The sequence below is a fragment of the Nonomuraea sp. NPDC048881 genome, from assembly GCF_040649795.1.
Taxonomy (GTDB): Bacteria; Actinomycetota; Actinomycetes; order Streptosporangiales; family Streptosporangiaceae; genus Nonomuraea.
The window spans coordinates 385,087-498,285 of sequence record NZ_JBEZGC010000006.1; the positions used below are offsets into that span (position 1 = coordinate 385,087).

Annotated in this window: 112 protein-coding genes, 1 tRNA gene and 2 riboswitches (1 of these 115 only partly in view); of the genes, 77 read left to right on the top strand and 36 right to left on the bottom strand. The window is 70.7% G+C overall.

The annotated features are described in order from the left end of the window. The first annotated feature begins 1,021 nt into the window (after positions 1–1,021). Entirely contained in the window at positions 1,022–2,194 is a 1,173-nt protein-coding gene (locus AB0C33_RS23885; protein WP_358291497.1) for an AI-2E family transporter, read from the top strand. A gap of 103 nt (positions 2,195–2,297) precedes the next feature. On the opposite strand, the gene AB0C33_RS23890 is transcribed toward AB0C33_RS23885, so the two are convergent. Continuing rightward, positions 2,298–2,591, bottom strand: coding sequence for a hypothetical protein (locus AB0C33_RS23890; protein WP_352358484.1), 294 nt, complete (start codon positions 2,589–2,591; stop codon positions 2,298–2,300). Positions 2,592–3,024: 433 nt separating this feature from the next. Here AB0C33_RS23890 and AB0C33_RS23895 point away from each other — a divergent pair, with 433 nt between their 5' ends. The 3 genes from AB0C33_RS23895 to AB0C33_RS23905 all read left to right on the top strand — a co-directional run bounded on the left by AB0C33_RS23895 (position 3,025) and on the right by AB0C33_RS23905 (position 5,845). After that, entirely contained in the window at positions 3,025–3,519 is a 495-nt protein-coding gene (locus AB0C33_RS23895; RefSeq protein ID WP_358291499.1) for a DUF1269 domain-containing protein, read from the top strand. Between the two features lie 157 nt (positions 3,520–3,676). After that, positions 3,677–4,195 carry a hypothetical protein gene (locus AB0C33_RS23900; RefSeq protein ID WP_358291501.1) on the top strand — a complete coding sequence of 173 codons (519 nt, stop codon included), beginning with the start codon at positions 3,677–3,679 and terminating at the stop codon, positions 4,193–4,195. 264 nt (positions 4,196–4,459) lie between these two features. Beyond that, positions 4,460–5,845 carry an MFS transporter gene (locus AB0C33_RS23905; protein WP_358291503.1) on the top strand — a complete coding sequence of 462 codons (1,386 nt, stop codon included), beginning with the start codon at positions 4,460–4,462 and terminating at the stop codon, positions 5,843–5,845. Between the two features lie 69 nt (positions 5,846–5,914). On the opposite strand, the gene AB0C33_RS23910 is transcribed toward AB0C33_RS23905, so the two are convergent. Next, on the bottom strand, positions 5,915–7,747 hold the full coding sequence (locus AB0C33_RS23910) for a glycoside hydrolase family 15 protein (RefSeq protein WP_358291505.1): 1,833 nt from the start codon (positions 7,745–7,747) through the stop codon (positions 5,915–5,917). 193 nt (positions 7,748–7,940) lie between these two features. Here AB0C33_RS23910 and AB0C33_RS23915 point away from each other — a divergent pair, with 193 nt between their 5' ends. The 4 genes from AB0C33_RS23915 to AB0C33_RS23930 all read left to right on the top strand — a co-directional run bounded on the left by AB0C33_RS23915 (position 7,941) and on the right by AB0C33_RS23930 (position 10,814). Further along, positions 7,941–9,473, top strand: coding sequence for an alpha/beta hydrolase (locus AB0C33_RS23915; protein WP_358291507.1), 1,533 nt, complete (start codon positions 7,941–7,943; stop codon positions 9,471–9,473). Between the two features lie 57 nt (positions 9,474–9,530). Next, positions 9,531–9,607: transfer RNA gene (locus AB0C33_RS23920), tRNA-Thr, on the top strand. Positions 9,608–9,932: 325 nt separating this feature from the next. Continuing rightward, the gene (locus AB0C33_RS23925; protein ID WP_358291509.1) at positions 9,933–10,169 is read left to right on the top strand and encodes a hypothetical protein; all 237 of its coding nucleotides are present in this window, start codon (positions 9,933–9,935) and stop codon (positions 10,167–10,169) included. Between the two features lie 138 nt (positions 10,170–10,307). Further along, positions 10,308–10,814 carry an RICIN domain-containing protein gene (locus AB0C33_RS23930; RefSeq protein WP_358291511.1) on the top strand — a complete coding sequence of 169 codons (507 nt, stop codon included), beginning with the start codon at positions 10,308–10,310 and terminating at the stop codon, positions 10,812–10,814. A 142-nt stretch (positions 10,815–10,956) separates the two neighbouring features. On the opposite strand, the gene AB0C33_RS23935 is transcribed toward AB0C33_RS23930, so the two are convergent. Next, positions 10,957–11,730 carry an alpha/beta hydrolase gene (locus AB0C33_RS23935; RefSeq protein ID WP_358291513.1) on the bottom strand — a complete coding sequence of 258 codons (774 nt, stop codon included), beginning with the start codon at positions 11,728–11,730 and terminating at the stop codon, positions 10,957–10,959. Positions 11,731–11,833: 103 nt separating this feature from the next. Between AB0C33_RS23935 and AB0C33_RS23940 the strand changes: the two genes are divergently transcribed. The 10 genes from AB0C33_RS23940 (at position 11,834) to AB0C33_RS23985 (ending at position 24,008) form a co-directional block, all read left to right on the top strand. Beyond that, complete coding sequence (locus tag AB0C33_RS23940; RefSeq protein ID WP_358291515.1) at positions 11,834–12,682, top strand: helix-turn-helix transcriptional regulator; 849 nt, start codon at positions 11,834–11,836, stop codon at positions 12,680–12,682. A 128-nt stretch (positions 12,683–12,810) separates the two neighbouring features. Next, positions 12,811–13,917 carry a serine hydrolase domain-containing protein gene (locus AB0C33_RS23945; RefSeq protein WP_358291517.1) on the top strand — a complete coding sequence of 369 codons (1,107 nt, stop codon included), beginning with the start codon at positions 12,811–12,813 and terminating at the stop codon, positions 13,915–13,917. A 181-nt stretch (positions 13,918–14,098) separates the two neighbouring features. Continuing rightward, positions 14,099–14,650, top strand: coding sequence for a DUF305 domain-containing protein (locus AB0C33_RS23950; RefSeq protein ID WP_358291519.1), 552 nt, complete (start codon positions 14,099–14,101; stop codon positions 14,648–14,650). A gap of 60 nt (positions 14,651–14,710) precedes the next feature. Then, positions 14,711–15,406 carry a FadR/GntR family transcriptional regulator gene (locus AB0C33_RS23955; protein ID WP_352318565.1) on the top strand — a complete coding sequence of 232 codons (696 nt, stop codon included), beginning with the start codon at positions 14,711–14,713 and terminating at the stop codon, positions 15,404–15,406. Positions 15,407–15,440: 34 nt separating this feature from the next. Continuing rightward, positions 15,441–16,691, top strand: a complete 1,251-nt coding sequence (locus tag AB0C33_RS23960) for an extracellular solute-binding protein (protein WP_358291521.1) — start codon at positions 15,441–15,443, stop codon at positions 16,689–16,691. Then, positions 16,691–17,536, top strand: a complete 846-nt coding sequence (locus tag AB0C33_RS23965; protein ID WP_357975433.1) for a sugar ABC transporter permease — start codon at positions 16,691–16,693, stop codon at positions 17,534–17,536. The genes AB0C33_RS23960 and AB0C33_RS23965 overlap by 1 nt, the downstream gene beginning before the upstream one ends. Then, positions 17,533–18,342 (top strand): carbohydrate ABC transporter permease, encoded by an 810-nt coding sequence (locus AB0C33_RS23970; RefSeq protein ID WP_358291523.1) that lies wholly within the window; start codon positions 17,533–17,535, stop codon positions 18,340–18,342. The genes AB0C33_RS23965 and AB0C33_RS23970 overlap by 4 nt, the downstream gene beginning before the upstream one ends. After that, positions 18,343–21,333 (top strand): glycoside hydrolase family 38 C-terminal domain-containing protein, encoded by a 2,991-nt coding sequence (locus AB0C33_RS23975; RefSeq protein ID WP_358291525.1) that lies wholly within the window; start codon positions 18,343–18,345, stop codon positions 21,331–21,333. Then, positions 21,330–22,562 carry an enolase C-terminal domain-like protein gene (locus tag AB0C33_RS23980; protein WP_358291527.1) on the top strand — a complete coding sequence of 411 codons (1,233 nt, stop codon included), beginning with the start codon at positions 21,330–21,332 and terminating at the stop codon, positions 22,560–22,562. The genes AB0C33_RS23975 and AB0C33_RS23980 overlap by 4 nt, the downstream gene beginning before the upstream one ends. A gap of 9 nt (positions 22,563–22,571) precedes the next feature. Beyond that, positions 22,572–24,008, top strand: coding sequence for a peptidase S10 (locus AB0C33_RS23985; RefSeq protein ID WP_358291529.1), 1,437 nt, complete (start codon positions 22,572–22,574; stop codon positions 24,006–24,008). Here the strand turns inward: AB0C33_RS23985 and AB0C33_RS23990 are convergent. From AB0C33_RS23990 to AB0C33_RS24010, 5 genes are all read right to left on the bottom strand, one after another. Beyond that, positions 23,967–24,881, bottom strand: coding sequence for a hypothetical protein (locus tag AB0C33_RS23990; protein WP_358291531.1), 915 nt, complete (start codon positions 24,879–24,881; stop codon positions 23,967–23,969). The two genes, AB0C33_RS23985 and AB0C33_RS23990, sit on opposite strands and share 42 nt — an antisense overlap. Then, entirely contained in the window at positions 24,872–25,291 is a 420-nt protein-coding gene (locus tag AB0C33_RS23995) for a peptidase inhibitor family I36 protein (protein WP_358291533.1), read from the bottom strand. The genes AB0C33_RS23990 and AB0C33_RS23995 overlap by 10 nt, the downstream gene beginning before the upstream one ends. Before the next feature lie 177 nt (positions 25,292–25,468). Continuing rightward, the gene (locus tag AB0C33_RS24000) at positions 25,469–26,239 is read right to left on the bottom strand and encodes an SDR family oxidoreductase (protein ID WP_358291535.1); all 771 of its coding nucleotides are present in this window, start codon (positions 26,237–26,239) and stop codon (positions 25,469–25,471) included. After that, positions 26,236–27,246, bottom strand: a complete 1,011-nt coding sequence (locus AB0C33_RS24005; RefSeq protein WP_358291537.1) for a DUF4432 family protein — start codon at positions 27,244–27,246, stop codon at positions 26,236–26,238. Before AB0C33_RS24005 ends, AB0C33_RS24000 begins: the two co-directional genes overlap by 4 nt. Next, positions 27,243–28,412 carry a DUF4185 domain-containing protein gene (locus tag AB0C33_RS24010; RefSeq protein WP_358291539.1) on the bottom strand — a complete coding sequence of 390 codons (1,170 nt, stop codon included), beginning with the start codon at positions 28,410–28,412 and terminating at the stop codon, positions 27,243–27,245. Before AB0C33_RS24010 ends, AB0C33_RS24005 begins: the two co-directional genes overlap by 4 nt. A 128-nt stretch (positions 28,413–28,540) precedes the next feature. On the opposite strand from AB0C33_RS24010, the gene AB0C33_RS24015 reads away from it, so the two are divergent. The 5 genes from AB0C33_RS24015 to AB0C33_RS24035 all read left to right on the top strand — a co-directional run bounded on the left by AB0C33_RS24015 (position 28,541) and on the right by AB0C33_RS24035 (position 34,511). Next, a complete protein-coding gene (locus tag AB0C33_RS24015; RefSeq protein ID WP_358291541.1) occupies positions 28,541–30,151 on the top strand; it encodes an ATP-binding cassette domain-containing protein in 1,611 nt (536 codons plus the stop codon). A 64-nt stretch (positions 30,152–30,215) separates the two neighbouring features. Beyond that, on the top strand, positions 30,216–31,016 hold the full coding sequence (locus AB0C33_RS24020) for a hypothetical protein (protein WP_358291543.1): 801 nt from the start codon (positions 30,216–30,218) through the stop codon (positions 31,014–31,016). Positions 31,017–31,118: 102 nt separating this feature from the next. After that, complete coding sequence (locus AB0C33_RS24025; protein WP_358291545.1) at positions 31,119–32,588, top strand: sigma-70 family RNA polymerase sigma factor; 1,470 nt, start codon at positions 31,119–31,121, stop codon at positions 32,586–32,588. Positions 32,589–32,595: 7 nt separating this feature from the next. Further along, positions 32,596–33,321 (top strand): hypothetical protein, encoded by a 726-nt coding sequence (locus tag AB0C33_RS24030; protein ID WP_358291547.1) that lies wholly within the window; start codon positions 32,596–32,598, stop codon positions 33,319–33,321. A 68-nt stretch (positions 33,322–33,389) separates the two neighbouring features. Next, complete coding sequence (locus tag AB0C33_RS24035; RefSeq protein WP_358291549.1) at positions 33,390–34,511, top strand: C40 family peptidase; 1,122 nt, start codon at positions 33,390–33,392, stop codon at positions 34,509–34,511. A 3-nt stretch (positions 34,512–34,514) separates the two neighbouring features. On the opposite strand, the gene AB0C33_RS24040 is transcribed toward AB0C33_RS24035, so the two are convergent. Then, entirely contained in the window at positions 34,515–35,006 is a 492-nt protein-coding gene (locus tag AB0C33_RS24040; protein ID WP_352318598.1) for an inorganic diphosphatase, read from the bottom strand. An 86-nt stretch (positions 35,007–35,092) separates the two neighbouring features. On the opposite strand from AB0C33_RS24040, the gene dacB reads away from it, so the two are divergent. The 11 genes from dacB (at position 35,093) to AB0C33_RS24095 (ending at position 44,734) form a co-directional block, all read left to right on the top strand. Next, complete coding sequence (dacB, locus tag AB0C33_RS24045; RefSeq protein WP_358291551.1) at positions 35,093–36,508, top strand: D-alanyl-D-alanine carboxypeptidase/D-alanyl-D-alanine-endopeptidase; 1,416 nt, start codon at positions 35,093–35,095, stop codon at positions 36,506–36,508. Positions 36,509–36,555: 47 nt separating this feature from the next. Further along, entirely contained in the window at positions 36,556–37,632 is a 1,077-nt protein-coding gene (locus AB0C33_RS24050; protein WP_352318602.1) for a zinc-dependent metalloprotease, read from the top strand. Between the two features lie 56 nt (positions 37,633–37,688). After that, complete coding sequence (tilS, locus tag AB0C33_RS24055) at positions 37,689–38,693, top strand: tRNA lysidine(34) synthetase TilS (protein WP_358291553.1); 1,005 nt, start codon at positions 37,689–37,691, stop codon at positions 38,691–38,693. A gap of 10 nt (positions 38,694–38,703) precedes the next feature. Further along, complete coding sequence (hpt, locus tag AB0C33_RS24060; protein WP_352318606.1) at positions 38,704–39,255, top strand: hypoxanthine phosphoribosyltransferase; 552 nt, start codon at positions 38,704–38,706, stop codon at positions 39,253–39,255. Between the two features lie 238 nt (positions 39,256–39,493). Continuing rightward, complete coding sequence (gene ftsH, locus AB0C33_RS24065; protein WP_352358549.1) at positions 39,494–41,488, top strand: ATP-dependent zinc metalloprotease FtsH; 1,995 nt, start codon at positions 39,494–39,496, stop codon at positions 41,486–41,488. Beyond that, the gene (folE, locus tag AB0C33_RS24070) at positions 41,485–42,063 is read left to right on the top strand and encodes a GTP cyclohydrolase I FolE (RefSeq protein WP_352318609.1); all 579 of its coding nucleotides are present in this window, start codon (positions 41,485–41,487) and stop codon (positions 42,061–42,063) included. The genes ftsH and folE overlap by 4 nt, the downstream gene beginning before the upstream one ends. A gap of 117 nt (positions 42,064–42,180) precedes the next feature. Next, a complete protein-coding gene (gene folP, locus AB0C33_RS24075) occupies positions 42,181–42,987 on the top strand; it encodes a dihydropteroate synthase (RefSeq protein ID WP_358291824.1) in 807 nt (268 codons plus the stop codon). Beyond that, entirely contained in the window at positions 42,984–43,430 is a 447-nt protein-coding gene (locus tag AB0C33_RS24080) for a nuclear transport factor 2 family protein (protein WP_358291555.1), read from the top strand. Before folP ends, AB0C33_RS24080 begins: the two co-directional genes overlap by 4 nt. Beyond that, on the top strand, positions 43,420–43,785 hold the full coding sequence (folB, locus tag AB0C33_RS24085; protein WP_358291557.1) for a dihydroneopterin aldolase: 366 nt from the start codon (positions 43,420–43,422) through the stop codon (positions 43,783–43,785). Before AB0C33_RS24080 ends, folB begins: the two co-directional genes overlap by 11 nt. Further along, positions 43,782–44,285: a 2-amino-4-hydroxy-6-hydroxymethyldihydropteridine diphosphokinase gene (gene folK / locus AB0C33_RS24090; RefSeq protein WP_352358556.1), complete on the top strand. Its 504-nt coding sequence runs from the start codon at positions 43,782–43,784 to the stop codon at positions 44,283–44,285. The genes folB and folK overlap by 4 nt, the downstream gene beginning before the upstream one ends. After that, a complete protein-coding gene (locus AB0C33_RS24095; RefSeq protein ID WP_358291560.1) occupies positions 44,282–44,734 on the top strand; it encodes a DUF3180 domain-containing protein in 453 nt (150 codons plus the stop codon). Before folK ends, AB0C33_RS24095 begins: the two co-directional genes overlap by 4 nt. Here the strand turns inward: AB0C33_RS24095 and AB0C33_RS24100 are convergent. Continuing rightward, positions 44,731–45,798 carry an acyltransferase gene (locus tag AB0C33_RS24100; RefSeq protein WP_358291562.1) on the bottom strand — a complete coding sequence of 356 codons (1,068 nt, stop codon included), beginning with the start codon at positions 45,796–45,798 and terminating at the stop codon, positions 44,731–44,733. The genes AB0C33_RS24095 and AB0C33_RS24100 overlap by 4 nt on opposite strands. Beyond that, positions 45,795–46,940, bottom strand: coding sequence for an NADH-quinone oxidoreductase subunit D (locus AB0C33_RS24105; protein ID WP_358291564.1), 1,146 nt, complete (start codon positions 46,938–46,940; stop codon positions 45,795–45,797). The genes AB0C33_RS24100 and AB0C33_RS24105 overlap by 4 nt, the downstream gene beginning before the upstream one ends. Before the next feature lie 123 nt (positions 46,941–47,063). Between AB0C33_RS24105 and AB0C33_RS24110 the strand changes: the two genes are divergently transcribed. Further along, positions 47,064–47,747: a DoxX family protein gene (locus AB0C33_RS24110; RefSeq protein WP_358291566.1), complete on the top strand. Its 684-nt coding sequence runs from the start codon at positions 47,064–47,066 to the stop codon at positions 47,745–47,747. Positions 47,748–47,750: 3 nt separating this feature from the next. Here AB0C33_RS24110 and AB0C33_RS24115 read toward each other — a convergent pair whose 3' ends face one another. Then, complete coding sequence (locus AB0C33_RS24115) at positions 47,751–48,962, bottom strand: aminotransferase class V-fold PLP-dependent enzyme (RefSeq protein WP_358291826.1); 1,212 nt, start codon at positions 48,960–48,962, stop codon at positions 47,751–47,753. 130 nt (positions 48,963–49,092) lie between these two features. Further along, positions 49,093–49,208, bottom strand: a riboswitch (SAM riboswitch). 75 nt (positions 49,209–49,283) lie between these two features. Here AB0C33_RS24115 and AB0C33_RS24120 point away from each other — a divergent pair. Next, positions 49,284–50,483: a cytochrome P450 gene (locus AB0C33_RS24120; protein ID WP_358291568.1), complete on the top strand. Its 1,200-nt coding sequence runs from the start codon at positions 49,284–49,286 to the stop codon at positions 50,481–50,483. On the opposite strand, the gene AB0C33_RS24125 is transcribed toward AB0C33_RS24120, so the two are convergent. Then, positions 50,467–51,429, bottom strand: coding sequence for an SAM-dependent methyltransferase (locus AB0C33_RS24125; RefSeq protein ID WP_358291570.1), 963 nt, complete (start codon positions 51,427–51,429; stop codon positions 50,467–50,469). The genes AB0C33_RS24120 and AB0C33_RS24125 overlap by 17 nt on opposite strands. Before the next feature lie 194 nt (positions 51,430–51,623). On the opposite strand from AB0C33_RS24125, the gene AB0C33_RS24130 reads away from it, so the two are divergent. The 5 genes from AB0C33_RS24130 (at position 51,624) to AB0C33_RS24150 (ending at position 57,325) form a co-directional block, all read left to right on the top strand. Then, positions 51,624–51,848, top strand: a complete 225-nt coding sequence (locus tag AB0C33_RS24130) for a chaplin family protein (RefSeq protein WP_352358570.1) — start codon at positions 51,624–51,626, stop codon at positions 51,846–51,848. 334 nt (positions 51,849–52,182) lie between these two features. Continuing rightward, a complete protein-coding gene (locus AB0C33_RS24135) occupies positions 52,183–53,073 on the top strand; it encodes a DUF2520 domain-containing protein (RefSeq protein ID WP_358291572.1) in 891 nt (296 codons plus the stop codon). 22 nt (positions 53,074–53,095) lie between these two features. Further along, positions 53,096–53,929 (top strand): pantoate--beta-alanine ligase, encoded by an 834-nt coding sequence (gene panC, locus AB0C33_RS24140; RefSeq protein ID WP_358291574.1) that lies wholly within the window; start codon positions 53,096–53,098, stop codon positions 53,927–53,929. Between the two features lie 84 nt (positions 53,930–54,013). Then, a complete protein-coding gene (locus tag AB0C33_RS24145) occupies positions 54,014–56,539 on the top strand; it encodes an L-aspartate oxidase (protein WP_358291576.1) in 2,526 nt (841 codons plus the stop codon). A gap of 3 nt (positions 56,540–56,542) precedes the next feature. Next, on the top strand, positions 56,543–57,325 hold the full coding sequence (locus tag AB0C33_RS24150; protein WP_352318636.1) for a type III pantothenate kinase: 783 nt from the start codon (positions 56,543–56,545) through the stop codon (positions 57,323–57,325). A gap of 65 nt (positions 57,326–57,390) precedes the next feature. On the opposite strand, the gene AB0C33_RS24155 is transcribed toward AB0C33_RS24150, so the two are convergent. Continuing rightward, complete coding sequence (locus AB0C33_RS24155) at positions 57,391–57,867, bottom strand: hypothetical protein (protein ID WP_358291578.1); 477 nt, start codon at positions 57,865–57,867, stop codon at positions 57,391–57,393. Positions 57,868–58,015: 148 nt separating this feature from the next. Here AB0C33_RS24155 and lysX point away from each other — a divergent pair, with 148 nt between their 5' ends. Beyond that, positions 58,016–59,497 (top strand): bifunctional lysylphosphatidylglycerol synthetase/lysine--tRNA ligase LysX, encoded by a 1,482-nt coding sequence (lysX, locus tag AB0C33_RS24160; RefSeq protein WP_352358581.1) that lies wholly within the window; start codon positions 58,016–58,018, stop codon positions 59,495–59,497. Between the two features lie 57 nt (positions 59,498–59,554). Here lysX and AB0C33_RS24165 read toward each other — a convergent pair whose 3' ends face one another. Beyond that, positions 59,555–60,484: an NADP-dependent oxidoreductase gene (locus tag AB0C33_RS24165; RefSeq protein ID WP_358291580.1), complete on the bottom strand. Its 930-nt coding sequence runs from the start codon at positions 60,482–60,484 to the stop codon at positions 59,555–59,557. Between the two features lie 80 nt (positions 60,485–60,564). Between AB0C33_RS24165 and AB0C33_RS24170 the strand changes: the two genes are divergently transcribed. Continuing rightward, positions 60,565–60,963, top strand: coding sequence for a helix-turn-helix domain-containing protein (locus AB0C33_RS24170; protein WP_358291582.1), 399 nt, complete (start codon positions 60,565–60,567; stop codon positions 60,961–60,963). Here AB0C33_RS24170 and AB0C33_RS24175 read toward each other — a convergent pair. Further along, entirely contained in the window at positions 60,953–62,056 is a 1,104-nt protein-coding gene (locus AB0C33_RS24175; RefSeq protein WP_358291584.1) for a cytochrome P450, read from the bottom strand. The genes AB0C33_RS24170 and AB0C33_RS24175 overlap by 11 nt on opposite strands. 278 nt (positions 62,057–62,334) lie before the next feature. On the opposite strand from AB0C33_RS24175, the gene AB0C33_RS24180 reads away from it, so the two are divergent. Then, a complete protein-coding gene (locus AB0C33_RS24180; protein ID WP_132597751.1) occupies positions 62,335–62,547 on the top strand; it encodes a LuxR C-terminal-related transcriptional regulator in 213 nt (70 codons plus the stop codon). 87 nt (positions 62,548–62,634) lie between these two features. Here AB0C33_RS24180 and AB0C33_RS24185 read toward each other — a convergent pair whose 3' ends face one another. Continuing rightward, complete coding sequence (locus AB0C33_RS24185; protein WP_358291586.1) at positions 62,635–63,678, bottom strand: NlpC/P60 family protein; 1,044 nt, start codon at positions 63,676–63,678, stop codon at positions 62,635–62,637. Positions 63,679–63,684: 6 nt separating this feature from the next. Next, a riboswitch (cyclic di-AMP (ydaO/yuaA leader) is annotated at positions 63,685–63,836 on the bottom strand. Between the two features lie 287 nt (positions 63,837–64,123). Here AB0C33_RS24185 and AB0C33_RS24190 point away from each other — a divergent pair. The 6 genes from AB0C33_RS24190 to AB0C33_RS24215 all read left to right on the top strand — a co-directional run bounded on the left by AB0C33_RS24190 (position 64,124) and on the right by AB0C33_RS24215 (position 73,182). Further along, positions 64,124–64,693 (top strand): amino-acid N-acetyltransferase, encoded by a 570-nt coding sequence (locus tag AB0C33_RS24190; RefSeq protein ID WP_358291588.1) that lies wholly within the window; start codon positions 64,124–64,126, stop codon positions 64,691–64,693. Positions 64,694–64,778: 85 nt separating this feature from the next. Then, positions 64,779–66,380: an RDD family protein gene (locus tag AB0C33_RS24195; protein ID WP_358291589.1), complete on the top strand. Its 1,602-nt coding sequence runs from the start codon at positions 64,779–64,781 to the stop codon at positions 66,378–66,380. Positions 66,381–66,486: 106 nt separating this feature from the next. Continuing rightward, positions 66,487–66,975 carry an RDD family protein gene (locus AB0C33_RS24200; protein ID WP_358291591.1) on the top strand — a complete coding sequence of 163 codons (489 nt, stop codon included), beginning with the start codon at positions 66,487–66,489 and terminating at the stop codon, positions 66,973–66,975. 525 nt (positions 66,976–67,500) lie between these two features. Beyond that, positions 67,501–67,833, top strand: a complete 333-nt coding sequence (locus tag AB0C33_RS24205) for an Lsr2 family protein (RefSeq protein ID WP_125641669.1) — start codon at positions 67,501–67,503, stop codon at positions 67,831–67,833. 1,142 nt (positions 67,834–68,975) lie between these two features. Further along, on the top strand, positions 68,976–71,477 hold the full coding sequence (locus AB0C33_RS24210) for an ATP-dependent Clp protease ATP-binding subunit (protein ID WP_358291593.1): 2,502 nt from the start codon (positions 68,976–68,978) through the stop codon (positions 71,475–71,477). A 766-nt stretch (positions 71,478–72,243) separates the two neighbouring features. Further along, positions 72,244–73,182, top strand: a complete 939-nt coding sequence (locus AB0C33_RS24215) for a TIM barrel protein (protein WP_357702269.1) — start codon at positions 72,244–72,246, stop codon at positions 73,180–73,182. Positions 73,183–73,237: 55 nt separating this feature from the next. Here the strand turns inward: AB0C33_RS24215 and AB0C33_RS24220 are convergent, their stop codons facing one another. Beyond that, positions 73,238–73,708, bottom strand: a complete 471-nt coding sequence (locus AB0C33_RS24220; RefSeq protein WP_358291595.1) for a MarR family winged helix-turn-helix transcriptional regulator — start codon at positions 73,706–73,708, stop codon at positions 73,238–73,240. A 59-nt stretch (positions 73,709–73,767) separates the two neighbouring features. On the opposite strand from AB0C33_RS24220, the gene AB0C33_RS24225 reads away from it, so the two are divergent. Together AB0C33_RS24225 and AB0C33_RS24230 are read left to right on the top strand one after the other, a co-directional pair. Then, positions 73,768–74,145: a cupin gene (locus AB0C33_RS24225; RefSeq protein ID WP_358291597.1), complete on the top strand. Its 378-nt coding sequence runs from the start codon at positions 73,768–73,770 to the stop codon at positions 74,143–74,145. Between the two features lie 61 nt (positions 74,146–74,206). Continuing rightward, a complete protein-coding gene (locus AB0C33_RS24230; RefSeq protein WP_358291599.1) occupies positions 74,207–74,623 on the top strand; it encodes a cupin in 417 nt (138 codons plus the stop codon). Between the two features lie 7 nt (positions 74,624–74,630). Here AB0C33_RS24230 and AB0C33_RS24235 read toward each other — a convergent pair whose 3' ends face one another. After that, positions 74,631–75,506, bottom strand: coding sequence for an A/G-specific adenine glycosylase (locus tag AB0C33_RS24235; RefSeq protein ID WP_352358604.1), 876 nt, complete (start codon positions 75,504–75,506; stop codon positions 74,631–74,633). A 78-nt stretch (positions 75,507–75,584) separates the two neighbouring features. Between AB0C33_RS24235 and AB0C33_RS24240 the strand changes: the two genes are divergently transcribed. Beyond that, a complete protein-coding gene (locus tag AB0C33_RS24240) occupies positions 75,585–76,256 on the top strand; it encodes a hypothetical protein (protein WP_358291601.1) in 672 nt (223 codons plus the stop codon). A gap of 10 nt (positions 76,257–76,266) precedes the next feature. On the opposite strand, the gene disA is transcribed toward AB0C33_RS24240, so the two are convergent. The 5 genes from disA to AB0C33_RS24265 all read right to left on the bottom strand — a co-directional run bounded on the left by disA (position 76,267) and on the right by AB0C33_RS24265 (position 80,272). After that, a complete protein-coding gene (gene disA / locus AB0C33_RS24245) occupies positions 76,267–77,343 on the bottom strand; it encodes a DNA integrity scanning diadenylate cyclase DisA (protein ID WP_352358608.1) in 1,077 nt (358 codons plus the stop codon). Positions 77,344–77,383: 40 nt separating this feature from the next. Further along, complete coding sequence (gene radA / locus AB0C33_RS24250) at positions 77,384–78,790, bottom strand: DNA repair protein RadA (RefSeq protein ID WP_358291604.1); 1,407 nt, start codon at positions 78,788–78,790, stop codon at positions 77,384–77,386. Between the two features lie 37 nt (positions 78,791–78,827). Next, positions 78,828–79,136, bottom strand: a complete 309-nt coding sequence (gene trxA / locus AB0C33_RS24255; protein ID WP_352325882.1) for a thioredoxin — start codon at positions 79,134–79,136, stop codon at positions 78,828–78,830. Beyond that, on the bottom strand, positions 79,133–79,507 hold the full coding sequence (locus tag AB0C33_RS24260; RefSeq protein WP_352358614.1) for a MerR family transcriptional regulator: 375 nt from the start codon (positions 79,505–79,507) through the stop codon (positions 79,133–79,135). Before AB0C33_RS24260 ends, trxA begins: the two co-directional genes overlap by 4 nt. Before the next feature lie 66 nt (positions 79,508–79,573). Then, the gene (locus AB0C33_RS24265) at positions 79,574–80,272 is read right to left on the bottom strand and encodes a class I SAM-dependent methyltransferase (protein ID WP_358291606.1); all 699 of its coding nucleotides are present in this window, start codon (positions 80,270–80,272) and stop codon (positions 79,574–79,576) included. A gap of 115 nt (positions 80,273–80,387) precedes the next feature. Between AB0C33_RS24265 and AB0C33_RS24270 the strand changes: the two genes are divergently transcribed. The 7 genes from AB0C33_RS24270 to AB0C33_RS24300 all read left to right on the top strand — a co-directional run bounded on the left by AB0C33_RS24270 (position 80,388) and on the right by AB0C33_RS24300 (position 87,126). After that, positions 80,388–81,197: a sugar phosphate isomerase/epimerase gene (locus tag AB0C33_RS24270; protein ID WP_358291607.1), complete on the top strand. Its 810-nt coding sequence runs from the start codon at positions 80,388–80,390 to the stop codon at positions 81,195–81,197. Further along, complete coding sequence (locus AB0C33_RS24275; protein WP_358291608.1) at positions 81,194–81,982, top strand: class I SAM-dependent methyltransferase; 789 nt, start codon at positions 81,194–81,196, stop codon at positions 81,980–81,982. Before AB0C33_RS24270 ends, AB0C33_RS24275 begins: the two co-directional genes overlap by 4 nt. Positions 81,983–81,998: 16 nt before the next feature. After that, a complete protein-coding gene (locus AB0C33_RS24280; protein WP_358291609.1) occupies positions 81,999–82,583 on the top strand; it encodes a TetR family transcriptional regulator in 585 nt (194 codons plus the stop codon). Positions 82,584–82,709: 126 nt separating this feature from the next. Next, complete coding sequence (locus tag AB0C33_RS24285; protein ID WP_358291610.1) at positions 82,710–84,809, top strand: (Fe-S)-binding protein; 2,100 nt, start codon at positions 82,710–82,712, stop codon at positions 84,807–84,809. A 147-nt stretch (positions 84,810–84,956) separates the two neighbouring features. Then, the gene (locus AB0C33_RS24290; protein ID WP_358291611.1) at positions 84,957–85,751 is read left to right on the top strand and encodes a hypothetical protein; all 795 of its coding nucleotides are present in this window, start codon (positions 84,957–84,959) and stop codon (positions 85,749–85,751) included. Continuing rightward, positions 85,748–86,815, top strand: coding sequence for a glycosyltransferase (locus AB0C33_RS24295; RefSeq protein ID WP_357975264.1), 1,068 nt, complete (start codon positions 85,748–85,750; stop codon positions 86,813–86,815). The genes AB0C33_RS24290 and AB0C33_RS24295 overlap by 4 nt, the downstream gene beginning before the upstream one ends. Positions 86,816–86,844: 29 nt before the next feature. Then, positions 86,845–87,126 carry a metal-sensitive transcriptional regulator gene (locus AB0C33_RS24300; RefSeq protein WP_352327377.1) on the top strand — a complete coding sequence of 94 codons (282 nt, stop codon included), beginning with the start codon at positions 86,845–86,847 and terminating at the stop codon, positions 87,124–87,126. Between the two features lie 118 nt (positions 87,127–87,244). On the opposite strand, the gene AB0C33_RS24305 is transcribed toward AB0C33_RS24300, so the two are convergent. Then, entirely contained in the window at positions 87,245–87,406 is a 162-nt protein-coding gene (locus AB0C33_RS24305; RefSeq protein WP_020540796.1) for a hypothetical protein, read from the bottom strand. A 214-nt stretch (positions 87,407–87,620) separates the two neighbouring features. Beyond that, entirely contained in the window at positions 87,621–88,949 is a 1,329-nt protein-coding gene (locus AB0C33_RS24310) for a hypothetical protein (protein WP_358291828.1), read from the bottom strand. A gap of 74 nt (positions 88,950–89,023) precedes the next feature. On the opposite strand from AB0C33_RS24310, the gene AB0C33_RS24315 reads away from it, so the two are divergent. Further along, on the top strand, positions 89,024–89,902 hold the full coding sequence (locus AB0C33_RS24315; protein WP_358291612.1) for a hypothetical protein: 879 nt from the start codon (positions 89,024–89,026) through the stop codon (positions 89,900–89,902). Here AB0C33_RS24315 and AB0C33_RS24320 read toward each other — a convergent pair. Beyond that, complete coding sequence (locus AB0C33_RS24320) at positions 89,874–90,395, bottom strand: gamma carbonic anhydrase family protein (protein ID WP_358291613.1); 522 nt, start codon at positions 90,393–90,395, stop codon at positions 89,874–89,876. The two genes, AB0C33_RS24315 and AB0C33_RS24320, sit on opposite strands and share 29 nt — an antisense overlap. A gap of 147 nt (positions 90,396–90,542) precedes the next feature. Here AB0C33_RS24320 and AB0C33_RS24325 point away from each other — a divergent pair, with 147 nt between their 5' ends. After that, positions 90,543–91,592 carry a hypothetical protein gene (locus tag AB0C33_RS24325; protein ID WP_358291614.1) on the top strand — a complete coding sequence of 350 codons (1,050 nt, stop codon included), beginning with the start codon at positions 90,543–90,545 and terminating at the stop codon, positions 91,590–91,592. Between the two features lie 157 nt (positions 91,593–91,749). Here AB0C33_RS24325 and AB0C33_RS24330 read toward each other — a convergent pair whose 3' ends face one another. The 3 genes from AB0C33_RS24330 to AB0C33_RS24340 all read right to left on the bottom strand — a co-directional run bounded on the left by AB0C33_RS24330 (position 91,750) and on the right by AB0C33_RS24340 (position 93,519). Continuing rightward, positions 91,750–91,992, bottom strand: coding sequence for a hypothetical protein (locus AB0C33_RS24330; RefSeq protein WP_357975253.1), 243 nt, complete (start codon positions 91,990–91,992; stop codon positions 91,750–91,752). 138 nt (positions 91,993–92,130) lie between these two features. Then, on the bottom strand, positions 92,131–92,883 hold the full coding sequence (locus tag AB0C33_RS24335; protein ID WP_358291615.1) for a GntR family transcriptional regulator: 753 nt from the start codon (positions 92,881–92,883) through the stop codon (positions 92,131–92,133). A 153-nt stretch (positions 92,884–93,036) separates the two neighbouring features. Then, the gene (locus AB0C33_RS24340) at positions 93,037–93,519 is read right to left on the bottom strand and encodes a VanZ family protein (RefSeq protein WP_358291616.1); all 483 of its coding nucleotides are present in this window, start codon (positions 93,517–93,519) and stop codon (positions 93,037–93,039) included. A 259-nt stretch (positions 93,520–93,778) separates the two neighbouring features. Here AB0C33_RS24340 and AB0C33_RS24345 point away from each other — a divergent pair, with 259 nt between their 5' ends. From AB0C33_RS24345 to AB0C33_RS24380, 8 genes are all read left to right on the top strand, one after another. Further along, positions 93,779–95,188 carry an aldehyde dehydrogenase family protein gene (locus AB0C33_RS24345; RefSeq protein ID WP_358291617.1) on the top strand — a complete coding sequence of 470 codons (1,410 nt, stop codon included), beginning with the start codon at positions 93,779–93,781 and terminating at the stop codon, positions 95,186–95,188. After that, positions 95,181–95,978 (top strand): fumarylacetoacetate hydrolase family protein, encoded by a 798-nt coding sequence (locus tag AB0C33_RS24350; RefSeq protein ID WP_358291618.1) that lies wholly within the window; start codon positions 95,181–95,183, stop codon positions 95,976–95,978. Before AB0C33_RS24345 ends, AB0C33_RS24350 begins: the two co-directional genes overlap by 8 nt. Then, positions 95,975–96,400, top strand: a complete 426-nt coding sequence (locus AB0C33_RS24355) for a RidA family protein (RefSeq protein ID WP_358291619.1) — start codon at positions 95,975–95,977, stop codon at positions 96,398–96,400. Before AB0C33_RS24350 ends, AB0C33_RS24355 begins: the two co-directional genes overlap by 4 nt. Further along, positions 96,397–96,912, top strand: coding sequence for a 3-hydroxyanthranilate 3,4-dioxygenase (locus AB0C33_RS24360; RefSeq protein WP_358291620.1), 516 nt, complete (start codon positions 96,397–96,399; stop codon positions 96,910–96,912). The genes AB0C33_RS24355 and AB0C33_RS24360 overlap by 4 nt, the downstream gene beginning before the upstream one ends. A gap of 65 nt (positions 96,913–96,977) precedes the next feature. Continuing rightward, complete coding sequence (locus tag AB0C33_RS24365; protein WP_358291621.1) at positions 96,978–98,072, top strand: ABC transporter substrate-binding protein; 1,095 nt, start codon at positions 96,978–96,980, stop codon at positions 98,070–98,072. Between the two features lie 12 nt (positions 98,073–98,084). After that, positions 98,085–99,281, top strand: coding sequence for a kynureninase (gene kynU, locus AB0C33_RS24370; RefSeq protein ID WP_358291623.1), 1,197 nt, complete (start codon positions 98,085–98,087; stop codon positions 99,279–99,281). Positions 99,282–99,403: 122 nt separating this feature from the next. Beyond that, positions 99,404–100,594, top strand: coding sequence for a serine hydrolase domain-containing protein (locus tag AB0C33_RS24375; RefSeq protein ID WP_358291624.1), 1,191 nt, complete (start codon positions 99,404–99,406; stop codon positions 100,592–100,594). Positions 100,595–100,807: 213 nt separating this feature from the next. After that, positions 100,808–101,416 (top strand): LysE family translocator, encoded by a 609-nt coding sequence (locus tag AB0C33_RS24380; protein ID WP_352322983.1) that lies wholly within the window; start codon positions 100,808–100,810, stop codon positions 101,414–101,416. Here the strand turns inward: AB0C33_RS24380 and AB0C33_RS24385 are convergent. Both AB0C33_RS24385 and AB0C33_RS24390 read right to left on the bottom strand, forming a co-directional pair. Further along, complete coding sequence (locus AB0C33_RS24385) at positions 101,396–101,770, bottom strand: MmcQ/YjbR family DNA-binding protein (protein WP_358291625.1); 375 nt, start codon at positions 101,768–101,770, stop codon at positions 101,396–101,398. The genes AB0C33_RS24380 and AB0C33_RS24385 overlap by 21 nt on opposite strands. Positions 101,771–101,802: 32 nt before the next feature. Beyond that, a complete protein-coding gene (locus AB0C33_RS24390) occupies positions 101,803–102,849 on the bottom strand; it encodes a DUF2293 domain-containing protein (protein WP_358291626.1) in 1,047 nt (348 codons plus the stop codon). Positions 102,850–102,956: 107 nt separating this feature from the next. Here AB0C33_RS24390 and AB0C33_RS24395 point away from each other — a divergent pair, with 107 nt between their 5' ends. Then, positions 102,957–103,760: an FKBP-type peptidyl-prolyl cis-trans isomerase gene (locus AB0C33_RS24395; protein WP_358291627.1), complete on the top strand. Its 804-nt coding sequence runs from the start codon at positions 102,957–102,959 to the stop codon at positions 103,758–103,760. A gap of 6 nt (positions 103,761–103,766) precedes the next feature. On the opposite strand, the gene AB0C33_RS24400 is transcribed toward AB0C33_RS24395, so the two are convergent. Next, a complete protein-coding gene (locus AB0C33_RS24400) occupies positions 103,767–104,675 on the bottom strand; it encodes a M23 family metallopeptidase (RefSeq protein WP_358291628.1) in 909 nt (302 codons plus the stop codon). Positions 104,676–104,790: 115 nt separating this feature from the next. Here AB0C33_RS24400 and AB0C33_RS24405 point away from each other — a divergent pair, with 115 nt between their 5' ends. Further along, complete coding sequence (locus AB0C33_RS24405; RefSeq protein ID WP_358291630.1) at positions 104,791–107,472, top strand: BTAD domain-containing putative transcriptional regulator; 2,682 nt, start codon at positions 104,791–104,793, stop codon at positions 107,470–107,472. A gap of 8 nt (positions 107,473–107,480) precedes the next feature. Here AB0C33_RS24405 and AB0C33_RS24410 read toward each other — a convergent pair whose 3' ends face one another. Further along, positions 107,481–108,827 (bottom strand): NERD domain-containing protein kinase family protein, encoded by a 1,347-nt coding sequence (locus tag AB0C33_RS24410; protein WP_352322989.1) that lies wholly within the window; start codon positions 108,825–108,827, stop codon positions 107,481–107,483. Positions 108,828–108,888: 61 nt separating this feature from the next. Here AB0C33_RS24410 and AB0C33_RS24415 point away from each other — a divergent pair, with 61 nt between their 5' ends. From AB0C33_RS24415 to AB0C33_RS24425, 3 genes are all read left to right on the top strand, one after another. Beyond that, positions 108,889–109,506, top strand: a complete 618-nt coding sequence (locus tag AB0C33_RS24415; protein WP_358291632.1) for a type 1 glutamine amidotransferase family protein — start codon at positions 108,889–108,891, stop codon at positions 109,504–109,506. Positions 109,507–109,598: 92 nt separating this feature from the next. Beyond that, positions 109,599–110,036: a MarR family transcriptional regulator gene (locus AB0C33_RS24420; protein WP_358291634.1), complete on the top strand. Its 438-nt coding sequence runs from the start codon at positions 109,599–109,601 to the stop codon at positions 110,034–110,036. 503 nt (positions 110,037–110,539) lie between these two features. Then, positions 110,540–110,806 (top strand): hypothetical protein, encoded by a 267-nt coding sequence (locus AB0C33_RS24425; protein WP_352322992.1) that lies wholly within the window; start codon positions 110,540–110,542, stop codon positions 110,804–110,806. 278 nt (positions 110,807–111,084) lie between these two features. Here AB0C33_RS24425 and AB0C33_RS24430 read toward each other — a convergent pair whose 3' ends face one another. Further along, positions 111,085–111,573, bottom strand: coding sequence for a C40 family peptidase (locus tag AB0C33_RS24430; protein WP_358291636.1), 489 nt, complete (start codon positions 111,571–111,573; stop codon positions 111,085–111,087). A 399-nt stretch (positions 111,574–111,972) separates the two neighbouring features. On the opposite strand from AB0C33_RS24430, the gene AB0C33_RS24435 reads away from it, so the two are divergent. Continuing rightward, positions 111,973–112,239, top strand: coding sequence for a hypothetical protein (locus AB0C33_RS24435; protein WP_352322994.1), 267 nt, complete (start codon positions 111,973–111,975; stop codon positions 112,237–112,239). A gap of 412 nt (positions 112,240–112,651) precedes the next feature. Beyond that, entirely contained in the window at positions 112,652–112,999 is a 348-nt protein-coding gene (locus tag AB0C33_RS24440; protein WP_358291638.1) for an STAS domain-containing protein, read from the top strand. On the opposite strand, the gene AB0C33_RS24445 is transcribed toward AB0C33_RS24440, so the two are convergent. Continuing rightward, positions 112,966–113,199 carry the 3' end of a terpene synthase family protein gene (locus tag AB0C33_RS24445; RefSeq protein ID WP_358291640.1) on the bottom strand. The gene runs 1,962 nt beyond the window's last position, so only the last 234 of its 2,196 coding nucleotides appear in the window; the start codon falls outside the window, past its right edge — the gene reads right to left on this strand; the stop codon is at positions 112,966–112,968. The two genes, AB0C33_RS24440 and AB0C33_RS24445, sit on opposite strands and share 34 nt — an antisense overlap.

Genomic DNA, 113,199 nt, shown 5'->3' on the forward strand with positions numbered 1-113,199 from the left:
CGGCCTTCCCGAAGGCGACGGGGAGGCCGTAGGGGCTACAGCGCGAGGGGCATGGCTGTGGCGGCTCCCATGCGGCCCCTCGTACGGCCCCGGGCTCATTGATGAGGCTCACTGTGGCAAAAAGCACCAGCTCACAGCAACCCCATCCAAAGCGCCAGCCCATCACCGCAGTAGCTGCACCGGCGCGCCGCTCGGAGCCCTGACAACCCCACCGGAGGCGCTGTCTCACAGCCGTAGCAGCCCCAGCCAGGGCACCAGCCCGCCACTGCAGCAGCTCCATCGGAAGTGCCACTCGGAGCCGGAGTAGCCCCGTCGGAAGCGCCGATTCGCGGTTGTAAGAGTCCCACCGAGGCGGCGCTCTCGACGCCGCCACCTGAGACACCAGTCCGCCGCGGCTCCGGCCTGCAGCACCAACTCGCTGCAGTCCCAACGGTGGGCCAGGCCCGAACAGCCTCAGCGGGGGATCAGCTCACAACAGCGCCGTCTGAGCAGCCCCGCAGCCCCCGGCGAGGCACCGGCCCATCGACCCCAGCAGAATCCCAGGTCCACCTCAGGCACCGGCCACAGCAGCGCGCCCGAAGCGCCACCTCCGGCGCCTGTCTTGAGGGGGCAGTTTGTGAAGTCCGTTCGAAGTGCCCGAGTCAGCCATCCGCCCCGCCCGCGCCTCCGGCCTTGTCCCGCCCGCGCCCCCGGCCTCGTCACGCGTCGGCCTGGCCTGGCCTCGTCACGCGTCGGCCTGGCCCGGCCCGGCTCGGCCTGGCTGGGTACGGCCTGGGTGTGCGGGGTGCCGTTCAGCAGGGGGCTGGGGTGGGGTGGTGGACAAGCCGGTCGGGTGGGAGATGCGGGGCTGGAGCGGCTGGTCGTCGTACGTTGGGTGCGTCACTTCCATGTACGACGCATTCGGCCGCAGGCTACGGAGGCTGATGGCCGTGCGCCCGGGGTGGGGGCCGGACTCGTTGTCCTCTGCGGTCTCGTCGTTCGCCGTGGTCATCGGAGGTGGGATCTAGATCTCTGGAGAGTCATGAAGAAGCCGGTGCAGTCGAGGGACGGCGGGCCCGCAGTGCAGGTGATGCTCTCACCTGCCAACGTGTGGCGTGCCGGGCTTGCCATGGCGGCCGTCGTCGCGGTGGCGTTCTTCGTCCGGTTCGTGATCACGGACGCGGGTGCGCTGATCGCCATGCTGGTGATGGCCTGGTTCCTCTCTCTGGCCATGGAGCCCGCCGTGCGGCGCATGTCGCGGCACATGCGCCGAGGCAGAGCGACGCTGCTGGTGATGACGTTGTTCATCCTGGCATTCGTGATCTTCATGGTCCTGTTCGGCAGCATGTTCGTGCAGCAGGTCGCGGTGCTGCTGAAGGCTCTGCCCGACGTCATCGCGGGCGTCGTCGAGTGGGTCAACGCCCGTCTCGGCACTCGTTATGAGATCTCCGACATTCTCAAGTCCATCAAACTCACCCCGCAGCAGGCGGCCGAGTACGCGCAGGGCGCGCTCGGCGGGGTGCTGGGGCTGCTGGGCACGGTGACCGGAACGCTGTTCAACCTGTTCACCCTGGCGCTGCTGACGTTCTACTTCTCGGCGGACGGGCCGAGGCTGCGGCGGTGGCTCGCGCAGTTGCTGCCCGGCCGGCTCCAGCAGGTCTTCATCAGCGTCTGGGACGTCTCCACGATCAAGACCGGTGGGTACGTCTCCTCCCGGCTCATCCTGGCCGCCATCAACGGCACGGCGTCGGCCCTGGTGTTCCGGCTGCTGGACATGCCATCCTGGCTGGCGCTCGGTGCGTGGACGGGGCTGGTCGCCCAGCTCGTGCCCACCATCGGCACCTACATCTCCATCGCCCTGCCGGTGGTGGTGGGACTGGTCTCGTCACGTCCCTGGGTCGGTCTGGCCGCGCTGGCGTGGGGCGTCGTGTACCAGCAGGTGGAGAACCTGACGCTGGAGCCGAAGATCAGCTCGCGGGCGGTGGACATCCATCCCGGGGTGTCCTTCGCCGCCGTGATCGCGGGGGCGTCGCTGTTCGGCGCGATGGGCGCGCTGCTGGCCATCCCCATCGTGGCCATGCTGTTGTCGCTGATCGACACGTTCGCCACCCGTCAGGAGCTGCGGGAGGCCATGGCCGCCGAATCGGCGCCGCCGAAGGGTGGACGCGGAGGAACGTCCTCGAAGGACGGCCCCGGCTCGCCGCCGCCGAAGTGACGTGGACCGGAGCGGATCGACGATCGTTCCGGCAGGGCTGCCGAGCGGAGACGCCCCGGGCCCTCCGGCCGGTGTCACGTGCGACGGTACGGGCGGTGGCCGGTCAGCCGCGGGGATAGCCGGGGATCTGGCGACGTTGGGTCGCGGTGCCGATCCAGTGGAAGAGGTCCAGCGCGACCGATACGGCGATCCAGAACCAGTCCGCGCCTCTCAGGCCGACGCCGGGCACGTACAGGATCACGTACATCAACGTGGTGAACGGCAGGAAGATCAGCCCGAGGAGAGGCCAGATCCACGTGTGGAAGGCGGCGCTGACCAGAGCGGGCCGCGCCACCCAGATGATGAAAACGGCAAGTCGCGGAAAGAGGCCCGCGAAGATCGCGAACAGACATCCCATGGCGGCCCACGTCCCTCCATCACGCCTCGCCGGAAGGTAGGCGAAGTGGATGGTCCCCGCCGCCGGGGCTGCTCATCCTCGACGTTGTGCATGGAAAGTCCCTGCTTCGATTTGCCTGCCCGGGTGCTGTCTCGGCGCACTGAGGGTTATTTCCGAAAAATGCACACATTTGCTTGAGGGAAGTCTTTGCCTTCTCGCGGTGGCCGCCCGATCGGGAACAGGGGATCAGAAGCATGGACGGCGGCTTGGCAGGGCGATGCCGTCATATATGCCGTGATGCGGCCGTTGCGGATCTTCCGCTGGGAGTCCCGGGTCATGGGGGCCTGTCCGCCCGGAGAGCCGGTCACGGACCTGTTCCCGGCGGCGGCCCGCACTGCCTTCCGGGGCGTCCGCAGCTGCTCGTCGATGCAACCGATCAGGAGGAACAAGCCCAATGAGCAACCTCATCGCGATCTCCTATCCCGACCTCCCCACCGCGATCGCCGTACGTGACCGCCTCGCCGACCTGCAACGACAGAACCTGATCACGATGGAGGACGTGGCCATCGTCGAACGCCGGGCCGACGGGACGATCAAACTCCACCAGACCAGCGGTACGACGGGTATGGGTGCGGCCGGCGGAGCGCTGTGGGGTGGCCTGATCGGGATGTTGTTCTTCGTGCCGCTCTTCGGCATGGCGATGGGCGCCGCCACCGGAGCGGCCGCCGCAGCGATGACCGACGCCGGCGTCAACGACGAGTTCATGAGGGAAATCGCCGGAAAGCTCGAACCCGGCACCGCCGCGCTGTTCGTCTTGGTCGTGCAGAGTACGCCGGACAAGGTCATCCCGGAGATCCAGTCGTACGGCGGACATGTCATCCAGACCTCGCTCAATCGTGAGGAGGAGGCGCAACTGCGCGAGATGATGGAGGGGATCGGCGCCCGGTGAACGGAACGCCGCACGCCGCCACGGATCCGCGGTGCGCCCGCCCCGCCTCGCCTCGCCTCGCCTCGCCGCGTGAGCGCGGCGCGTTCGCTTCGTCGCGAGGGTGAGAGTTGAGCACCCTTTGTCCAAGGGGGTCCGGTCATCATCAAGAGAGGTCGTCATGGGGAAGGTGCCCGATCCGGCCGACGGTCATCGGTCGCCGGCCGAAGGCGCCCACAGGGACTACACCGGCGCGGTCTACGGATCACTGCTCGCCGCCTCCGTGGTGGCCGGTGCCGCGTCGCTCGGCAGGTTCCCGCGTCTGGAGATGATCATCCTGCTGCTGGGGACCAGCGCGGTGTTCTGGGCCGCTCATGTCCACGCCCGCCTGTTCGGCGCCCGTGCGGTCTTCCAGAGCATGAGCGTGGCCGACATCCGCCGGGCCTGCGCCGAGGAGTGGCCGATCGTCACGGCGGCCGTTCCGCCGGCCGTCGCCGTGGCCGTCGGGCCGTTGCTGGGCCTCGAACCGCAGGGCACCGCCTGGCTGGCCCTCGGGGTCGCGGTGGCCGGGCAGGTCGGCTGGTCGGCCGCGGCGGCCGTGGGGATCGGCGCCTCCGCTCGCATGGTGCTGGTCACGAGCGTGATCAATCTGCTGCTCGGGCTGGTGATCGTGGTGCTGAAGGCCGCGTTCCACCATTGACCGGACGCCCGCCGGGACGGCCGCTCCGACCGCAGAGGCGGCCGGTCATCCGTGGCGACGGCCGCCACGGAACCGGCCGCCACGGAGGCGGGCACCACGGAGGCGGCGAGCATCATGCCGGATTCACATCGAGGTGGTCATGCGCAGGTGGATGATGTGCCGCAGTGATCCCGTCCTTGAAGGGGCCGGCGCCGGTTCGTACGGCGAAGGCGCCGCCCTCCTCGCCACCGATCGAGCTCGGCGAGCGCGACGGCGGGGTGGACCGTGACCGGACCCGCAGCCCCCGGGAGCTCGGCCGCCTTCGCGAAGAGCCCGCTGACTCCGCTGGCCCTCGCCCAGTTCATCTGCAGCTTCGCCGGCTCGAACATGAACGTGATGATCAACGACATCGGCAGGGACCTGAACACCACGGTGAAGGGCGTGCAGAGCACGATCACGCTCTTCCTGTTGATCATGGCCGTGCTGATGATCCCGTGCAGCAAGCTGACTGATCGCTGGGGACGCAAAAAGTGTTTCCTCGCGGGCCTCACCCTGTACGGGATCGGCGCTCTGACCAGCGCGTTCTCGCCCAGCCTCGCGGTGCTGATCCTCGGCAACTCGGTTCTCGAAGGGGTGGGGACAGCGTTGCTGATCCCGCCCGTCTACATTCTCGCGACGATGGCCTTCGACGATCTGCGGTCGCGGGCCCGCGCCTTCGGCCTGATCAGCGGACTGGGAGGTGTCGGCGCGGCCGCGGGCCCGCTGATCGGCGGTTTCATCGCGACGGCGATCACCTGGCGTGCCGCGTTCGTCTTCCAGGCGGTGGTGGTCGCGGTGATCGTCTTTCTCAGCCGCCGGATCGCCGACCCGGTGCCGCCGGATCCGACCCGGCCCTTCGACACCGCCGGCGCGGTCCTGTCGGCCGTCGGCATGTTCTTCGTGGTGTTCGGGATCCTCCAGGCCGGCAAGAACGCCCTGCTGATGACGGCGTTCCTCGTCGTCGGAGTGGGCTTCCTGATCTGGTTCTTCCTGCACATCCGGGCTCGGGAACGCGCCGGGAAGGAGCCGTTGCTCACGACGCGCCTGTTCCGGAACCGTACGTCCGATCTCGGCCTCGTCACCCAGAACATGCAGTGGCTGGTGCTCATGGGGACGTCCTTCGTGGTCGCGGTCTTCCTGCAGAAGGTCCGCGGGTACAACGCCGTCCAGACGGGTGTCGTCTTCACCGCGGCGACCGCGGGGATCCTGGTGAGCTCCCTGGCGGCGGAGCGGCTCACCAAGAAGCACGCCCAGAAGAACCTGATCTCGGCGGGTTTCGCCATGACCGTGGCCGGGATCGTCGTCCTGCTCGCCCTGGTGGAAGCGTCGTCGCGGGTCGTCGCCTTCGTGCCGGGGCTGTTGCTGATCGGGCTGGGCGTGGGCGTGATGCTCACGCCGTCGGTCAACGTCGTGCAGTCCAGTTTTCCCGAGGAACAGCAGGGCGAGATCTCCGGATTGTCGCGCAGCGTGTCCAATCTCGGCTCGTCGTTCGGCACGGCGATCGCCGGCACGATCCTCATCTCCGGGCTGGCCGAAGGGAACCGGTCCTATGCCCTCGCCATGATCGCTCTTGCGATCTTCGCCCTGGTGGGCCTGGCCGCCGCGATCCGGCTCCCCGCCGACCCCCGGTGACGCCGCCCCCCGGTGACGCCGAGACGTCGAGACGTCGAGACGCCGAGACGCCGAGACGCCGTGCGCGGTCTACCGCCCGCCCGGTTCGGCACGGTCGAGTTGTTCGTCGAGGGCGACGGCCGCGGCGATGAGCGCCAGATGGGTGAACGCCTGCGGGAAGTTGCCGAGCTGCGCGCCTGACGGGCCGATCTCCTCGGCGAACAGGCCGACGTGGTTGGCGTAGGTGAGCATCTTGTCGAAGGCGTAACGGGCCTGCTGCAGCCGTCCGGCGCGGGCCAGGGCCTCGACGTAGAGGAAACTGCACAGGTTGAACGTTCCCTCCGACCCGCGCAGGCCGTCGGGGGAGGCGGCGGGGTCGTAGCGGTAGACGAGGCTGTCGCTGACCAGCTCCTGGTCGATGGCGTCCAGGGTGCTCAGCCAGGCCGGGTCGCGGGGGGAGATGAACCCGACCCGGGGCATGAGCAGCAGCGAGGCGTCCAGCACGTCGGTGCTGTAGTGCTGGACGAAGGCCTGCCGGTCAGGGCTCCAGCCGCGGTCCATGATCTGGTTGAAGACGGCGTCCCGGACACTCATCCAGCGCACGAGGTCAGCGGGACGCGAGTGGGTGGTGGCCATCCGGATGCCGCGATCGAAGGCGACCCAGGTCATCAGCCGGCTGTAGGTGAACTCCTGGCGCCCGCCGCGGGTCTCCCAGATGCCCTCGTCGGGACGGTCCCAGGTGTCGGCCAGCCAGTCGAGCAGCTTGGCGAAGGACCGCCAGCCGCGGATGCCGCCGATCTCCTGGGCCTGGGCCAGGGCGTCGGCGACTTCACCGTAGATGTCGAGCTGGAGCTGATCGGAGGCGGCGTTTCCGGCCCGTACCGGCCGGGAGTGCCGGTATCCCGCCAGATGGTCGAGCACTTCCTCGGTCAGATGGGGATCCCCGTCGATCCGGTACATGATCTGCAGTGGCTCACCGGAGGCGCGGCCGGCGAGGAGCCGTTCATGCAGCCACGTACGGAACGCCTGGGCCTCCTCGACGAAGCCGAGGCCGATCAGGGCCCGGACGGACAGGGAGGCGTCGCGGACCCAGGTGTAGCGGTAGTCCCAGTTGCGTTCGCCGCCGATCTGCTCCGGCAGCCCCATCGTGGCGGCGGCGATCGGAGCGCCGGTGGGCGCGTACGTGAGGAGTTTGAGAGTGATCGCCGACCGGTTCACCATGTCACGCCAGCGACCCCGGTACCGGGACGCGCGCAGCCAACCGTGCCAGAAGGCGCGGCAGGCCTCGAAGCTGTCGCGGATCCCGTCGGCGGTCACGGGCGGCACGGCCTGGTCGTCGCCGCTGCAGCTGGTCAGGACGATCGCCGCCGTCTGGCCGGCCTGGAGGGTGAAGTCCGCGACGATGTCCTCACCGTCCGGACGCAGGGCGACAGGGCCGGCGGCCTGCAGGTGGAGGTTCGTGCCGGGGCCCTGGAAGACCGCCGATCCGGCGTCGCCGAGCGCGAGGGTGTGCGGTGCCCGCCCGTAGTCGAAGCGGGGACGGCAGGAGAAGACGAAGGGCAGGCTCCCGCGGACCACCCGGACGAACCGCACCAGGCGGTGCCGGCCGGAAGGGGTGCTGGAGGTGTTCGGCTCCATGAAGTCGGCGACCTCGCCGACGCCGCCGGAAGCCATGAACCGGGTGACGAGGACGGCGGTGTCCGGCAGGTAGAGTTGCCGCACGGCCGCCTCGTCGCTGCCCTCCATGTCGGCGGCCAGCCGGCAGTGGCCTCCGCGCTCGCTGTCGAGGATGGACGCGAAGAGGCTCGGGGAGTCGAACCGGGGCGTGCACCACCAGTCGATGGTGCCGTCACTGGAGACGAGCGCGGCGGTCTGCAGGTCTCCGATCATGCCGTGGTCCGCGATCTGCGGGTAGCCGTTCATCGATGCCTCCGTTGTTCGCCGGACATACCGGACGACTGCCTCCGGACGTGTCGACTGAGCGACCGTCACCGGGGGGACGGAGCAGCCTTTTCAGGCTAACTCCTGGTATCGCCGGAAGTCATCCAGGGTGACGACCGCGCGCCTCGGCCCGGCGATTCGCCGGATGGCGTCCAGGGGGTGGTTTCCTGGTGCGGTGCGTGAATACCGCTCGTGGGGAGCCCTCGCCCTGCTGCCCGTGCCGGGCGTGTCGCGCTGGCGGGTCGCGCGGTGGCTGCGCCGCGTCGTGGCGGGGGGCGTGGTGCCGGTGGTGCTTCTCGCCGGTGGGTGTGGCCGTCCGGAGGAGCGGGTGGTGCGGGGGCTCGGCTGGTCCGACTGTGGGGACGGCTTCGAGTGCGGGACGTTGCGGGTGCCGCTCGACCACGACCGTCCCGACGGTGAGCGGCTTGAGCTGGCGGTCGTCCGGCTGCCCGCGACGGGCGACCGGATCGGCTCGCTGGTGCTGAACCCGGGTGGGCCGGGGGCGTCCGGGGTCGAGTACGCCAGGGCCGCCCGGCTGGTGGTGGGCGAGAAGGTGCGGGAGCGGTTCGACGTCGTCGGGTTCGATCCGCGCGGGATCGGCCGGTCCGCGCCGGTCGAGTGTCTCGACGACGAGGCTCTCGACGCCTTCGTCGCCATGGACACCACCCCCGACACCCCTGAGGAGCGAGGTGCGCTGGAGACTGCGGCGCGGCGGTTCGCGGACGGCTGCCGGAAGCACTCGGGCCGGCTCCTGCCCCACCTGGGCACCGTGGACGTGGCCCGCGACCTGGACCTGCTGCGCCAATCCCTGGGCGACCAGAAGCTGACCTATCTCGGCAAGTCGTACGGCACCTTTCTCGGGGCCGTCTATGCGGACCTGTTCCCCGGCAAGGTGCGCGCGCTCGCGCTGGACGGCGCCCTCGACCCGGCCGACTCGCGGGTGCTGGTGAACACCGAGCAGGCCGTGGGGTTCGAGCAGGCGCTGCGCGCGTACGTCGAGGACTGCCTGGGCGACCGCGACTGCCCGTTCGCCGGCCGGCCGGTCGAAGAGGCGACGGACGAGGTCGGGGCCCTGATCCAGCGCGCGGACACCCGGCCCCTGGAAGGCGGCGGCCGGCGGGTCACCGAGGCGCTGGCCACCCTCGGCGCGCTGACGCCGCTCTACGACCGTGCCTCCTGGCCGGAACTCACCGAGGCGCTACGCCGGGCGCTGAACGGCGACGGCTCACTCCTGCTGCGCAACGCCGACCAGCTCGCCGGCAGGCAGGACGACGGCACCTACTCCAACCAGCTGGCGGCCAATCTGGCGGTGAACTGCGTCGACGGCCCGTATCCGGCGACGGCCGCGGCGTTCGCGGAGGATGCGGCGCAGGCGTCCAGGAAGGCGCCCCGGTTCGGGGCGTACATCGTGTGGTCGTCCTTGCCGTGTGCGTTCTGGCCGGCTCGGCCCACCTTCTCGCCGCACCGCCTGACCGCCGCCGGGGCTCCTCCGATCCTGGTCGTCGGCACGAAACGGGACCCGGCGACGCCGTACGGGTGGGCTCGGGCGTTGGCGGGTGAGCTGCGGTCCGGCGTGCTGCTGACCTACGACGGCGATGGGCACACCGCGTACGGGAACGGCTCTTCGTGTGTGGACGACGCCGTGGACCGGTATCTCGTGGAGGGGGTGCCGCCGAAGGACGGCGCGATCTGTCCGGGCATCCGGTGATCGGGAGGAGCAAGAACCCTTAGATCTCCTGTAGACTCTTCCAAGCCGTACAGGCACGCCGCCTTAGCTCAGTCGGCCAGAGCACTTCACTCGTAATGAAGGGGTCTGGGGTTCGAATCCCCAAGGCGGCTCCAGTTCAAAGGCCCTCCCGGTTCGTCCAGGAGGGCCTTTTGCATGGGCGTACAGCGGCCGGCCGAACTGACCGCCTCGGCGTACGGGGTGCCGGCCGGTTGACGGGGCCGTCGGTCCGCCTGAGCGGGCGGGGGAGACCTCGGGAGATGGAACGCGCCCACCGTCGTCCGGGCGGTCATGATCGAACTGCGTTCCTTGAGACAACCGAATGGGATGACGAAATCCCATCTGAGACCCGCCAGGTGAGGGGATCTCAGCTTGCCAGTGTGCCACTGGTCGAGCTGAGCCCCCGCTTGCTCGACCCGAGCAGGCGGAGGAGTGCGGGTCATGCAGTTGTCGGTGTTCGTGATCGCGGCCGTTGTCACGCTCGCGATTCCCGCCGTGGCGATGACGGTTGTGGCGATCGTCGCGCTCCGCGGCACGCGGCCGGATGAGCGGCCTGAGATCCTGCGTGCCCTCGCGGTCCTGGCGCGGGCGAATCGCGGCTCGATCTCCGAATTGGCGCAACGCAGGCGACTGCCGTCCTCCCGGGCTGCGGAGAACGCAGGGCGGGAGCGGGCGTAGTGGTCGGGGTGCGCGGGTGGGGTCACTGTGTGTGCCGGGAGGAGGGAAGGGGACTGTAAACGTAAGGTGATTGATCGAACACCGTGAGTTGCGACATGGTGCATGAGCCCTGTTCAACGCACCCCCGGAGGGACACTCATGCTGGTTCGTCGCCTTCTGTCTGGAGCCGTCCTCGTCGTCACCGTCAGTGCGGGCCTCGTTCTGCCCGCCGCGGCTTCCGCTCCGAACCCGATGTGCATCGACGTCACCAACGACCGCGGTAACGGGGTTCGGATCTATCAGTGGGAGTGTCAGGCCAACAACAACAATCAGAGGTTCGTGATCGACGGGGGTCAGATCAAGATCAAGGACACTCTGGGGACGTCGCGGCCGATGTGTGTCGATGTCACCAATGACCGCGGTAACGGGGTCCGGATCTATCAGTGGGAGTGTCAGGCCAACAACAACAATCAGAGGTTCGTGATCGACGGGGGTCAGATCAAGATCAAGGACACTCTGGGGACGTCGCGGCCGATGTGTGTGGACGTCACCAATGACCGCGGTAACGGGGTCCGGATTTATCAGTGGGAGTGTCAGAGCGGCAACAACAATCAGAGGTTCGTGATCGACGGGGGTCAGATCAAGATCAAGGACACTCTGGTCTGAGCCGGCGGCTCGGCGGCGGGGGCTGGTCCGCGGTGATCGGACCGGCCCCCGCCGTCCTTGTGCCGGACGCAGGACACCGGACACCGGACACCGGACACCGGACACCGGACATCGGACGCCGGACTGGTGACGGGGGCAGAGGTCAGGTAGTGAAGTCCCGGACGAGGGTGACGAAGTCGTCGGGGCGTTCGACGCTGGAGACGTGACCGGTGTCGAGTTCGAGGTAGGAGCTGCCGGGGATGGCGGCGTGGAGCTCGCGGGAGTTCTCCACCGGGATCAGGCCGTCGCGGGCGGCGCCGACGACCAGCGTGGGGGCCGCGATGCCGGGCAGCAGGTGGCGGAGGTCGACGCGGCGGCCGAGGTCGATCTGGCGCAGGCGGTTGGGATGCGGCCGGAAGTACGTCGCCCGGCTCTCCAGGTCCTCGGGGCCGAGGGAGTTGAGGTAGCGGCGGCTGAAGGCGGTCAGCATGGAGAAACGGGCGAAGGCGTCCGGGGTGCCGGCCAGGCCGAGCCAGGTCTGCAGGGCGGTGCGCAGGTAGGCGTCCTCGGTGTGGGCCCAGCCGGAGACCGGGATGAGGCGGCGGACGAGTTCGGGGCGGGTGGCGGCGAGGGACAGGGCGACCACCGCGCCCAAGGAGAACCCGAGCAGGTCCACGGGGGCCCTGCCGGAGTCCTCGATGACGGCCGCGAGCTGCTCGGTCAGGCCCTCGACGGTCAGGGGGGCGCCGTCGTCCTCGACGAGGTCGCTGCCGCCGAGGTCGGGCAGGATCACGGTGTTGCGGTCGGCGAAGCGCTCGGCGACGCCGTCCCAGGTCGACGACCCCGGGCCGGTGCCGTGCAGAAGCACCAGGCCGGGGCCGTCGCCGACGGTGCGGTAGGCGACGCGGGTCCCGGAGACGGTCAGGTGTCGGGTCATGGGCGCCACCGTGCCAGCCGGCGCCGCGGATGAGGAGCGGACCGGATTCCCTAGGACAGACAGTCCTGGACTGCGATATTTCGCGGTATTGCAGGATGGGCTCATGGATCGTGCGGAGCTTGCTGACTTCCTACGCCGCTCGCGGGAGCGGCTGCTGCCCGGCGAGGTGGGGCTGCCGTCGGGGCCGCGTCGCCGTACGCCGGGGCTGAGGCGGGAGGAGGTGGCGCAGCTCGCGGGCATGTCGGCGGACTACCTGATGCGGTTGGAGCAGGCGCGCAGCCCGCAGCCGTCCACCCAGCTGCTGGGCGCGCTGGCGCGGGCGCTGCGGCTGACGAGCGACGAACGCGACCACCTCTACCTGCTGGCCGGGCACCGGCCGCCGGCCGGGCCGCGGGCGGGCGAGCACGTCAAGCCGAGCCTGCTCTACCTGCTCGACCGCCTCGTCGGCACGCCCGCGCAGGTGCTCAGCGACCTGGGTGACGTGCTGGCGCAGAACGCCATGGCCGAGTCCCTGTTCGGGTGCAGCTGCACGGTCGAGGAGCCCGATCGCAACATCGTGTGGCGCTGGTTCACCGACCCGTTCAGGCGCGCGGCCTACCCGGAGGAGGAGCACGCCGAGCGCTCCCGCGTGCACGTGGCCGACCTGCGCGCGGCGGTGGTCCGCCGGGGCAACGACGAGCCGGCCCGCGCCCTGGTCGAGCGCCTGCGCCGGGCCAGCCCGGAGTTCGTCTCGTTGTGGGAACGGCACGAGGTCGCGGTACGCCGGGGCAGCCGCATGCGGGTCCGGCATCCGGCCATCGGCGCGATGGAGTTCGACTACGAGGTGCTGCTGGCCCCGGCCGAGGACCAGCGGCTGCTGATCTTCACGCCGCCGCCCGGGTCGAAGACGTTCGAGGCGCTGGAGCTGCTGCGGGTGGTGGGGCCGGAGACCGTGCACCGGAGCCACCGGTAGCCGTACGGGAGAGGCCGCGTCAGCGGGCGCGTCAGGACGGCGACGGTCCCGTGTCAGCGCGGCCGGGGATGGTTGAACCATCACCGGTTCGGGGAATCGGCCCGAAGGCTCTGAAAGGCGTACGAAGCATGACGAACGACAGCGTTTCCGTGGACAACGTGGCCGAGCGCCCGGAGCTGCAGAAGATCCTCCAGGAGATCGTGGACGCCGGTTTCGTCGGCGTGCAGATGCGGGTGAACGACGAGCGGGGCGAGTGGGTCGGCACCGCCGGGGTGCGCGAGCTGGGCGGCCTGGCCGAGCCGCCGGCGGACGGGCGGTTCCGGGTCGGCAGCGTCACCAAGACCTTCACCGCGGCCCTGGTCCTGAGCCTGGTGGCCGACGGCGTGCTCGGCCTGGACGATGTCGTGGACGACCACCTGCCCGAGTTCGGGCTGGACCGGCGGATCACCGTACGGATGTTGCTCCAGCACACCAGCGGCGTGTTCAACTTCACCGGCGAGTACTACGAGGACGGCACCGTCGTGCCGGGGATCGTCTGGTCGGGCAAGGAGTGGGTGGAGAACCGCTTCAAGACCTACCAGCCGCAGGAGCTGGTACGGCTCGCGCTGTCCAAGCCCGCCCGCTTCGAGCCGGGGGCGGACTGGAGCTACTCCAACACCAACTACGTCCTGGTCAGGCTGCTGATCGAGAAGGTCACCGGCCGGCCGCTGGCCGAGGAGATGCGGCTGCGCGTCCTGGACCCGCTCGGGCTGCCGGACACCGTCGTGCCGGACACCGACACGGAGATCGCCGGGCCGCACGCCCACGCCTACTACCGCTACGAGGAGGACGGCCAGGAAAGGACGGTCGACGTCACCCGTCAGAACCCCTCCTGGATCTCCACCGGCGGCGACATGATCTCCACCACCCGTGACCTGCACACGTTCATCTCCGGGCTGATGGGCGGCCGGCTCCTGCCGTCCTCGCTGCTGGACGAAATGCGCGCCGCGCATCCCAAGGTCGGCTACGGCCTGGGGGTGTTCGTCCAGGACGCGGACCCCGACACCGGCACCCTCATCACGCACAACGGCGGCATCTCGGGCTCGGCGGCGCTGATGTACAGCACGCCCGACGGCCGCAGGACCCTGACCGCCTCGGTGACCTACGTGGACGACGCCGCGATGTCCCAGGCCGCGGCGTTCCAGGAGGTCGTGCAGCGGCTGGTCAAGGAGGTCTTCGGCCAGGCGGCCTCCTAGGGGGCCGGGCCGGACGACGGGCGGCCCGGTGCCGGTCCGCCGCGCCGGCCGGGCCGGACGGCGGGCGGCCCCGTGCCGGCCGCCGCGCCGGTGGTCCGCCGCCTTGACAGGGGCCCTTGCGCGGCAGGGAGAAATCGTCTAACTCTTAGGAAGGTTTCCTTTTTAATGGAAGGCGCGCAGAGTGGCCGCTACCCCCCGATCCGGCGCCCTGAAGCTCGTCCTGGCGGCCCTGTGCCTGCTGCTGGCCACCGCCTGCGGGGCGGCCGGAGCCCAGGCCCCTCCGGTGAACGCCCAGGACGTGATGTTCGTGCAGATGATGGTGCAGCACCACCGTCAGGGCATAGAGGTCGCCAAGCTCGGCAGTCAACGGGCCACCGACGACCAGCTCCGGATCCTGGTGGCCGCCGTGGCCAGCACGCAGCAGGACGAGGTCGAGATGATGCTGCGCTGGCTGTACGCCTGGGAGCAGCCGCTCACCGCCGCCTCCGGCGCCCATGACCACCACGGCGGCATGCCGGAGACCGACCGCAAGCAGATCGGGGCGCTGAAGAAGTCGAAGTCCTTCGAGCACGACCTGATGACCCTGCTGATCGCGCACCAGGGCGATGCCATCAAGATGGCGGACACCGAGGTCGCCTCCGGCGCGGACCCGGCGGTCAAGGAGTGGGCGGGGCAGGTGCAGGCGTCCCGCAAGGCGCAGATCGACCTGATGAAGGACCTGCTCAAGCGCTGATCGGGGAAGATCCCCGGTCGGCGTAGACGTGCGTCGGATTAAGTGATTAGATCACTTGATATGTCCGAGGTTGCGCGGCCGACGCTTTCCGACGCTCTGACCGAGCGCATGCTGGAGCTCATCCGTAGTGGAGGGCACCGGCCGGGCGACAGGCTGCCCTCCACCAGGGAGCTCTCCCAGCGTTTCGCCGTCACCACCCCGACGCTGCGCGAAGCGCTGCGCAGGCTGGAGGCCACCGGAGCCATCGAGCTGCGGCACGGCTCGGGCATCTACGTCGGCGCCGACATCGAGCGGCTCGTGCTGCCCAACCCCAACATGCGCGAGATGCACGCCGCCCAGCTCCTCGAACTGCTCGGCGCGCGGATCGTGATCGAGCCGCCGCTGGCCGCCATGGCCGCCGAGCACGCCGAGGGCGCGGAGCTGGCCGCGCTCAAGCGGGTGCTCGACCAGGCCGGCCGGCACCTGCGCGGCGAGGACGCCGAGCTGCACGAGGCCAACATGTCCTTCCACCGGGCGACCGCGCGGATGGCGGGCAACAGCGTGCTGCACGAGGTCGTCGACTCGCTGCTCACCGTCCACGGGCCGGAGCAGCGGGAGATCCTGCAGATCTTCGACGACCGGCGCCGCGACTACGAGGAGCACCTGGCCATCCTGGAGGCCATCGAAGCGCGTGACGCCGCCGAGGCGCAGGCGCGCATGCGGGCCCATCTGGTCGACGTCCGGACCGTCGTCGAACAGAGGTTGCCACCCAGATAGAGCAAGTCCCCCCGAAAGAGCAAGGAGGCCGGCCATGTTCCGGTCACGTGTGGCCACGCTCGGCGTGGCGGCGCTGGTCCTGACCGCCTGCGGCGGCAACAGCGCCGAGGCGCCGAAGAAGAAGACCGAACTGACGCTCTACAACGACAAGGGCGCCTGGACGAAATACTTCGACGAGATGGGCGCGCTGTCCAAGCAGCAGATCGGCCTGGGCATGAAGCCGACGGGATACACCGACTCCGCGCAGTACCAGGCCTTCATCAAGGCGTCGTTCCGCACGGACGTGAAGCCCGACCTGTTCACCTGGCAGACCGGGGGGATGCTGGCGGAGATCGTCAAGCAGAAGCAGGTGGCCGACACCACGGCCGTCTGGCAGGAGGCGATCAAGGCGGGTGACCTGTCGCAGGACCTCGCCCCGTACTACACCATCGGCGGCAAGCAGTACTGCGTGCCGATGAACGTCGCCTACTGGGGCATGTTCTACAACAAGAAGATCTTCGACAAGTACGGCCTGAAGCCCCCGCAGACGTGGGACGAGCTGGTCCAGGCCGCCGAGACCCTGAAGAAGAACGGCGTCAAGGCCTTCTACCACACCAGCGTGCTGTTCTCCTTCGTCTGGTTCGAGCAGCTCCTGGCCGGTTCCGACCCCGACCTGTACGACCGGCTGTCCACGGGCCAGGCCAAGTACACCGACCCGGGTGTGGTGCAGGTGATGGAGAAGTGGAAGTCGCTCATCGACGCCGGATATTTCATGAACCCGGGTGACAAGACCGACCCCGGAGACGTCATGAAGACCGGCAAGGCGGCGATGGTCTCCTTCGGCACCTGGTTCAGCACCAGCATGACCCAGCGCGACCTGAAGTCCGGCACCGACTACGGATTCTTCGTCATCCCCAACGTGAACCCCGCGCTGCCGAAGACCTCGATGATCTTCGAGAGCGGGCCGCTGTGCTCGCTCGCCAAGGGCGCCGACCCCGACTCCAGCATGAAGTACCTCAAGTGGTGGACCACCGCCGACGCCCAGAAGAAGTGGGCCACCACCAGGGGCGACGTGAGCGCCAACCCGAAGGTCGAGATCGCCGACGAAGCGCTCGGCGCGGTCACCAAGGACGCGGGCGGCGGCAAGTACCGCCTGGTCAACCGCTACTTCGAGGCCACGCCGCCGCCGGTGCTGACCGCCGCTCTGGACGGCTTCGGCAAGTTCGTCACCGAGCCCGGCACGTACAAGGAAGTGCTGGACACCATCCAGAAGGCCGCCGACGAGTACTGGGCCACGCATCAGTGATGAGCGCCCGGACCCCGATGCTGGGCCGGTTCAGGCACGGTTACGTGGCGCCCGCGGCCGTGCTGGTCGCGGGGCTGCTCTACGCGCCGTTCCTGTGGACGGCCTACCTGAGCCTCACCCGCTACGACGGCCTGGAGCCCCCGGCGTGGGTCGGCGTGCACAACTTCGTCAAGCTGCTGGACGACCCCGCGCTGCTGACCTCGACCCGCAACACGCTCATCTGGGTGGCCGGCACGATGGTGCTGCCGGTCGGGCTCGGCCTGCTGGTCGCGGTGCTGTCCTACGACATCAAGGGCGGCGCCTGGTACCGGGTGCCGTTCATGTTGCCGTACGCGCTGAGCGGCGCGGGCCTGGCCATGGTGTGGAGCCCGGTGTTGTCCCACGACGGCATCGCCAACCGGCTGCTCGGCGTGGACACCGCGTTCCTGCAGGTCGCGCCGGACAACACGCTGGCCATGCTGCTGGTGTGGACCTGGCAGCAGCTCGGCGTGAACACGCTGCTGTTCGTCGTGGGCCTGCAGTCCATCCCCAAGGAGCCCATCGAGGCCGCCCGCCTGGACGGCGCCTCCGGCTGGCGGCTGTTCCGGCACGTGATCTGGCCGCTGATGCGCCCGCTGACCGCGGTCGTGGTCGGGCTGGCCCTGGTGGCGAGCCTGAAGACGTTCGACATCGTGTGGGTGCTGACGCAGGGCGGCCCGGGACGCAACTCCGAGACGCTGGCGGTGACCATGTACCGCGACACGTTCGTGGCCAGTGACTACGGCTACGGCTCGGCGGTCGCGGTGCTGCTCACCGTGGTCACCGGGCTGGCCTCCTACCTCTACCTGAGGAGGCAGGTGCGATGATCCGGCGCGTCGTGCTCATCGTGCTCGGGCTGATCTGGCTCGGGCCGACCTACCTGCTCGTCGTCAACGCCTCCAGGCCGGCGGCCTCGTACGACCCGGGCAGCGCGTGGGCGCCGTCCGGCGACTTCGCGCTGCTGGACAACTTCGGCCGCGCCCTGGACAGCGCCGACCTGACCGGCAGCCTGGCCAGCACCGCACTCTACGCGGTCGTCTCGCCGCTGCTCGGCGTGGTGATCGGGGCGCTGGCCGGCTACACGATCGTGGTGCTGCGGCTGCGGCACGGGTTCTGGTGGTTCCTGCTGATCTTCGGCGGCACCGTGTTCCCGTCGCAGATGCTGCTCGTGCCGCTGTTCGTCGGCTACAGCGACGCCGGCCTGTACGACAGCAGGCTCGGCATGATCCTGATCTACACCGCCATCAACGTGCCGCTGGCCGCGTTCGTGCTGCGCAACTTCTACACGGGGGTCGCGTTCTCGATCTTCGAGGCGGCCCGCATGGACGGCGCGTCCACGTGGCGCATCTTCTGGCGCATCTACCTGCCGATCTCGCTCAGCGCGCTGACGGCGGTGTTCATCCTGGAGTTCACCTTCATCTGGAACGACCTCATCTTCGGCCTGACGCTGACCCAGACCGAGAGCGTACGGCCGGTCATGACCGCCCTGGCCGGGCTGATGACCGACGTCTACGCCGGCACCCCGGTCCCCGTCGGCCTGGCGGCGGGCCTGGTGGTCTCGCTGCCGACGGTCGTGCTGTTCCTGGCAACCCAGCGCCTCTTCGCACGGGGCCTGTCCCTAGGGAGTGTTTAGATGACGAGCCGGTTGCTGCAGCGGAGCCTGGGTAGCCCCGACTACGACGGGATCAGGCAGGCGCTGCGCAACGACACCTCGACCCCGGTGATCAGCGCGCGCGGGCTGGAGGTGCGGGTCGCGGTGCTGCCGCTGTTCACGCACGACGGCCGCCAGGCGGTCAGGGTGTCGAGCACGCAACCCCTGACCCACGTGCTGGTGGGCGTCGACAGCGCCTCCGGCACGGACGTGACGCTGCTGGTGCCCGAGGTGGACGCGCCGCGCACGCTCACCCTGGAGTGCCGCGACGACGCCGGCGTGGTCGGCAGCGCGCAGGTCACGGTCACCCCGCAGCGCAAGTGGAGCGTGTTCGTCGTGCACCACTCGCACCTGGACATCGGCTACACCGATCCCCAGGGCACGGTGCTCCGCCACCACCTCGACTACCTCGACGCGGCCGTGCGGCTGGCCGAGGAGACCGCCTCCTGGCCGGACGACGCCAAGTTCCGCTGGACGGTCGAGTCGTCGATGCCCGCGCTCAAATGGCTCGACGCCCGGCCGGCCGGGCAGGTCGAGTCGTTCGCCGCGCTGGCCAGGGCGGGCGTGATCGAGGTGACCGCGCTGCCGTTCCAGCTGCACACCGAGGCGTGCTCGACCGAGGAGCTCTACCGCCAGCTCCGCTTCACCGGCCGGCTCCAGGACCGGTACGGCTTCGCCACCAGGTCCGCCATGCACACCGACGTGCCGGGCGCGGTCGTCGGCCTGGTGGACGCGCTCAACGCCTCAGGCGTGCGTTACCTGGCCGCCGCGCACAACTGGGCCGGGCGGTCGGTGCCGTACCTGCACGGCGGCGACAAGCTGACCAGGCCGTTCCGGTGGCGGGCGCCGAGCGGGAACGAGCTGCTCGTGTGGTTCACCGACACGCCGCACGGGATGGCGTACATGGAGGGCAACACGGTCGGGCTGACCGACTCCTACGAGCTGGCCGACGACCTGCTGCCGCGCTACCTGTCGGCGCTGGCCACGCGGGGCTACCCGTACGGGCCGGGGACGTTCGGGTGGCAGGGACCGGACGCGCCGCGCGAGCCGTACGAGCTGGACGTGCTGCACCTGCGGGTGCAGGGCGCGCACGCCGACAACGCCGGGCCGTCGATCGTGCCCGCCTCCATCGCCCGCCGGTGGAACGAGACGTGGGCCTGGCCGCGCCTGCGCTCGGCGGTCAACAGCGACTTCTTCGAGCACGTCGAGGAGCGCTACCACGACCGCCTGGCCGTGCACGAGGGCGACTGGACCGACTGGTGGGCCGACGGGCTCGGCTCGGGCGCCCGCCCGCTCGGCTACGTGCGCCGCGCCCAGTCGGCCCTGCGCGTCGCCGAGACCCTGCACACGATCGCCGGCACGGACGCCACGGACCAGATCGACGCGGCCTACGACAAGGTCGCCCTGTTCAACGAGCACACCTGGGGCGCGGCCAACCCGTGGGAGGACGCCGAGGAGGCGGGCGACTCCGGCGGCCTGCAGTGGACCCGCAAGTCGTCGGGCGCCTACCAGGCCCAGGACGACGCCTCCGACCTGCTGCACGCCGCCACCCGCCGCTTCGCCGCCGCCCTCTCCTCCCCGGACCCGGAGAGCGCGGACGCGGAAGGCGCGGACCTGCCGGGTGCGGACGCGGAAGGCGTGGTCCTGGCCGCCTTCGCCGTGTTCAACCCGGGCACCAGGGCGCGCACCGACGTGGTGCGCGCGTTCCTGCCGCGCGACGTGGTGGCCGTGGACGTGCCGATCGCGCTGGTCGACGCCCGGACCGGCGAGACCGTGCCGCACCACGAGGAGTACGTCGACCCCGACGACTGGCCGACCCGCCCGATCGGCCGGCACGTCCAGGCGGTCGTGCCGGACGTCCCCGGCTTCGGCTACGCGCGACTGGACGTCGTCCGCGGGCCGGGCCAGGCCCCCGAGCCGGTCGAGCCGGATCTGGACGGCGTGATCGAGAACGAGTTCTACCGGGTCGCCTACGACGTCCGCGAGGGTCACATCAGTTCGATCTTCGACAAGTCCGCCGGCCGCGAACTGGTCAACGGCGACGCCGCCGCCGGCTTCGGCCAGTACGTCTACGACCGCTACGCCACCGCCCCGCACTTCAACCACCTGTCGGGCCACGTCGGGGCGCACGACAGGACGCTCCTCGGCGACCGGGCCGTCGCCCGCAACGCGACGATCGTCAGGGCCCTGCGCACGGCGGTCGGCGAGAAGCTGGTCGTCGAGCTCCACGGCAAGGGCGTCGACTGGCTGCGCACCACGATCGAGCTGCACCGGGGCGTCCCCAGGCTCGACCTGACCTACCAGCTCGCCAAGCAGGGCACCCCGGCCAAGGAGGCGGTGTTCCTGGCGTTCCCGTTCGCGACCGGCCCGGCCACGGCCTGGGAGCTGACCGGCGGGGTCGGCGGCCCCGGCGTGCCGCGCGTGCCCGGTTCGGCCGAGTACATGTTGCCGATCAGGCACTGGATCGCCTTCGAGGACCCCGAGCTGACCGTCGCCTGGGCCACCCTGGAAGCGCCGCTGGTGCAGCTCGGCACCATCCACATGCCGTACGCGCCGTTCCCGCCCACGCTCGACCAGGAGGACGGCACGGTCTACTCCTGGGCGCTCAACAACATCTGGGACACCAACTTCCCGGCCCAGCAGCAGGGCGAGACCACCTTCCGGTACGCCGTCACCTCGGCGGCCGGCGTCAAGGGCAGCAGGCTGGGGGCGGCGGCGGCCTCGGGGCTGACCGAGCCGTTCGTCGGCGCGCTGGTCACCGGCGGTCCCGGGGCCACCGAGACCTACGCCTCGGTGGACCACCCCGACGTGCTGATCACCTCGATCGGCCGGGTGGACGGCGAGCAGGTGGTCCGGTTGCAGTCGCTGGCCGCCGAGCCGGTGACGGCGACGGTCACGGTCCCTGGACGGGATCCGGTCGAGGTCCGGCTGCCCGCCTGCGGGGTCGCCGTCGTCGGAGGGAAGCGCGCGTGAAGATCGTTGACATCCGGGCCACGACGGTCGCCGTCCCGCTGGAGGCGCCGCTGCGGCACAGCAACGGCGCCCACTGGGGCCGGTTCGTGCGCACGATCGTCGAGGTCGAGGCCGACAACGGGCTGGTCGGCCTGGGGGAGATGGGCGGCGGTGGGGAGAGCGCGGAGTCGGCCTTCCGGGCGCTCGTCCCGTACCTGAAGGGGCACAACCCGTTCGAGCTGGAGGCGCTGCGCTTCAAGATCGCCAATCCGACCGCCTCGCTCTACAACAACCGCACCCAGCTCCTGGCGGCCGTCGAGTTCGCCTGCCTCGACCTCGTCGGGCAGCACTTGGGCGTGCCCGTCCACGACCTGCTGGGCGGGCGGCTGCGGGACACGGTCCCGTTCGCCTCCTACCTGTTCTTCCGGTACGCCGCCGACGGCCATCCGGAGATCCGCACCCCCGCCCAGCTCGTCGAGCACGCCGCCCGGCTCAAGCAGGCGCACGGGTTCACCGTGCACAAGCTCAAGGGCGGCGTCTTCCCGCCGGACTACGAGCTGGAGTGCTACCGGGCCCTGGCCGAGGCGTTCCCGGACGACCGGCTCAGGTACGACCCCAACGCCGTCCTGTCGGTGGCCGAGGGGCTGCGGTTCGGCCGGGCCATCGAGGGGCTGAACAACGACTACCTGGAGGATCCCGTCTGGGGGATGGAGGGGCTCAGGGCCGTCCGGGAGCAGGTCAGGGTGCCCCTCGCCACCAACACGGTGGTCGTCAACTTCGAGCAGCTCGCCTCCAACGTGCTGCGCAGGTCCGCCGACGTGGTGCTGCTGGACACGACGTTCTGGGGCGGGGTCCGGCCGTGCGTGAAGGCGGCGGGGGTGTGCGACACGTTCCAGATCGGGGTGGCCGTGCACTCCTCGGGCGAGCTCGGCATCCAGCTCGCGACCATGCTGCACCTCGGCGCGGTGCTGCCGAACCTCACCTACGCCGCCGACGCCCACTACCACCAGTTGCGCGACGACGTGATCGAGGGCGGCCGGCTGCCGTACGCGGACGGCGCCATCGCCGTGCCCTCCGGGCCGGGGCTCGGGGTGCGTCTCGACCCCGATCGCGTGGCCCGCTACGCCGAGTTCTACCGGGAGACCGGCGGCTATCCCTACGACCGCGACCCGGGGCGTCCCGGCTGGTACGCCACCGTCCCGAACGAGCGCTTCGCCGACCCCGCGATCTCGGTGGACGTTGCCCCATAATTGGCCGCTATGTCCGACGAAGTACAGACAAAGAAGCCCGCCGACAACCTCGTCACCACCCGGCACACCCTGCCGACCGGTCAGGGGTACACCGCCACCACCGGAACCATGGTGGTGCGCGAGGAGGTGTTCACGGACGGCACGTTCGACGGCCACCGCCCGAAGGCCGAGGTGTTCCTCACCTCCTACACCCTCGACGACGCCGACCCGCTGACCAGGCCGGTCACGTTCGCCTTCAACGGCGGGCCGGGGTCGTCGAGCGTGTGGCTGCACCTCGGCATCCTCGGACCGCGCCGGGTCGTGATGGGGGACGCGGGCGCGCTCCTGCCGCCGCCGTACGCGCTGGCCGACAACGACGAGACCCTGCTCAAGGTGAGCGACCTGGTCGTCATCGACCCGATGTCCACCGGCTACTCGCGGGCGGCCGAGGGCGAGAAGGCCGAGCCGTACCACGGGTTCAGCGGCGACGTGGAGTCGGTCGGCGAAGTGATCCGGCTCTGGACGACCAGGAACGCGCGGTGGATGTCGCCGAAGTTCCTGGCCGGCGAGTCGTACGGCACGGTCAGGGCGGCCGGGCTGGCCGACCACCTCCAGTCGCGCCACGGCATGTACCTCAACGGCGTGATGCTGATCTCCTCGGTGCTCGACTACGCGACCGTGGAGTTCAACGAGGGCAACGACGTGGCCTACGCCCTCTATCTCCCGACCTATGCCGCCATCGCGCACTATCACGGGCTGCACGGCGACCGCCCGCTGGCCGACGTGCTGCGCGAGGCCGAGGAGTACGCCTCCCGCGACTACCCGTGGGCCCTGGCCCGCGGCAACCGCCTCACCGCCGGCGAGCGCGCCGCCGCGGTCTCCAGGGTCGCCGCCCTGTCCGGTCTGTCCGAGGACTACGTCGACCGCGTGGACCTGCGCATCGAGCACATCCGCTTCTTCACCGAGCTGCTGCGCGAGCGCCGGCTGACCGTCGGCAGGCTCGACGGCCGCTTCACCGGCTGGGACCCCGACGGCGGTCGCGAGCACTTCGTCTCCGACCCGAGCATGAACGCCATCACCGGCCCCTACAGCGCCGCGCTCAACCACTACCTGCGGACCGAGCTGGAGTACGCCAACGACCTGCCCTACGAGATCCTCAGCTCGCGGGTGCACCCGTGGTCGTACAAGGAGTTCGAGGGCGTGCACGTCAGCGTGACCGACCGGCTCGGCGCCGCCATGCGCACCAACCCGCACCTGCGCGTGCACGTGGCCTGCGGCTACCACGACGGCGCCACGCCGTACTACGCCGCCGAGCACGCCTTCGCCCACCTGCCCGTGCCCGCCGAGCTGGCCGCCAACGTCGAGTTCAAGTACTACGAGGCCGGCCACATGATGTACGCGCACGAGCCCAGCAGGCTGCGCCAGTCAGCCGACCTGGCGGCCTTCGTGCTCGGACAGCAGGCGTGAGGCGCGCTCCAGCCGCTGCCGCAGGCTGGCCGCGAGCGCGTCGAAGCGTTCCCGGTTGTCCCGGATGACCGCGCGCTGAAGCTCGGCGTCGGCCGAGAACCAGGCGGCGACCAGGCCCGAGGCCCACTTGCAGGTCGTGTCGGCGACGGCCGTCAGCTTCTCCTCCTCGCTCACGTCCGACTTCTCCAGGTTCCAGCGGGAGTCGGCGATGGCCGACTCCGGGTCGGGGTAGGGGTGTCCCGCCTGGGTCATGCACGACTGCCAGCGCCTGGTCGCCGCGGCCACGCCGCCGTGCTTGGCGGCCTGTTCCAGGGTGAGCGAGTCCTGCAGGCCCAGCCAGGGCCAGTCCGCCTGGCGGGTGCCGCCCTCCAGCTCGGCGGAGGCGCGGTCGAGGCAGCCGCGGTCGGCGGCGGTGCCGTACAGGCGGTGGCGGGTGTGCTTGGGCAGCTTGTTGACCCAGGAGCCGGTGGTGTCCGGGGACGGGGGCCTGGCCAGGTGGTAGCCGTACCGCTGGGCGGCCGAGGTGTCCACGACGCCGTAGCGGCGGGAGTTGCCCGGGTCGATCGCCGCCAGCTCGGCGGCGTCCTCCGCGGGTGGGGTGACGGTGAGGCCGCGGCGGCTCATGCACCGCGCGACCAGGTGGTTGTGGGCATTGCCCAGAACGGCCCGCTGCTCGGGAGTCGGCTTGTAGGCGTCGAACGGCAACACGAGCTGCGACACCGAGGTCACGCCCGCCGGGGGCCGCTCGCGTACGGGCTCGCCGGCGGCGCAGGCCGCGACGGACAGCAGCAGCGCGCCCGCGAGGAGGCCGCGACAGCCGGTTTCCGGCGGCCAAGCCCGGAAACCGGCACTCCCGTTATTTCTCAGCGGCACCAGATGTCGATCGAGCTGGTGCGGTTGTTGCCGATGGCGTTGTTCGACAGGTAACCGTCGTTGGAGTTGTGGGTGAAGGTGCTGTGCGCACCGGTGTAGTCGGCGTGCTGCCAGAGGGTGGCGCTGCAGCCGACCCGGTTCCTGACGGAGCTGGTCTCGTTGTCCATGCTGTGCCAGGTGTTGCTGAAGTCCCAGTTCAGCCAGTTGTTGTCGGCCAGGTCGGAGTCGTCGGCCGTGAAGTCGCGCCAGTGGTCGCTCTGGCCCCGGTTGTAGTCGAAACCGGCGTACAGGCAGACGCGGCCGCCGTAGCACGTCGAGCGTGGGCTGGCCTCAGCCGCGGCAGCCGGGACGACCACGGTGAACAGCGCGGCCGCGGCGATGAAGCCGGCGGCCTTCTTGGTGAGCCTCACAGGTCTCTCCTAGATCGGTGAGTCGTTTCGGAACCCGTACCAAGCGTGCTGTGAGGGGGCTCGGGACCCACCCTCGAATACACGCAGAGACCTTGGTTACCAGGCTCACCACCTGGAGCTTCGCCGCATTGACGCAACGATTGCCAGGTTCGGGAGGCGACTGGGGACTTACTCGACCTAGTCGGGGAGCGCCGCCGGGTTCCGGGCCAGCAGGCCGCCGTCCACGCGGTGCTCGGCCCCGGTGATGAACGACGAACGCGGCCCCGCCAGGAACGCCACCAGCTCGGCCACCTCTTCCGCGCGGCCCACGCGGCCCAGCGGATGGGCCTTCCCCCACTGCTGGACCTGCTCCTCCTGCGACAGGTCGCCCCGCCACAGGTCGGCCGCCCAGCGCAGCATGGGGGTGTCCACCGAGCCGGGGCAGACCACGTTGACCCGGATGCCGTCGGCCGCGTGGTCGAGCGCCATGGCCCTGGTCAGGCCGTTCAGGGCGGCTTTGCTCGCGGTGTAGGCGGCCACCTGCGCCTGCGACGAGAACGCCTGCACCGACGACATGACCACGATCGAGCCGCCGCCGCGTTCCCTGAGCCTCGGCACGGCGGCCTTGCAGGTGAGGTAGACGCCCTTGAGATTGACGTCCATGACCTCGTCCCATACCTCCTCCGGGGTGTCCTCGACCGTGCCGTACCGCTGGACGCCGGCGCAGGTGACGACGACGTCGAGGCCGCCGTACCTGGTCACGGCCAGGTCCACGAGGTCGCGCAGGTCGCCGGCCCGGCGCACGTCGGCGACGACGCCGGTGACGTGCTCGCTGTCGAACGCCGCCTCCTCGTCCACGCCGCAGAAGACCACGTTCGCGCCGCCGTCGGCCAGCCGGTCGACCACCGCCCGCCCGATGCCCATCGATCCGCCGGTGACCAGCGCCACCTTGCCGGAAAACTCACTCACGCCAGCACCTCCGCGCGCCATCTCGACACCTTGGTCTCCTGCGGTCCGAGCGACAGGGCGCTGCCGTTGGCCACGGCGGCGGTCAGGCCGTCGGTCGGCATGCCGGCGAACGGTTCGAGCCCCAGCGTGCAGGCCCGCCCCCACCAGGGATAGCCGGTGGACGCGCCGAGCTCCTGCCACATCCACAGGTAGGGGAGGAGCGCCGCATCCCACTCCACCCGGATACCGATATCCCCTGAAATTTCGTACCAACCCTCCGGGAAACCCGTGAGGTACACGATGTCGCTCGGCCCGCCCCGCTCGGGCACCACGCTCAGGTCCGTCTCCCCGCCCCCGTCGGCGGGCACCACCGGCCACCGCCACGGCCCGCCGGCCCGCACCCGGCGCCCGGACGGGCCGATCGGCGTCGCGTGCGGGATCACCCGCACGCCTTCGGGCAGCCGGATCCGCGCGCCCGCCCGCAGGAACGGCGCCCCGAAGACGATGTGCTGGCCCCACATCGCGTGCAGCGCGAGGTCCGCCTCGTTGGTCGCCCGCCCCTCGACCTCCAGCGCGGCCGTGCCCGCCCGGAGCCGGAACACCTTCTCCACCCGGTACGGCAGCCGCCGGGTCCGCACGGCGAGCCGCACCGCGACCTCCTCCGCGCAGTCGGCCACCACCTCGCACGACCACGGCAGCCCGGCGACCTCGCCGTGCTGGGCCAGGCGCGCGCCCCGGTACTCGCTCGGCGCGCCGCCGTTGGGGAAGACCTCCTGCCAGCCGCCCTCGTAGTGGTCGACGAACTGGGCGACGTCGTCGGCCGCGCCGTGACGGTGGTCGCGCGGGTCGCGCAGGCCCTGCGGGGAGAGCCAGACGAAGTCGGTGTCGGTGGGCTTGTGCAGGAACTCCACCACGTCGCCGCCCTTGTCCGGCAGGACGGTCACGCGCAGCCGTTCGTTCTCCAGCGTGACCGCCCGCAGCCCGTCGAGGGTGAAATGCCGCAGGCGCGCCGCCCAGTTGCGCCTCACCCGAACGTCACGTCCAGGAACCTGGGCCGGTAGATCGACACGTCCCGGTAGTGGTCGGTGTTGACGAAGCTGTTGACGTTGTAGGAGACCACCAGGCCGTTCCCGGCGACGTCGGGGTGGGCGTGGGCGTTGTAGGTGAAGACGTTCCCGCTGGTCTCGGGGGTGGTGTAGACGTGCTGCTTGCCGGTGAAGGGGCCGGTGGGCGAGCAGGAGGAGTAGGCCACGATGTTGGGGCTGAGCACCTCGGTGGTGTCATGCGTGATCAGGACATATCCGGATCCGACCCGGGTGACGCTGTACTCGTTCGCCACCCCGCCCATGATGCGGGCCGAGTCGGTCTCGTCCGGTGACCACGAGCCGTCGGCCGTGCGGAACTCCCACGTGCCGAGCAGGCTCTGGCCCCTGACCCGGGCGAGGTGCATGTACTTGGCCGAGCCGAGGTCCTCGACGCCGTACACGTAGGTGTAGCCGCCGTCCTTCAGCAGGCCGGAGGCCCAGGAGACGCCGTGGCCCGAGGGCAGGTCGTGCACGCTGATCGGCTGGTCGAGTCGGCCGGGCGCGAACCTGGCCACCACGTTGCGGTGCCAGCGCCAGTCCCACGCGCCGGGGCCGAACCGCTCGTACTCCTGGTAGGTGACCTCGACCAGGCCGCCGGCCAGCGTGGCGTCCCCGGCCCAGAACCAGTGCTTGTCGTCGCGCGGCGGCATCACGGCCTCCGGCTTCGCGGCCGTGCCGTCGTGGACGGTGGACAGCCGCCCGTCCCGCTCGACGGCGAAGGAGTTGTTCAGGAAGACGGTGCTGCCGCCCTCCTCGACGACGGGCGGCCGGGAGCCGTCGGCGTCGACCTGGCCGAGGAAGGTGTCGGAGAACACCCACAGCTCACGGCCGTTCGGCAGCCGGAGCGAGTAGGTGCCGTCGGCTCCCGTCCAGTCGTCCAGGCGGCTGTTGTCGTTGCCGTACGAGGTGAACAGGCTGGTCAGCCGGGCGTCCACGGACGCGCCGCGCACGGTGGGCGCGCACGCCGAGACCGGCCCGGACGGTTCCCGCGTCACGCCGGCCGACGGTGGCACCGGCTTGGGCGGCGCGGCCCACGCCTGCTGCGGGACGGCGACCAGGCCGAGCAGGGCGACGGCGAGGGGGAGGAGGGAGGAGCGGAATCGCGTCATCACCGGTTCCTAGGGGCTGGGGGAGTCCCGTACAGTTCTAGTCATTAGATCACTTGCTGTCCAGGGCCCCCGGAGCACCGGCCGAAAACCGGGTGCCGGTGGTCGCGGGCGGCCGGTAGCCTGCCCGGATGGGCCACGTTGAAGTAGGACATCTGACGTACGTGCTGCCCGACGGCAGGCCCCTGCTCAACGACGTCTCCTTCCGGATCGGCGACGGTGTCAAGGCGGCGCTCGTCGGGCCCAACGGCGCGGGCAAGACCACCCTCATGCGCCTGGTCGCGGGCGACCTGGAGCCCGTCGAGGGCAGCGTCACCAGCTCCGGCGGGCTGGGCGTGATGCGCCAGTTCATCGGCAACGTGCGCGACGGGAGCAACGTCCGCGACCTGCTGCTCGGCGTCGCCCCGCCGGCCGTGCGGCAGGCGGCCGAGCGGCTCGACGCGGCCGAGCTGGTGATGATGGAGCGCGACGACGAGAAGGCGCAGATGCGCTACGCGCAGGCCATCAGCGACTACACCGACGCCGGCGGCTACGAGATCGAGGTGCTCTGGGACACCTGCACGGTCTCGGCCCTCGGCGTCCCGTTCGACCGGGTGAAGTACCGCGACGTGGCCACCCTGTCCGGCGGCGAGCAGAAGCGGCTCGTCCTGGAGGCGCTGCTGCGCGGCCCCGACCAGACCCTGCTGCTCGACGAGCCCGACAACTACCTCGACGTGCCCGGCAAGGAGTGGCTGGAGCAGCAGCTGCGCGAGACGCCCAAGACCGTGCTGCTGGTCAGCCACGACCGCCAGCTCCTCGCCAACGCCGCCGACCGCATCGTCACGGTCGAGTCGGGCAACATCTGGATCCACGGCGGCGGCTTCGCCGGTTACGCCGAGGCCCGCAAGGCCCGCAACGAGCGGCTCGACGAGCTGCGCAGGCGCTGGGACGAAGAGCACGCCAAGCTCAAGGCCCTGGTCAACATGCTGAAGAACAAGGCCAGGTACAACGACGGCATGGCCGCCCCCTACCACGCGGCCCAGACCCGGCTGCGCAGGTTCGTCGAGGCGGGCCCGCCCGAGCAGGCGCCCGCCGACCAGAACATCAAGATGCGCCTGCGCGGCGGCCGCACCGGCAAGCGCGCGGTCATCTGCGAGGGCCTGGAGCTGACCGGCCTGATGCGCCCGTTCGACCTGGAGATCTGGTACGGCGAGCGGGTCGCCGTCCTCGGCTCCAACGGCTCGGGCAAGTCCCACTTCCTGCGCCTGGTGGCCGGCGAGCCCGTCGCGCACACCGGCGTGGCCAGGCTCGGCGCCCGGGTCGTCCCAGGGCACTTCGCCCAGACCCACTCCAGGCCCGACCTGCTCGGCCGCACCCCGGTCGAGATCGTGATGAACGAGCACGCCAAGCTCAAGAACGAGGCCATGAAGACGCTGGCCCGCTACGAGCTGGCCGGGCTGATCGCCGAGCAGCGGTTCGACACGCTGTCCGGAGGCCAGCAGGCGCGGCTGCAGATCCTGCTGCTGGAGCTGTCGGGCGCCACGCTGCTCCTGCTGGACGAGCCGACCGACAACCTCGACCTGGCCAGCGCCGAGGCGCTCCAGGTGGGCCTCGACGCGTTCGACGGCACGGTCATGGCGGTCACCCACGACCGCTGGTTCGCCGCCGACTTCGACCGTTTCCTGGTCTTCGGCTCCGACGGCACGGTCTACGAGTCGTCCGAGCCGGTGTGGGACGAGACGAGGGTCGTCCGGAGGCGTTAAAGAGTTGGTACGCCCGGCGCGTGTCATCTGCCAGCCGTGCCCATGCACGGGTTATCACGGCAAAGTGATCCCGCGTAGCCGAACCGTCAGCCTCCTCGCACTCGGGGCGATCTGCCTCGCCGGTTGTTCAAGTGAGGACCAGCCCGCCCAATCGCTCAAGCCGCTCGTTCTCAAGGAGCAGGTCTCGAACATCGCCAAGTCCACCGACGGTTACGCCGTCAACTGGGCGGGCGTGCTCAGCAACGCCAACCCGTGGCACTTCGGTGAGCATGTGGTGGCCACCATCGTGGGCCGCGACGCCGCCGGCACCGAGGTGGTGCGCATGGACCAGCCGCTCGACGCCGTGCCGCCGGGCGGCTCCCTGGCCTTCACCGGCCAGGCGTCCGCCACCGAGAAGCCGGTGAAGGTGACCATCCAGTACCGTCCGGCGCAGTGGCGGTCCGCCGCGCGCATCCCGTCGTCGTTCCAGTCGTTCCCGATCACGCGCGTCCAGACAATGCGCCAAAAAGACGGCTCTTACCTTATTACCGGCTATGTCGGGAATCCTTATCAATTGCCGGCGAGCAGCCTGGTGGTGAACGCGTTGCTGCGCGACGCGGCCGGCAAACTGCTCGGCGGCGGCAGCACGTTCGTGGACGACGTGAAGGCCGGCAGCCCGCCCAGGTTCATCCTCACCGTGGCCGGGCTGCCCAAGGACAGCAAGGTCGCCAAGACCGACGTCACCGCCCGGACCTGGGGTTCGACCGGCCGTCCCTACGAGGACCTGGCGATGGGCGGCGCGCTCCCGGTGCACACGGTCAAGCCCACCTCCGAGCCGTTCGCGGTGGACCGGGGGAGCGAGGCCATGGGGCAGGTAAAGCAATAATCGGTATTAGTCCGAACAAATTGCTTGGGAAATTGGCGGGGTCGCGGTAGAAGCGGCGGAACCGGTAGAACTACTAGTTACCGATCCATTACCTTCGGTCACATGAATGACCGCGTCCTGGTGGAGGCACTCCGCATCCGCGACCCGGGAGCCCTCGCCGCGCTCTACGACACGCACGCGGAGAACGTCTACCGCTACTGCTGGTCCCTCCTCCTCGACACCGACAGCGCCCAGGTGGCCCTGCGTGACACGCTGATCGCCGCCGAGGCGCACGCGGGCGCGCTGTCCCAGCCGGACAGGTTCCGGGTCTGGCTGCTCGCCCTGGCCCGGCAGGAATGCCTGCGCCGCCGGATGGCCGCGCCGCCCGGCGCCGACGAGGTCCTGGCCGAGGCGCCGCCGCTGGACGACCCCGCCGACGCCGACCTGCGGCTCATGGCCTGGAACGCGGTCGTGAGCCTGCCCGTCGCCGACCGCGAGGTGCTGGAGCTGGCGACCAGGCACGCGCTGGACACCGCCGAGCTGTCCCAGGTGCTCGCGATCCCGCCGCGCCAGGTCGAGCAGGCCAGGGAGCAGGCGCGCGATCGTCTCACCGACGCCGTCACCGCCGAGATCCTGGCGCGCAAGGGCCCCTACGACTGCCCGCGCCGGGCCCGGATCCTGGCCGGCTTCACCGGCGACCTCACCAGGGAGATGCGCGAGCACCTGGTCGGGCACGTCGCCCGCTGCGAGGTCTGCGCCCCCCACCGCGCCCGCCAGGCCTCGGCCGCCAAGGTCTTCGGCCTGCTGCCCGCCGCCGCGCTCCCCGAGGCCCTGCGCATCAGGGTCATGAGCTGCTTCGCCGACCCCGAGCTGCTGCCCTACCGCCGCTACGTCGCCCGCCGCACGGCCTCCCTGGACGCCGCCGGATTTCCCGTTCCCACGCAGACGGCGACTCGAAGGTGGCCTCAGGCGGTGGCGGGCGCGCTGGCGGCGGTCGCGACCGTGGTGGCGATAGCAGTGATCTTCAACCAGTTCGGCAAGGACAACGGCGGTCTCGCCGGGGTGGCGACGGCCGCGTTCCCCGCCACCGGCGAGCCGCCCGGCATCAGACTGCCCTGGCAACCCGACCCGCAGGACGCCCAGTTGACCGTAGCGCCCATCCTCGACAGCGCCGCGCCCGAGCCGTTCGGCATGCTCGGCTCGACGACGCCGGTGCCGCCGGCCGTGCTCGTGCCCACGTACGCGAGCTCGCCGCCCGCCGAATCCGCGCCCGGCGAGCCGCGGCCGACGCCCGACGGCCCGCCGCCGACCGACCCGCCCGGCGAGGACCCCGGCGAGCCGACGTACGGCCAGCCCGGTTTGCCCGGCCGTACCGGCCACCCGGGTCATCCGCCGCACGGTGAGCCGGGCCGTCCGCCGCACGGCGAACCCGGCACGCGTCCGCCCACCCGGACCCCGCCGGTGCCGACCCCCACCCCCGCCCCGACGCCCACCGAGACGCCCGCGCCCACCACCACGCCCTCGGAGACGGCGACGCCCGCCCCCACGCACACCCCCACCGAGGAACCCGTCACCCCCGTCGAGAGCGGCTGAGCACCCCGTGGAGCTTCTGAAGACGCACCAGGACGGGCTCGCCGAGGTGCGCCAGGACCGGCTCGCCGGGCGGGTCGTGGAGGCGTTCGAGGTGCGTCAGGATCCGCATCTGGGGCGCCGGGTCTGCCCGTCGCCCGTCCCGGGGCGGGTGGCCGAGCTGGTGCCGAGGGGACACCGCGTCGACTGGCCGACCTGGCTCGACCGCGGCCCCCGCATGCTGCGCCACGTGCTCGACCTGTGCCGCCTGCGCACCGCGCGCGGCCTGGCGGTGCTGTCCTGGCTGGCCGGCGGCCCGCAGCCGGACGAGCTCGACTGGTTGTGGGACGCCCGCCGCCTGACCGGCCCCCGCCAGGACCGCATGTACGGCGCCGCCGCCGACGTCCCCGAGCCCGTGCTCGGGCTGGTGACGGCCAACTGGACCTGGGTGCTCGACACCTGCCACGGCGGCCGCGTCACCGCCCCCTACCTGGCCGGCACCGCCTACCCGGGCGACGGTCACGCCGCCGCCGACGCCGCGATGACCCTCTTCCAGACCTACGACCGCCATCCGGAGGCCAGACCGGCCATCGCGGCGGCATGGGCCGCGGCCCGCGTGACCGCCGACTGGTGCAAGGCCGCCGAGCTGCACGCCGCGTACGGCGTCCAGACCCCCGTCTTCACCTACCCGCGGGCCGCCCGGCCGGTGGTCACCGGAATCCGTCCGTGGATAGAACGGCTCTTCCGCCTGCGGTGATGACGTTACGCGCATGAAAGCGCTGGGAACTGTGTGCATAGAGTAACCATCTGTTTCCGGGGGGACCTATGCGCGCATTTCGGGCTGGGCTCCTGGCGTGCGTCCTGCTGGCCACCCTGTGTCCGCTCACTCCGGGCTCGCCGGTGCTGGCCGACCCCATGCCGTCGGCCAAGGACGTGAAGAAGGCGCGCGCGGCCGCCCGCGAGCGCTCGAAGGAGCTGGGGGTGGCCAGCGCCGGGCTGGCCGTGGCCCAGTCCAGGCTCGACGAGCTGGCCGCGGCCGTGGAACGGCAGGTGGAGGCGTACAACGGCGAGCTGGTCCGGCTGCGGCAGGCCGAGCAGTCGTACGCGCAGGCCCAGGCGCGTCAGGCGGCGGCCGACGCCGAGGCCGAGCGCGCCCGGCAGGCCGTCGCGCTGCTCGCCGCGCAGAGCTACGGCGGGATGACGGCACTTGACCCGATCGTCGGCATGCTCATCGACGAGGGCGGCGTCGACGGCTTCCTGCACCGGGCGAGCGTGCTCGGCCAGCTAGGCGACGAGCGGGCCCAGATCCTGCGCAGGATGCGCGACGCCCAGGAGGTCGCCGCCATCCTGCGGACGCAGGCGCAGAACGCCTACGACGCCCGGCAGGCCGCCTCGGAGCGCGCCCGGCGGGCGAAGCTGGCCGCGGAGGCGGCCGTCGCCCGGCAGCGCCGCGAGACGCGCACCCTCCGGGTGGAGCGGCGGCAGCTCCAGCACCGGGTGAACGCCGCCCGCAGCCACGCCGAGCTGCTGGCCAGACGGCGGGCCCTGGCCCTGTCGGCGGCCGGCCTGGCGGCGGGATCGGCGGGCGGCAACCTGGCCGCCAACTGGGCGCTGACCCAGCTCGGCAAGCCGTACGTGTGGGCCGCCGCGGGCCCCGACACCTACGACTGCTCAGGCCTGGTCATGCGCGCCTGGGAGCAGGTGGGCGTGCGCCTGGACCACTGGACCGGAACCCAGTGGACGTCCGGCCCGCACGTGCCGCTGGACCAGCTCCGCCGCGGCGACCTGCTGTTCTTCGGCCGCATCACCGACGACCCCGGCACGATCCACCACGTGGGCATCTACGTCGGCCAGGGCCAGATGGTGCACGCGCCCCAGACCGGCGACGTGGTACGGGTCGCCCCGATCTGGAGAGGGGACCTGGTGGGCGCCACCAGGCCCCGGTGAGGATCAGTGGTGACCCGCGTCCTTGGCCCGGTGGAACGAGCGCTCGATCTCGGCCTCGGCCTCGATGCGCCCGACCCAGTTGGCGCCCTCGACGGACTTGCCGGGCTCAAGGTCCTTGTAGACCTCGAAGAAGTGCTGGATCTCCAGCCGGTCGAACTCCGACACGTGGTGGATGTCCTGGATGTGGTGCATCCGGGGGTCGGTCGAGGGCACGCACAGGACCTTGTCGTCGCCGCCCTTCTCGTCGGTCATCCGGAACATGCCGACCGCGCGGCAGGTGATGTAGCACCCCGGGAACGTCGGCTCCTGGAGCAGCACCAGCGCGTCGAGCGGGTCACCGTCCTCGCCGAGGGTGTTCTCGATGAAGCCGTAGTCGGCGGGGTACTGCGTGGAGGTGAACAGGAGCCGGTCAAGCCTGATCTTTCCGGTCTCGTGGTCCACTTCGTACTTGTTCCGTTGCCCCTTGGGAATCTCAACGACAACGTCGAACTCCACCGCGGTTCCTCCGCTCAAGGCCCCCGGGAAGTCCCGGCTGGGCGTTAATGTCTCGTAGGCGAACACCAGGAGAGAGGTCAGGCGACGTGGCGCGGCACGAGCGTTCGATGATGCTGGCCACTCTCGCCGTGCTTCAGATCGTCACGATCGTCATCGGCGTCTACGCCATGACCAGCGACTTCAACCTGAGCGCGCTGACGAGGCAGCCGTCACCGATCGGGCCGACGGCGTCTCCCCGGGGAATCCCCCCCGCCCCCGTGGTCACCTCGGGGCCTGTGCTGGCCCAGCTTTCGGCGACGTCAGGGAACGGACCTCTCCCGACTAAGAGTACTTTGACCCGCCAGCTCACCGACGCGCTGGGTGACAAAGCACTCGGCGGCCGGGTGGGCGCGGTCGTGCTCGACGCGGCCACCGGCGCCCGGATCTTCGCCTCCAACCCCGACACGGGCATCACCCCGGCCTCCACGAACAAGGTCGTCACGACCACGGCGGCGCTCGCCTCGCTGGGCCCCGACACCCGCTTCTCCACCCGCGTCGTCCAGGGCCGCGCGCCCGGCGCGATCGTCCTGGTGGGCGGCGGCGACCCGCTGCTCGCCGGGCCGTCGGCCAGGCCCGGCTACCCCAAGCAGGCCTCCCTCGCCACCCTGGCCGCCCGGACCGCCGCCGCGCTGAAGGCCAAGGGCGTCAGGAAGGTCACGCTCTCCTACGACGACAGCCTGTTCACCGGGCCGGCCATCGCGCCCGGCTGGAAGCCCAACTACGTGCCCGACGGCGAGGCGGCCCCCGTCCACGCCCTGGCCATGGACGAGGGACGCCAGCGCCCCGGCGCCCGGCCCCGCGTGCCCGACCCGGCCGCGTACGCCGCCGCCGCCTTCGCCCGGCTGCTGCCCAGGTACGGCGTCACCGTCTCCAAGGACATCCGCCAGGAGCGGGCCGCGGCGGGCGCCGCCGAGCTGGGCAAGGTCGACTCCGCCCCCCTGTACGCCCTGGTCGAGCACACCCTGACCCACAGCGACAACGACATGGCCGAGGCCCTGGCCAGGCACGTCGCCATCAAGGAGGGCAAGGAGGCGTCGTACGCGGGGGCCGCGGAGGCGGTGATCGGGGTCATGCGGCGGCTCGGCGTGACCAAGGGCGTCAGCGTCGCCGACGGCAGCGGCCTGTCCATCCGCAACCGGGTCAGCGCCGACGCCATGGCCAGGATCATCGCCATCGCCGGCTCGGCCGCGCACCCCGAGCTGCGGGCCGTCGACTCGGGCATGCCGATCGCCGGCTTCTCCGGCACGCTGGGCAACGGCAGGCGCTTCACCCGCGCCGACAGCAAGGGCCAGGTCGGCCTCGTCCGCGCCAAGACCGGCACCCTCAACAACGTCAACACCCTGGCGGGCCTGGCCACCACCAAGGACGGCCGGCTGGTCACCTTCGCCTTCCTGGCCGACGACGTGCCGGTGAACGCCGAGCCCGTGCTCGACAGGCTCGCCGCGATCGTCGCGCGATCCTGACCGCCGCTTCTTCGCAGGCGTGACGAGAACAACGTACGGTGGACGTCATGCAGGTGATCGACTGGGATCTGGCCGTCACGACCGGCACGCGCCTGGTGCGCCCCGGTCCTCAGGTGAGCAAGGAGGAGGCCAGGCAGGCCGTCGCCGAGCTCCGCACGCTGTCACGTGAGGCCGAGGGCCACGTGCGCGAGTTCACGAAGATCCACACCGAGACCGCGCCGCAGCCCGCGACCATCGTCGACCGGCCGGGCTGGATCAAGGCCAACGTCGAGGGCTTCCGCGTGGTCCTCGAACCGCTGACCCAGCGCATGGGCGGCGGAGACAACCCGCCGCCCGCCATCGTCACCGCGGTGGGCTCGCGCATCACCGGCGTCGAGGTCGGGGCCGTCCTCGCCTTCCTCGCCTCCCGGGTGCTCGGCCAGTACGAGCTGTTCCTGCCGCCCGACCCGACCGGCCAGGAGCCGACCGGCCGCCTGACGCTCGTGGCGCCCAACATCGTCCACGCCGAGCGCGAGATGAACGTCGTGCCCCGCGACTTCCGCCTGTGGGTGTGCCTGCACGAGGAGACCCACCGCGTGCAGTTCACCGGCGTCACCTGGCTGCGCGAGTACGTCAGGTCGCAGATGACCGAGTTCCTGCTCGCCTCCGACCTCGACCTGCCCACGCTCCTCGACCGCCTGCGCAACGCCGCCGACACGGTGGCCGACGTGGTCAGGGGCGGTGAGGGCAACCTGATCGACGCCATCCAGTCGCCCGCCCAGAAGGAGATCCTCGACCGCCTGACGGCCGTGATGACCCTGGTGGAAGGGCATGGCGACTTCGTCATGGACGCCGTGGGCCCCTCGGTGGTCCCGTCGGTCTCGGAGATCCGCGCCAAGTTCGCCCAGCGCCGCGAGGGCGGCTCCCGGCTCGACCGCACGGTCCGGCGCCTGCTGGGCATCGAGGTCAAGATGAAGCAGTACGCCGAGGGCTCCGCGTTCGTCCGCAAGGTGGTCGACCGGGTCGGCATGGACGGCTTCAACAAGGTCTGGACCTCCCCGGAGACCCTGCCCACGACCCCCGAGATCGCCGACCCCGACGCCTGGATCCACCGCGTCATCGGCACCCCGGCTCTTCCCGCCTGACCTTCCCGTCCCGGGGGACCCGGCCGTGGCGTGCGGCCGGTTCCCCAGCCGGGACAATGGCTCCTGTGGGTCCCCGTCCAGCCGTCGCCGACGTGCGCCGGGCCGTCCGCGAGTCGCTGACCGACCTCGCCGGCACCGGCGCGCTGGTCCTGGCCGCGTGCAGCGGCGGCGCCGACTCGCTGGCCCTGGCGGCGGCGCTGGCCTTCGTCGCCCCCCGCGCCGGCCTGCGCGCGGGCCTGGTCACGGTGGACCACCAGCTCCAGCCGGGCTCGGCCGATCGCGCCCGGCAGGTCGCCGGCATCGCCGCCGGTCTCGGCCTGGCCCCGGCCGAGGTGCTCACCGTCACCGTCGGCACCGACGGCGGTCCCGAGGCCGCCGCCCGCGAGGCCAGGTACGCCGCGCTGGCCGAGGCGGCCGACCGCCTGGGGGCCGCCGCCGTCCTGCTCGGCCACACCCGCGACGACCAGGCCGAGACCGTCCTGCTGGGGCTGGCCAGGGGGAGCGGGCTGCGCTCGATCTCCGGCATGGCCGCCCGGGCGGGCCGCTACCGCCGGCCCTTCCTCGGCCTGTCCAGGGCCACGACGGTCGCCGCCTGCGCGGCCATGTCCCTCGTCCCCTGGGACGACCCACACAACGACGACCCCCGCTACACCCGCGTCCGCGTCAGGAAGCGGATCCTGCCGATGCTCGACGAGGAACTCGGCCCGGGGGTGGCCGAGGCGCTCGCGCGGACCGCCGGAATGGCGCGGGAGGACGCCGACGCCCTCGACCAGTGGGCCGAATCGGCGTTCCCGAATTGCGCTCTTAGCGATATCGGAGAGCCCGTCATCCTGTCCGTACCCGAGTTGGAGAAACTGCCCGACGCCGTGCGCCGCAGGGTGCTGCGGCGCGCGGCCATCGCGGCGGGCACGCCCTCCGGCGCGCTTTCCGCCACCCACGTGCTGGCGGTCGATCGGCTGGTCACGCAATGGCACGGGCAGAAGGCGGTGGATCTACCCGGAGGTCTGTCCGCAGTTCGGCGGTATGGCACCCTGATACTCGCCATCAGTCCCATCGTTTAAGGAACCACAGGTGGACGCTGCCGACATGGGCAAAGACCTGGAGAAGGTCCTCATCCCCGAGGACGACCTCCAGGCCAAGATCAAAGAGCTTGCCGGGCGCATCGACGAGGACTACGCGGGCAAGGACGTCCTGCTCGTGGGCGTGCTGAAGGGCGCGGTCATGGTGATGGCCGACCTGGCCAGAGCCCTGCACGTGCCGGTGCAGATGGACTGGATGGCGGTGTCGTCCTACGGCGCGGGCACCAAGTCCTCCGGCGTCGTACGGGTGCTGAAGGACCTCGACACCGACATCTTGAACCGCCACGTCCTCATCGTCGAGGACATCATCGACTCGGGCCTCACCCTCCACTGGCTGCTGGAAAACCTGAAGTCGCGCAATCCGGCGTCGTTGGAGATCTGCGCCGCGCTGCGCAAGCCGGACGCGGTGAAGGTGCCGATCGACGTGAAATACGTCGGCTTCGACATTCCCAACGAGTTCGTCATCGGCTACGGGCTCGACTACGCGGAGCGCTACCGCAATTTGCCGTTCATCGGAACGCTCGCGCCGCACGTTTATAAGTAGTAATCCCGGCCATGGCCGGGAACATCGCGCAACGTGACGTACGTTGATAGGGCAAGACCGGTGTAGCGGGCGGGTCCCTCCGTGCGCCGTGCCGGTGTACCTTCAGACTCCGGAAGGGTGACCGCAAGTCCCCTTCGGGTAGTCAGAAGTCGCGGTGTCGGATGCCGCGGCCCCGGGCCAGCCCGGGGTTCCAGGCCATGGTCAGGAAGGGACGGGCCCGCAAGGGGTTCCGCATCGGATGGATCTCAAGCGATTTACACGTGGGCCACTGCTGTGGATCCTGGGCATCGTCGTGCTGCTCCTGCTCGTCACCCAGCTCTGGAGCGGCGGGGGCAATTTCAAGCAGGCCGACACGTCCACGGTCCTCCAGCAGATTCGCGCCGGCAATTTCACCAGCGCCAAGGTCGTCGACAAGGACAATCGGGTCGAGCTCACCCTCATCAAGCCGATCGTCGTCCGGCCGGGTGACGCCCCGGCGAAGCTGATCCAGTCCAACTGGGTCAGCGGCTACGGCGCGAAGCTGACCGACGAGCTGCAGGCCCAGGTCGACGCCAACAAGACGAAGAGCTTCACCACCGAGGTGCCCCAGGAGAACTTCCTGCTCAGCATCCTGGTGAGCTTCCTGCCGATCGTCATCATCGTGCTGATCTTCCTGTTCATCATGAACCAGATGCAGGGCGGCGGCTCCCGGGTGATGAACTTCGGCAAGTCGAAGGCCAAGCTCATCACCAAAGACACCCCCAAGACCACGTTCGCCGACGTCGCCGGCGCCGACGAGGCCATCGAGGAGCTCCAGGAGATCAAGGAGTTCCTGCAGGCCCCGGCCAAGTTCCAGGCGATCGGTGCGAAGATCCCCAAGGGCGTGCTGCTCTACGGCCCGCCCGGCACCGGCAAGACCCTGCTGGCCCGCGCGGTCGCGGGCGAGGCGGGCGTGCCCTTCTACTCGATCTCCGGCTCCGACTTCGTCGAGATGTTCGTCGGCGTCGGCGCCTCCCGCGTGCGCGACCTGTTCGAGCAGGCCAAGGCCAACGCCCCCGCGATCATCTTCATCGACGAGATCGACGCCGTCGGCCGCCACCGCGGCGCCGGCCTGGGCGGCGGTCACGACGAGCGCGAGCAGACCCTCAACCAGCTGCTCGTCGAGATGGACGGCTTCGACGTCAAGGGCGGCGTCATCCTCATCGCCGCGACCAACCGGCCCGACATCCTCGACCCGGCGCTGCTACGTCCGGGCCGTTTCGACCGGCAGGTCACGGTCGACCGTCCCGACCTGGAGGGCCGCAAGGGCATCCTCAAGGTCCACGGTCGCGGCAAGCCGTTCGCGCCCGACGTCGACCTCGACGTCATCGCGCGCCGCACCCCCGGGTTCACCGGCGCCGACCTGGCCAACGTGATCAACGAGGCGGCCCTGCTCACCGCGCGGGCCGACCAGAAGCTGATCACGATGGAGGTCCTCGAGGAGTCGATCGACCGTGTCATGGCAGGGCCCGAGCGCAAGTCGCGGGTCATGTCCGACAAGGAGAAGAAGATGATCGCCTACCACGAGGGCGGTCACGCGCTGGTGGCGCACGCGTTGCCCAACTCCGACCCGGTCCACAAGATCACTATCCTGTCCCGCGGCCGCGCGCTCGGTTACACGATGACGCTGCCGATGGAGGACAAGTTCCTGGCCACCAGGTCCGAGATGATGGACCAGCTCGCGATGCTGCTCGGCGGCCGCGCGGCGGAGGAGCTCGTCTTCCATGAGCCCACCACCGGCGCCTCCAACGACATCGAGAAGGCCACGGCGGTCGCCCGCCGCATGGTGACCGAGTACGGCATGAGCGAGCAGCTCGGCGCCCGTAAGTTCGGCACCGGCCAGGCCGAGGTCTTCCTCGGCCGCGAGATGGGCCACGAGCGCGACTACTCCGAGAAGATCGCCTCCTCCATCGACGAGGAGGTCCGCCGGATGATCGAGACGGCGCACGACCAGGCCTGGGACATCCTGGTCGAATACCGCGACGTGCTCGACAACCTGGTGCTGGAGCTCATGGAGAAGGAGACCCTCTCCCGCGAGCAGGTCCTGCAGATCTTCGCCCCGGTGGTCGTCAAGGAGCACCGGCCCTCGTACGCGGGCTACGGCAAGCGGCTGCCCTCCGACCGCCCGCCGATCCTGACCCCGAAGGAGCAGTCGGCCAACGGCTCGCTCACCTCCGGCCACCAGGATGCCTTCCAGTCCGGGGACAGTGCGTGACCCAGCACGAGGTCGACCTGGGGCGGATCGAGAAGGCCGTACGCGAGATCCTCTACGGCATCGGCGAGGATCCCGACCGTGACGGCCTGCTCGAAACGCCCGCCAGGGTCGCCCGCGCGATGGCCGAGCAGTTCTCCGGGCTCGGTCAGACCCCCGAAGACGTGCTCAACAAGGTCTTCGACGTCGACCACGACGAGATGGTGCTGGTCAGGGACATCGAGGTCTACTCGACCTGCGAGCACCATCTGGTCCCGTTCCACGGCGTGGCCCACGTGGGCTACATCCCCAACGAGCGCGGCCAGGTGACCGGGCTGTCCAAGCTGGCCCGGCTGGTCGACGTCTTCGCCCGCCGTCCGCAGGTGCAGGAGCGCATGACCTCGCAGATCGCCGACGCCCTCATGCGGGTGCTGGAGCCGCGCGGGGTCATCGTGGTGGTCGAGGCCGAACACCTGTGCATGACGATGCGCGGCGTGCGCAAGCCGGGGGCCAAGACGGTCACGTCGGCGGTCCGCGGCGACTTCCGTACCAGCGACAAGACCCGCTCCGAGGCGATGGCGCTGATTCTCGGCAGGTGACGATCGTTATCCACAACTGGGGACCCGAGATGTCGGCAGGTGTGGGGGAACGCCTAGGCTTGCCCCATGACTAGCGTGCCCATCAACGTGCCGGGCGGCACGGAGCGGTGCCTCGTCATGGGCGTGGTCAACGTGACCCCCGACTCCTTCTCCGACGGCGGCCTGTGGTTCGACGAGGAGGCCGCCGTCCGGCACGGGCTCGACCTGGTGCGGGAGGGGGCCGACATCGTCGACGTGGGCGGTGAGTCCACCCGTCCCGGCGCCGCGCGGGTGTCGCTGGAGGAGGAGCTGGCCAGGGTCGTCCCGGTGATCCGGGCGCTCGACGCCGAGGGCGTGGCCGTCAGCGTCGACACGATGCGCGCCGAGGTCGCCAGGGCCGCGGTCGAGGCGGGCGCCAGGCTCGTCAACGACGTCAGCGGCGGCCTGGCCGACCCCGAGATGCCGCGCGTGGTCGCCGCGACGGGAGCGCCCTACGTGGTGATGCACTGGCGCGGCCACAGCCATGACATGGACAGCCGCGCCGTCTACGCCGACGTCGTGACAGAGGTGCGCGAGGAGCTCAGCAAGCGCGTCGATCTCGTGCTGGCCGAGGGGGTGTCCCCCGAGCAGATCGTGCTCGACCCCGGCCTCGGCTTCGCCAAGAACGCCGAGCACAACTGGGCGTTGCTGGCCGGCATCCCGCGGCTCGCCGAGCTGGGATTCCCGCTGCTGATCGGGGCCTCGCGCAAGCGGTTCCTCGGGCGGCTGCTGGCCGGCCCCGACGGCGCGCCCCGCCCCTTCAGCAGGAGCGACGACGCAACGCTGGCGGTCACCGCGCTGGCGGCTCAGGCGGGGGCCTGGTGCGTGCGCGTGCACGAGGTAGGTCCCAATGCCGATGCCGTGCGCGTGGCGGCCGCATGGAAGAGAGCCGGAGCAGGCACATGAGCGTCGACACTGCCGCGATCGAGACGGTCAACGAGGAGTTCTACACCGCGATCGAGAGCGCCGATCTCGACAAGATGACCGAGATCTGGGCCGAGGACACCGCCGACGACCAGGTGAGCTGCGTCCATCCGGGCTGGACGTTGCTGACCGGCCGGTCGGAGGTGCTGCGGTCGTGGGCGCTGATCATGGCCAACACCACCTACATCCAGTTCGTGCTGACCGACGTCAACACCACCGTGCTGGGCGACGTGGCCGTGCTCACCTGCGTGGAGAACATCCTGACGGCGGGCGAGGAGGGTGAGTCCAGCTTCGCCGCGGGAAAGGTGGTGGCGAGCAACGTCTACATCCGCACCGCGCAGGGCTGGCGGTTGTGGATGCACCACGGCTCCCCGGTGCTCCAGGGAGACGACGACGAGGACGAGGAGGGCGAGCTTGAGGTCTGACCGCATCGCTCTCAAGGGCCTGCGGGCCAGGGGCAGGCACGGCGTCCTGCCCGCCGAGCGGGAGCTCGGCCAGGAGTTCGTGATCGACGCGACGTTGTTCCTCGACACCGCCCCGGCGGCGGCCGGCGACGACCTCACCAAGACCGTCCACTACGGCGAGCTGGCCCAGGCGCTGGTCGAGGTGGTCGAGGGCGAGCCGGTCGAGCTGATCGAGACGCTGGCCCAGCGGCTGGCCGACGTCTGCCTGTCCAGCGAGCTGGTGCACAAGGTCGAGGTGAGTGTGCACAAACCGGCGGCGCCGATCCCGCTGCCGTTCGACGATGTGATCGTGACGATCGAGCGGAGCCGCGCATGAAGGCCGTCCTCGCTCTCGGCAGCAACCTGGGGGAGCGGTTCCAGACGTTGCAGGGAGCCATCGACACGTTGTTCGACGCCCCTGGCCTGGAGTTCGTCAAGGTGTCCCCGGTCTACGAGACCGACCCGGTCGGGGGGCCGGGCGGCCAGGAGCCGTACCTCAACGCGGTCGTCGTCGCCGAGACCGCGCTGCCGCCGCGCACATTGCTGGAGCGGGCGCTGGGCGTGGAGAACGCGTTCGGCCGGGTGCGTGCGGAGCGGTGGGGGCCGCGTACGCTCGACGTCGACCTGATCGTCGTGGGCGAGACCGTGTCCGACGACCCCGAGCTGACGTTGCCGCATCCCCGGGCCCACGAGCGGGCGTTCGTGCTGGTGCCCTGGTCGGTGATCGACCCCGAGGCCACCGTGCCGGGCCGGGGCCGGGTGGCCGACCTGCTGGCCGAGCTCGACCGGCACGGCGTGCGCCTGCGTGACGACCTGAAGCTGCAGAGGCCCGATTGAAGCCGACGCATCCCGGCCATCTGGTCGCTCTCCTCGTCGTCGTCGCCCTGATCTTCTGGGCGGCGGTCCGGCACTTCTACGGCGCGTTCCTGCTGCCCTGGACGGCCATCCCGACCGTGTTGCTGCTCGCCCTCGGCGAGGGTTACAGCGGATGGGTGACCAAGGCCAGGATCGCCAGGAAACCCGACACCAAGCCGGTCGAGCCGCTGGCGGTGGCCCGGCTGGCGGCGCTGGCCAAGGCGTCGGCGTACGCGGGGGCGGTGTTCGCGGGGTTGTTCGCCGGGTTCGCCGCGTACACGCTGGAGCTCTTCGACCGGGAGACGCCGCGCTCGGAGTTCTTCGTCGCGGCCGGGTCGTTCGTGGCCTGCGTGGTGCTCGTCTGCGCGGCCCTGTACCTGGAACACTGCTGCCGGATCCCGAAGGACTCCGACGAGCGCAAACCCGACTAGCGGCGGCGGCCGAAGAGGTAGATGACCGGCAGCGTGCAGATCAGCGGCCCGACGATGGCGATCGGCCGCTCCAGCCACCACTTCAGGTCGGGCGGGATCTTCGTGCCGAGGTTGCCGAACAACCACCACGACAGCCCTAAGGCGATCGCCATGCCGGTCGTGTGGAACAGGAACAGCGGCAGGGCGTAGCGGTTGATGAAGGAGTTGGCACGGGCCCAGCGGGGGCGTTCGAGCACGCGTTCCATGGCCGGGCGCAGCACTTCCACCAGGCCGATCTGGAAGATCAGCAGGGCGACGATGACGAACGTGGGCGGCGCCATGTTCGACCACTTGTCGCCCGGCACGCCCACCATCGAGCCCGGGTAGATGCCCGAGTAGACCAGGCCGATCAGCGCGAACAGGCCAGTCCACAGGATGCCGACGTCGTACCGCCGGGGCAGGACGACGATCCGGTCGTAGAAGAAGCCCGCCTGGTGGGCCAGCCCCCAGACGATGATCATGTTGAGCCAGCCGGCCCACTCGAAGCCGTAGCGGAAGCGCACGACGTCGACGACCAGGGCCGAGCCGCCGAGCCAGATGAGGGCCAGCACGTCGTAGCGCCTGTGCAGCCACAGGGCCACCGGCAGCAGCGCGATCAGCACCAGGTAGACGCCGAGGAACCACAGCGGGCTGAGCACGAGCAGCACCACCCGCCACATCCATCCCACGTGGAACGCCCAGGTGACGATCGCCCCGACGGAGATCCACACGCCGCACAGGAACAGCGCGGGCAGGGACAGCGCGCGGATGCGCCGCCAGACGAACGCCCCGATGCCGACGCCGCGCGCCTGGGCCCGGTTCCAGGACAGCAGGTGCACGTGGCCGCCGACGTAGAAGAACAGCGGCAGCACCTGGAGCAGCCAGGTCAGGATCCACAACCCGGAGGTGAAGCCGAGCGGGCTGGTGGGCTCGGGCCCGCTGGGCTTCCACTCCAGGATCGTGAACGCCCAGTGCCAGACCACCACGACGATGAGGCTGAGGGCGCGCAGCCAGTCGACGTACTTGTCGCGTTCGGGAGTGCTCACTTGTCGATGTCACCCACGACGAAGAACATCGAGCCCAGAATGGCGATCATGTCGGCCACCAGGTTCCCGGGCAGCAGCTCGCGCAGCGCCTGGACGTTGCCGAACGACGCCGAGCGCAGCTTGAGCCGCCACGGCGTCTTGTCGCCCTTGGAGACCAGGTAGTAGCCGTTGATGCCGAGCGGGTTCTCGGTCCACGCGTACGTGTGGCCCTCGGGCACCTTGAGCACCTTCGGCAGGCGCTGGTTGACGGGCCCCGGCGGCAGCTCGCGCAGCCGGGCGACGCACGCGTCGGCCAGGTCGAGGGAGACCTTGAGCTGCTCGAACAGCACCTCGAACCGGGCGTGGCAGTCGCCGTCGCGCCGGGTGACGACCGTGACCGGCAGCTCCCCGTAGGCGAGGTACGGGTCGTCGCGCCGCAGGTCGAAGTCCACGCCGGAGGCGCGGGCGATGGGGCCGCTGACGCCGTACTGGAGGATCTGCTCGCGGGTCAGCACGCCGACGCCCTTGGTGCGGGCGAGGAAGATCTCGTTGTTCAGGATGAGGCCCTCGATGTCGGGCACCCGGCGGCGGGTCTCGGCGACGGCCGCGGCGACCCGGTCGAGCCAGCCGAGCGGCAGGTCCTCCTTGAGGCCGCCGACCCGGTTGAACATGTAGTGCATGCGCCCGCCGGAGATCTCCTCCATGACGGCCTGGATGCGTTCGCGCTCGTTGAAGGCGTAGAAGACGGGGGTGATCGCGCCCAGTTCGAGGGGGTAGGAGCCGAGGAACATCAGGTGGTTGAGCACCCGGTTGAGCTCGGCCAGCAGCGTACGCGCCCACACGGCCCTGACCGGCGTCTCCATGCCGAGCAGCCGTTCGGCGGCCAGCACGACGCCCAGTTCGTTGGCGAACCCCGACAGCCAGTCGTGCCGGTTGGCGAGCATGATGATCTGGCGGTAGTCGCGGACCTCGAACAGTTTCTCCGCGCCCCTGTGCATGTAGCCGATGATCGGCTCGGCCGCCTCGATGCGCTCGCCGTCGAGGGTGAGCCGGAGCCTGAGCACGCCGTGCGTGGAGGGATGCTGGGGGCCGATGTTGAGGATCATGTCCTCGGTCGCCAGCTCCTTCGCGCCGGCGCCGATCCCGACCACGCGTTCCGTCATGGGGCCCATGCTGCCACCGTCCCACGGGGTGATCCAGCGTGGGGGATGGTCAAGGAATCGTATGGCAACGCATCCCGAAGCCAGACATGGGGATCAATACCGGGAACGGGGGGAGAAAGCACTGTGAAGAGAGTCCTGTTTGATGTGGCGGCCCTGATCTCCCGGGTGGTACTCGGGGTGATCTTCGTGGCGCACGGCTGGCAGAAGTGGCAGGGCGGGCTCGGTGCCGCGGCGGGGCAGTTCCGGGAGATGGGCGTGCCCATGCCCGAGTTGTCGGCCGGATTCGCCGCCATCGTCGAGCTGGTCGGCGGCGCCCTGCTGATCCTCGGCCTGCTGGTCCGGCCGGTGGCGTTGCTGCTGCTCATCGACATGATCGGCGCGATCGTCTTCGTGCACGCGGGCCACGGGGTGTTGTCGCAAGGCGGGGGATGGGAACTGCCGGGCGCGCTGGGTGCGCTGTCCTTGATGCTCGCCGCGCTGGGTGGCGGCCGCATCGGGCTCGACGGCATCTTCCACTCGACGTACCGCCGTCGCAGGGAACGCCAGATCGCCGAGGACGACCTCGCCGCGCACCGGCCGGCCCGGCGCGCCGAGCCGACGACGGTCGTCACCGAGGGGCCGGCCACGCAGGTCGGGCCCGAGGGCGGCCCGACGACGCCGGCCCGGCCCGAGGGCGAGGCCGAGCCGCCCAACGTGCCGCGGCAGCCCAACGCGCCGCGCCCCGGGCACCTCAACGACGAGGACATGCGGGACATCGACGCCCTGGTGTCCGACGAGCCGCACCAGCAGAAGCCGCCCAACCGTTGAGCGTCAGCGGCTGACCAGGTCGCGCAGGGCCTCGATCAGGCGGTCGACGTGCTCCTGCGTGCTGCCGATGCCGATGGAGGCGCGTACCGCCGAGGCGGTGCCGTCCTCGCAGCCGCCGTCCGAGGCATCCAGCAGGTGGCGGACGAACGGGTGCGCGCAGAACTTCCCGTCCCGCACGCCGATGCCGTACTCGCCGGACAGCGCCTCGGCCACCTCGCGGGCCGAGTAGCCGTCCACGACGAACGACACGATCCCCACCCGCGGGTGGTCCTCGCCCCACAGCGACAGCTCGCGCACCCCGTCGATCGAGGCCAGACCGGTACGCAGCCGGGCGATCAGGCGCTCCTCCTCGCGCACCAGCTCCGTCCACCCCGTGGCGGTGAGCGCGTCGCAGGCGGCGGCCAGGGCGATGGCGCCGAGCACGTTGGGGGTGCCGGCCTCGTGGCGGGGCTCGGGGTCGTCGTGCCACTCGGTGGTCTCGCCGACCGAGCGCACCGCGCCGCCGCCCTTCAGGTACGGCTCGCCCGCCGCCAGCCAGTCACGGCGTCCGACCAGCACGCCGGCGCCGAAGGGCGCGTACAGCTTGTGGCCGGAGAAGGCCACGTAGTCCAGGTCGAGCGCGGTCAGGTTGAGCCTGCGGTGCGGGACGAGCTGGGCGGCGTCCACCAGTATCCGGGCGTCGTGCCGGTGGGCGATGTGGGCGAGGGCGGCGATGGGCCACAGCTCGCCGGTGACGTTGGAGGCGGCGGTGACCACGAGCAGCTTGGGCCCCTCGATCCCGGCCAGCGCCTCGTCGGCGGCGCGGACGGCCTCGCCGGGGAAGGCGGGCGGCGCCAGGCGCACGGACCGCTCCCAGGGCAGCAGCGAGGCGTGGTGCTCGGAGTCGAAGACGACGACGGTCGTGCCCTCGGGCAGGCAGCCGGCCAGCAGGTTGGTGGCGTCGGTGGTGTTGCGGGTGAAGATGACGGCGTCGTCCGGGCGGGCGCCGACGAAGGCCCGGACCGTGTGGCGGGCCTGCTCGTAGCGGGCGGTGGTGAGCTGGGAGGCGTAGCCCGCGCCGCGGTGGACGCTGGAGTAGGCCGGGAGCGCGGCGGCGACGGCGGCGCTGACCGGCTCAAGACAGGGGGCGCTGGCCGCGTAGTCGAGGTTGGCGTAGCTCACCAGCCGGCCGCCCTTGACCGGCACTTCGAGGTCGGCGCCGAGCACGGCGGGGATCGACCGTCCGGAGGCGGCGGCAGGGGCGGTGGCCTCGGCGGCAGCCTGGGCGGGAACGGAGTTGAAGATCGTCAGCGTGGACACGGCGCAGCTCCTCACGGGTCGGTCGGACCCCTGGAAGCAGCCACGGAGCCCGCGCTTGCCCGCCACACCTCGTGACGGACCAGGTCTTCACCCGGGGCACCCCGCCGCGGACGCGAGGGTTGCCGGCCAGCTAGCCGGGGCTTGTCGCTGGCACTCATGACCTACGACGGCACTATAACCGACACCCGGGCATGATTCGCAAGCTCAGCAGGTCAACCCGTCTCATAAGATGAAATAGTGCGCTTTGATCCCTGGAATCCGGATTTCGTCGTCGACCCCTATCCGGCGTACGACGAGCTGAGGCGCGAGGCGCCCGTCCGCTACTTCGAGCCGTCCAACCAGTGGCTGATCTCCCGGCACGCGGACGTGAACGCGCTGCTCAGGGACCGGCGGCTGGGCCGCGACTACACCCACGTCGCCACGCACGAGGAGTTCGGCCGGCAGCCCGCGCCGGAGTTCCAGGAAGCCTTCTGGCGGGTCAGCAGGAACGGCATGCTGGAGGTCGAGCCGCCGGACCACACGAGGCTGCGCCGGCTGGTGTCCAAGGCGTTCACGCCGCGCATGGTCGAGTCGCTGCGCCCGCGCGTCCGGGCCATCGCCGAGAGCCTGATCGACGCCTACGTCGAGAAGGGCGGCGGCGACCTGATCGCCGAGGTCGCCGAGCCGTTGCCGGTCACCGTCATCGCCGAGATGCTCGGCGTCCCCGAGCAGGACCGCCACCTGCTGCGCCCGTGGTCGGCCGACATGTGCGGCATGTACGAGCTCAACCCCAGCCTGGAGACCCAGCACCAGGCGGTGCGCGCGGCCGAGGAGTTCGAGTCCTACCTCAAGGACCTGGCCCGCGACCGGCTCGCGAACCCCGGCGAGGACCTGGTCAGCGCCCTGGCCGCGATCCCCGAGCTGACCCTCGACGAGCTGGCCGGCACCTGCGTGCTGCTGCTCAACGCGGGCCACGAGGCCACGGTCAACGTCACCGGCAACGGCTGGCGGGCCCTGCTGAAGAACCCGGGCGAGCTGGCCCGTCTGCGCGCCGACCGTTCGCTGCTGCCGACCGCCATCGAGGAGCTGCTGCGCTACGACACCCCGCTGCAGCTCTTCGAGCGCTGGGTGCTGGAGGACATCGAGGTGCACGGCGTGCGGATCCCGCGCGGCTCGGAGGTCGCCTGCCTGTTCGGCTCGGCCAACAGGGACCCCGAGGTGTTCGAGGACCCGGACCGGCTCGACCTGGGCCGTCCGGACAACCCGCACATCTCCTTCGGCGCCGGCATCCACTTCTGCCTGGGCGCGCCGCTGGCCAGGATCGAGCTGACGGAGTCGTTCACCGCGCTGCTGGACCGGGTCGGGACGATCGAGCTGCGCGCGGAGCCGGTCTACAAGCCGGGCTTCGTCATCCGCGGCCTGCGCTCGCTCGACCTCGACGTCACCGGCTCTGGCTGAGCCAGCCGAACCCGCCGAGCCCCGCCGGATCGATCAGCTCGCCCTCCTCCGACGCCCGCGACAACGCGCGCACGTAGCCGCGCGGATCGGTGCGGGCGAGGTCGACCGGCGGCCGGGCGCCGGTGAGGCCCAGCGCCCGCAACATGTCGCGCTGTGTGGACAAGGTTGTGGATATCGCGCCGGCCCGCCGCCCGGCCTCGGCGCACGCGTCGAGCGCGACGTGGGCGGTGATGTCGCAGGTCCCGTCGGGGATGGGCGTGACGACGGCGCCGTCGCGGTAACCGGTCAGCGTGCCACAGAGCGGTCGGTTATCCACAGGGTGTGCATAATCCACGGCTATCGCCCGGCCGCGGGCGAGGCGTACCAGAACGGAGGCCCAGGCGTCGTCACGGGGACGGCCGATCTCGGCTCGGGTGCCCACGTGCGGCAGCGGCCACCAGCGGTCGAGCCATTCGCGGTCGGCGGGCCGCAGCGGACCGCCGAGGCGCTCCTCCCCGGTGCGGGTGTTGACCATGACCAGACGCGGGCCGCCGGAGGTCTGCTCGGCCACGTCGAGCGGGATGTTGTCGAGCCACTCGTTGGCGACGGCCAGCCCGGTGATGCTGGACGGCAGGCAGCGGCGCCACTCGACCTCGTCGGGCAGGCCCGGCGGCCTGGGTGACAGGTCGACGCACGTGACCCGGAGCCGGTTGCGCAGCGCGGGCTCGGCCAGGTCGAGGACGCGGCGGACCAGCACGCCCTCACCGGAGCCGATGTCGACCAGGTCGAGCCACTCGGGGGAGCCGAGGTCGCAGTCGACCTCCGCCAGCAGGGCCAGGATCGCCTCGGCGAACACGGCCGAGGCCCCGACCGAGGTGCGGAAGTGGCCCGAGGGGCGTTCGCGGAGGTAGAAACCCTCCTCGCCGTAGAGCGCGCGTTCGGTCGCGGCGCGCCAGGTGAGCCACATGAGGCTGACTATCTCATGACTCCGGCCATCAACACGCTAAGTCATTGATTGACTACACTTGGTCGCTACATTGCGCTAACGTTTACGTACTGTCACCGAGCGACTGCGTTTCGCCCATCCGCGGTAAGCGGCGAGCCGGTTCGCTCCACCGAAGCATTGCGGCCTCCACGGCCGCATACTGAGAGGAGCCCCCCGTGAAGAAGACTCTGGTCATGGCAGGTGCCATTGCCCTGCTGGCGCTGGCGGCCCCCGCGTACGCCGACGACGTCACCCACGGCAACAACGGCATCCTGAGCGGCAGCCCGATCCACCTCCCCATCACCGCCGTCGTGCCCGTCTGCGGCAACAACATCGGCATCCAGGCTGTCCCGATCAACGGCTGCCAGGGGAGCCCCAACACCGCGGTCTACAGCCGCTGAGGCAGGGAGAGCCCGGACCGCTCGCGCGCGGTCCGGGCTCTGATCCCGGCCGGTCAGTCGGCGGATGACCGGTCAGTGCACCTCCAAGAGGTCGCATCCAGGCGGGCGTCGGGTTGTCAGGACTCGGCGCCCGTCGTCGTGCGTGGACCCCTCTCCTCATCTCTTTCGACAGGGGGTGCACGATTCGTATGCCCCTGTCGCATTTGTCGTTAACTCAACGGGCGGTAAAGCGGCGGACATGCCTGACCGCGTTCGTCGGCCCGTGACATGTGCGCCGCCGCCCGCCGGTTACGCTGGTCGGCAGTGCCATCACGGTCGACAGGGGTGAGACGTCATGGACGCAGGTGATCGCCCGGCACGGCTGACCGTCGGCGTGCTCGGCGCGGGCAAGGTCGGCTCCGCGCTCGGCGCCGCCCTGGCGCAGGCGGGCCACCGGATCGTGGCCGCGAGCGGGGTCTCCGACAGGTCGCGGAGGTGGGCCGCCGACCGGCTCGGGGTCGAGCTGACGCGGCCCGACGAGGTGGTGGCCGCCGCCCAGCTCATCCTGCTGACCGTCCCCGACGACGCGCTGCCCGACCTCGTGGCCGGCCTGGCCCGTACGGGCGCCGACCTCCAGGGCAAGCTGCTCGTCCACACCAGCGGCGCGTACGGCCTGTCGGTGCTCGAACCCGCCGCCGGGGTGGGCGCGCTGCCGCTCGCGCTCCACCCGGTCATGACCTTCACCGGCCGCGACGACGACCTCAACAAGATCACCGGCATCTCCTTCGGCGTCACCGCGCCCGACATGCTGCGGCCCGTGGCCGAGGCGCTGGTGATCGAGATGGGCGGCGAGCCGGTCTGGATCGCCGAGAGCGACCGCGCGCTCTACCACGCGGCCCTGGCCAACGCCGCCAACCACATGGTCACCCTCATCGCCGAGTCCGAGGAGCTGCTCGGGCGCATCGGCGTCGAGCACCCGGGCCGGATGCTGGGCCCGCTGCTCGGCGCGGCGCTCGACAACGTGCTGCGGCTGGGCATCGCCGGGCTGACCGGCCCGGTCGTCCGCGGCGACGCGGGCACCGTGCGCAAGCACGTCGACGCGCTGATCCTGGCCGCCCCGGAGGCCGCCGACGCCTACATCGCGCTGGCCCGGCTCACCGCCGACCGGGCGCTGGCCGCGGGGCTGCTCAAACCGGAGGAGGCGGAGCGGCTGCTCGACGCGCTTGGGGGCAATATATGGACCTGACCGTCGGGTGTGGAGGGCAGCAATGGATCTGATCGTGGCCGGCAACCGGGACGACCTGGCGAAGGCGCGTGGCACGGGCAGCGTGGCGCTGGTCCCGACCATGGGCGCGCTGCACGAGGGCCACCGGTCGCTGATCAGGGCCGCCCGGGTACGCGCCGACCAGGTCGTGGTCAGCATCTTCGTCAACCCGCTGCAATTCGGTCCTAACGAGGATTTTTCCCGCTATCCCCGTACGTTCGACGCCGATCTCGACGTGTGCCGGGAGGAGGGCGTGCACGTCGTGTTCGCGCCCTCGCCCGAGGACATGTACCGCCCCGAGCGGCAAGTGAGCGTCTGCGCGGGCGAGATGGGCACGATCGTCGAGGGCGCCTCCAGGCCGGGCCACTTCGACGGCGTGCTGACGGTGGTGCTCAAGCTGTTCAACCTGGTCCGTCCCGACGTGGCGATCTTCGGCCAGAAGGACGCCCAGCAGCTCGCCGTCATCCGCCGCATGGTGGCCGACCTCGACCTGGCCGTCGAGATCGTCGGCGCGCCCACCGTGCGCGAGCCCGACGGCCTGGCCCTGTCCAGCCGCAACCGTTACCTGTCGGCGCGCGACCGCACGGTCGCGCTGGCCCTGTCCCGCGCCCTGCGGGCGGGCGCGGCCGAGCTCACCGCCGGCGCGATCCGGTCCACCGCCCGCGCGGTGCTCGACGAGGCCGGGCCCGACCTCGACCTCGACTACCTGGCACTGGTCGATCCGGCCACGTTCAAGGAGGTCGACGACGCCTACGAGGGCTCGGCCGTGCTCGCCGTGGCGGCCCGGGTGGGCGGCACCCGGCTGATCGACAACGTCGTCCTGAGCCTTCGTCGCTGATCCGCACGGCGCCCCCGGGGCATGTCCACGTCGCGGCAGGCGTTATCGTCATAGTGACGAAATCGCCTCAGTGAGGAGACCCCCATGAGTGCACCGGCGATTCCCCAGCGTCTGACGGCCCCCGAACCCGGCTGGACGGTCGAGGCGGACGTGGTCGTCGTCGGCTCCGGCGTCGCGGGCCTGACCGTGGCGCTGCGCCATGCCGAGCTGGATCCCGCGGCCAAGGTCCTGGTCGTCACCAAGGACGTGCTGTCCGCCGGGTCCACCAAGTGGGCCCAGGGGGGCATCGCCGCCGTGCTCGACCCGCGCGACACCCCCGACGAGCACCTGAGCGACACGCTGCTCGCCGGGGTCGGGCTGTGCGACACCAAGGCCGTGCGAACCCTGGTGACCGAGGGGCCGGGCGCGCTGCGGCGGCTCATCGAGCGCGGCGCCCGGTTCGACCGCACCCCCGACGGCGAGCTCCAGCTCACCAGGGAAGGCGGTCACCGGCGCCACCGGATCGTGCACGCCGGCGGCGACGCCACCGGCGCCGAGGTGCAGCGGGCGCTGGTCGAGGCGGTGCGCGCCGGATCGATCGAGGTGATCGAGCACGCGCTCGTGCTCGACCTGCTCAAGGACGCCCGCGGCCGGGCCAGGGGAGTGACCCTGCACGTCATGGGCGAGGGCGCGCGTGACGGCGTCGGCGCGGTCCTGGCGCGGGCGGTGGTGCTGGCCACCGGCGGCATGGGCCAGGTCTACGCCGCGACCACCAACCCGGTCGTGTCCACCGGCGACGGCGTGGCGCTCGCGCTCAGGGCGGGGGCGGTCGTGCGCGACATCGAGTTCGTGCAGTTCCACCCGACCGTGTTGTGGCTGGGGGAGGGCTCGACCGGCCAGCAGCCGCTCATCTCCGAGGCGGTCAGGGGCGAGGGCGCCTTCCTCGTCGACCACGAGGGCAACCGGTTCATGCAGGGCGTGCACGAGCTGGCCGACCTGGCCCCGCGCGACGTCGTGGCCAAGGCGATCACCAGGGTCATGGGCGAGACCGGCCGCGACCACGTCTTCCTCGACGGCCGCCACTTCGGCAGGGACAAGTGGGAGAGCCGCTTCCCCACCATCTACGCCGTCTGCCGGGAGCACGGCATCGACCCGGCCACCGAGCCGATCCCCGTCTCCCCGGCCGCCCACTACGCCAGCGGCGGCGTCCGCGCCGACCTGTCCGGGCGTACCTCGATCGAGGGTCTGTACGCCTGCGGCGAGGTGGCCTGCACCGGCGTCCACGGCGCCAACCGGCTGGCCTCGAACTCGCTCCTTGAGGGTCTGGTCTTCGCCGAGCGCATCGCCGAGGACATCCACCGGACGCGTCCCGAGCCGGGCGAGCCGGTCGCCGGGCGGGCCGCGACGGGCCTGGTGGACCCCAGGGCCAGGCCCAGGATCCAGGCGCACATGAGCGCCGGCGCCGGGGTGCTGCGCAGCCGCGCGTCGCTGCAGGCCACGTCGAAGGCGCTGCGCGACGCGCTCTGGACACCGGTCGAGGTGCCCGCCTGCACCGAGTCGTGGGAGGCGAGCAACCTCCTCACCGTCGCCGCCGTCCTGACCGGCGTGGCGGCGGCCAGGCTGGAGACGCGCGGCTCCCACTGGCGCGAGGACCACGAGAGCCGGGACGACAATGAGTGGCTGGGCCACCTGGACGTGACCCTGACCGAGGAGGGCCTTCGCATGACGTACACTCCGCACGGCGAGGCGATGCCGCCGCGGCTGGCGCAGGAGCTGACCGCCGCCGGGCTCGACCCGGCCGAGGTCGACGCGCTGATCGACCGCGCGCTCGAAGAGGACCTGCAGGAGGCGGGCGACGTGACCAGCCTGGCCACGATCCCGGCCGAGCAGCGTTCGGCCGCCGACGTGGTGGCCCGCAAGGACGGCGTGGTGGCCGGGCTGGCCGTGGCCGAGGCGGTCTTCCTCCGGCTGGGCGCCGGCCGCGCCGAGCGGCGGGCCAAGGACGGCGAGCGGGTGGCGGCCGGCGACGTGCTGATGACGGTCGAGGGCCCGACGCGGGCCGTGCTGACCGCCGAGCGCACCGCGCTCAACCTGCTCACGCACCTGTCCGGGGTGGCCACGCTGACCGCCAGGTGGGTGGCCGCGATCGAGGGCACGCGGGCGCGGGTGCGCGACAGCCGCAAGACCCTGCCGGGTCTGCGGTCCCTGGAGAAGTACGCCGTGCGCTGCGGCGGCGGCGTCAACCACCGCATGTCGCTGTCGGACGCGGCCCTGATCAAGGACAACCACGTGGTGGCGGCCGGCGGCGTGGCCGAGGCGTACCGCGCGGTGCGGGAGCGCTATCCCGAGGTGCCGATCGAGGTCGAGATCGACCGGCTCGACCAGCTGGAGCCCCTGCTGGACGAGGGCGCCGAGGAGATCCTGCTGGACAACTTCACGGTCGAGGACACCGTACATGCCGTACAAATCGTGAAAAGTCGGGCGAAAAACAGGGTTGCGCTTGAAGCGAGTGGGGGATTGACCTTGGAATCGGCTCGTGATGTGGCTGAAACTGGCGTTGACTACCTTGCGGTGGGAGCGCTCACCCACTCGGCGCCGGCCCTGGACATCGCACTGGATTTGCGGGGGTAATTGATGCTGCTCACGATCGACGTCGGCAACACGCACACGGTGCTGGGGCTGTTCGAGGGCGAGGACGTCATCGAGCACTGGAGGCTGGCCACCGACGCCCGCCGCACCGCCGACGAGATCGCCGTCGTGCTCCAGGGGCTGCTGGCCCAGTCACCCCTGCTCAAGGGTGCCGACATCAGCGGCATCGCCATCTGCTCGACCGTGCCGAGCGTGCTCAACGAGATGCGGGAGATGTGCCGCCGCTACTACGGCGACGTCACCGCCGTGATCGTGGAGCCCGGCGTGCGCACGGGCGTGCCGGTGCGCATGGACAACCCCAAAGAGGTGGGCAGCGACCGCATCGTGAACGCCCTGGCCGCCATCGACCAGTACGGCGGCCCGTGCATCATCGTCGACTTCGGCACCGCCACCTCCTTCGACGCGGTGTCGGCCAAGGGCGAGTACGTCGGGGCGGTCACCGCCCCCGGCATCGAGATCTCGGTCGACGCACTGGCCGCCGCCGGCGCCCAGTTGCACAAGGTCGAGCTGGTCAGGCCGCGCTCGGTGATCGCCAAGAACACGGTCGAGGCGTTGCAGGCCGGCATCATCTACGGCTTCGCCGGCCAGGTCGACGGCATCGTCGAGCGCATGGCCGCCGAGCTGGCCGACGACCCCGACGAGGTGACCGTCGTGGCGACCGGCGGCCACGCGGCGCTGGTGGTCGGCGAGTCGCGCTCGATCGACGTGCACGAGCCGTGGCTGACCCTCATCGGCTTGCGCCTGATTTATCACCGCAATACCGCTTAGAACGTGACAAGCGGCCCCCGTTCGGGACGGGGGCCGCCTGTCGGTGGTGGTGTCGCCGGCGAGGGTCACTCGTTCTCGGCGCTGTAGAGCTCGCTCCAGGGGCCGCACTTGGTGGCGAAGATGCCCTGCTCGGGAACCTGGCAGACCTTGGCCCGCAGAGTGAAGACGTCGTTCTCCTCGAAGTGGAACTTCTTGTAGCCGGGGAAGCCGCAGTACTTCTTGGCGTAGACCGTGGACCAGTCGCCGTCGGAGTCCTCGGCCTGGAACTTCACGTACGCGCACTTGCCGCCCTCGTCGTAGTCGCGGTTGTCCAGGTCGTACAGCCGGCCGGTGACGTGGACCTCGTTGGAGTCCTCCTCGTCCCACTCGACGCTGACGTGACCCTGGGCCTTGGCCAGGTGCTGCTTGGCGTACACCGGGCCCCAGTAGTCGGAGTAGTCGTCGAAGTCGGCGGTGGTGGCGCTGGCGGCCGAAGGAAGCGACAGGGCCACGGCGCTGGTGGCGGCGATGGCGAGGATGCCCGTCGCGATCTTCTTCATCATGATCTCTCCCGGAGCTCCCCTCGGGCCGGCTCCTTGCCGGCTCCCCCCGGAGCTCGTGAGTCATTGGTACAAAAGGGTCCTTGCAGCGTCCCTGCAGGGAACCGTCACGAGCGCTTGCAGTTCGCCGTATCCCCTACGCTTTGTTGTTGTGAGCGAGGAACTTCCAGAGCAGATGCGCATCCGGAGGGAAAAGCTCGACCGCCTCCGCAGCGAGGGCGTCGACCCTTACCCGGTGAACTTCCCACGCACGGCGACCAACGCCGAGGTCAAGGAGAAACACCAGGGCCTGGAGCCCGACACCGCCACCGGTGAGACGGTGGGGGTCGCGGGCCGCGTCATGCTCAACCGCGTGGGCGGCAAGCTCTGCTTCGCCACGCTCCGCGACGGCGGCGCCGACCTGCAGGTCATGATCTCGCTCGACAAGGTCGGCGAGGAGTCGCTGGCGGCCTGGAAGCGCGACGTCGACCTGGGCGACCACGTCGGCGTGACCGGCGAGGTCATCACCTCGCGCCGCGGCGAGCTGTCGATCCTCGCCGACAGCTGGCAGATCACCGCCAAGTGCCTGCGCCCGCTGCCGGAGAAGCACGTCGGCCTCACCGACCCCGAGGCACGGGTGCGCCAGCGCTACGTCGACCTCATCGTCAACGACGAGGCCAGGAAGATGGCGCGGGTGCGCAGCGCGACCGTGCGCGCGGTGCGCGACTTCTGGCACGAGGAGGGCTACCTCGAGGTCGAGACCCCGATGTTGCAGCCCATCCACGGCGGCGCGACGGCCCGGCCGTTCAAGACCCACATCAACGCCTACGACATGGAGCTCTACCTCCGCATCGCGATCGAGCTCTACCTCAAGCGGCTGGTGGTCGGCGGCGTCGAGAAGGTCTTCGAGATCAACCGCAACTTCCGCAACGAGGGCGCCGACTCCACGCACAACCCCGAGTTCACCATGCTCGAGGCCTACGGCACCTACCTCGACTACAACGACATCGCCGACCTGACGCAGCGCATGTACCAGAAGGCCGTCGTGGCCGCCCTGGACACCACCGTGGTCGTGCACGACGGCGTCGAGATCGACCTCGGCCTGGAGAAGTGGCCGCGGGTCCGGCTCTACGACCTGGTGTCCGACGCCGTGGGCGAGGAGATCACCACCGAGACCACCCTTGAGGAGCTGCGGAAGATCGCCGATCGCCGCGAGGTCCACTGGGACGCCAAGTGGGGGTCGGGCAAGCTCGTCCAGGAGCTGTTCGAGGCGCTGGTCGAGCACACGCTCGTGCAGCCGACGTTCGTCATGGACTACCCGCTGGAGACCTCGCCGCTGGCCCGTCTCCACCGCGACAACCCGCTGCTGACCGAGAAGTGGGACCTGATCGGATTCGGCACCGAGCTCGGCACCGGCTACTCCGAGCTCAACGACCCGATCGACCAGCGCCACCGGCTGGTGGAGCAGTCGCTGCTGGCCGCGGGCGGCGACCTTGAGGCGATGCAGCTCGACGAGGACTTCCTGCAGGCCCTTGAGTACGCGATGCCGCCCACGGGTGGCATGGGCGCCGGCATCGACCGGATGATCATGGCCTTCACCGGCAAGAACATCCGCGAGACCATCCTGTTCCCGCTGGTCAAGCCCACCCACTGAGCCGCCGTCCGGCGCCCCGCGCAGGTGCGGGGCGCCGGCCCGGGGCGGTCGGGGCGGTCAGGGCACCAGCACGAGCCGTCCGCGCAGGCCGCCCTCGGCCAGGCGGGCGTGGGCGTCGGCGGCCTTCTCCAGCGGGTACGTCCCGGCCACCCGTAGCGTCAGCCGTCCGGCCTCGACCAGGCGCACCAGCTCGGCGAGCTGCCGGGCGTCCGAGCGGAACAGCACGGTGGCCACGTCCGTGCCGCGCAGTGCCACCGGCGCGACCCCCGACGCGAGCGCCACGAACGCTCCGCCGTCCCGAACGGCGTCGAGCGCGGGCAGGCCGAGCACGGCCGCGTCCACCACGGCGTCCACACCGCCGGGCACCTGCGCCCGTACGGCCTCGGCCAGGTCCTCCTCGCGCGGGACGAACCATTCCGCTCCGAAGCCGCGTACCAGCTCCTCGTCCGCGGCGCCGGCGGCGGCCACCACCCTGACGCCGCGCACGGCGGCCAGCTCCACCAGGTAGCCTCCGACGGCCCCCGCCGCCCCCGTGACCAGCAGCGTGCCGCCCGGCCCTACACCGGTCCGGTCGAGCGCCTGCCAGGCGGTGAGCCCGTTCAGCGGCAGCGTGGCCGCGTGGACGGGGCTCACGTCGCGCGGCGCGCGGGCCACCGCCGGGGCGTCCAGCACGACGTACTCGGCCTGCGCCTTGTACGGCAGCTCCAGCCGCGCGCAGAGCCCCACGACCTCCTCTCCCACGCTGAAGGAGGTCCCCGGGCCCACCTGGTCGACGGTCCCCGCGGCGTCGAAGCCGATCCCGTACGAGTCGAGCTTCCTGGCCAGCCCGTACGAGGCCAGGGCCCCGGACGCCACGGCCAGGTCGAAGGGGTTGACCCCGGCCGCGGCCACCTTGATCCGCACCTGGCCGGGCCCCGCCGCCGGCAGCGGCGCGGACACCAGCCGGGGAGCGCCGGAGCCGCCGATGAGTGCACGCATGTTCGTCATGTCCGCGACCCTAGGAAGAGTTACTCTCTTTCAGTAAGTAGGCACCTGGAAGTGCGTAACACACGGCGAGGAGTGAGACGGTGGCGACCACGACGGCGGCGCAGCGGCGTGACCAGGCGAGACTCGCCTTCGACGCCTACTTCGCCGAATGCCCTTCCCGCAAGCTGCTCGACCGGCTCAGCGACAAATGGGTCACGCTGGTGCTCAGCTCGCTGGCCTCCGGCGAGCGTCGCTACAGCGACCTGGCCCGGCGCATCGCGGGGGTCAGCCAGAAGATGCTCACCCAGACCCTGCGCGGCCTGGAGCGCGACGGCCTGGTGGCGCGCCGCGTCACGCCGCAGGTGCCGGTGCGCGTCGACTACGCGCTCACCCCGCTGGGCCAGAGCCTGATGCCGCTGGTCACCGCCATCAAGGCGTGGGCCGAGGAGCACATCGAGGACGTCGAGGCCGCCAGGGAACGCTACGACGCTACCGCCTGAGCCGCACCGGCAGCCGGGCCAGCCCGCGCAGCACCACGTTCTCCTTGTACGGCGGCTCCGGATCGGCGGCCTCCATCTTCGGCGCCGCCGCGGCCAGCGCCGACAGCGCGATCTCGCCTTCCATCCTGGCCAGCGTCGCGCCCAGGCAGAAGTGCAGGCCGAGCCCGAAGGCCAGGTGGCGGCCGGGCTCGCGGCCGGGGTCGAACCGGTCGGGATCGGCGAACACGGCGGGATCGCGATTGGCCGCGCCGATCGGCACGAGCACGGCCGAGCCCGCGGGCACCGGCGTCCCGCCGAGTTCCCGGTCCTCCAGCGCGATCCTGGAGGTGAGCTGGACCGGCGGATCGAAGCGCAGCACCTCCTCCACGACCTCCCTCGGGCGCTCGGCGGCGCGGTGCAGCAGGTCGTGCCGCAGCAGGTTCAGCACGCCGTTCGCGATGAGGTTGACGGTGGTCTCGTGGCCGGCCACGAGCAGCAGCACGCAGGTCGCCAGCAACTCGGCCTCGGTGAGCTCCTCGACGTGTGCGAGTGCGCTCAGGAGGTCCTCGCCGGGACGCTCGCGCCGCCGCGCGATCAGGTGGCGGAAGTAGTCGCGGAACTCGTTCCTGGAACGCTCCGTTTCCGACATGAGGGCGTCTGTCAGCATCGGGTCAAGTCCGCGGGCAAGGGCCTCGCTCCATCCGCGGAAGCGGTCGTGGTCCTCCGGCGGCACCCCGAGCATCTCGCTGATCACCATCACCGGCAGCGGGTACGCGAAGCCGGAAATCAGCTCCGCCTCCTCCGGCAGCCGCCCGATCAGGTCGGCGGTGATCTCCTCGATCCGCGGCCTGAGACGGGCCACCATGCGCGGCGTGAACGCGCGGCTGACCAGAGCACGCAACCGGGTGTGATCGGGCGGGTCCATGAGCAGGAACGACCGGCCGGGCTGACCTGCCTCTTCCTGCGCGGGAGGGGACGTTCCGTGACCGAACCCGGGGTCGCGCAGCACGGCCGCGCACAACTCGTACGTGGTCACGACGAGCAGCCCGCCGCGCGTTCTGAAGATCGGCCCGGCGGCTCGCAGCTCGCGATATCGGACGTACGGATCGCGCACAAATTGCGGATCCGAGGGATCAAAACCCAGCACGTCGGTGGCGCTCATCGGAGGTGGAACCGGGCCGCCGAATTGATCGTTTGGACCGTTCATAGCGGACCACGGCGTGCCAACATATGCGGAGTACGTCACATATAAGTGATCATGTCAATAGCGCTGGTCAAGGGCGCCGATTGTCGCGCTTGACGACCTTTCCGCGATGCGTTTACCTTCACCGAGACGAGCGGCTTTGCTTCGCCTGAAAGGTCCGAGTTCTGCTGTTTGGGGGAGGGCTCCCGGTGGATGTGCTCACAGAAGGCGTTGAGCTGAGCCACGCGGATTTGGCGTTACTGGCCGAGCTGGCCAGGGGAGTGACGGTCGATCGGGTCGGCAGGCGGCTGGATATCAGCGGACGGACCGTACGGCGCAGGCTGAGGGGCATCTGCGACCGCATCGGCGTGGCCACGGCGATCGAGGCCGTGGCATGGGCGGCGCGCCGCCAGCTCATCTAGCGGCGCTCAGCAGGTGGCGCGCATCATCCAGTGACGCTGGGCGAAGTGGCGCTGGGCGAAGTGGCGCTGGGCGAAGTGGCGCGCGGGTCAGTCCGCGATGCGCACGCCGCCGGCGAACGGCCGCCCGCCGATCGGGGCGACCCGCACGACGTCACCCGTCCGCGGAGCGTGGACCATCATGCCGCCGCCGATGTAGATGCCGACGTGGTGCAGGTCGCTGTAGAAGAACACCAGGTCGCCGGGGCGCAGCTGGTCGCGGCTGACCTGCCTGCCGGCCGTCCACTGGTCGCCGGTGTAGTGGGGGAGCGAGATGCCCACGCGCTGGTAGGCGGCCATCACCAGCCCGGAGCAGTCGTAGGAGCGCGGCCCTTCGGCGCCCCACACGTACGGCTTGAGCTGCTGGGTGAGGGCCCACTTGACGGCCTGGGCGGCCTTGCCGTCGCCGATGACCGGCAGGTTGACGCGCACGGCCCGGGTGCCGGGACGGCCGGCCTCGCCGACGGCCCGCCGGTAGAGGTTGCTCTCGACCTTGGCGACCAGCTTGGTGATCTTCGAGCGCCTGCTCTCCAGATCGGTGACGATCTTCTGGACCTCGGCGATGCGGGTCTTGGCGCCGGCCCTGGCCCGCTCGGCGGCCTCCATGGCCCTGGCGAGCTGGTTGACCTCCTCGCCCTGCTGCTGTTCGAGCGCGTACGTGGTCGCGGCCCGGTCGAGGAAGGTCTCGGGGTCGCCGGACTGGGCGAAGGCCAGGGCCTTGTCCAGGCCACCGGTGATGTAGGCGTTCTGGGCGAGCAGCGAGGCCCTGGCGCGCTTGGCGGCCAGATCGGACTCGCTGGTGGCCAGGATCTTCTGGGCGGAGTCGTTGGCCTTCTGGGCGGCCTTCAGCCGTTCGCGCTGCTCGTTGTACTGCTCGGCCAGCGTCTCGATCTCTTCGTGCAGCTTCTCCACCTGGTCGGAGAGCTCGGAGAGCGACGGCTTCGGGTCGGCGGCGGCGGAACCGACGGGGACGGCGAACAGCATCGCGGCGACGGTCACGCCGATGACGCCGAGGCGGCGTGCGCGCCTGGCCTGCTCCTGGGGGCGGGCGTGCCTGCCCCCGGACTTCCCCGAGCGGTCGAACGTCCGCTTCACCAACCGAGCTCCTCTCATCGACGCCGGCCGGGTTAGCTGACGGGTTCGGGCCGGAGCAGCCCTACCGAGATGGTCGGATTCACCCCAAGTGGTGGCGCCAGGTGCTCGCCGCCGTTGGTTCCCCGGCTTCCCTTGCGGGAATTGGGCGTGTCTTTCCGCGCGCATTACGCGGAGAACATCGTCGCTGGACACTAATGCACTCCGGGTTCACGCTCAACCGGAACTGCCGAGTCTGTAGAGGTTTCACAACTGAAGGGTCACAAGGTGATCTCGTGGGTAGCCGTACGGAAGCGGGCTTCTGCACCTTTTGTCCAGCATTCGGGGTGCTGAGGTCTGGAGGAAAGCTCCAAGTCGGCTCGTGTTCATCTGACCACGGGATGTGATGAGATGCCCGAGACGTGGGATTTAGGGCCGAGCCGTAATGAGATCTGTACCCTGGAGAGCCATGGAGCAGGTGGCCGAAGTGGCAGTCCCCGAGACCGCGGTCGTGGTCAGGCGTGCGCGCACGCCCGACGTGCGTGCGATCAGGCGTCTCGTGGACACCTACGCGGGCGCGGGGCCGCGGCTCCTGGAGAAGGCCACGGTCACGCTGTACGAGGACGTCCAGGAGTTCTGGGTGGCCGAGCGCGGCGGGGAGGTCGTCGGCTGCGGCGCGCTCCACGTGCTCTGGGAGGACCTCGCCGAGGTCCGTACGGTGGCCGTCGATCCCGCGTGCCGGGGGCTGGGTGTGGGGCGGCGGATCGTCTCGGCGCTCGTCCGGCAGGCGAAGGATCTGGGGCTGCGGCGTGTATTCTGTCTGACTTTTGAGGTCGACTTCTTCGCGAGGCACGGTTTCCGCCCCATCCAGGGCACACCGGTCTCACCCGAGGTCTACGCCGAGTTGCTGGCCTCGTACGACGAGGGTGTGGCGGAGTTCCTTGATCTGGAACACGTCAAACCGAACACCCTTGGCAACACCCGCATGCTGCTGCATCTGACATCGGGTGACGCGGACCTTGACCACTTGGAAAGGTGATTGTTGATACCTATGTCGATACGTTGGGCAGCACAGGCATGTGTCCTGACACGTGCCACATGCGCACTCGAAGCGAGGTGACACGGTGAGCACCGGACAGCCGCCGTACCCACAGGACGATTCCGGCGAGAACCCCGAGTACGGTCAGCACCACGGCCGTCGGCCCGGCGAGCCCGACCCGGACGTGACTGTGGTCGGCTACCGGGCGGACGATGCCTTCGGCCAGCCCCCGTACGGTCAGCAGCAGCAACAGGGCTATGGCCAGCAACAGCAGTACGGCCAGCAACCACAGCAGTACGGCCAGCAGCAGGGCTACGGCCAGCAGCCCCAGTACGGCCAGCAGGCCGCCCCGGGTCAGCAGGGCTACGGCCAGCAGCAGGGCTACGGCCAGCAGCCGCAGTCCTCGGGCCAGCAGTACACGCAGCCCGGCTACGGCCAGGAGGCCCAGTACGGCCAGCAGGCCGCCTCGGGTCAGCAGGGTTACGGCCAGCAGCCGCAGTCCTCGGGCCAGCAGTACACGCAGCCCGGCTACGGCCAGGAAGCCCAGTACGGCCAGCAGGGCTACGGCCAGCAGCCCGCCTCCGGCCAGCAGCCCGCCCCCGGCCAGCAGTACGCCCAGCCCGGCTACGGTCAGCAGGCCGCCTCCGGTCAGCAGGGCTACGGTCAGGAGGCCCAGTACGGCCAGCAGGCCGCCTCGGGCCAGCAGGGCTACGGCCAGCAGCCGCAGTACGGCCAGCAGCCGCAGTCGCTACCCGACTACGGCCAGCAGCAGGGCTACGGCCAGGACGCCCAGTACGGCCAGCAGGCCGCCTCGGGCCAGCAGGGCTACGGTCAGCAGCCGCAGTCCTCGGGCCAGCAGTACGCCCAGCCCGGCTACGGCCAGCAGGCCGCCGCGGGGCAGCAGGGTTACGGCCAGGAGGCCCAGTACGGCCAGCAGGGCTACGGCCAGCAGCCGCAGTCCGACTACGGGCAGCAGCAGGGCTACGGCCAGGACGCCCAGTACGGCCAGCAGGGCGGCTACGCCCAGCAGCAGTACGGCGACCAGCAACAGGGTTACGGCCAGCAGTACGGCGACCAGCAGCAGTACGGCCAGGCATACGGCCAGCAGCAGCAGTCGCAGCCCTACGGCCAGCCCGGCTACGGCCAGCCCTACGGTCAGCCCGTCGGCGTGCAGCCTCCGGGCGCTCCGGCCCCCCTGGCGGAGTGGTGGCAGCGTCTGGTCGCGAGGATCATCGACGGCGTCATCCTCGGCGTCGTGAACTTCGTGGTCAGCCTCATCCTGGGCCTGCTCGCGGTCGGTTACGACTCGACGACCGGCCTGACCTCCGGCCTCCTGTCCGGCTTCGTCATCGGCCTCCTGTCGGCGATCGTGACGACCGCCGTCTGGGTGTGCTACGAGTTCTTCCTGACGAAGATGAACGGCCAGACGGTCGGCAAGATGGTCATGGGGATCAAGGTCGTGCCGGTGGGCCAGGCCCTGCCTCCGGGCGGGCTCGCGTCCGACCTGGCGATCAAGCGCGCCGGCGTCACCTGGGGCGGCTACATCCTGAGCTGGATCCCCTTCCTCGGCCCGCTGCTCGCCTGGGCGTGCGTCGCGGTCAACGGCGCCTCGCAGCTGTGGGACAAGCCACTGCAGCAGACGTTCGCGGACAAGTTCGCGGGCACGGTGGTCGTGAAGATCAAGTAATCCCGCGTCAGCGTAAAACAGGGGCCGGCTTCCCGCCGGCCTCTGTTTTGTGTGTGCGGGGCGTACCAATATGGGGGGTACGACCGCCGACCGCGTGAGGTGGGATATGGCCGGGACACCGTCGTGGCCGGGCGCCGTGCCCGCGGAATGGTGGGAACGCCTCGCCGCCCGCTTCATTGAGGCGCTGGTCTTCGGGGTCTTCTATTACATTCTGTTCATCGCGCTGTGGGGCGCCTTCCGGACTGTCGGGATGGTCGAGGCGTTCGGCGGACGGCTCCCCGGGCTCTTGGCCTGGTTCCTGGCCGGCCTGTGTTATACGGCCTATGACTGGCGGGCCCATTGCCTGCGCCGGCGGACGTTCGGCCAGGCGATCATGAAGATTCGCCTGGCGCCGGACGACCTTCCGCGTGGCGCCCTGCTGAAACGGGCCCTGGTCTATCCCGGGCCTGTCATGCTGATGGGCATTCCGGTGGTCAATCTGCTGGCCGGAATGCTGCTGTTCGGCGTCGGGCTGCTCATCCTGATCGACAAGCCGTTGGAGCGCGGGCCGCATGACAGGCTGGCCGGAACGCGGGTGGTAAAAGATCTTCGTTGAGGCGTCCACACCTGGGAAGATGCCTTTTCGCAAAATTTTCCCTTGATCCGGTAAGGAGCCTGGAGAGACTGGCATTAGGCTATGGGACGTCCGGGTTGCCGGATGTCGGTGCCCCTGCTCCCTGAGGGCGACTGTGTGTGGCTATGGTCGGTTCCGGGTGAGTTGTCACCTAGGCGTCATGAGCGTCCGGCGTGCTCCCGCAGGTCCCGCAGGTCGCGCCGGGATGCGTATTTAGCGCCCCCGAAACCCTGCTAGCCCTGGAGGCGAGGACGAATGGAAGCCGTAACAGACGTATTGTCAGCGCTCATCCCCCCGGTCGTGGTCGGCGGCGCCTTCATCTTTGGCGCGGTGAAGTTGCTGCGATCGGAGGGCGCCGGGCGACGGGCAAACCGCCAGGATCAGGCCGAGAACCAGAACTGATCTGCCAGTCAGCCGAATCCCCGTAGCGCTGAATTGTCTCCGCGCCTTTCCGGGTATATGTTTGGGCGAGCGAATGAAACAATGCTCCGGGAAAGGATTGCGTAGATGGCCAAGCAGATCCAGGAGATTCTCATCGATGACCTCGATGGGGGCGAGGCCAATGAGACGGTCAGCTTCGCTATTGACGGCTCCTCCTATGAGATTGACCTCAGCGACGTTAACGCCAAGAAGCTGAGGGACGCACTCACGCCTTTCGTGCAGCACGCCCGCAGGGCAGGAGCCGTGTCCGCCCGTCGCCGTGGTCGCGGCGGCAACCGTGCGATGAGCCGCGAGAAGAGCTCGGAGATCCGGCAGTGGGCCAAGGCTCACGGCCTGCCGGTCAGCGAGCGCGGCAGGATCGCCTCCACCGTCGTGGAGAAGTACGAAGCGGCTCACTGAGCCTCGTCGAGAGAGCCATCTCCTGACCATGCGCTTATGCCGTTCGCCTAGGACCCCGGCGAGCGCCATAAGCGCATGATCGTTTTTGCGGGGAGTTCGTGAATCCCCGGACCACTTGTTGATCTTCTAATTCGCCCAAATGTGGGCGTATTGCTCGCTCGTGTCGCCGGACAAGGCGCCGCGCGGGAGTGGAACGTGCCGGGCTTTGCGGCCGGCGTCCGTGTCAATTCCCGGGCGCCGCCGGGCTCGCCGCGTGTTGGCCGCCATGTTCGCCGCCATGTTCGCCGCCGTGTTCGCCGCCGTGTTCGTCACCCGCGGCCGGAACGGGCCAATGCCGTCACCCGCCGCAATGTTCCCCTTCCCGGCTCCCGCGGCGTACGCGCAAAGCGGTGACGCTCCGCCGCACAATCGGGCAGCCGGTGCTTCCCGAAGCGCCGTCGCGAGCCCTGTTCCGGTACCGGGTACTTCCGTCTTCTTACGGCCTTGTGCGGGGTTCTCAGGGCTTGTCGGCGCTTGTTCGGGCCTCTCTTCGGGCCTCTCTTCAGGCTTCTCGGTGGGGCGGGCCGTGGATGACCGGCAAAACGCCGGCCTGCGGCTGGTGGGGCGCGATGGAAAACCGGTGGCCTCTCCCGTGTGCCGCGCATTGTCCCGTCGCGGGACCCTCGTGCGCACCGGCGATCGGTAACCCGGCTGACCCGATGGGGAATACGTGTGACGTGCGTTGCGTGCCGAGTTGTGCTCAGGGCGTAGCGCCCGCGCTTGGACGCGGTTTGGAGCAGCACATACGATGATTACGTAACAGATACGGGCGCGGGCATCGGAGATGCGTGGCCGGCGGGCACCCCAAGGCCGGCTTCGCCCCGGCGTCCGACGGCCGATCCGTGTTGGTCCGCCCTGGGCCGCGGGCGTCGAATTCCAGGCGCTTCCGGGAAGCGCCTAAACATCGTTCGCTTGCGGCGTATCGGGAACACGTCACCCCCGAACAGTAGTTGGATAGAGGGTGAACGCCCTGCTCTCGGGGAACGTCTCTGCTATAGAGCGTGTCAGCGGCAGTGGGCACGGTTCGCCGAGCCAGGGCTAGCATGCGGGATGACGGGACCGGATTTACCGGCCTGACTGACCGCTCTGTGAGGAGCGACGAGATGTTCGAGAGGTTCACCGACCGAGCGAGGCGTGTTGTCGTCTTGGCCCAAGAAGAGGCCAGGATGCTCAACCACAACTACATCGGCACTGAGCACATTCTTCTTGGTTTGATCCATGAAGGTGAGGGCGTAGCCGCCAAGGCTCTGGAGAGCCTCGGCATCAGCCTTGAGGGTGTGCGCCAGCAGGTCGAGGAGATCATCGGCCAGGGCCAGTCGGCTCCGTCGGGGCACATTCCGTTCACCCCGCGGGCCAAGAAGGTCCTCGAGCTGTCGCTCCGTGAGGCTTTGCAGCTGGGTCACAACTACATCGGCACCGAGCACATCCTGCTCGGGCTCATCCGCGAGGGTGAGGGTGTGGCCGCCCAGGTGCTGGTCAAGCTTGGAGCTGATCTCAACCGTGTCCGGCAGCAGGTCATCCAGTTGCTCCACGGTTACCAGGGCAAGGAGCCGGCCGCCGCGGGCGGTCCCCAGGAGTCGGCGCCGTCCACGTCCCTGGTGCTCGACCAGTTCGGCCGCAACCTGACCCAGGCGGCCCGTGAGGGCAAGCTCGACCCGGTCATCGGCCGTGAGAAGGAGATCGAGCGGGTCATGCAGGTCCTCTCCCGGAGGACCAAGAACAACCCGGTGCTGATCGGCGAGCCCGGCGTCGGCAAGACCGCCGTCGTCGAGGGCCTGTCGCAGAAGATCGTCAGGGGCGAGGTGCCCGAGACGCTGAAGGACAAGCAGCTCTACACGCTTGACCTCGGTGCCCTGGTCGCCGGCTCCCGCTACCGCGGTGACTTCGAAGAGCGCCTGAAGAAGGTGCTCAAGGAGATCCGCACGCGCGGCGACATCATCCTGTTCATCGACGAGCTGCACACGCTCGTCGGCGCGGGCGCCGCCGAGGGCGCGATCGACGCCGCCAGCATCCTCAAGCCGATGCTGGCCCGTGGCGAGCTGCAGACGATCGGCGCCACCACCCTCGACGAGTACCGCAAGTACCTCGAGAAGGACGCCGCGCTGGAGCGCCGCTTCCAGCCGATCCAGGTGGCCGAGCCCTCTCTCAGCCACACGATCGAGATCCTCAAGGGTCTGCGCGACCGCTACGAGGCCCACCACCGCGTCTCCATCACCGACGACGCCCTGGTGGCCGCCGCGCAGCTGGCCGACCGCTACATCAGCGACCGCTACCTGCCCGACAAGGCGATCGACCTCATCGACGAGGCCGGTTCCCGGATGCGCATCCGCCGGATGACCGCTCCGCCGGACCTGCGCGAGTACGACGAGAAGATCGCCAACGTCCGCCGCGACAAGGAGTCCGCGATCGACGCGCAGGACTTCGAGAAGGCCGCTGCGCTCCGCGACCAGGAGAAGCAGCTCCAGCTCAAGCGCGAGCGGCGGGAGAAGGAGTGGAAGGCCGGCGACATGGACGTCGTGGCCGAGGTCACCCAGGAGCTCATCGCCGAGGTCCTGGCGACCGCCACCGGCATCCCGGTCTTCAAGCTGACCGAGGAGGAGTCCCAGCGCCTGCTCCGCATGGAGGACGAGCTCCACAAGCGGATCATCGGCCAGGAGGACGCCATCAAGGGTCTGTCGCGGTCCATCCGGCGTACCCGCGCCGGTCTGAAGGACCCGCGCCGTCCCGGTGGTTCGTTCATCTTCGCGGGCCCGTCCGGTGTCGGTAAGACCGAGCTGTCCAAGGCTCTGGCGGAGTTCCTCTTCGGCGACGAAGACGCTCTGATCAGCCTGGACATGTCGGAGTTCATGGAGAAGCACACCGTCTCCAGGCTGTTCGGCTCGCCTCCCGGCTACGTCGGCTACGAGGAGGGCGGTCAGCTCACCGAGAAGGTGCGGCGCAAGCCGTTCTCCGTGGTCCTGTTCGACGAGATCGAGAAGGCCCACCCCGACATCTTCAACTCGCTGCTGCAGATCCTGGAAGACGGTCGCCTGACCGACGCCCAGGGCCGCGTGGTCGACTTCAAGAACACGGTCATCATCATGACCACCAACCTCGGCACCCGTGACATCTCCAAGGGCATCGGGGTCGGGTTCGCGAAGTCCAACGACACCGAGTCCAACTACGAGCGGATGAAGGCGAAGGTCCAGGAGGAGCTCAAGCAGCACTTCCGGCCCGAGTTCCTCAACCGTGTCGACGACATCGTGGTCTTCCACCAGCTGACGCCGAACGAGATCATCAAGATCGTCGATCTGATGCTCGCCCAGGTCGACGCCAGGCTGAAGGACCGCGACATGGGTCTCGAGGTCTCGCCGGAGGCCAAGCAGCTGCTCGCCGACCGCGGTTACGACCCGGTCATGGGCGCCCGGCCGCTGCGCCGTACGATCCAGCGCGAGCTGGAGGACTCCCTGTCGGAGAAGATCCTCTACGGCGAGCTCCGTCCGGGGCAGGTCGTGAAGGTGACGATCGAGGGCGAAGGCGACAACGCCACGTTCGTCTTCAAGGGCGAGTCCGCCTCGACGGTCCCGGACTCGGCGGCGGCGATCGCCGCACCGATCCAGCACTGACCGACCACCACCGAAAACCCCCGCCCCGGCGGGGGTTTTCGCATTTCATCCCCCGACGCCCGACGCCCGACGCCCGACGCCCGACGCCCGATCGTCGTCCGCTGACCGCCGTCCGCTGACCGCCGGCCCCCGGGCGCCGGCGCCCGGCCCCGGATCGCCCGGCCCCGGATCACCCGGCCCCCGATCGCCGACGCCCGGCCCCGGTCGCCGATCGGGCCGCTGGTGTTGCAGCGCCGCACGTCTTCGGGGTGCCGGCATTCTGCGGCGCCCTTCTCTGGGCGCTGGTTCTCTGCGGCGCCGTGTTGGCTCCGGTTTACGGCGGGCTCGGTGGGCCCTGGCGCCGTACGTGGCTGAGGGCCTGTAGGGGGCGGGAGCTGAGGCCGTACGTGGGTGGTTCGGGTGCGCGGCGCGTGTCCCTGGTTCGGGGCACGTTTGGACGTCGATGAGGGGGGCTGGGCCTCTCGTTTGGCTCTCAGGGCGAGCTGTCTCTGTGGTGGCTTCGAGGGGGTGGGGTGGGTTGTTGCTTAATTGTTGGATGGGTGGGTACGCCGCCACCGGTAGTAGTACTACACTGCGTAGAGCATCGCCAAGTCTCATCCAAGTGATCCGCAAGAGCGTGTTCCTAGAGTCGGAGCTGCTCCCTGGGGAGTAGTGAGGAATCAACTCAGGGCGGACGCGTGCGCCACCCGGAAGCAGGCATGCTCACACAGGGTTCGCGCGTCTGAGGCGGGCGACGGGAACACTCAAGCAAGCCGTGGAGGAACCGATGCGCCTGCGTCACAACGACGGAACGCTCGTTCACCTCGCCTACAACGCAGGTATCCACCCTGCCGAGGACCTGGAGAACCTGATCGCGCACCTGACCCGCTACGCGGTGCCGGTGCGCAAGAGGCTGGGTGTGGAGCGGATGGGCATCGGGCTGTGGTTGTCGCCCGGCGTCGCCGACCACCTCACGGCCGACCGCATCGAGCTCGTACGGCTGCGCCGCTCCCTGGAGGAGCGCGGCCTGGAGGTCGTCAGCCTCAACGGCACCGGCGGACGCAACCAGGAGGTCCCCGGCCCCGACTGGGCCAAGCCCGAGCGCTACCGCTACACCATGGCGCTGGCCAAGATCCTGGCCTTCCTGCTGCCCGACGACGTACGGTTCGGCAGCATCTCGACGATCCCGATCGGCTGGCGCCGCGACTGGCCCGCCGACCTGCACGCCATCGCCACGCGCCGCCTGGAGCGGCTGGCCCGCGAGCTGCGCGGCATCTACAGCGTGACCGGGAAGACCATCAGGGTCGGCTTCGAGCCGTGGCCGGGGTGCGTCCTGGAGACGACCGAGCAGGCGCTGGAGCGGGTGGGCGGCATCGACTCCGAGCACCTGGGCGTGTGCCTGGACGCCTGTCACCTCGCCTGCGGGGCCGAGGAGCCCGGCGCGGCGCTGAAGGGCCTGGCGGAGGCCGGTGCGCCCGTCGTCAAGCTGGGGCACGTGCACAACCACACGGGCGAGACGCCGAGCACCGGCGCGGTGCTGCACGACACGCTGACCGCGATGTTGTCCGGCGCGGTCAGCGGGAGCGCGCACATCGAGGTCGAGACGCACAACCTGTTCGTGCCGGGGCGTGCGAAGGGGCCGGGCGCGCTGGTGTCGCTGCTGGCCGAGGAGCTGGCCTGGGCCCGTACGAACCTGACCAGCCTCGGCCTGCAACTGGCCGCCTGATCAGGAGGCCGGGGCCGGTGGAGCATGCGCACCGGTTCCGGCTCGGCTGATCCATTCAGAGGCCGGCGAACCAGCCTGGCGTGTCCAGCCGCCACATGTTCGCCGGCGTCATCCTGCGCAGGTCCGACTCCAGGGCCCGCAGGCGGTCCTCGCCCAGCTCCGTGGCCCATCGGGCGCGCAGCTCGTCGAAGATGCGGGCCGAGCGGTCGAGCGCGTCGACGCCGCGGGGCGTGAGGCGCACGATCTTGCGCCGGGTGTCGAAGTCGTCCCTGGTGCGCTCGACGTAGCCGGCGCGTTCGAGGGTCTCGATCGTCTTGCCCGCGGCCTGCTTCGACACGCCCAGGGTACGGCCCAGGTCGACGGCGGTCGTGCCGCGCGTGCCGATCGCCTGCATGACGAACCCGTGGTTCGGACGGAGTTCCGGATGGCCCTGGCGGGCCAGCTCGGCGTGCAGCTCGTCGATGAGCGTGCGGAAGGCCAGCAGAAGTCGTAGAGGCAGTTCGAAGCCTGGGGTGTCGCTTGACAAGATAGACAACCTGGTTAACTATATAGACAACGTAGTTGCCTATCTTAAGGGGTCAGAGCGTGTCTGTCATTCGTGCCGCGGATTCCCGGCGTTCCGAGACGCCGAGCGGGGTCATGACCACCTTCGCCTCGCCGACGCAGGGCGGTGCCTCGTGCGCGCTCTGGCGGGTCGACGCGAAGCCGGGCGTGGCGGGGCCCCAGCACGACATCGACACCGAGCAGGTGTGGAGCTGGCTCGCCGGCGGTGCCACCGTCGAGCTGGGCGATGAACGGTTCGCGGTGGGCGCGGGTGACACCGTCGTCATGCCCGCTCATGTCCTGCGCAGGGTGGTGGCCGACGAGCACGCCGGCTTCACGGCCGTCGTCACCGCCGCCGGCGGCGCCAGGGCCCTCATGCCCGACGGCACCGACGTCGGCACGCCGCCGTGGATCGCGTGATCGTCATCAGGAACGGGCGCGGCGCGGGGCTGTGCCCAGCCGAGAAGAAGGAGCTTGTGTGATGCCTGTCGTCATGTCCGCCGACGCACGTGCGGTCCGTACGCCCAACGCCTTGATGACCACGCTGGCCTCGCCCACCCAGGGCGGGGCCGGGCAGGTCATGTGGCGGGTGGACGCCAACCCCGGCATGGAGGGCCCGGTGCACGCCGCCGACCGCGAGCTGGTGTGGACCTGGCTGGCCGGCGGCGCGGTCGTCGAACTGGGCGGCGAGCGGTTCGAGGTCGGGGCGGGCGACACCATGGTCCTGCCGGCCGACGTGAGCCGGCAGATGTTCGCCGATCCCGAGCACGGGTTCGTCTCGATCGTGGTCGCGCCGCCGGGCGTGGAGGTCTACAACCCCGGCGGCGAGTCCGCGCCCGACGCCTGCGACCTCGCCCCGAAGGGCACGGACCGCACCGTGCCCCCATGGATGGCCTAGCGGGCGCTCAGGAGTGCGGCAGCCGGTACGTGCCGTCGTCGAGCACCTCGGCCAGGCCGTCGGCGACCAGGCCGTCGAGGGCGCGTTCGCGCTGGGTCGCGTCGTCCCACACCACGTCGAGGGCCGCCTTCGGCACCGGGCCGTGGGCCGCGCGGAGCACCGCGAGCAGGCGGCCGCGGCACTGGCGGTCGGTGCCGGCGTACGTCTGGCCCTTGCGGGCGGGACCAGTGTGGGGTGGTTTGCCGGCCAGCCGCCACGCGCACAGGTCGGCGATCGGGCAGTCGGCGCAGCGCGGCGCGCGGGCCGTGCAGACCAGCGCGCCCAGCTCCATCACGGCCACGCCCCAGCGGGCCGCGCCCAGCTCCGGCAGCAGCGCCTCGGCCAGCCGCCGCTCGGCCGCCGAGGTGGCCGTGGGCGGGTACTCCTCGGCCCGTACGGCCCGCGCGAACACCCGCCGCACGTTGGTGTCCAGGACGGCGTGCCGGCCGCCGTACGCGAAGCTGGCGACCGCGGCGGCGGTGTACTCCCCGATGCCCGGCAGGGCCAGCAGCGTCGCGTGGTCGGCGGGCACCTCGCCGCCGTGCTCGTCGGCTATGGCGCGGGCGCAGGCGTGCAGGCGCAGCGCCCGGCGCGGATATCCGAGCCGGCCCCAATGCCGTACGGCCTCGCCCGGCGGCTCGGCGGCCAGCGACTTGGGCGTGGGCCAGCGGGCCATCCACTCCAGCCACACCGGCAGGACGCGGACGACCGGGGTCTGCTGCAGCATGATCTCGCTGACCAGCACTCCCCACGGGGTCGCGTCGTCGGCGCGCCAGGGGAGGTCTCGGGCGTTGTCCTCGTACCACTCCAGAACGGGGGCGTGCAGGAGGTTCGGCTCAACCACGCGGTCAAGCGTATTCGTAGACGGGCTCGTTCGGCGTGTCGTCACTGTTGGTAGCCGATCAATTACCATGCTGTGCCTATGGATCCGGATTCGATGGGTGGCGACGGCGGTGACGTCTACTGGCGGCGTCGCATGAGCGTGCTGGTGGCCGTGCTCGTCGTGGTGGCCGTGGTGGCGTGGGCGTGCTCCAGCGGGGGTTCCGGGCCGGAACGCTCGTCCAGCGCGCAGAGCTCACCGAGCGCGACGCCGGCCACCGATCCGCTGCTCGCGGGCCTGCGCACACTCGCCATGGGGACGGCCAGCCCGTCGCCCACCCCCGCGCCCAAGGAGAGCCCGGCCGCCAAGCCGAGGCGGCCGGGGGAGCCGTGCCCGCAGGACAGCCTGGTGCTGAGCCTCCAGGGCGGCAAGGAGCCGATCTACACCGGCGCGGCGCGTCCGACCTTCATCGTCACGCTGGTCAACACCGGGCCGGTGATGTGCACGGCCGACGTCGGGCCGCGGGCCATGGAGATCCGCATCACCTCGGGCGCCGACCGCATCTGGTCCACCGCCGACTGCGTCAGCGGGGTGGGCACCGAGGTCAGGGAGCTGCAGCGCGGGATCCCGTACGTGCGCACCCTGGAGTGGGACCGGCGCCGGTCGAGCACCGACTGCCGCTCGTCCCCGGCCTCCGCCCTGCCCGGCACGTACGTGGCCACCGCCCGCATGGGGGCGCTCCGCAGCGGCAAGGGCGTCTTCCACCTGCGGTGAGCGGCCGGCCTCAGACGTAACGTTCGAGGATCGACGACTCCGCCAGGCGGGACAGGCCCTCGCGGACGCTGCGGGCGCGCGACTCCCCGACGCCGCCCACCTCCTGCAGGTCGTCGATGCTGGCGGCCAGCAGCTTCTGCAGGCCGCCGAAGTGGTTGACCAGCCGGTCGACCACCGTGGCGGGCAGCCGGGGCACCTTGGCCAGCAGCCGGAAGCCGCGCGGGCTCACCGGGCTGTCGAGCCGCTCGGCGCCGCCGTGGCCCAGCACGTGCGCCACGGCCGACAGGTCGAGCAGCTCGGCGCCCGACAGGTGGTCGAGGTCGTGCAGGGCCTCGACCAGGCGCTTCTGGCGGCGGCTCGCGGGGGCCGGCAGGTAGTCGCGCACGACCAGCTCGCGCTCGGAGTCGACGCCCGCCACCAGCTCGTCGAGCTGCAGCGACAGCAGCCGGCCGTCGGTGCCCAGCTCGACCACGTAGCCCTTGATCTCGTCGGAGATGCGCCGGACCATCTCCAGGCGCTGGGCCACCGCCGACACGTCGCGCACGGTGACGAGGTCTTCGATCTCCAGCGCCGACAGGGTGCCGGAGACCTCGTCGAGCCGGTGCTTGTAGCGCTCAAGGGTGGCCAGGGCCTGGTTGGCCTTGGACAGGATGGCCGCGGACTCCTCCAGCACGTAGCGGATGCCGTCGAGGTAGAGGGCGATGATCCGCATGGACTTGCTGATCGCGATGATGGGCAGGCCCGTCTGCCTGGCCACGCGCTGGGCGGTGCGGTGGCGGGTGCCCGACTCGTCGGTGGGGATCGCGGGATCGGGGACGAGGTGCACGGCCGCCCGCACGATCTTCTGGTCGTTGCTCACCACGATCGCGCCGTCCATCTTGGCCAGCTCGCGTAGGCGGGTGGCCGAGAACTCGACGTCGAGCTCGAAGCCGCCGCTGCAGACCTCTTCGACGGTCCTGTTGTGGCCGAGCACGATCAGGCCGCCGGTCTGCCCGCGCAGGATGCGCTCCAGGCCGTCGCGCAGCGGAGTGCCCGGCGCCACGGCGGCCAAAGCGTCGCGACGGCGGTCGTCAAGACTCCTGTCCACCTGACCCCCGTGTCGATTGGTCACGCCCAGCTTAGCCGTGCTATGTGACGTGCGTGAGTGCGTCCCAGACGTTCTCGGCCTGGACGACCTCGAACCCGGGGGCGAACGCCACGGGCCCGACGGGCACCAGAGCCCGCTGCCCGTTGCGCTTCCCGGCGCCCGTCTCCAGGGATCCGGCGGGCACGAGCGCCCTCTTGAACCCCAGCCTGGACGCCTCCGTCAGCCGCCTGCGCACGTCTTTGACCGGGCGCAACTCGCCCGCCAGGCCCACCTCGCCGAGCGCCACCAGACCGGGCGGCAGCGGCTTGTCGCCCGCGGCGCTCGCGACGGCGAGCATGACCGCCAGGTCGACGGCCGGATCGGCCAGCTTGATGCCGCCCACGGTGGCGGTGAACACGTCGCAGCCGCCGAGCCGGGCGTTGAGCCGGCGCTCCAGCACGGCGAGGATCATCTGGACGCGGTAGGTGTCGAGCCCCGAGGACGTGCGCCGCGGCTGCTGGGCCTCGGTGCGGGCCACGAGCGCCTGCACCTCGGCGGGCAGCGGGCGGGTGCCCTCGACGGTGACGGTGACGCAGGTGCCGGCGACCGGCTCGCTGCGCCGCGAGACGAACAGCCCGCTCGGGTCGGTGATGCCCTCGATGCCGCGCTCGTGCAGGTCGAAGCAGCCGACCTCGTCGGTGGGGCCGAACCTGTTCTTGATGGCGCGGACCATGCGCAGCCTGGAGTGGCGGTCGCCCTCGAAGTTGAGCACGACGTCGACCAGGTGTTCGAGGGTGCGGGGGCCGGCGATCGAGCCCTCTTTGGTGACGTGGCCCACGAGGACCGTGGCGAGGTTGCGCTCCTTGGCCATGCGCACCAGGTTGGCGGCCACCTCGCGCACCTGGGTCACGCCGCCCGGCACGCCGGTGGTCTGGGCCGAGCCGACCGTCTGGACCGAGTCGACCACCAGCAGGCTGGGCTCGACCTTGTCGACGTGGGTGATCAGCGCCGACAGCTCGGTCTCGGCGGCGAGGTAGAGGTTGTCCTGGATGGCGCCGATGCGGTCGGCCCGCAGGCGCACCTGGGCCGCCGACTCCTCGCCCGTCACGTAGAGGACGGTGGTGCGCTCGGCGATGCGGGCCGCGGCCTCCAGCAGCAGCGTGGACTTGCCGATGCCGGGCTCGCCGGCCAGCAGCACCACCGCGCCGGGCACCAGGCCGCCGCCGAGCACCCGGTCGAGCTCGCTCACCCCGGTGGTGCGGGCCGCGGCCACCTCGGCCTTGACCTGGCCGATGGGCAGCGCGGGCCCGGTGGTCGCGCCGCCCTGGACGACGTTGACCCCGGCGCGCGCGCCCTCCTCGTCGACAGTGCCCCACGCCTGGCACTCGCCGCACCTGCCGACCCACTTGCTGGTGCGCCAGCCGCACTCGGCACAGCGGTAACCGGGCTTCTGCGCTGTCTTGGCCATGTCGAGCAGGCTAGCGGCCCGTGCCGACAATCCTCGACTACCGCGTGAGGCCCAGTTCCTGCACCAGCAGGCGCTTGGGCCGGGCGCCGACGATCTGCCTGACGGGCTCACCGTTCTCGAACAGCAGCAGCGTGGGCAGGCCCATCACGCCGTAGCGGGACATGATCTCGGGGTTCTCGTCGGTGTTGAGCTTGCCGATGGCCAGGCCGTGCTCGGCCTCGATCTCGTCCAGGACGGGGGCCACCATGCGGCACGGCGGGCACCACTCGGCCCAGAAGTCGACCAGCACCGGCTTGTCGCTCTTGAGCACCTGCTCCTCGAAGTTGTCGGTGGTCAACGTGATCATTTGTCTCCCCTTACGAAACAGCCGGGACACGACTGGGCGAGCTGGGCGGCGACCTCGGCGCGGCGGGCGAGCAGCACCCGGATCTCCTCGTCGATCTGCATGATCTTGCGCTGGTAGACCTCGACGGACTCCCGGCAGGAACCGCCCGAGCTGTGGCCCGAGCGCAGGCAGTCGACGAAGGGACGGGTGTCCTCCAGCGTGAATCCGACCGAGAGCAGCGACCGGATCTCGGCCACCAGCTTGACGTCCTCCTCGGCGTACTCGCGGTAGCCGTTGGGGCCGCGTCTGGCCGAGAGCAGGCCGTGCTGCTCGTAGTAGCGGAGTGAACGGGTGCTCACCCCGGTGCGTTCCGCCAGCTCCCCGATGCGCATGCCACCACGGTAAACGTTGACGCCGACGTCAATGTCAAGCCCGCCGAGCGGGGTGAGGCCATGAATTCAGAAGTAGCGCCAGCGCAGCACGTTCGGGTAGAAGATCTCCAGGCCGGGGGTCTCCGCGACGGCCTGCTCGGCCACCTCGGGGGCGAACTCGATGCGCAGCACGGCCTCCAGGTCGGCCCGGCGCTCGAAGGTCATCGTGAGGTCGAGCGGCCGCCGCTGCCAGCCCTGACGGACCCAGAACGCCTCCACCTCGCGCGCCGAGTACGTCGGCACCGTGCGGGAGAACCAGCGGCCGAACGAGCCGCGGGTGGCGTCGAGGTCGATGACGAACGCGGCGCCGCCGCGGCGTACGACGCGGGACAGCTCGCGCAGGCCGGGCTCGCAGCCGGGGCCGAAGAAGTAGGCCCAGCGGGCCATGGCCACGTCGACGCTGGCGTCGGGCAGCGGGAGGTCCTGGGCGGCGGCGGCGTGCACCGAGACGTTGGGCAGGTTCGCGCAGCGGCGGCGGGCCAGGCCGGCCAGGTCGCCGTGCGGTTCGACGCCGATCACGGCGGCCGCGTCGGCGGCCAGGACGGGCAGGTGGAAGCCGGTGCCGCAGCCGATGTCGAGCACGGTGGCGCCGGCCCAGGGGCGCAGCTCGCGCATCGCGGCGTCGGCCGCGCCTTCGGGGTCCACGGCGCGGTTCTCCAGCTCGTAGACCTGGGGAGCGTTCCAGATGTTCGGGCTGGGGATCGCGCCTCTGGCTATCCGTGGCATGGGCCCAACCGTAGCGGGGTTCGAGGGAGTGTCTTTGAGGTGGGATGGGGGGTTGGGTAGGGCTATCTGGTGGGGCTCACGCGCCAGAGGCGCTTCTCCGGCTTAGGCTGGCAACGTGGCTGATGTCATCCGCGTGCCCAATGCGAAGATCGCATTGTCCACCGCCTCGGTATATCCAGAACGCACTCCCGACGCGTTCGAACTGGCCGCGCGCCTGGGCTACGACGGTGTCGAGATCATGGTCGGCGCCGATCCGGTGAGCCAGGACATCGACGTGATCGAGCGGCTGTCCGAGCACTACCAGGTGCCCGTCCTGGCGATCCACGCGCCCTGCCTGCTCGTGACGCAGCGGGTGTGGGGCAGAGACCCCTGGGCCAAGCTGGTCAGGGCGCAGAAGGCGGCTGAGCGCCTCGGCGCCTCGACCGTCGTGGTGCACCCGCCGTTCCGCTGGCAGCGCGACTACGCCCGCGACTTCGAGAACGGCCTGGCCCGCATGCGTGACGAGACCGATGTCACGTTCGCGGTCGAGAACATGTTCCCGCTGCGCGCCAGGGGCAACGACGTGGTGCCGTACTCGCCCGACTGGAACCCGATCGACTACGACTTCCCGCAGGTCACCCTCGACCTGTCGCACACCGCGGTGTCCGGCTCCGACGCCATGGAGATGGCCACCAAGCTCGGCGACCGGCTCGCCCACCTCCACCTGGCCGACGGCATGGGCGTGACCAACAAGGACGAGCACCTGGTCCCCGGCAGGGGCAACCAGCCGTGCGCCCAGATGCTGGAACGTCTGGCGAACTCGGGCTACGGCGGCCTGGTGGTGCTGGAGATCAACACCCGCAAGGCGGCCAGCCGCACCGAGCGCGTCGACGACCTGGCCGAGGCGCTGGCCTTCGCCCGCCTGCACCTGGCGGCGTCCCGATGAACGTGGGGCCGACCAGGAACGTGGGGCCGACCAGAGACCTCGCGCGGGTCTTCGACAGCGTGGCCGACGCCTACGACGCGGGCCGCCCGTCCTATCCCGACGAGATGTACCGCGCGCTCACCGAGGTGACCGGGATCGAGCTCGACGGCGCCACCGCGATCGACGTGGGCGCGGGCACGGGCATCCTGACGCACGCGCTGCGGGCCCGCGGCTCCCAGGTGATCGCGGTCGATCCGGGGGCGGAGATGCTGGCCCGGCTGGTCGCGCGGATCGACGGCGAGCCGCCGGCGGTCGCCGCGGTGATCGCCGACGGCAACGCGCTGCCGCTGGCCGACGGGGTGGCCGACCTGGTGACGTACGCCCAGTCGTGGCACTGGCTCGACCCCGTCGTCTCGATCGCCGAGGCCAGGCGGGTGCTGCGGCCCGGCGGCGCGATCGTGGGCTGCTGGAACCTGCACCACGCGGCGCAGGCCGAGTGGCTGGCCGCCTACGAGGCGCGGCTGGCCGAGGCGGTGCCCACGTACTGGGGGCCGGCGGTCGAGGAGTGGTCGGTGCCGCCGATCGCCGCTGCCTTCGAGGTGGTCCAGGAGCGCTGGATTCCGTGGACGAGGCTGGTCGGCATCGAGGACTTCCTGCTCGACCTGCGCTCCCACTCGTACATGGCGGCGCTGTCGCCGGACGCGGCCGACGAGCTGGTCGGGCGGCAGCGCGCGGAGCTCAGGAAGGCCTTCCCCGAGGGCGTGCTGTCGGTGCCGATGCGGGTGTACCTGGCGGTGGGCCGGTGACCGGCGGGACGCGGCCATGAGCAACGTACGACGCCGTCCCGGCCGCAGGCCCGGGTCGGCCGACACGCGCGGCGAGATCCTGACGGCGGCGCGGCGGGTGTTCGCCGAGAAGGGCTTCGACAAGGCCACGGTGCGCGGGATCGCGCGGGAGGCCAAGGTCGACCCGGCTCTGGTCCACCACTACTTCGAGACCAAGGAGGGCATGTTCGCGGCGGCCATGCAGCTGCCGATCACCCCCGACGAGGTCATCCCGCTGTTGCTGGACGGCCCGCGCGAGGAGATCGGCGAGCGGCTGGTGCGGATGATCCTGCGGGTGACCGCCGAGCCGGAGACCCGTGAGCCGATGATCGCCCTGATGCGCTCGGCGCTCACGAACGAGCAGGCGGCGGCGATGTTCCGGGAGTTCATCACGAACGCGCTGCTCTTCCAGGTGGCCGACCGCCTTGGTGTTCCGCACCTACGCATCGAGGCAGCTTTTGGCCAGATGTACGGCGTGATCATGGGCCGTCACGTGATCAAATTGGAGCCGCTGGCCAGCGCCGATCCGGAGGAGCTGGTCGAGCTCATCGCCCCGACCATACAGAGGTACTTCACGGCGTAGAGCATTGTTCTGTATAGGGCACTGACCATAGGGTATGGATGTCATCCCGGGAAGTTACTGGCCGGTAAGCTTCCTGGAAACACGTGTCCGTATGCTGGCAGCCATCGTCGTCTGTGGGAGGACCCCGTGCTCTGGGTAGCGATCATCGGGCTGGTCATGACCGTCCTGGCGGTGGCCGTCGCCGGCCGCAGGGTGTTGTTCCTGTTCAGGTTGGCGACCTCCGGGCCGCCCGCGCCCGAACGCGTCGAGTACGCCAAGGAGCACGCCGCCGACGAGCTCAAGGCCCAGCTCGTCGAGGTCTTCGGCCAGAAGAAGCTGCTGAAGTGGACGCCGTCCGGCACGGCCCACTTCTTCGTCATGTGGGCGTTCTTCATCCTGCTGACCGTCTACATCGAGGCGTACGGCGCGATCGTCCAGGGCGCGATCACCGGTGAGCCCGACTTCCACATCCCGCTCATCGGCACCTGGGGCGTGCTCGGCTTCCTCCAGGACTTCATCGCCGTCGCGTGTCTGCTCGGCCTGGTCGCCTTCGCGATCATCCGGGTCAAGAACTCGCCCAAGACGCTGGGCCGCAAGTCGCGCTTCTCCGGCTCGCACCTCGGCGGCGCGTGGCTCGTCCTGTTCATGATCTTCAACATCATCTGGACGCTGTTCCTGGCCCGCGGCGCCTCGGCGGCCAACGGCAACTTCCCCTACTCCTCCGGCGCGTTCGTCTCGCTGGCGCTCGGCGACGCGCTGCCGGCCAGCCCGCTGCTGGAGGAGATCGCGCTGCTCCTGCACATCGGCTTCATGCTGGTGTTCCTGGTCATCGTGGTGAACTCCAAGCACCTGCACATCTTCACCGCGCCGCTCAACGTGCTGTTCTCCCGGCGTCCCAACGGGCTCGGCGCCGCGTCCGAGCTGCGCGTCGACGGCAAGCTCGTCGACTTCGAGGACGAGGAGCTCGACGCCGAGCGCCTGGGCCGCGGCAAGATCGGCGACACCACCTGGAAGGGCTTCCTCGACTTCTACTCCTGCACCGAGTGCGGCCGCTGCCAGTCGCAGTGTCCGGCCTGGAACACCGACAAGCCGCTCTCGCCGAAGATGCTCATCCTCGACCAGCGCGACCACGCCTTCAAGGTGGCCCCGTACCTGATGGCCGCCAGCACCGAGCACGCCGACACCGACGTGCTCGCGCTGCTGGAGAAGCCGCTCGTCGGCGAGGACGGCGTCATCCACCCCGACGTGCTGTGGTCGTGCACCAACTGCGGCGCCTGCGTCGAGCAGTGCCCGGTGGACATCGAGCACATCGACCACATCCTCGACATGCGCCGCTACCAGGTCATGGTGGAGTCGTCGTTCCCGTCCGAGGCGGGGGTGATGGTGAAGAACCTGGAGAACAAGGGCAACCCGTGGGGCATGTCCGAGATGAAGCGGGCCGACTGGATCGAGGAGCTCGACTTCGAGGTCGAGCTGGTCGAGGAGAAGATGCCCGAGGACGCCGAGTACCTGTTCTGGGTGGGCTGCGCGGGCGCCCTGGAGGACCGCGCCAAGAAGACCACCAAGGCGGTCGCCGAGCTGCTGCACATCGCGGGCGTGAAGTTCGCGGTGCTCGGCCCGATGGAGGCGTGCACCGGTGACCCGGCCCGCCGCCTGGGCATGGAGTACCTGTTCAACATGCTCGCCCAGCAGAACATCGAGACGCTGAACGAGGCCGGCGTCAAGAAGATCGTCGCGACCTGCCCCCACTGCTTCAACACCCTGGCCAACGAATACCCGCAGCTCGGCGGCACCTACGAGGTCGTGCACCACACGCAGCTGCTGTCGAAGCTGGTGGACGAGGGCCTGCTCACCCCGGTCACGCCGATCGAGGAGAAGATCACCTACCACGACCCGTGCTTCCTCGGCCGCCACAACAAGGTCTACTCCCAGCCCCGCGACATCATGTCGAAGGTGCCCGGCGTGCAGACCCAGGAGATGCACCGCCACAAGGACCGCGGCTTCTGCTGCGGCGCGGGCGGCGCGCGCATGTGGATGGAGGAGCGCATCGGCAAGCGCATCAACACCGAGCGGGTCGACGAGGCGCTCACCACGAATCCCGACACCGTCTCGACCGCGTGCCCGTTCTGCATGGTGATGCTCGGCGACGCGATCAACGAGAAGAAGAACAACGGCGAGGCCAAGGAATCGCTGGAAGTCGTGGACGTCGCGCAGCTGTTGATCAAATCGGTCAAGGGCGCTTCCTGACCACGGAAAGTCGGACTCCTCTACAGGCTCTGTAGAGGAGTTCCGCACGTCACGGGCCTCCTCGCTGGAAATCTCCCATCCACATAACGGGAAAATCACGGTAACCTCAACGTCGCATGGCCTTATTCGACGGGGAGGGGGCTGGTGATGCGCGTCGTGGTCACGGACGCCGAAGTCACCCTGGCCGACGTGCTCTCCCTGCGACTCGCCATCGATGAGCCCCTGCGTGACGGCACCGAGCTCGTGCTGCGCCATCGCGCCACGGGGGTCGAGCGCGACGTGCGCCTGGGCCGTACGGGAAGCCGGACGCGGGAGGCCACGCTGGCCGTCTCGCTGGCGCCGCTGGAGCTGACCGCCGGCCGCTGGGACGCCTACCTGCGGCACGAGGGCAGCCGCAGCAGGCTGCGCAGCGTGGACCCGGGGTTCTCCCTCGACCACCTCGACGCGTACGCGCTGTGCCGGCGGACGCTGGCCTACCGGTCGTACCGGACGCGGAACGGGTTTCTGGCCCTGAAGATAGCCGACGCCGAGCCGGTGGCCGAGGTGCGGGCGATCTGGTTCAGGGAGGGCCGGTTCGAGGTGACGGGGCTGCTGGCGTACACCGGGCTGGAGGACGACGACGCGCGCCGCGAGGCCACGCTCACCCTCGACCGCAGGCCGACCAGGGAACGGGTGTCGGCCAACGCCACCGTCCAGGGGGTGCGCTTCCACGCGGCGGTGTCGCTGGTGAACGTGGTCGAGGCCGACCCCGACACGGCCGGCACCTGGGAGGCAGCGCTGGAGGTCGAGGGCGTGCCCACGCCGCTGCGGCTGGGCGCCTGGCTCGACGACGTCGACGGCAAACGAAGACGGCTGCACTACCCGTCGGCCGAGATCGACGGCGTGCCCGTCCGGCCCTGTTACACCGCCGACGACGAGCTGCGCATCGAGGTGGGCGGATGAAGGTCAGCCTGGTGCTCGCCTCGGCGTACGGCATGCGCGGCGACGTGCGCGCGACGCTCAACCTCGCCACCGCCCTGTCCGAGCGGCACGAGGTCGAGGTCATCAGCGTCCGGCGGCAGAAGGAGAAGCCGTTCTTCCCCATCGGCTCCAAGGTGGCCATGCGCAGCCTGGTCGACGCCCGTCCGGGGGTGCGCCACCTGCTGCCGCGCGGCCAGATGCGCACCGAGATGGCGCTCTGGCGGCTGCTGCGCGGGCTCAGGTCCGACGTGCTGATCACCACCAGGCCGGGCATCGGCGTCCAGGTGGCGCGGCATGCTCCACGTGAAACCCTCAAGATCGCCAGGGAGTGGGGGCGGCCCGCCGTCCCCGGGCCGGTGCAGCGGCTCTACCCGCGCCTCGACGCGGTCGTGACGGCCACGGAGTCGGCCCAGGAGGAATGGGGCAGGCTGCTCGGCGACGGGTCCGCCGTCCACTCCGTGCCGGACGCGCTGCCGGGCGGCCCGTGGCCGCGCTCGCGGATGGACAACCGGATCGTGGCGGCCGGGGGCCGGTGGGTGTCGGTCAAGGCGTACGACCGGCTGATCAGGGCGTTCGCGATCGTGGCGGACAAGCGTCCCGACTGGCGGCTGCGGCTCTACGGCGGCGGCCCCGAGGAGCGGCGGCTGCGGTCGCTGGTGAACGAGCTCAACCTGCACAACCACGTCTACTTCATGGGCGTCACGCCCGACCTGGCGGGGGAGTTCGCCAAGGCGTCGATCGTGGCCAACCCCTCCCGCAGCGAAGACCTGGGCATGACCGTGCTGGAGGCCATGGGGTGCGGGGTGCCGGTGGTGGCCTTCGAGGGCGCCAGGGGCCCCAGGGAGTTCGTGGCGACCGGCTACAACGGCGTGCTGGTGCCCGAGAGCGAGAGCGAGGCGCAGCACTTCGCGGGCGCGCTGCTCGCGCTCATCGACGACGAACGCCGCCGGCGCTCGCTCGCGGCGGGCGCCCTCGACACCGCCGTCCGCCATTCGGCCGAGGAAGTCGCCGAACAGTGGGAGAAGCTGCTGTCAGATCTCCGCTAGCTCATACGGGTTACGGGTACCGTAGAAGCATGCATGGGTACAGCGGAGACAAGCAGGCATATCTGACGCGCCTCCGGCGAATCGAGGGCCAGATCAGGGGCCTGCAGCGCATGGTCGACGACGATGCCTACTGCATCGACGTGCTCACCCAGGTCTCCGCGGCCACGCGGGCCCTTCAGGCCGTGGCGCTCGGGCTGCTGGAGGAGCACATCTCCCACTGCGTCGCCGACGCGATCAACACGGGCGGCCCGGAGGCCGAGGCGAAGGTGAAGGAGGCGTCGGCCGCCATCGCCCGCCTGGTCAAGTCGTAGGGGGTCGTCTCCTCCATACGTAGGAGAGGCACACCCTCGATTGACTAGTTACCTGTAATAGCCGGGAACCACTGTCCCGGACCCCACAGGAGCCCGGGACAGGTAATTTCGATGGTCTTCAGCGACTCGCCGAAGTCCGCAATCCGAGCGCGTCGTCGAGTTCGTCCAAGGTCAGCCGCCGTTCGCTGACAGCCACGGCAGTGAGCACCTCGGCGTAGAGCGCAATCTCGTCCAACGCGACACGGTCGTGGACCCGAGAGTCCAGGTCGTCGTGCCCCACCGCGTCGTCCTTCCTTCCGCAGCCCACACCCTCTACGAGGTTACGGCGAGGGCCCTTCCGGCGACATGGCCCATCGGAGTCATTCCTTTCGGCGTCACGGGGGCCCCACAGGGATCATTTCCCGAAGTCGAGATCACAATTCAGCGAATTGCCCGGTGACTGAAGTGATAGCGGGATATAGGCGGAGTAAGGGTGAAATAACGGTAATAGTGCGTTAGGGGTGACCGATGTGGTGGTCGTCCCGTTCGTGGATCAGCTCACGGACCAGCGCGCTCTGGCCGGCCAGGCCGTGCCGCGGCACCTTGGCGCCGGTCAGCCGGCCCCACGCCAGGCACGTGGCGTACGCGGCGCCCAGCACGGCCGCCTTGCTCTCCCGGTCGGGCGGCGTCACCACCGCCGCCTGCGGCACGGGCGCACCGCCCGGACGCACGGCGAAGCCCTCCGGCTCGGTGCGCTCGGCCGCCGACGTGCCCGTCAGCCCGGCACGCTCCAACTCCACGTACGCCCGCCGCAACCGGTGGTTCAGCCGCTCGGGCAACATCCTCCTGGAGTCCGACAGATCGGCCAGGTACGCCGCCGCCGCCCCGGACGCGTCCTCCACGAAGCCCAGCGCCTCGACCAGGTCGTACACCGAGTGGGCGAAGTACGCGTCGGGATCGGTCTCCGGCAGCAGGGCCAGCGCCAGCCGCGGCGGGCAGCGGTCGAGCCAGGCCCGGCGCACGGCGTCGTCGCCCCGCGCGGCCGTGGCGTCGTCGCGGCCGGGCCGGCGCAGCACCGGCTCCACCATCGTGAGCAGCGCCAGCGCCCGCGGCCTGAACCGGATGTCGGACAGCAGCACCTGGGCGGTGTCGGCGATCAGCGCGGCCAGCCGGAGCGCGGCCCGCGGACGGCCGGCGCGGGTGCGCTCGGACACCAGCGTGACCAGGTCGAGCAGCGGCGGCGCGGGCAGCCAGCGCACCCATTCGTCGCCGGGCAGCGAGCGGCGCAGGTACTCGCCGAACAGGGTGATCAGGCGCTCGTTGCCGTCGAAGGCCGGCGCGTACGCGCACCACATGATCGTCCCCCAGACGGCGGCGACCGTGCTCGGCACGTCGGCGGCGAAGATCTCCCCGAAGGCGGTCAGCGGGTAGTCCAGCTCCGACTTGCGCCCGGCGCCGCGGACCATCTCCGCGATCTGCCCGGTCACCACCGGCAGCACGTCGGGGCCGATGAAGGCCTGGGTCGAGCCGGGCTCGGCGGCGAAGTCGGGCCCGGTGGGCACCACCTGGTCCGGCAGCGCGGCCGTGGCGTGCCCCACCTTGCGCGCCCGTTCGCCTCTGGGCGGCGGCGCGGGGTGCCAGCGGCCGTCGCCGGGGTCGTGCAGGTGCCAGCGCGCGTACGCGCCGAAGAGCCAGCGGTCGCCGTCCTGGGTCACCAGGACCCTGGCCGCCAGGACGTGCGCGCGGTCGGGCACGGACAGGCCCTGCCAGCGCGGGTCCGCGACCATCGCGCGGACCTCCGCCTCTGCCGAGGTGAACGCATCCCAGGGGCGCACGGCCGTCATCGTACTGGGCCGCCCGACGTCACCCGTCGGCATTTCACGGCAGAATGTCCGCTATGAGGGCAAAGGTGGCAGGGGTGTTGGCAGTGGCGGGTGTGGTGAGCGGCTGCGGGACCGCCGCGGCGCCGCCCACTCCCACCGGTCCCGGCGTGCTCACCGTCCAGAACGCCCAGGCGCCTGCGCCCGGCGGCGAGGTCGGATCGGCCTCCAGCGAGTTCGCCGACGCCGCGGAACTGGCCGTGTGGAGCAAGCTGAGCGACACCGAGAAGGACGTCGACAGGATCGCCAAGCTCGACGTGAACAAGACCGCCAAGGGCGCCCTCTACCTGGAGCCGAAGACCTCCACCTGGTACGACGGCTTCCGCGGCCCCTTCGTCTACCAGGAGCTGGCCGGGGACATCGTCATGCACGCCCGGGTCAAGGTCACCGGCAAGAAGGGCGGCAGGCCGGCGCGCAAGTTCTCGCTCGGCGGGCTCATGGCCCGCCAGCCCGGCACGTACGACAAACCCGTGTGGATGTCCGTCACCACCGGCACCGCCGACGCGGCCGGGCAGGTCGAGGCCAAGTTCACCCAGGACGGCAGCTCCAAGCCGCTGGAGGTGGCGGTCAAGGACGGCTGGGTGGACCTCGTCCTGGCCAGGCTGGGCCGGGTCGCCGTCGCGCTCTACAAGGAGGACGGCGGCGCCTGGAAGGTCGCCAGACGCTGGCCCTCGAACCTCCCCGAGGTGCTGCAATGGGGTGTCACCGCCTACACCGACTGGGACAGCTACGGCGCGCTGAAGAAGGACGCCGCCAAGGCCAACGCCAAGCAGATCAAGGGCGTCCCCGATCTCAAGCTGACCGTCGACTTCGTCCGTTTCCTCCGCCCCGAGCTGCCGGAGTACGCCGACCCGCTCAACACCGCCTCGGTGTCGGACCAGGTCCTGATCAAACTGCTGACGCCTGCCGGTGCCTGACCGCCTTGGCCATGTAGTTGTCCGGGGTGCGGGCGAAGGAGGCCCGGTCGTCGTCGGTGAGCTCGCGCACGATTTTGCCCGGCACACCGGCGACCAGCACCCCGGACGGGATCTTCTTGCCCGGCCCGACCAGCGCTCCCGCGGCGACCAGCGTGCCCGCGCCCACCCGGGCGCCGCCGAGCACGATCGCGCCGATGCCGACCAGCGCGCCGGTCTCGACGTGCGCGCCGTGGACCATGGCCTTGTGGCCCAGGCTGACCCGGTCCTCCAGGATCGCGGGCTGGCCCGCGTCGGCGTGCAGGCAGCACAGATCCTGTACGTTGCACTCCTCGCCGATCTCGATCCGCTCGTCGTCCCCTCGGAGAACGGAGCCGTACCAGATGCTGGAGGCCCGGCCCACCCGCACACTTCCGACCACGACGGCGCCGGGCGCGATGTACGCCTCCGGGTGGATGTCCGGCACTGCCCCGTCGTCCAACGCTGCTATGTACATTCGTCCAATCGTAATTCCCGCCCCAGGTGTGGCGTTCCGGTTGCGGACGTGGGCAGATGGCAGGAAAGTCGTTTCCTGACGTCTCGTCGTCAGACCCTCACAACCCGCAGTTTTCCCCCGCCTCACGCAAACCCTTAGGTAACCCCCATGACAAACCAGCACGAGAGCATTCCCGATCTGATGCAAGAGGACACCTTCGAAGTCGTGATGCGCGGCTACAACCGCCGTCAGGTGCACGACTACATGATCCGTACCCGGAACCAGGTCCGGGATCTGGAAGAGCGGCTGGCACGGGCGATCGACCAGGCGGAGCAGGGCCGGGTCGAGCTGGCGGAGGCCAGGCGGCGGATGGTCGAGGCGCCCCAGAGCTACGAGGACCTCAGCCCGAGGCTCGCGCAGATCCTGAAGCTGGGCGAGGAGGAGGCCGCGGCCAAGCGCGCCGACGCGGAGGCCGAGGCGACCGCCGTGCGGGAGAGCGCCAGGGCCGAGGCCGAGCGGCTGGTGACGACGTCGCGCGAGACGTCCGACAAGATGCTGACCTCGGCGCAGGCGGAGGCCGAGCGGCGGGTGGCCGAGGCCACGCAGGCGGCCGAGCGCATGCTGGCCCAGGCGGGCGCGGACGCCGAGGAGCAGCTCGGGTCGGCCCGCAGCGAGGCCGAGGGCCTGCTGCGCGACGCGCACGCCGAGGCCGAGCGGGTGCTCGGCGGGGCGCAGGCCGAGGCGGAGCGGATGATGGCGGCCGCCCACGCGCAGGCCGAGCAGCTGGTGGCGGGGGCGCACGCGGAGGCCGAGTCGATGCTGGCGGCGGCGCGTCAGCGCACGGCCTCGCTCGACGAGCACGCCGGGCGCCGGGTGGAGTACCTGACCAACACCCACACCGAGGTCGTGCGGCGGCTGACCGAGATCGGCTCGGTGCTCGGCGACCTGATGCGCACCGAGGCGGCGGCCGGGCAGCTCGTGCCCGAGTCGGCGCTGCCGCCCGCGCCGGTCGCCGCCCAGCAGCCGGTGGCCGCTCAGCAGCCGGTGGCCGTCCCGGCGCCTGCGCCGGAGCCCGCCATCGAGGCCGCGCCGGCTCCGCAGCCTTCCGCGCAGGACGACGTGCGGGTCATCGTCGAGGAGGACGAGGAGAAGCCGAAGGAGAGCGTCTCCGACGACACCGACGTGCACATCCTGCGGCTGGGCGAGTACCACACCTAGAGGGTGAAGGGGCGGGGAGCGGAAGCCCCCGCCCCCGATAGGGTCGGAGACTTCCGCGTTCGTGGCCCCGTTGGGGGCCCGGTGCCGGGGCCGCCGAGACGCTGGACCCGGCACCGGGCTGCTCGCGTGCGAGCCGCGGAACGCTCCACGGCCCGCGTCAGGGAGGAGCGGGGCCGGCCCACCAGCGGGGCTGCCGGCCGGTCCGTTCCTCCTGGTCCCGAAGCTGGTCGCGCAGGCCGTCCGGGTCGTCCGCGTCGATGGTCATCGCACATCCGGCCTCGCGCTGCGCCGCGTCGAGCGGATGGTGCCGCGTGGCCCACCAGCGGCCCGCGTCGCTCCGCCAGATGGTCCACCTGGGGTACTCCCGGGCGATCTCGGCAAGATGCCGGTCAACGGACATCCGCGCACCTCTCCCGGGCCCCAGGCGAAGGTTCCATCTCCTGTACGGTTCCATCTCCTTAGAAGATGAGGGACCTCTCTAGAGAAATCAATGATCGTGATGGACAGGTCAACCTATCGCTTGACAGATCGGGTTGAACTAGGCGTCGAAGTCGTACTGGAGTACGTATGCCGCCGAGTCCAGGACCATCTCGTTGAGCTCGACGGGTCTGCCGCCCGCCGTGTACGCGGTGCGGGCGATGACGATGACGGGGGTTCCGCCGGGCAGGTCGAGCAGCCCGGTCTCGCGGGGGCCGGGCATGCGGGCCCGCACCTCCTCGGTGAAGTGGGCCGGGGGCAGGCCCAGGTCGCCGAGTCTGGCGTAGACGCCGCCCGGCCCGGTGTCGGGCAGGGTGATGGCGCTGCCCTGGACCAGGCGGGCCGGGAAGGAGGAGGTCGCCAGCTGCACGGGTCGGCCGTCCACGGAGTAGCGGCGCCGACGCACCCATACCTCGCCGCTCTCCAGGACGCCCGCCACCTCCTCCGATGCGCGCTCCAGCACCACCTCCACCTGGTCCACGGTGAAGGGACGGCCCCGGGTGTCGGCGTCCCAGATGGCACGCCCCTGACCCCACTGCTCTCGTGACAGGCGGCGCGAGCCGTGCCTGCGGATCGGTTTGAACAGGCGCACGTAGACCCCCGAACCTCGTTTGGGCACCGCCAGCCCTTCGTTGATCAGTACGGCAAGCGCCTGCCTGGCGGTGGCGCGTGCGATTGCGTAGTCGGCCATGAGCGCGTTCTCGCCCGGTAGGCGGTCCCCGTCGCGCAGTTCGCCGGACAGGATCCGGGCGCGGAGGCCGTCGGCGATGCGGCGATAAATAGGGGGCTCGTGGGGTACCGGGGATTCAGACACGTTTCGATCACCCTCTGTCACCAACCAGGTTGTGGCGTCTCCAGAGAACTTGCCCCGTCTTGTCCACGATCGCACAGATACAGAGGTTGGTCCCGAGCTTCTTTTGAGCTGATCGTGCCTGTGTGATGAATGCGAGGACGTTTATGCAGACCGTTATCGTGGAACGGTCCCGGCCGCTATTCGCGGGGCCCACCAGCGGCGAGTAACCGACGCGGCGAGCAGCGCGCCCGCGGTGTTCATGATCACGTCGTCCACGGAGGAGAACCGGCCCAGTCGCAGGGCGTACTGGAGGAACTCGACCGTGACCGAAAAGGCGGCCGCGACGGCCGCAACCCGGCCGTAGGAGGCCATCGCGGCGGTCCGTACGGGCAGCAGGGCGCCCAGCGCGGCGAACACCAGCAGATTGCCCCCGACCTGCACCGTCACCGTCTCCCACGAGGCTCCGGCGAGATCGGCGAGGTCCATGAACGGGACGAGGCCGACCCCGGACCGGCCGGTGGACGGCGTGAGGATCATCCAGATCCACGGCGCGGTCCCCACGACGACGCCGACGTCGGCGAGCGAGGTGCGCAGCGGCGCCGGATGCCCGGCGCGGGCCCGGCGGCGGGCGAGCAGGATGATCACCAGGACGGCCACTGGAAGCGCAAAAACCCCAGCGATAATGATATTTCCCCACAATTCCCACGTGCGCGCCATTTGGTCATCATCCCGGGCCGCCGAGGGGTACCGGAAGATGTCTGTATGGACAGGTCCGCCAGGGGCCCGGCCGAGGGGTGGCTCAGTGTCACCGGCGCCACCGAGGCCTGACGGGCTCGCGTGGTTCCCGCCCCCGCCGGACTGTTGTCTCACCGTCGCCCGACGATCTATACCGGGAGTGAGGCTAGAGGAGGCTGCTGTGCTGACCCATTTCATCGGCGGGCTGCCGGTGGCGGCGGGCAATGCGTTCCCGGTCCACGACCCGGTGACGGGCGGGGTGATCAGGCAGGTGCACGAGGCCGATCCGGAAGTGGTCGACCGGGCGGTGCGCGCGGCCAGGGAGGCGGCGCGCGACTGGGCGGGGCTGCCGGTGGCCGAGCGGGCCGGATGGCTGCGCCGCCTCGCCGAGGGCATCGAGGTCCGCTTCGACGACCTGGTCACGGCCGAGATCGCCGACACCGGCAAGCCGCTCGGCCAGACCCGCACGCTGGACGTGCCGCGCGGCATCGCGAACTTCCGCGCGTTCGCCGAGATCGCCTCCCAGCGCCCCGACGACGCCTTCCACCTCGCCGGCGTGCTCAGCTACACCGTGCGCAGGCCGCTCGGCGTGGTCGCCGTGATCGTGCCGTGGAACCTGCCGTTCCTGCTCATGACGTGGAAGCTGGCCCCCGCCCTCGTCGCCGGCAACACCGTGGTCGTCAAGCCGTCGGAGCACACGCCCGGCTCGGCCGCGGTCTTCGCCGAGATCTGCGCCGAGGCCGGCCTGCCCCCGGGCGTGGTCAACATCATCTTCGGGCACGGCCCGGCGGGCCAGCTCCTCGTCGAGCACCCGGGCGTGGACGGCGTGACGTTCACCGGCTCGACCGCGACCGGGACGCAGATCATGAAGACCGCCGCCGACCGGGTCAAGCCGATCTCGTTCGAGCTGGGCGGCAAGAACGCCGGCCTGATCTTCGAGGACTGCGACCTGGGCCGGGCCGTCGCGGGCACGGTGAAGTCGGTCTTCACCAACGGCGGCCAGGTGTGCCTGTGCACCGAGCGGCTCTACGTCGAGCGGCCGATCTTCGAGGACTTCTGCGGCCTCCTGGCCTCGCGCGCCCAGGAGGTCGAGCCGCAGCCGATGATCTCGGCCGGGCATCGGGAGAAGGTGCTGTCCTACTACGCCCTGGCCCGCTCGGAGGGGGCCAAGGTGCTCACGGGGGGCGGCGTCCCGACGTTCGGCGACCACCGCGATTCCGGATATTTCGTGGAACCGACGGTAATGACAGGGTTGTCGGAGTGGTCCCGCTTCAATCGAGAGGAGATCTTCGGTCCCGTGTGCCACGTGGCTCCTTTCGACAGCGAGGCCGAGGCGATCGACCTGGCCAACAGCAGCGAGTACGGCCTGGCCGCCACCCTCTGGACCACCAACCTCGACCGCGCCCATCGCGTGGCCCAGCGCCTGGAGGCGGGGCTGGTCTGGGTCAACACCTGGTACCTGCGCGACCTGCGCACCCCGTTCGGCGGCGTGAAGCTGTCGGGCATCGGCAGGGAGGGCGGCACGCAGTCGCTCGACTTCTACTCCGAGCCCACCACGATCACCATCAAACTGGAGCAACCCGATGCATGACGAATGGTCTCTGGCCGTCGACACCCGGGGTCAGGCCGCCGAGCGGCTCGTCGAGGCCGCGCGTACCGGCAAGCCCTGCGCGCCGCTCAGGGATCTCATCACCACGGTCACCGACGCCTACGCGGTGCAGGACATCAACATCCGGCGGGCGCTGGCGGAGGGCCGGCGGCCGGTCGGCCGGAAGATCGGCGCCACCAACCCGCTGCTGCAGCGGAAGTTCGGCATCGACCAGCCCGACCACGGCATGCTCTTCGCCGACATGGCCGAGCTCGACGGCCGGCCCATCAAGGTGCAGCGGTTCCTGCAGCCGCGCGCCGAGGCCGAGGTCGCGCTCGTGTTCGGCAAGGACCTGACCGAGGGGCCGTTCACGCTGGTGGACGTGATCAGGGCGGTGGAGTTCGCGCTGCCCGCCATCGAGATCGCCGACTCGCGCATCGCCGACTGGGACATCACGATCACCGACACGGTCGCCGACAACGCCTCCTCCGGCGCGTACGTGCTGGGCGCCACGCCGAAGCGGCTGACCGACCTCGACCTCGGCGCGGCGGCGATGACGATGACCCGCGACGGCGAGGAGGTCTCGGCCGGGTCCGGAGCCGCGTGCATGGGCAACCCGCTGAATGCCGCACTCTGGCTGGCCGGCGCGCTGGCCGCCACCGGCCACCCGCTGCGCGCCGGGGACGTCGTCCTGACCGGCGCGCTCGGCCCGGTCGTGCCGGTCGAGGCCGGGAACGTGTTCGAGGCCAGGATCGAGGGGCTCGGATCGGTGCGGGCGGTGTTCGGCACGTGAGCCGCGAGGCCATCCGCGTCCCCGGCAAGGCCGTGCCCCGGGGACGGTTCCCGCACGTCAAGCGGGCGGGCGACTTCCTGTACGTCTCCGGCACCAGCTCCCGCAGGCCCGACGGCACCTTCGCGGGCGCCCGCGCCGACCGGTTCGGCGTCACCGACCTGGACATCCGCGTCCAGACGCGGGCGGTCATCGAGAACGTCGGGGACCTGCTCACGGCCGCCGGAGGCTCGCTCGCGGATCTCGTACAGATCACCACATACCTGGTAAACATGAACGACTTCAAGGGCTACAACGAGGTGTACGCCGAATTCTTCGACGAGGAGGGTCCGACCAGGACCACGGTGGCGGTGCACCAGCTCCCGCACCCGCACCTGCTCATCGAGATGCAGGCCGTCGCCTACCATCCACAGGAGCGACCATGATTCCCCCCATTGACTTCACCAAGTGGATCGACGAGCACGCCCACCTGCTCAAGCCGCCGGTCGGCAACAAGGTGGTCTTCGAGGGGGCCGGCGACTTCATCGTGATGGTGGTCGGCGGGCCCAACTCCAGGACCGACTTCCACGTCGATCCGTACGAGGAGCTGTTCTACCAGGTGCGCGGCAACATGCACGTCAACGTGGTGACCGAGAACGGCCCCGAGACCGTGCACGTCAAGGAGGGCCAGATGTGGCTGCTGCCGGCGCGCATGCCGCACTCGCCGCAGCGCCCGGAGGCCGGGTCCGTCGGGCTGGTGGTGGAGCGCATCCGGCCCGAGGGCGAGCTGGAGAAGTTCCAGTGGTACTGCGCGGAGTGCGGCGCCAAGGTCCACGAGGTCGAGCTCCAGGTGCGCGACATCGTCAAGGACCTGCCGCCGGTCTTCGAGGCGTTCTACGGCGACGAGAAGGCCCGCACGTGCGACCGGTGCGGCGCGCTGCACCCCGGCAAGGGCTAGCTGGCCACCGACGCCCGCGCGCCGCGCGTGCCCGGGGCGTCGGGCGAGGGCTGAAGGGGGCTCCCATGCGCGTTGCCGTGCTGGGGCTGGTCGCGCTGATGGTCGCCGGCTGCGGCGGCTCGGTGCCCCTCGCCGCGGAGGACGAGCCCGTACGGGTCGGCGCGATCATCTCGCAGACCGGCGTGTACGCCACCCTCGGCGACGACATGGAGACCGCCATGCGGCTCTACCTGGACGACCACCACGGCCTGCTCGGCGGCCGGCCGGCCCGGCTGGTCGTGGCCGACGACGCCGGCAGCCCGGAGATCGGCGCCGAGCAGGCCAGGAAGCTGATCGACGGCGGGGCCGACGTGCTCACCGGCCTGCTCGCCTCCCCGGTCGCCGTCTCGGTGGTCAAGGAGGCGGCCGGCACCCCGGTGGTGATCGCGAACGCGGGCGCCGACCAGCTCGGCGGGCCCGGCGTCTTCCGGGTGTCCTACACCAACCGCGCGCACGGCTACGCGGCCGGCCGGTACGCCGCCGAGCACTACGCCGGCAAGGACGTGGTGCTCATGGCCTCCGACTACTCCGCGGGCGCCGAGACCCTGACCGGCTTCGCCGAGGGATACGGCGCCGGGCCGCTCAAGCGCATCCTGACGCCGTTCGGCGGGCAGGCCGACCTGGAGCCGTACCTGGCGCGCATACCGCGCGAGGCGCGGCTTCTGTACGCCTTCTACGCGGGCGGGGAGGCGGTCGCGTTCGTCAAGGCGTTCAAGCGGTTCGGCTACGATGCCAGGATCAAGCTGCTGGCCTGCCAGAACCTGGCCGACGAGGACGTCCTGCGCGCGGTCGGCCGGGACGCCGAGGGCATGGTCAGCGTCGGGCTCTGGTCGCCCGCGCTGCAGAACCCGGCCAACGCCGCGTTCGTGGCGGGGTGGCGGGCGCGCACTGGGCGGAACCCGTCCGCGGTCGCGCTGCAGAGCTGGGACGCGATGCGGCTGATCGACCGGGCGGCGGCCGCCGGCGGCGACCTGACGAAGGCGCTGGCCGGGGTGGGCGAGCTGGACGGCCCACGAGGATCGCTCCGCCTGGACGCGGCCCACAATCCGGTGCAGAACTGGTACGTCCGCGAGTACCAGAATGGTGTAAACCGGATAATCGCCACCATCTCACCCTCGTAAGGAGCACAACCGGTGCTGGACCGCGACGCCTGCCTCGCCCTCGACGCCGACGATCCGCTGCGGCCGTTCAAGGACGAGTTCGTCCTGCCAGAAGGGGTCGTCTACCTCGTGGGCAACTCGCTCGGCGCGATGCCCCGCCGCGCCGCGGAACGGGTGCGCCGCACGGTCGAGGACGAGTGGGGCGGCCAGCTGGTCGGCGGCTGGAACGCGGCCGGCTGGTACGACCAGCCGCTGACCGCCGGCGACCGGCTCGCGCCGCTGATCGGGGCCGGCCCCGGCCAGGTCGTCGTGGGCAACACCACCACGATCGCCGCCTACCAGGCGCTGGCCGCCGCCGTACGGCTGCGCCCCGGCCGCAAGGTGATCGTCTCCGACCCGCGGAACTTCCCCACCGACCACTACATCGCCCAGGGCCTGGCCCGGCTGCTCGGCGACTACGAGGTGCGCGACTACGCCGAGGGCCGGTTCGACGACGCGGCCGTCGTGCTGCTGTCGGAGGTGGACTACCGCACCGGCGCCCGGCGGCCCGTGCCCTCGGTGACCGCCCAGGTCCAGGCGGCCGGGGCGCTCATGGTCTGGGACGTGTGCCACAGCGTGGGCGCCATGGAGGTGGACGTGTCGCAGGCCGACTTCGCGGTCGGGTGCACGTACAAGTACCTCAACGCCGGACCCGGCGCGCCCGCCTTCCTCTACGTCAACCCGCGCCACCACGCCACCGCCGAGAACGTGCTGTCCGGCTGGCACGGCCACGCCGAGCCGTTCGCCTTCGAGACCGGCTACCGCCCGGCCGAGGGCGTCCGGCGCTTCGCGGTCAGCACGCCGCACGTGGTGTCCTTCGCCGCGTTGGAGGCGGCGCTGGACATCTGGGAGCGGGTGCCGATGGCGCAGGTGCGGGCCAAGAGCCTCGCCCTGACCTCGCTCTTCGTCGACCTGGTCGGCGACGCGCTCAAGCTGGTCTCGCCCGCCGAGCCGGACTCGCGCGGCAGCCAGGTCTGCTTCCACCACCCGGACGGCTACCCGGTCATGCGGGCCCTCATCGACCGGGGGGTGCACGGCGACTTCCGCGCGCCGGACGTCCTGAGGTTCGGCTTCGCGCCGCTCTACATCGGCTACGCCGACGTCCACGACGCGGCCACCACGCTGCTGGAGGTGCTGGACAAGGAGCTGTGGCGGGACGAGCGGTACGCCCGGCGGCTCGCGGTCACCTGATCGGGCGAGTCCCCTCCCTCCTGAGAGCGAGCCGGAAGATCGCCGTTGTCGGCGATCCGCCGCCAGGGGGTCTCTGGCCAGGATTGTCCCATCGAAAGCCGATGTGACCTGGAGAGATCCCCATGAAGCGCACCCGTCTCGCCGCCGCCGTCCTGGCCCTGTCCGCCCTGACCGTGAGCGCTCCCGCCCTCGCCCATGCGGAGGTGGGCGCCCACAGCGCCGCCGCCGCCGTCCAGGTGCCGCCGATCAACGAGACCGCGCTGCGCAAGAGCATCGCCGGGCTGCCCGCGGCCGACGCCACCGCGGCCGAGGTCAGGGTCAGCGGCTCGGCCGGCTCCTGGCACGGCGTCTCCGGCGTGACCGATCTGCGCGGGAAGCACCCGGCCAGGGAGGGCGCCAGGTTCCGGGCGGGCAGCGTGACCAAGGTGCTCACCACGGCGGTCGTGCTCCAGCTGGTGGCCGAGGGCAAGGTCTCCCTCGACCGCACGGTCCAGGACTACCTGCCGGGGCTGCTGCCCGCCGACTATCCGCCGGTCAAGCTGGCCCAGGTGCTCAACCACACCAGCGGGCTGCCCGCGCCGAAGTCGGAGGGCGGCTTCGAGCGGGTCTACGCCGACCGCTTCAAGACGATCACCCCGCGGGAGTACGTCCGCCAGGCCGTGCTCAACCCGATCGAGTTCACCCCGGGGACCGAGCAGCACTACCTCAACATCAACACCTTCGTCGAGGGCCTGGTGATCGAGAAGGTCACCGGCAGGTCGTACGAGCAGGAGGTCGGCGCCCGGATCCTGCGCCCGGCCGGCATGAACCAGAGCTACTTCCCCGGCAGGTCCGTCAAGATCCACGGCCGGCACAACCAGGGCTACCAGGTCGTCCCCAAGGGCTTCCCCGACTCCTTCCCCTACGGCGACGCGTACGTCGTGGACGTCACCGAGATGGAGGTCACCTCCACCTGGGCCTCGGGCGACCTCATCTCCACCGCCGCCGACCTGGAGAAGTTCACCAAGGCGCTGTTCGGCGGCCGGCTCGTGCCCGCCGAGCAGCTGAAGCCGATGTTCACCGTGCCGAAGGTGACCATGTACGGCACCGACGACGAGCCGGCCCACTACACCTCGGGCCTGACCGAGCTGACGCTGCCCGGCGGCATCGTCGCGTACGGCAAGACCGGCGCCCGCTACGGCAGCTCCACCGGCATCGGCGCCACCCAGGACCTGAGCCGCGTCGTGGTCTACTCGCTCAACTCCACCGACGCCAAGGCCCAGGGCCAGAACGAACGCGGCCTCGGCATCGCACTGGCGGCCTTCGCCGAATAGAGGCGGCCTTCGCCGGGACAGATCAGGGACCTCGCGGTGGCTTTCGTCACAGAGGTCCCTTATCGCCTTTCCTGGCGTGTTTCGGCAAACTGATCCAGATATCATGGCCGGTGCCCACAAGGCACTGACGATGTTCGCCCGCGTGACCGTGCGACCTCCGCACACCCGGCGGGTCGGGCGGGAGCGCGCCCCCAGCTCCGGGAGACCCCCGCCATGCTGCTGACCTTCGCGGTCACGACGCTGATCATGATCATGATCCCCGGCCCCGACGCGGCCCTGATCATGCGCAACTCCCTCGCCCACGGCCGCGTGGCCGGCCTGCTGACCATGCTCGGCGGCCTGCTGGGCCTGTCCGTGCACGCCGCGGCCGCCGCGGTCGGCCTGTCGGCGCTGCTGGCCGCCTCGCCCACCGCCTTCACCGTGGTGCGCGCCCTCGGCATCTGCTACCTGCTCTGGCTCGGGGTGCACGCCCTGCTGTCGAGCCGGAACCGGGCCAAGGCCGTGGAGGGCGCCGCGCCCCCGACCGGCTCGCCGCTCGTGCACGTGCGCAGGGGGCTGCTGTCGAACCTGCTCAACCCCAAGGTGCTGCTGCTCTTCGTGACCTGGCTGCCGCAGTTCCTGCCCGGCCACGGCGACACCCTGGGACGGGCCCTGCTGCTGTCGGGGATCATCGCCGTGCTGTACGTGCTCTGGTTCAGCCTCTACAACGTGATCATCGACCGGGTGAGCGCGCTGCTGCGCAGGCCGCGGGTGCGGGCCAGGGTCGAGCGGGTGACCGGCGTGCTGCTGGTCGCCTTCGCGCTACGGCTGGCCGTCCAGTAGCTTGACCGCCCGCTTCGGGGCGATGGCCCGGTAGCTCTCCTCGACCCAGTCGAGCAGCACGTCGGTCTCGGGCAGCGCCGACAGGAACGGCACGGTCACCCAGCCGGCCCTGCCCAGGCCGTACCCGCTGGGGGCCGCGCCCTCGACGGTCAGCGCGTGGCCGTGCGCCTCCGACAGCAGCTTCACGCCGAACGTCGGGGCCCACTTCTCCGTCTGCTCGTCCAGGCCGAGGAACAGGAAGACCTTCTTGTTGACCTTGATGACCGTCTCGCCCCACGGATGGTCCTCGTGGGTCTCGGGCAGCCCCAACGCGAAGGCCCGCAGTTCCGCACGCACGGTGTGCCAGTCGTCCATGCATGGACGGTACCGAAGACGGGCCCGCGCGGTCATCGGGGCGGTCGCCGGAACTCCGTGAGCCTGGCCTCGATGGCGTCCCTGATCCGGTCCCTGGCCTCCATCCGGGGGACGCCGGACATGAGCAGGCGGTCGTAGTCGGTGTCGAGGTGCCGGACCGACGCGATCACCGCCAGCGTGATGGCGTTCTCGTCGAGCGCCCTGGCCGCCGCCGTCCTGCCCACCCGGCCGCTGCCGCGCCGGCCGGCGTGCTCGGCGATCTCGCGGGCCCGCTCGGCCGGGCAGCCCGGGAACAGCCGGGCGATCTCGGCCGCCATCGCCGCCTGGAAGGCGACGTCCTGCTCGGCCCTGCGCACCTGGTCGCGCTCGCGGCGGCGCAGCCGCGCCTCCTCGTCGGCCAGGCAGCGCTCCTCGGCCGCGGCCAGCGCGGCCTCCTCGACCAGCACGCCCTGGCGCTGGTAGACCTTGCGCCGCCGGTTGTACCGGACGACCACCGCCGACAGCCCGCTCTCCTGCTTGGCCCGCCGGCTGAGCGCCGCGTTGCCCGCCGGCAGGAACACCAGGTGGTCCAGGTCGGCGCAGCTCAGGCAGTGGGGCCGGTCGTCCTCCATGATCAGGTACGGCCCGGTGTCGCCGCAGGACGCGCACGTCCACGGGTCCTCGGAGACCACGGCCACCAGGTCGGGGACCTTGCTCTGCCGCTCGGTGAGCCGCCGCACCCGGGCCTCGCTCAGATCGGGCGAGAGCCAGTGGACGCGGAAGGCGTCCTGCCCGTGGCCGGAGGTGAAGCGCAGGTCGCGCCGGTCGCGGGTGCCGGCCACGTATGGCGTCTCCACCGGCCGCAGCCCCTTGGCCAGGGCCCATTCCCGCAGCAGCCCGGCCGTGACGAGCAGCCGCTCCTCGTCCACCGCGGCCAGTTCGGCCAGCGTGCCGGCGCGGCCCTGCCGCCAGAGGTCCACGTGCCGGGACCGCAGCCAGCGCAACCCCGTCACGACGTCGATGAACGTCACGTAGTGGCGGTTGGTCAACGCGATCTCGGCTGCTTCTGCGACCCTGCGGGCCAGGTTGGGCTTGCTCACGCGGTCCAGTCTCCCGCGCCCTTTGTCGTGAGATGGCGAGACCCGCAGCTTTCCTTTTGGCTATTGCGGCAAGTAACCCCTTCGGATCTGGCATCTTGGGGGAAATCGTGCGCCTGCTCTGGCCTGCCGTACTCATGCTGGCCACCTCGTGTGGCGTCGCCGAGGACGGCTCGCAGCCCGTCGTGACGGGCGCGTTCGGCAGCAAGCCCGTCGTCGCCATACCTCGGGGGAAGCCGGGGCGCACGCCGCGGATCACGGTGCTCTCCATGGGCAACGGCCGGCGTACGGTCCCGGGGGACGTCGTGCTCGCCGACGTGGACATCCGGCGATGGTCGGGAAACAAGCCGTATCTCAGCACCTACGACGGCAACCAGCCCACCACGGTCGTCTTCGACGGCAGGCAGGTCTCCGAGACCTGGCGGGCCTCGCTCATCGACAGGCCGGCCGGCAGCCGGGTGATGCTGGTCAGCCCGGCCTCCGAGGCTCTGGGCCCGAACGTGCCGCTGACCGGCGTCTCGCCGGCCGACACGCTGGTGGTGGTCTTCGACATCCTCGGCGGCTACCCGCCCGACGCGCGGCTCGTCGGGCGGGCGCTGCCGGCGATCCCGTCCGACCTGCGGCCGGACTCCCCGCCCCGGACCCTCATCGACGGTTCGGGACGGGACGTCACGGCCGGTTCCAAGGTGGTCATCCAGTACGTGGCCGCGTCCTGGCCGTCCCGCACGGTGGTGGACTCGTCCTACCGGAAGGGCGGTCCCAGCGCCTTCACGCTCAGGCCCGGCTCGGTGCCGCCCGCCTGGCTGGAGGCGCTGGTCGGCAGCCAGGTCGGCAGCCGGCTGGCCGTGGGCTCCCCGGGGGACAGGCCCATGCTGTACGTGATCGACGTCCTCGACACGATCACGACTGCCTGAGCCGCCTCAGCCGCAGTGCTCGAACGGGCTGTCGTAGGCCGAGGCGCCGGCCTTGCCGCCCCACTTGACGCACGTGTTCGCGGCGGCGGCGTAGACCGGACCGGCGTAGTACCCGTAGTTGCCGGAGTCGGTCTTCCTGGTACTGCCCTGCACTTCCAGGTAGGCGGTCGTCGCGGTCGCCGTGCCGAGCGACTTCGCCTTCATGGTGACCACGCAGTTGTTGCCGTTGGAGCCGTTGTAGAGCAGGTAGACGGTTCCGTCGGTGCCGAGCCCGGCCGAGTCGATCACGTCGTAGCCGGCGCCGCAGGCCTCCTGCGGCGTGTACGGGTTGCTGGACCCGCCGCAGTTCTTCGAGCTCAGCGTCTGCACCGGGTAGCCGAAGGTGACGCCGTTGAAGACGGCCTTCTGGATGTTCGACGGGTAGCTGGTGCCCAGGCGCACCTCGTAGTGCAGGTGGGGGCTGATGTTGTTGCCCGGCTTGCTGGTGTTGCCGACCGTGCCGACCTGCTGGCCCTGCGAGACGGACTGGCCGGCGCTGACCAGCCGGGTGTTCAGGTGGGCGTAGTAGGTGGACCAGCCGCCGCCGTGGTCGATCTTGACGAGGTTGCCGTAGCCGTTGGTCGAGCCCTGGTGCGCCGAGATCACCACCGTTCCCGAGGCGGCGGCCACGACCGGGTCGCCGAGGTCGGCGTCGGCGGTGCTGCCCCTGTTGAAGTCGATCTCCCACGACTGGTGGGCGCTGCTCGCGCTGGAGTTGCCGGTCCAGGTCTGGCCGCAGGGGAACGGCATCTGGAAGTTCGTCGCGAGGAGCTGCGCCTGCGCGGACTCCGGCTCCGGGTCGGCGAAGGCGGGGGTCGTCGTGCCGAGGCCGAGTAACAATGCCAGGCCGGCGACCATTGATCGGCTGAGCTTCATGGGGTGATCCTTTCCAGTGGGATCTGTGACACCAGAGTCCGCATTGGCCGCACAAGAATCATCCAGAACCGATACAAAGAGCTGTCAGATCTCCCGTAAAGGGGCTGATGCTGTCATGACGGTCACCTTCCACGTCCTCGGCCCGTTGGAGATCCGCTCCGCCGGCCGTCCCCTACGGATCTCCGGCGGCAAACCCCGCATGCTGCTGGCCACGTTGCTGCTGGAGGCGGGGCAGGTGGTCGGCGCCGACCGGCTCGCCGAGGTGCTCTGGCCGGGGCGCCCGCCGCGTTCGGCGCTGGCCAACGTGCGCACCTACGTCAGCTCGCTGCGGTCCCAGCTCGGCCCGGTCGGCCTGCGCGCCGCCGGGGCCGGCTACACCATCGACGTCGCCGACGGCGCGCTCGACCTGCGCCTGTTCGAAGAGCTGGCCCGTCGCGGCGAGTACGGCGCGGCCCTCGCGCTCTGGCGCGGCGCGCCACTGAGCGACCTGCCGGGCAGCCCGGTCTGGGACCGCCGGATCGAGCACCTCCACCGGCTGCGGCTGCGGGCCGCCGAGTCGCTGATCGAGCGGCGCCTCAAGGCCGGCGACCACGACGGCGCCGCCGACGAGCTGCGCGGCCTGCTGGTCGAGCATCCCTACCGGGAGGACCTGTGGGGCCGGCTGCTGCTCGCCCTGCACCGCGGGGGCCGCAAGGCCGAGGCGCTGCGCACGTACGCGGCGGTCCGCGACCAGCTCGTGGACGAGCTCGGCGTCGAGCCGGGGGCCGAGCTGCGCGGCGCGTACGAGCTGATCCTGGCCGACGAGGGTCGGGCGGCGCCGGCCGTGCCTCGGCAGCTCCCGCCCGACCTGCCGGACTTCATCGGCCGGGCCGCCCCCCTGGCCGCGCTGGCCGGGACGTTCTCGGTCGCGGTGATCTCCGGCCCGCCCGGTGTGGGGAAGTCGGCCCTGGCCGTGCACGCCGCCCACCGCCTGCGCCCGGCCTTCCCCGCCGGGCAGCTCTACCTGGAGCTCGGCGGCAGGGCGCCGGGCGAGCTGCTGGCCGAGGCGCTGCGGGCGCTCGGCGTGACCGGCGCGCCGCCGACGCCCGGCGAGCGGTCGGCGCTGCTGCGGTCGCTGCTGGCCGAACGCCCGATGCTGGTCCTGCTGGACGACGCCCGCGACGCCGCCCAGGTACGCCCCTTGCTCCCCGGCAACGACAGCGCCGTGATCGTGACCACCAGGCGGCGGATCACCGAGCTGCCCGGCGCGCTGCGCGTCGAGCTCGGCGAGCTGTCGCCGGAGGAGTCGCTGGCGCTGCTCGGCGGCGTCGCCGGGGCCGGGCGGGTGGCCCGCGAACCGGCCGACGCCCTGGCCGTCGTCACGCTGTGCGGCGGGTCGCCCCTGGCGGTCAGGGCCGCCGGAGCCCGGCTGGCGGCCCGGCCCGGCTGGTCGCTGTCGGTGCTGCGCGAGCGGCTCGAAGAGGACTGGCTGGCCGAGCTGAAGGAGGTGCGGGCCTGCCTCGACGCCGGGTACCGCAGGCTGCCCGCGGAGGCGGCCCGTACCCTGAGCGCGCTCGGCGTCCTCGGGCCCGCCGCCGGGGCGCAGCCGGGCTGGGTGGTGGACGCGGCACTCGGCCGGCACGGCGCGCACGACGTCACCGACCTGCTCGTGGACGCCCACCTGCTGGACCCGGTCGGCACCGACGACGTCGGCCAGCCGCGCTACCGCGTGCCCGACCTCGTCGGCAGGCACGCCCGCGACCGCGGCCCCGACCGCGGCGCGCTGGCCCGGGTGCTCGCGGCCTGGACGGCCACCACCGAGCACGCCATGGCCCGCCTGCCCACCACCGTCTTCAGCCTCACCGCGGCCAGGGCGGCCAGGTGGCGGCTGCCCGCGCGCACGCTCGACCGGCTCACCGCCGACCCGATCACCTGGTTCGAGTCGGAGCACGAGGCGCTGGCCGGAGCCGTGGACCTGGCGGCCGAGCTGGGCCTGGCCGAGTCGGCCTGGGGGCTGGCCGCCGCCATGGTGCCCTACCTCGACCTGCACTGCCACCTCGGCACCTGGCGCCGTACGCACACCGCCGCCCTGGCCGCCGCCCGCGCCGCCGGCGACCGGTACGGCGAGGCCGCCATGCTCAGGGGCCTGGCCCAGGTCAGCCTCTACCAGGACCGGTACGAGGAGTCCGCCGAGGGCTTCACCCTCTCCCGCCAGATATTTCACGAAATAGGAGACGTCAGGGCCGAGGCGACCTCGGTCTGCGGGCTCGGCGCCGTGAACCAGTTCCGCGGCCGGCACCTCCAGTCGCTCGGGTATCTGCGCCGGGCGCTGGCCATGTTCGTCGCCTCCGAGGACCGGCACGGCGAGGCGTTCGCCCGGCAGGCCATCGGCCGGGCCTGCCTGACCTCGGGCGACCTCGTCCAGGCGGCGGAGTCGCTGGGCGAGGCCATGCGGCTGGCCCAGGAGCTGGGGGACGCCCACCGCGAGGGCTGCGTGTGCCTCCAGATGGGCCGGCTGCACCAGGCGATGTCGTTCCACCGGCACGCCCTGGAGATCTTCGAGTCGCTCGGCGACCGCCACTGCGGGGCGTACGCGCTGCAGAGCCTCGCGGGCCTCCAGGCGGCGCGCGGCGACCTGACCCGCGCCTCGACCGGCCTCGAACGCTCGCTGGAGGTCTTCCAGGAGCTCGGCGACCGCAGCGGCGAGGCGTCGGCCACCCAGCTGCTCGGCGAGTTGCACCGCTCGGCCGGGCGCACCGGCCTGGCCCTCGACTACCTCAGGCACGCCAGCGCCCTGCGCCGCAGCCTGCCGGCCTGAGGGGGACGTCAGGGACCGGAGACCAGGCGGCGGACCAGCCGCCGCAGCCGCGACTGCTGCAACGGCACGCCCTGCAGCGCGTCGAGCGCCTCGGCGGCGCTCGGCCGCTTGGCCGGGGAGTGGTCGAGCATCCGGCGCACCACGTCGGGGACGTCGGGACCGTGGGCGTCGGAGCTGGTCGGGAGCTGCCCGGTGAGCAGCTGGTAGGCGATGGCCCCCGCCGCGTAGACGTCGGACGCGGTGGTCATCCGGTCGGGACGCTCCTGGCACTCGGGCGCCACGTAATGGGCGTCGAGCACGTTGCCCAGCTCGTGGGCGACCGTGTAGTTGCGCGGCCCCGGCTTGGCGTAGTCGAAGCCGGTCAACACCGCGTGCCCGTCGTCGGTGACCAGCACGCACCCGGGCGTGAGCGCCCGGTGGACGACGCCGTTGGCGTGCGCGTGCGCGAGCCCGCGCAGCAGGTCCTGGATCACGCCCAGCCGGGCCCCCTTGCCCAGCGACAGGTGCAGCGCCTCGCCGTGGACGTCGTCGAGCACCAGCACGAACCGGCTCTCGTCGTCGATGGCGAAGAAGTCGCGCGAGCGCACGACGCACGGATGGGGCGGGATGCGGGCCAGCGACTGGTAGGCGTTGGCGATGCGCTGACGCTCGGCGGCCCGCGCCTCGTGGTCGGCCAGCGGATCGGCCTGGTAGACCCGCAGCAGCACGGTCTCGCTGCCCGGCAGCGTGGCGTTGAACGCGCGGTATTCGGTGACCTTGGCGTCGCCGCCGAGCTGCTCCTCGACCTCCCAGTTGCCGAACCTGGGCGGCGCGGTGCTGCGGCGCACGGTGTGGTTGAGCGCGTCGAGCACCGCCGTCAGGTAGGGGCGCACGTCGGGGCTGCACCCCCGTCTGACCCGCGAGACGTCGCCCAGCGTGGCCACCAGGCCGGGCAGGTCGGTGACGTTGGGGGCGTCGCGGCCGGCCTGGTCGACCAGCTCGGCGTCGGGCGAGGTGAGCACGACCAGGCTGTCGACGTAGACGCGTTCGAGCTGGGTGGCCCTGGACACCAGCAGGCCCTTGAGCGCCTTGGCCGTGCCCCGCAGCTTGGTCACCGGAGAGCCGAACGCCTCCCGGCGCGGCGGGTACCAGCGGGTGCCGGACACCTCGATGCGGCCGCGGGTGCCCTTGACGTCGACGACCACCAGCGAGTGGGCGGTCAGCACGAGCAGGTCGACCTCGAACACGTCGTCGCCGCGCGGGACCTCGACGTTGTGCAGCAGCAGCCAGTCGGCGGGGGCGTGGTCGCGCAAGTAGGAGATCACGCGCCGTTCGGCGTCGTTGACCGGCCGTCCTCCGCCGACGATCTGTGCCATGGCGCCTATCCTCGCACGGTTCTCCATTGACAACATGCTGTCGAAATGACAGTATGTTGTCATGAAGGGAATCATCCACCACGCCGTCTACGACACCTTCGCCGACTGGGAGACCGGGCACGCGACCGCCCATCTGCGCAGCGAGCGCTTCCAGCGCGAGCCGGGGGCGTACGAGATCGTCAACGTCGGCCTGACCGGCGAGCCCGTCGTCAGCATGGGCGGCCTGCGGGTCACCCCGGGCCTCGCGCTCGACCGGCTCACGCCCGAGGGCAGCTCGCTGCTCATCCTGCCGGGGGCCGACCTGTGGGACGCGGGTGACGAGCTGGCGCCGTTCGCCCGCAAGGCGCGCGAGTTCCTGGAGGCGGGGGTGCCGGTGGCGGCCATCTGCGGCGCCACGGCCGGCCTCGCCCGCGAGGGCCTGCTCGACGACCGCGGCCACACCAGCGCGGCGCTGCCGTACCTGGGGGCCCAGCAGGGCTATGCCGGAGCCGGGCACTACCAGGAGGCGGACGCCGTGCTCGACGGCGACCTCGTCACCGCCGGCCCGACCGAGCCCGTCGCCTTCGCCCGGGAGATCTTCCGCCGGCTCGACGTCTACCGGCCCGACGTCCTCGACGCCTGGTACCGCCTGTTCGGCGAGAGCGACGCCTCGGCGTTCGAGGTGCTGATGGCCGCATGACCCCCGGCGGCAGCCCCGATCCCGGAGACCCCCATGCCCGCCGCGACGGGAGCGGTGGCGGGCGAGGTGGGAGCGGTGACGGCGGTGAGAGCGTGGCGGCCGAGCTGCTGTCCGGTCTGGCCCTGGCGTCGTTCCGGCTCAACGGCCAGTTCCTGCACGTGGCGGAGGAGCTGGCCAAGCCGGCGGGCATGACGGCGGCCTGGTGGCAGGTGCTGGGCGCCGTCCTGGGGGAGCCGCTGCCCGTGGCGGGGATCGCCCGGGTGATGGGCATGACCCGCCAGGGTGTGCAGCGCATCGCGGACCTGCTGGTGGAGAGGGGCCTGGCCGAATACCGGCCCAACCCCGCCCACCGCCGCGCCAAGCTCCTCCAGCCGACGGAGGCGGGCCGCGAGGCGATCGCCGGGATCGTCCCGGGCCACCGCGAGTTCGCCGACCGCCTGGTGGACGTGCTCGGCCTCGACGCCGCCCGCGAATCCCTGACCGCCCTCCACCGCCTGACCGCAGCCCTCGACCGCCTGATCACCCCCTGACCCGGCCTCTCCCGCGCGTCCCGCCCCCTCCCTGTCCTTCGACGGGAGGGGGCGGTTTTGGTTCGGGGGCGTTCTCGCAGGTCAGCGGGACATCCGGCTCGACCGTCGTCCGGTAATAGCGGAACAGCACCTCCGAGGCGATCACCTGGATAACCACTCACCTGGTCGCCAAATTCGCCGAACTCGGGCCCCGGCGTCGTAGGTCGTTCCTCAAGTTTCGGGTGATCGTTGCCTGAACGGCAGGGCACGAACGCCCCAACATCGCCGCCGGAAGGCCAAAAGAATCCCGTTCACCGGGCAGCCCGACCGGGATATATGCAGTGCCCCGTCGATGAGCGCGGAAACCGAGTGCCAAGAAATCGAGGCGTCTCCTTGACCTTCGTTAGGGCATTCCGAGTTGCGATTTTCGCTGCCTGCCGCGATGGTTATTTGCGGCACCTCACAGCCCTGCACAAACGACCATGGCGCACAAATTCAGCGCCGATCCATGGAGGAAAGCAAACATGATCCGTCGCATTCTGGCCGGTGCAGCTATCGCGGTCACCGCTCTCGGCTTCTCCGCCTCCGCCGCGTCCGCGGACGTCGGCCCCAACCCGTACAACAACGGGCAGAGCATCCTGAGCCAGCTGAGCATCCTCGACGACCTGACGGCGCTGAACGATGTCGCCAACGACTCCATCAAGTACATCGACATCCTCACCCTGCTGCACCTGAACGACATCGAGGCCAACGTCCTCAACAACCAGGACAAGTACGGCGACAACAACTGAGCCTCCTCGCGTGGCGTAGGCAGGAAGACGATCGGCGACCCGCAGGAGAATTCGCGGATCCGCCCGGCCAAGGTCGCCTTCCTGGTGCCTTGAGGTGGACCGAAAGTACGGGCCGTGGCATTTCGCGAGGCCACGGCACGGGCTTGGTGCGCACCGAGCTCTGAACGCCTCGCGGCCCAGGTCGATCACTGCAGGACGACCTGGGCCGCGGGGCTCACGCGTAGGCGCACCCGGCTCCGCGCGGGCCCGGCCGGCGAACTCGGCCAGCCGGGCTCGGCCTAGGCGTCGGAACGGCCCGGGCTCGGGCGTACGACGCCCAGGAAGCGCGGCCGTTCCAGCGCGTCGAGCCGGACGAACTCGCCGCTGAAGGGCGCGTGCACGATCTGCGTGCCGTCCACCGCGAGCGCCACGTGCTCGGGGCCGGGGGTGTCGACGTCGCTGTCGTAGAACACCAGGTCCCCGGGCTGGATCTCCTCCCGCGGTATCCGGATCCCGGACCGCCACTGCTCGTACGTCGTCGTCCCGATGGCCACGCCGGCCCGCGCCCACGCGTACTCGGTGAGGCCCGAGCAGTCGAATCCCCAGGTCCTGGCCCCTTTGCCGATTCCGAATCCGGGGCCGCCCGGACCGCCGCCGCCCCACGAGTACGGGACGCCGATCATCTCTATCGCCGCCCGCAGCGCGATCGAGCCCGCCGCCGACCGGACGGCCGGGGCCTGCGCGCGGCACCCGTGCGGATGGCAGCCCGCGGCGCCCTGCGCGGGCATCGAATGGGAAACGCACACAATGGTGTGCGCCAATGCAATAGCCAACGATCGCAGTAGTCCGTTCATGGCATATTCGGCACCCCCGCGTGGCCGGTCGCGCCGTCGTGACGGCACGGCGTTTCAAGCGACTTCTCCCGATTACCTGCTCCGGGAGTATGGGGATAAAACAACCTGCCGTGCCCGACGAGTCACACTATTTCGGGGCATTTCGGGATGTCTTTCGCCTGATCGACGGCCAAGGAATAAGTGCGGGTACTTGACTTTGGCTTAGCATATTTTCCTTGCGGCCCACCGCAGCCCCACGAGATCGTTATTCGCGAAATTCCTGCCACTCGGGAGGCGGGGTAATAAATGATGACGCGCACCGCTGCGCCGATTCCGATGAAAGGGAAGTAAAAAATGATGCGTCGCATTCTCACCGGTGCAGCCATCGCCGGCGCGCTGTTCGGGTTCACCGCCACGAGCGCCTCGGCCGACGTCGGCCCCAACGCCTACAACGGCGGCAAGGCCATCCTGAGCCAGCTGTCCATCCTGGACGACCTGACGCTGGCCAACGACGTCCTCAACGACTCCGTCAAGTACATCGACGTCCTCACCGCCCTGCACCTCCAGGACATCGAGCTCAACGTCCTGGACGCCCAGAGCAACTACGGCGACAACAACTGAGACCGCTGACCGGCGGCGGCCCGTCCGCGCGCCCGTCAGGCTGACCCGAAGGCGTTCCGGCAGCCACGACCCCTCGTGGCGGCACCTTGCCGAACGCCTCCGGATCGGCCGCGGCGGGACGCGTGCGGGCCCCGCCGAGAGGACGGTCCGAAGCCGGCCCAGCCCTGCGTGCTGGGCCGGCTTCGTGCGTCTGCAGAGACCGGTGCAACCCTTCATTATTCGGCTGCAATTCGGTCATTTTCTCCTGAACATTACATAGCGAAACATACTTCGTGTAATCTGGTTTCGGGTTAATCGTCAGCGCGGCGAAGGAACCGCGACCTCCTCAGGGCGGCCACCACGGCCGGGAGGAAGCTTGACGGTCATCCCACCGGCAACCCCCTGTCCATAGCTGTTGGGGGGTGCGCACGTCGTGAACGATCTCGAAGAGCGGCTGCTCTATCAGGACGGGCAGCTCAGCATCACGCTGCGGGTCGTCCCCGGAGCCCCGGCCGTCGCCCTGTCCGGCGAGGTCGACGTCACCAACAGCCCCGCGCTCGCCAGCACGCTGTCCGACTCGCGCGGGGGCAGCACGTACATCGTGGTCGACACCGGCGAGCTGACCTTCGTCGACCTGTCCGGGCTGCGGGTGCTGGCGCTGCCCGCGCTGCCCCCGGACGAACGGTGGATCCGGCTGCGCAACGTCACGCCGCACCTGCGACGTCTGCTGCGCATGATGGGCTGGTTCTACGCCCCGCGGCCGTACGACGTGCCGCTGTAGAACAGGGTCGCCGCCGAGGTGCCGAGCCCGTGGGGGCCGGACAGCCGGAAGGCCGGCGGCCGGTGGTGCCGGCGCAGGGACGGCTCGTCGTAGCGGAGACAGCCGCGATGCCAGTTGAGAATGCCGGTCAGCCAATGGCGGCAGTCGGCCAGGAACGCGTCGAGCGTCTGCCGCGCCGCGCAGTCGAGCCCGAGGTCGTC

Coding starts and splice junctions, on each gene's coding strand:
- AB0C33_RS23885 (WP_358291497.1), top strand. CDS start 1,022: ATGAAGAAGCCGGTGCAGTCGAGGGACGGCGGGCCCGCAGTGCAGGTG.
- AB0C33_RS23890 (WP_352358484.1), bottom strand. CDS start 2,591: ATGGGATGTCTGTTCGCGATCTTCGCGGGCCTCTTTCCGCGACTTGCC.
- AB0C33_RS23895 (WP_358291499.1), top strand. CDS start 3,025: ATGAGCAACCTCATCGCGATCTCCTATCCCGACCTCCCCACCGCGATC.
- AB0C33_RS23900 (WP_358291501.1), top strand. CDS start 3,677: ATGGGGAAGGTGCCCGATCCGGCCGACGGTCATCGGTCGCCGGCCGAA.
- AB0C33_RS23910 (WP_358291505.1), bottom strand. CDS start 7,747: ATGAACGGCTACCCGCAGATCGCGGACCACGGCATGATCGGAGACCTG.
- AB0C33_RS23925 (WP_358291509.1), top strand. CDS start 9,933: ATGCAGTTGTCGGTGTTCGTGATCGCGGCCGTTGTCACGCTCGCGATT.
- AB0C33_RS23930 (WP_358291511.1), top strand. CDS start 10,308: ATGCTGGTTCGTCGCCTTCTGTCTGGAGCCGTCCTCGTCGTCACCGTC.
- AB0C33_RS23935 (WP_358291513.1), bottom strand. CDS start 11,730: ATGACCCGACACCTGACCGTCTCCGGGACCCGCGTCGCCTACCGCACC.
- AB0C33_RS23940 (WP_358291515.1), top strand. CDS start 11,834: ATGGATCGTGCGGAGCTTGCTGACTTCCTACGCCGCTCGCGGGAGCGG.
- AB0C33_RS23945 (WP_358291517.1), top strand. CDS start 12,811: ATGACGAACGACAGCGTTTCCGTGGACAACGTGGCCGAGCGCCCGGAG.
- AB0C33_RS23955 (WP_352318565.1), top strand. CDS start 14,711: ATGTCCGAGGTTGCGCGGCCGACGCTTTCCGACGCTCTGACCGAGCGC.
- AB0C33_RS23960 (WP_358291521.1), top strand. CDS start 15,441: ATGTTCCGGTCACGTGTGGCCACGCTCGGCGTGGCGGCGCTGGTCCTG.
- AB0C33_RS23965 (WP_357975433.1), top strand. CDS start 16,691: ATGAGCGCCCGGACCCCGATGCTGGGCCGGTTCAGGCACGGTTACGTG.
- AB0C33_RS23970 (WP_358291523.1), top strand. CDS start 17,533: ATGATCCGGCGCGTCGTGCTCATCGTGCTCGGGCTGATCTGGCTCGGG.
- AB0C33_RS23975 (WP_358291525.1), top strand. CDS start 18,343: ATGACGAGCCGGTTGCTGCAGCGGAGCCTGGGTAGCCCCGACTACGAC.
- AB0C33_RS23985 (WP_358291529.1), top strand. CDS start 22,572: ATGTCCGACGAAGTACAGACAAAGAAGCCCGCCGACAACCTCGTCACC.
- AB0C33_RS24010 (WP_358291539.1), bottom strand. CDS start 28,412: ATGACGCGATTCCGCTCCTCCCTCCTCCCCCTCGCCGTCGCCCTGCTC.
- AB0C33_RS24015 (WP_358291541.1), top strand. CDS start 28,541: ATGGGCCACGTTGAAGTAGGACATCTGACGTACGTGCTGCCCGACGGC.
- AB0C33_RS24025 (WP_358291545.1), top strand. CDS start 31,119: ATGAATGACCGCGTCCTGGTGGAGGCACTCCGCATCCGCGACCCGGGA.
- AB0C33_RS24035 (WP_358291549.1), top strand. CDS start 33,390: ATGCGCGCATTTCGGGCTGGGCTCCTGGCGTGCGTCCTGCTGGCCACC.
- AB0C33_RS24050 (WP_352318602.1), top strand. CDS start 36,556: ATGCAGGTGATCGACTGGGATCTGGCCGTCACGACCGGCACGCGCCTG.
- tilS (WP_358291553.1), top strand. CDS start 37,689: ATGGCTCCTGTGGGTCCCCGTCCAGCCGTCGCCGACGTGCGCCGGGCC.
- ftsH (WP_352358549.1), top strand. CDS start 39,494: ATGGATCTCAAGCGATTTACACGTGGGCCACTGCTGTGGATCCTGGGC.
- folP (WP_358291824.1), top strand. CDS start 42,181: ATGGGCGTGGTCAACGTGACCCCCGACTCCTTCTCCGACGGCGGCCTG.
- AB0C33_RS24080 (WP_358291555.1), top strand. CDS start 42,984: ATGAGCGTCGACACTGCCGCGATCGAGACGGTCAACGAGGAGTTCTAC.
- folK (WP_352358556.1), top strand. CDS start 43,782: ATGAAGGCCGTCCTCGCTCTCGGCAGCAACCTGGGGGAGCGGTTCCAG.
- AB0C33_RS24105 (WP_358291564.1), bottom strand. CDS start 46,940: ATGACGGAACGCGTGGTCGGGATCGGCGCCGGCGCGAAGGAGCTGGCG.
- AB0C33_RS24125 (WP_358291570.1), bottom strand. CDS start 51,429: ATGTGGCTCACCTGGCGCGCCGCGACCGAACGCGCGCTCTACGGCGAG.
- AB0C33_RS24135 (WP_358291572.1), top strand. CDS start 52,183: ATGGACGCAGGTGATCGCCCGGCACGGCTGACCGTCGGCGTGCTCGGC.
- panC (WP_358291574.1), top strand. CDS start 53,096: ATGGATCTGATCGTGGCCGGCAACCGGGACGACCTGGCGAAGGCGCGT.
- AB0C33_RS24145 (WP_358291576.1), top strand. CDS start 54,014: ATGAGTGCACCGGCGATTCCCCAGCGTCTGACGGCCCCCGAACCCGGC.
- AB0C33_RS24150 (WP_352318636.1), top strand. CDS start 56,543: ATGCTGCTCACGATCGACGTCGGCAACACGCACACGGTGCTGGGGCTG.
- AB0C33_RS24155 (WP_358291578.1), bottom strand. CDS start 57,867: ATGATGAAGAAGATCGCGACGGGCATCCTCGCCATCGCCGCCACCAGC.
- AB0C33_RS24165 (WP_358291580.1), bottom strand. CDS start 60,484: ATGACGAACATGCGTGCACTCATCGGCGGCTCCGGCGCTCCCCGGCTG.
- AB0C33_RS24190 (WP_358291588.1), top strand. CDS start 64,124: ATGGAGCAGGTGGCCGAAGTGGCAGTCCCCGAGACCGCGGTCGTGGTC.
- AB0C33_RS24200 (WP_358291591.1), top strand. CDS start 66,487: ATGGCCGGGACACCGTCGTGGCCGGGCGCCGTGCCCGCGGAATGGTGG.
- AB0C33_RS24205 (WP_125641669.1), top strand. CDS start 67,501: ATGGCCAAGCAGATCCAGGAGATTCTCATCGATGACCTCGATGGGGGC.
- AB0C33_RS24210 (WP_358291593.1), top strand. CDS start 68,976: ATGTTCGAGAGGTTCACCGACCGAGCGAGGCGTGTTGTCGTCTTGGCC.
- AB0C33_RS24215 (WP_357702269.1), top strand. CDS start 72,244: ATGCGCCTGCGTCACAACGACGGAACGCTCGTTCACCTCGCCTACAAC.
- AB0C33_RS24230 (WP_358291599.1), top strand. CDS start 74,207: ATGCCTGTCGTCATGTCCGCCGACGCACGTGCGGTCCGTACGCCCAAC.
- AB0C33_RS24240 (WP_358291601.1), top strand. CDS start 75,585: ATGGATCCGGATTCGATGGGTGGCGACGGCGGTGACGTCTACTGGCGG.
- radA (WP_358291604.1), bottom strand. CDS start 78,790: ATGGCCAAGACAGCGCAGAAGCCCGGTTACCGCTGTGCCGAGTGCGGC.
- trxA (WP_352325882.1), bottom strand. CDS start 79,136: ATGATCACGTTGACCACCGACAACTTCGAGGAGCAGGTGCTCAAGAGC.
- AB0C33_RS24260 (WP_352358614.1), bottom strand. CDS start 79,507: ATGCGCATCGGGGAGCTGGCGGAACGCACCGGGGTGAGCACCCGTTCA.
- AB0C33_RS24265 (WP_358291606.1), bottom strand. CDS start 80,272: ATGCCACGGATAGCCAGAGGCGCGATCCCCAGCCCGAACATCTGGAAC.
- AB0C33_RS24275 (WP_358291608.1), top strand. CDS start 81,194: ATGAACGTGGGGCCGACCAGGAACGTGGGGCCGACCAGAGACCTCGCG.
- AB0C33_RS24280 (WP_358291609.1), top strand. CDS start 81,999: ATGAGCAACGTACGACGCCGTCCCGGCCGCAGGCCCGGGTCGGCCGAC.
- AB0C33_RS24290 (WP_358291611.1), top strand. CDS start 84,957: ATGCGCGTCGTGGTCACGGACGCCGAAGTCACCCTGGCCGACGTGCTC.
- AB0C33_RS24295 (WP_357975264.1), top strand. CDS start 85,748: ATGAAGGTCAGCCTGGTGCTCGCCTCGGCGTACGGCATGCGCGGCGAC.
- AB0C33_RS24300 (WP_352327377.1), top strand. CDS start 86,845: ATGCATGGGTACAGCGGAGACAAGCAGGCATATCTGACGCGCCTCCGG.
- AB0C33_RS24310 (WP_358291828.1), bottom strand. CDS start 88,949: ATGACGGCCGTGCGCCCCTGGGATGCGTTCACCTCGGCAGAGGCGGAG.
- AB0C33_RS24320 (WP_358291613.1), bottom strand. CDS start 90,395: ATGTACATAGCAGCGTTGGACGACGGGGCAGTGCCGGACATCCACCCG.
- AB0C33_RS24325 (WP_358291614.1), top strand. CDS start 90,543: ATGACAAACCAGCACGAGAGCATTCCCGATCTGATGCAAGAGGACACC.
- AB0C33_RS24330 (WP_357975253.1), bottom strand. CDS start 91,992: ATGTCCGTTGACCGGCATCTTGCCGAGATCGCCCGGGAGTACCCCAGG.
- AB0C33_RS24350 (WP_358291618.1), top strand. CDS start 95,181: ATGCATGACGAATGGTCTCTGGCCGTCGACACCCGGGGTCAGGCCGCC.
- AB0C33_RS24360 (WP_358291620.1), top strand. CDS start 96,397: ATGATTCCCCCCATTGACTTCACCAAGTGGATCGACGAGCACGCCCAC.
- AB0C33_RS24365 (WP_358291621.1), top strand. CDS start 96,978: ATGCGCGTTGCCGTGCTGGGGCTGGTCGCGCTGATGGTCGCCGGCTGC.
- AB0C33_RS24375 (WP_358291624.1), top strand. CDS start 99,404: ATGAAGCGCACCCGTCTCGCCGCCGCCGTCCTGGCCCTGTCCGCCCTG.
- AB0C33_RS24380 (WP_352322983.1), top strand. CDS start 100,808: ATGCTGCTGACCTTCGCGGTCACGACGCTGATCATGATCATGATCCCC.
- AB0C33_RS24385 (WP_358291625.1), bottom strand. CDS start 101,770: ATGGACGACTGGCACACCGTGCGTGCGGAACTGCGGGCCTTCGCGTTG.
- AB0C33_RS24400 (WP_358291628.1), bottom strand. CDS start 104,675: ATGAAGCTCAGCCGATCAATGGTCGCCGGCCTGGCATTGTTACTCGGC.
- AB0C33_RS24405 (WP_358291630.1), top strand. CDS start 104,791: ATGACGGTCACCTTCCACGTCCTCGGCCCGTTGGAGATCCGCTCCGCC.
- AB0C33_RS24410 (WP_352322989.1), bottom strand. CDS start 108,827: ATGGCACAGATCGTCGGCGGAGGACGGCCGGTCAACGACGCCGAACGG.
- AB0C33_RS24415 (WP_358291632.1), top strand. CDS start 108,889: ATGAAGGGAATCATCCACCACGCCGTCTACGACACCTTCGCCGACTGG.
- AB0C33_RS24425 (WP_352322992.1), top strand. CDS start 110,540: ATGATCCGTCGCATTCTGGCCGGTGCAGCTATCGCGGTCACCGCTCTC.
- AB0C33_RS24430 (WP_358291636.1), bottom strand. CDS start 111,573: ATGCCCGCGCAGGGCGCCGCGGGCTGCCATCCGCACGGGTGCCGCGCG.
- AB0C33_RS24435 (WP_352322994.1), top strand. CDS start 111,973: ATGATGCGTCGCATTCTCACCGGTGCAGCCATCGCCGGCGCGCTGTTC.